At 73.0% G+C, this 108,578-nt stretch carries 120 protein-coding genes (2 of these 120 running past the window's edge); 49 read left to right on the top strand and 71 right to left on the bottom strand.

What is annotated here, in order from left to right; translation table 11 throughout:
* Nucleotides 1-538 carry the 3' portion of a peptide deformylase gene (gene def, locus ABFT23_RS10055; protein WP_347894756.1) on the top strand. The gene continues 53 nt to the left of window position 1, outside the view, so 538 of the gene's 591 nt are visible here — the last part of the coding sequence; its start codon lies off the left edge, out of view; its stop codon occupies nt 536-538.
* Nucleotides 539-684: 146 nt separating this feature from the next.
* Here the strand turns inward: def and ABFT23_RS10050 are convergent, their stop codons facing one another.
* Both ABFT23_RS10050 and cobA read right to left on the bottom strand, forming a co-directional pair.
* The gene (locus ABFT23_RS10050) at nt 685-1,500 is read right to left on the bottom strand and encodes a TrmH family RNA methyltransferase (RefSeq protein ID WP_347894755.1); all 816 of its coding nucleotides are present in this window, start codon (nt 1,498-1,500) and stop codon (nt 685-687) included.
* Nucleotides 1,493-2,716: a uroporphyrinogen-III C-methyltransferase gene (gene cobA / locus ABFT23_RS10045; protein ID WP_457623242.1), complete on the bottom strand. Its 1,224-nt coding sequence runs from the start codon at nt 2,714-2,716 to the stop codon at nt 1,493-1,495. Before cobA ends, ABFT23_RS10050 begins: the two co-directional genes overlap by 8 nt.
* A gap of 28 nt (nt 2,717-2,744) precedes the next feature.
* On the opposite strand from cobA, the gene ABFT23_RS10040 reads away from it, so the two are divergent.
* On the top strand, nt 2,745-3,269 hold the full coding sequence (locus ABFT23_RS10040; RefSeq protein WP_347894751.1) for a YbhB/YbcL family Raf kinase inhibitor-like protein: 525 nt from the start codon (nt 2,745-2,747) through the stop codon (nt 3,267-3,269).
* A 27-nt stretch (nt 3,270-3,296) separates the two neighbouring features.
* On the opposite strand, the gene ABFT23_RS10035 is transcribed toward ABFT23_RS10040, so the two are convergent.
* The gene (locus tag ABFT23_RS10035; RefSeq protein ID WP_347894749.1) at nt 3,297-4,370 is read right to left on the bottom strand and encodes a PP2C family protein-serine/threonine phosphatase; all 1,074 of its coding nucleotides are present in this window, start codon (nt 4,368-4,370) and stop codon (nt 3,297-3,299) included.
* A gap of 68 nt (nt 4,371-4,438) precedes the next feature.
* Here ABFT23_RS10035 and ABFT23_RS10030 point away from each other — a divergent pair, with 68 nt between their 5' ends.
* Complete coding sequence (locus tag ABFT23_RS10030) at nt 4,439-5,419, top strand: alpha/beta hydrolase (RefSeq protein WP_347894748.1); 981 nt, start codon at nt 4,439-4,441, stop codon at nt 5,417-5,419.
* Here the strand turns inward: ABFT23_RS10030 and ABFT23_RS10025 are convergent.
* A complete protein-coding gene (locus tag ABFT23_RS10025; RefSeq protein ID WP_347894746.1) occupies nt 5,392-6,057 on the bottom strand; it encodes a nitroreductase family protein in 666 nt (221 codons plus the stop codon). The two genes, ABFT23_RS10030 and ABFT23_RS10025, sit on opposite strands and share 28 nt — an antisense overlap.
* 49 nt (nt 6,058-6,106) lie before the next feature.
* Here ABFT23_RS10025 and ABFT23_RS10020 point away from each other — a divergent pair, with 49 nt between their 5' ends.
* Nucleotides 6,107-6,754 carry a hypothetical protein gene (locus ABFT23_RS10020; protein WP_347894744.1) on the top strand — a complete coding sequence of 216 codons (648 nt, stop codon included), beginning with the start codon at nt 6,107-6,109 and terminating at the stop codon, nt 6,752-6,754.
* A gap of 2 nt (nt 6,755-6,756) precedes the next feature.
* Here the strand turns inward: ABFT23_RS10020 and ABFT23_RS10015 are convergent, their stop codons facing one another.
* The gene (locus ABFT23_RS10015; protein WP_347894742.1) at nt 6,757-7,149 is read right to left on the bottom strand and encodes a DUF4190 domain-containing protein; all 393 of its coding nucleotides are present in this window, start codon (nt 7,147-7,149) and stop codon (nt 6,757-6,759) included.
* A 79-nt stretch (nt 7,150-7,228) separates the two neighbouring features.
* Between ABFT23_RS10015 and ABFT23_RS10010 the strand changes: the two genes are divergently transcribed.
* Nucleotides 7,229-7,606 (top strand): hypothetical protein, encoded by a 378-nt coding sequence (locus ABFT23_RS10010; protein WP_347894740.1) that lies wholly within the window; start codon nt 7,229-7,231, stop codon nt 7,604-7,606.
* A 16-nt stretch (nt 7,607-7,622) separates the two neighbouring features.
* Here ABFT23_RS10010 and ABFT23_RS10005 read toward each other — a convergent pair whose 3' ends face one another.
* The 5 genes from ABFT23_RS10005 to ABFT23_RS09985 are packed head-to-tail and all read right to left on the bottom strand — an operon-like array spanning nt 7,623 to nt 11,675.
* A complete protein-coding gene (locus ABFT23_RS10005; RefSeq protein WP_347894738.1) occupies nt 7,623-8,387 on the bottom strand; it encodes a sulfite exporter TauE/SafE family protein in 765 nt (254 codons plus the stop codon).
* Entirely contained in the window at nt 8,384-9,526 is a 1,143-nt protein-coding gene (locus ABFT23_RS10000; protein ID WP_347894736.1) for an SPFH domain-containing protein, read from the bottom strand. Before ABFT23_RS10000 ends, ABFT23_RS10005 begins: the two co-directional genes overlap by 4 nt.
* Nucleotide 9,527: 1 nt before the next feature.
* Nucleotides 9,528-9,989 carry an NfeD family protein gene (locus ABFT23_RS09995; RefSeq protein WP_347894734.1) on the bottom strand — a complete coding sequence of 154 codons (462 nt, stop codon included), beginning with the start codon at nt 9,987-9,989 and terminating at the stop codon, nt 9,528-9,530.
* A 51-nt stretch (nt 9,990-10,040) separates the two neighbouring features.
* Nucleotides 10,041-10,838: an ABC transporter ATP-binding protein gene (locus ABFT23_RS09990; protein WP_347894732.1), complete on the bottom strand. Its 798-nt coding sequence runs from the start codon at nt 10,836-10,838 to the stop codon at nt 10,041-10,043.
* Nucleotides 10,839-10,880: 42 nt separating this feature from the next.
* Complete coding sequence (locus ABFT23_RS09985; protein WP_347894730.1) at nt 10,881-11,675, bottom strand: SAM-dependent methyltransferase; 795 nt, start codon at nt 11,673-11,675, stop codon at nt 10,881-10,883.
* Nucleotides 11,676-11,847: 172 nt separating this feature from the next.
* Here ABFT23_RS09985 and ABFT23_RS09980 point away from each other — a divergent pair, with 172 nt between their 5' ends.
* On the top strand, nt 11,848-12,597 hold the full coding sequence (locus tag ABFT23_RS09980; RefSeq protein ID WP_347894728.1) for a hypothetical protein: 750 nt from the start codon (nt 11,848-11,850) through the stop codon (nt 12,595-12,597).
* Nucleotides 12,598-12,611: 14 nt separating this feature from the next.
* Here the strand turns inward: ABFT23_RS09980 and ABFT23_RS09975 are convergent, their stop codons facing one another.
* Nucleotides 12,612-12,983 (bottom strand): VOC family protein, encoded by a 372-nt coding sequence (locus tag ABFT23_RS09975; RefSeq protein WP_347894726.1) that lies wholly within the window; start codon nt 12,981-12,983, stop codon nt 12,612-12,614.
* A 100-nt stretch (nt 12,984-13,083) separates the two neighbouring features.
* Between ABFT23_RS09975 and serB the strand changes: the two genes are divergently transcribed.
* Nucleotides 13,084-14,313 carry a phosphoserine phosphatase SerB gene (gene serB / locus ABFT23_RS09970; RefSeq protein ID WP_347894724.1) on the top strand — a complete coding sequence of 410 codons (1,230 nt, stop codon included), beginning with the start codon at nt 13,084-13,086 and terminating at the stop codon, nt 14,311-14,313.
* Here serB and ABFT23_RS09965 read toward each other — a convergent pair.
* From ABFT23_RS09965 to ABFT23_RS09950, 4 genes are all read right to left on the bottom strand, one after another.
* Nucleotides 14,291-14,872, bottom strand: coding sequence for a DedA family protein (locus tag ABFT23_RS09965; RefSeq protein ID WP_347894722.1), 582 nt, complete (start codon nt 14,870-14,872; stop codon nt 14,291-14,293). The two genes, serB and ABFT23_RS09965, sit on opposite strands and share 23 nt — an antisense overlap.
* A complete protein-coding gene (locus ABFT23_RS09960) occupies nt 14,869-15,654 on the bottom strand; it encodes an MBL fold metallo-hydrolase (RefSeq protein WP_347894720.1) in 786 nt (261 codons plus the stop codon). The genes ABFT23_RS09965 and ABFT23_RS09960 overlap by 4 nt, the downstream gene beginning before the upstream one ends.
* Nucleotides 15,651-17,714, bottom strand: coding sequence for an alkaline phosphatase family protein (locus ABFT23_RS09955; protein ID WP_347894719.1), 2,064 nt, complete (start codon nt 17,712-17,714; stop codon nt 15,651-15,653). Before ABFT23_RS09955 ends, ABFT23_RS09960 begins: the two co-directional genes overlap by 4 nt.
* Before the next feature lie 191 nt (nt 17,715-17,905).
* Nucleotides 17,906-18,439, bottom strand: coding sequence for a SixA phosphatase family protein (locus tag ABFT23_RS09950; RefSeq protein WP_347894717.1), 534 nt, complete (start codon nt 18,437-18,439; stop codon nt 17,906-17,908).
* A 37-nt stretch (nt 18,440-18,476) separates the two neighbouring features.
* Here ABFT23_RS09950 and ABFT23_RS09945 point away from each other — a divergent pair, with 37 nt between their 5' ends.
* The 4 genes from ABFT23_RS09945 to ABFT23_RS09930 all read left to right on the top strand — a co-directional run bounded on the left by ABFT23_RS09945 (nt 18,477) and on the right by ABFT23_RS09930 (nt 23,416).
* On the top strand, nt 18,477-19,454 hold the full coding sequence (locus ABFT23_RS09945) for a cyanophycinase (RefSeq protein WP_347894715.1): 978 nt from the start codon (nt 18,477-18,479) through the stop codon (nt 19,452-19,454).
* A complete protein-coding gene (gene cphA / locus ABFT23_RS09940) occupies nt 19,447-22,221 on the top strand; it encodes a cyanophycin synthetase (RefSeq protein WP_347894713.1) in 2,775 nt (924 codons plus the stop codon). Before ABFT23_RS09945 ends, cphA begins: the two co-directional genes overlap by 8 nt.
* Before the next feature lie 7 nt (nt 22,222-22,228).
* The gene (locus tag ABFT23_RS09935; protein ID WP_347894711.1) at nt 22,229-22,594 is read left to right on the top strand and encodes a cupin domain-containing protein; all 366 of its coding nucleotides are present in this window, start codon (nt 22,229-22,231) and stop codon (nt 22,592-22,594) included.
* A 126-nt stretch (nt 22,595-22,720) separates the two neighbouring features.
* Nucleotides 22,721-23,416 carry a YwaF family protein gene (locus tag ABFT23_RS09930; protein WP_347894709.1) on the top strand — a complete coding sequence of 232 codons (696 nt, stop codon included), beginning with the start codon at nt 22,721-22,723 and terminating at the stop codon, nt 23,414-23,416.
* 187 nt (nt 23,417-23,603) lie between these two features.
* On the opposite strand, the gene ABFT23_RS09925 is transcribed toward ABFT23_RS09930, so the two are convergent.
* From ABFT23_RS09925 to ABFT23_RS09910, 4 genes are read right to left on the bottom strand one after another with little or no spacing between them, the layout of a single operon-like run.
* Nucleotides 23,604-25,331, bottom strand: coding sequence for a Mur ligase family protein (locus ABFT23_RS09925; RefSeq protein WP_347894707.1), 1,728 nt, complete (start codon nt 25,329-25,331; stop codon nt 23,604-23,606).
* A gap of 51 nt (nt 25,332-25,382) precedes the next feature.
* Nucleotides 25,383-26,165: an enoyl-ACP reductase FabI gene (fabI, locus tag ABFT23_RS09920; RefSeq protein ID WP_347894705.1), complete on the bottom strand. Its 783-nt coding sequence runs from the start codon at nt 26,163-26,165 to the stop codon at nt 25,383-25,385.
* Between the two features lie 2 nt (nt 26,166-26,167).
* Nucleotides 26,168-26,899 carry a beta-ketoacyl-ACP reductase gene (locus tag ABFT23_RS09915; RefSeq protein WP_347894704.1) on the bottom strand — a complete coding sequence of 244 codons (732 nt, stop codon included), beginning with the start codon at nt 26,897-26,899 and terminating at the stop codon, nt 26,168-26,170.
* Nucleotides 26,900-26,949: 50 nt separating this feature from the next.
* The gene (locus tag ABFT23_RS09910) at nt 26,950-27,165 is read right to left on the bottom strand and encodes a dodecin (protein ID WP_347894703.1); all 216 of its coding nucleotides are present in this window, start codon (nt 27,163-27,165) and stop codon (nt 26,950-26,952) included.
* 55 nt (nt 27,166-27,220) lie between these two features.
* Between ABFT23_RS09910 and ABFT23_RS09905 the strand changes: the two genes are divergently transcribed.
* Entirely contained in the window at nt 27,221-27,538 is a 318-nt protein-coding gene (locus ABFT23_RS09905; RefSeq protein ID WP_347894702.1) for a DUF3099 domain-containing protein, read from the top strand.
* A 4-nt stretch (nt 27,539-27,542) separates the two neighbouring features.
* Nucleotides 27,543-27,746 (top strand): acetone carboxylase, encoded by a 204-nt coding sequence (locus ABFT23_RS09900; RefSeq protein ID WP_347894700.1) that lies wholly within the window; start codon nt 27,543-27,545, stop codon nt 27,744-27,746.
* A gap of 32 nt (nt 27,747-27,778) precedes the next feature.
* Here the strand turns inward: ABFT23_RS09900 and moaA are convergent, their stop codons facing one another.
* Nucleotides 27,779-28,765, bottom strand: a complete 987-nt coding sequence (gene moaA, locus ABFT23_RS09895) for a GTP 3',8-cyclase MoaA (protein ID WP_347894698.1) — start codon at nt 28,763-28,765, stop codon at nt 27,779-27,781.
* Nucleotides 28,766-28,851: 86 nt separating this feature from the next.
* Nucleotides 28,852-30,759: an alkaline phosphatase family protein gene (locus ABFT23_RS09890; RefSeq protein ID WP_347894697.1), complete on the bottom strand. Its 1,908-nt coding sequence runs from the start codon at nt 30,757-30,759 to the stop codon at nt 28,852-28,854.
* 202 nt (nt 30,760-30,961) lie between these two features.
* Here ABFT23_RS09890 and ABFT23_RS09885 point away from each other — a divergent pair, with 202 nt between their 5' ends.
* A complete protein-coding gene (locus ABFT23_RS09885) occupies nt 30,962-31,816 on the top strand; it encodes an SURF1 family cytochrome oxidase biogenesis protein (RefSeq protein ID WP_347894695.1) in 855 nt (284 codons plus the stop codon).
* 4 nt (nt 31,817-31,820) lie between these two features.
* Here ABFT23_RS09885 and ABFT23_RS09880 read toward each other — a convergent pair whose 3' ends face one another.
* On the bottom strand, nt 31,821-33,704 hold the full coding sequence (locus ABFT23_RS09880) for an ABC transporter ATP-binding protein (protein ID WP_347894693.1): 1,884 nt from the start codon (nt 33,702-33,704) through the stop codon (nt 31,821-31,823).
* A gap of 51 nt (nt 33,705-33,755) precedes the next feature.
* On the bottom strand, nt 33,756-34,550 hold the full coding sequence (locus tag ABFT23_RS09875) for an enoyl-CoA hydratase/isomerase family protein (RefSeq protein ID WP_347894691.1): 795 nt from the start codon (nt 34,548-34,550) through the stop codon (nt 33,756-33,758).
* Between the two features lie 82 nt (nt 34,551-34,632).
* On the opposite strand from ABFT23_RS09875, the gene ABFT23_RS09870 reads away from it, so the two are divergent.
* Both ABFT23_RS09870 and ABFT23_RS09865 read left to right on the top strand, forming a co-directional pair.
* Nucleotides 34,633-35,343 carry an SDR family NAD(P)-dependent oxidoreductase gene (locus ABFT23_RS09870; protein ID WP_347894689.1) on the top strand — a complete coding sequence of 237 codons (711 nt, stop codon included), beginning with the start codon at nt 34,633-34,635 and terminating at the stop codon, nt 35,341-35,343.
* On the top strand, nt 35,340-36,392 hold the full coding sequence (locus ABFT23_RS09865) for an S-adenosylmethionine:tRNA ribosyltransferase-isomerase (protein WP_347894687.1): 1,053 nt from the start codon (nt 35,340-35,342) through the stop codon (nt 36,390-36,392). Before ABFT23_RS09870 ends, ABFT23_RS09865 begins: the two co-directional genes overlap by 4 nt.
* 13 nt (nt 36,393-36,405) lie before the next feature.
* Here the strand turns inward: ABFT23_RS09865 and ABFT23_RS09860 are convergent, their stop codons facing one another.
* Nucleotides 36,406-38,004, bottom strand: coding sequence for an ABC-F family ATP-binding cassette domain-containing protein (locus tag ABFT23_RS09860; RefSeq protein ID WP_347894685.1), 1,599 nt, complete (start codon nt 38,002-38,004; stop codon nt 36,406-36,408).
* A 98-nt stretch (nt 38,005-38,102) separates the two neighbouring features.
* Here ABFT23_RS09860 and ypfJ point away from each other — a divergent pair, with 98 nt between their 5' ends.
* On the top strand, nt 38,103-39,041 hold the full coding sequence (ypfJ, locus tag ABFT23_RS09855; protein ID WP_347894683.1) for a KPN_02809 family neutral zinc metallopeptidase: 939 nt from the start codon (nt 38,103-38,105) through the stop codon (nt 39,039-39,041).
* A gap of 16 nt (nt 39,042-39,057) precedes the next feature.
* On the opposite strand, the gene ABFT23_RS09850 is transcribed toward ypfJ, so the two are convergent.
* From ABFT23_RS09850 to ABFT23_RS09840, 3 genes are read right to left on the bottom strand one after another with little or no spacing between them, the layout of a single operon-like run.
* The gene (locus ABFT23_RS09850) at nt 39,058-39,966 is read right to left on the bottom strand and encodes a phosphotransferase (RefSeq protein ID WP_347894681.1); all 909 of its coding nucleotides are present in this window, start codon (nt 39,964-39,966) and stop codon (nt 39,058-39,060) included.
* Nucleotides 39,967-39,977: 11 nt separating this feature from the next.
* Entirely contained in the window at nt 39,978-40,487 is a 510-nt protein-coding gene (locus tag ABFT23_RS09845; RefSeq protein WP_347894679.1) for a metallophosphoesterase family protein, read from the bottom strand.
* Nucleotides 40,484-41,092 (bottom strand): acVLRF1 family peptidyl-tRNA hydrolase, encoded by a 609-nt coding sequence (locus ABFT23_RS09840; RefSeq protein WP_347894677.1) that lies wholly within the window; start codon nt 41,090-41,092, stop codon nt 40,484-40,486. Before ABFT23_RS09840 ends, ABFT23_RS09845 begins: the two co-directional genes overlap by 4 nt.
* Nucleotides 41,093-41,305: 213 nt before the next feature.
* Between ABFT23_RS09840 and ABFT23_RS09835 the strand changes: the two genes are divergently transcribed.
* Complete coding sequence (locus ABFT23_RS09835) at nt 41,306-42,145, top strand: formylglycine-generating enzyme family protein (RefSeq protein ID WP_457623303.1); 840 nt, start codon at nt 41,306-41,308, stop codon at nt 42,143-42,145.
* 72 nt (nt 42,146-42,217) lie between these two features.
* Here ABFT23_RS09835 and ABFT23_RS09830 read toward each other — a convergent pair whose 3' ends face one another.
* The 12 genes from ABFT23_RS09830 to ABFT23_RS09775 form a co-directional block, all read right to left on the bottom strand.
* The gene (locus ABFT23_RS09830) at nt 42,218-43,198 is read right to left on the bottom strand and encodes a GNAT family N-acetyltransferase (protein WP_347894673.1); all 981 of its coding nucleotides are present in this window, start codon (nt 43,196-43,198) and stop codon (nt 42,218-42,220) included.
* A 157-nt stretch (nt 43,199-43,355) separates the two neighbouring features.
* Nucleotides 43,356-43,721 (bottom strand): metal-sulfur cluster assembly factor, encoded by a 366-nt coding sequence (locus tag ABFT23_RS09825; protein WP_347894671.1) that lies wholly within the window; start codon nt 43,719-43,721, stop codon nt 43,356-43,358.
* Nucleotides 43,714-44,166 (bottom strand): Fe-S cluster assembly sulfur transfer protein SufU, encoded by a 453-nt coding sequence (gene sufU / locus ABFT23_RS09820; protein ID WP_347894669.1) that lies wholly within the window; start codon nt 44,164-44,166, stop codon nt 43,714-43,716. The genes ABFT23_RS09825 and sufU overlap by 8 nt, the downstream gene beginning before the upstream one ends.
* A 5-nt stretch (nt 44,167-44,171) precedes the next feature.
* Entirely contained in the window at nt 44,172-45,422 is a 1,251-nt protein-coding gene (locus ABFT23_RS09815; RefSeq protein ID WP_347894667.1) for a cysteine desulfurase, read from the bottom strand.
* 1 nt (nt 45,423) lies between these two features.
* The gene (gene sufC, locus ABFT23_RS09810) at nt 45,424-46,182 is read right to left on the bottom strand and encodes a Fe-S cluster assembly ATPase SufC (protein WP_347894665.1); all 759 of its coding nucleotides are present in this window, start codon (nt 46,180-46,182) and stop codon (nt 45,424-45,426) included.
* Nucleotides 46,179-46,538 (bottom strand): non-heme iron oxygenase ferredoxin subunit, encoded by a 360-nt coding sequence (locus ABFT23_RS09805; RefSeq protein WP_347894663.1) that lies wholly within the window; start codon nt 46,536-46,538, stop codon nt 46,179-46,181. Before ABFT23_RS09805 ends, sufC begins: the two co-directional genes overlap by 4 nt.
* A gap of 1 nt (nt 46,539) precedes the next feature.
* On the bottom strand, nt 46,540-47,739 hold the full coding sequence (gene sufD / locus ABFT23_RS09800) for a Fe-S cluster assembly protein SufD (RefSeq protein WP_347894661.1): 1,200 nt from the start codon (nt 47,737-47,739) through the stop codon (nt 46,540-46,542).
* A 46-nt stretch (nt 47,740-47,785) separates the two neighbouring features.
* Nucleotides 47,786-49,204 (bottom strand): Fe-S cluster assembly protein SufB, encoded by a 1,419-nt coding sequence (gene sufB / locus ABFT23_RS09795; protein WP_347894659.1) that lies wholly within the window; start codon nt 49,202-49,204, stop codon nt 47,786-47,788.
* The gene (locus ABFT23_RS09790; protein WP_347894657.1) at nt 49,201-49,869 is read right to left on the bottom strand and encodes a helix-turn-helix transcriptional regulator; all 669 of its coding nucleotides are present in this window, start codon (nt 49,867-49,869) and stop codon (nt 49,201-49,203) included. The genes sufB and ABFT23_RS09790 overlap by 4 nt, the downstream gene beginning before the upstream one ends.
* 136 nt (nt 49,870-50,005) lie before the next feature.
* Nucleotides 50,006-50,428, bottom strand: coding sequence for a hypothetical protein (locus ABFT23_RS09785; protein WP_347894655.1), 423 nt, complete (start codon nt 50,426-50,428; stop codon nt 50,006-50,008).
* Nucleotides 50,425-50,787 carry a hypothetical protein gene (locus tag ABFT23_RS09780; protein WP_347894653.1) on the bottom strand — a complete coding sequence of 121 codons (363 nt, stop codon included), beginning with the start codon at nt 50,785-50,787 and terminating at the stop codon, nt 50,425-50,427. The genes ABFT23_RS09785 and ABFT23_RS09780 overlap by 4 nt, the downstream gene beginning before the upstream one ends.
* Nucleotides 50,788-50,805: 18 nt before the next feature.
* Nucleotides 50,806-51,663, bottom strand: a complete 858-nt coding sequence (locus ABFT23_RS09775; protein ID WP_347894651.1) for a peptidoglycan DD-metalloendopeptidase family protein — start codon at nt 51,661-51,663, stop codon at nt 50,806-50,808.
* Between the two features lie 87 nt (nt 51,664-51,750).
* Here ABFT23_RS09775 and ABFT23_RS09770 point away from each other — a divergent pair, with 87 nt between their 5' ends.
* Both ABFT23_RS09770 and ABFT23_RS09765 read left to right on the top strand, forming a co-directional pair.
* Nucleotides 51,751-52,683 carry an ABC transporter ATP-binding protein gene (locus tag ABFT23_RS09770; RefSeq protein ID WP_347894649.1) on the top strand — a complete coding sequence of 311 codons (933 nt, stop codon included), beginning with the start codon at nt 51,751-51,753 and terminating at the stop codon, nt 52,681-52,683.
* Nucleotides 52,680-53,441, top strand: a complete 762-nt coding sequence (locus ABFT23_RS09765; RefSeq protein ID WP_347894647.1) for an ABC transporter permease — start codon at nt 52,680-52,682, stop codon at nt 53,439-53,441. Before ABFT23_RS09770 ends, ABFT23_RS09765 begins: the two co-directional genes overlap by 4 nt.
* 6 nt (nt 53,442-53,447) lie before the next feature.
* Here the strand turns inward: ABFT23_RS09765 and ABFT23_RS09760 are convergent, their stop codons facing one another.
* Nucleotides 53,448-55,409 carry a hypothetical protein gene (locus ABFT23_RS09760; protein WP_347894645.1) on the bottom strand — a complete coding sequence of 654 codons (1,962 nt, stop codon included), beginning with the start codon at nt 55,407-55,409 and terminating at the stop codon, nt 53,448-53,450.
* A gap of 113 nt (nt 55,410-55,522) precedes the next feature.
* Between ABFT23_RS09760 and ABFT23_RS09755 the strand changes: the two genes are divergently transcribed.
* A complete protein-coding gene (locus ABFT23_RS09755; RefSeq protein WP_347894643.1) occupies nt 55,523-56,419 on the top strand; it encodes a COX15/CtaA family protein in 897 nt (298 codons plus the stop codon).
* A gap of 42 nt (nt 56,420-56,461) precedes the next feature.
* On the opposite strand, the gene ABFT23_RS09750 is transcribed toward ABFT23_RS09755, so the two are convergent.
* Entirely contained in the window at nt 56,462-57,418 is a 957-nt protein-coding gene (locus ABFT23_RS09750) for a heme o synthase (protein ID WP_457623226.1), read from the bottom strand.
* A 149-nt stretch (nt 57,419-57,567) separates the two neighbouring features.
* On the opposite strand from ABFT23_RS09750, the gene tkt reads away from it, so the two are divergent.
* Genes tkt through pgl form a run of 6 tightly spaced genes read left to right on the top strand, consistent with a single transcriptional unit; the run spans nt 57,568 to nt 65,670 of the window.
* Complete coding sequence (gene tkt / locus ABFT23_RS09745; protein ID WP_347894641.1) at nt 57,568-59,679, top strand: transketolase; 2,112 nt, start codon at nt 57,568-57,570, stop codon at nt 59,677-59,679.
* Nucleotides 59,680-59,728: 49 nt separating this feature from the next.
* Nucleotides 59,729-60,835 carry a transaldolase gene (gene tal, locus ABFT23_RS09740; RefSeq protein ID WP_347894639.1) on the top strand — a complete coding sequence of 369 codons (1,107 nt, stop codon included), beginning with the start codon at nt 59,729-59,731 and terminating at the stop codon, nt 60,833-60,835.
* Complete coding sequence (gene pgi, locus ABFT23_RS09735) at nt 60,832-62,505, top strand: glucose-6-phosphate isomerase (protein ID WP_347894637.1); 1,674 nt, start codon at nt 60,832-60,834, stop codon at nt 62,503-62,505. Before tal ends, pgi begins: the two co-directional genes overlap by 4 nt.
* On the top strand, nt 62,502-64,034 hold the full coding sequence (zwf, locus tag ABFT23_RS09730; RefSeq protein WP_347894635.1) for a glucose-6-phosphate dehydrogenase: 1,533 nt from the start codon (nt 62,502-62,504) through the stop codon (nt 64,032-64,034). Before pgi ends, zwf begins: the two co-directional genes overlap by 4 nt.
* A gap of 2 nt (nt 64,035-64,036) precedes the next feature.
* Entirely contained in the window at nt 64,037-64,939 is a 903-nt protein-coding gene (locus ABFT23_RS09725) for a glucose-6-phosphate dehydrogenase assembly protein OpcA (RefSeq protein WP_347894633.1), read from the top strand.
* Nucleotides 64,936-65,670: a 6-phosphogluconolactonase gene (pgl, locus tag ABFT23_RS09720; protein WP_347894631.1), complete on the top strand. Its 735-nt coding sequence runs from the start codon at nt 64,936-64,938 to the stop codon at nt 65,668-65,670. The genes ABFT23_RS09725 and pgl overlap by 4 nt, the downstream gene beginning before the upstream one ends.
* 19 nt (nt 65,671-65,689) lie before the next feature.
* Here the strand turns inward: pgl and ABFT23_RS09715 are convergent, their stop codons facing one another.
* The 10 genes from ABFT23_RS09715 to uvrC form a co-directional block, all read right to left on the bottom strand.
* A complete protein-coding gene (locus tag ABFT23_RS09715) occupies nt 65,690-65,845 on the bottom strand; it encodes a hypothetical protein (RefSeq protein ID WP_347894629.1) in 156 nt (51 codons plus the stop codon).
* Between the two features lie 112 nt (nt 65,846-65,957).
* Entirely contained in the window at nt 65,958-66,317 is a 360-nt protein-coding gene (locus ABFT23_RS09710) for an RNA polymerase-binding protein RbpA (RefSeq protein ID WP_347894627.1), read from the bottom strand.
* A gap of 56 nt (nt 66,318-66,373) precedes the next feature.
* Nucleotides 66,374-66,604, bottom strand: a complete 231-nt coding sequence (gene secG / locus ABFT23_RS09705; protein WP_347894625.1) for a preprotein translocase subunit SecG — start codon at nt 66,602-66,604, stop codon at nt 66,374-66,376.
* 99 nt (nt 66,605-66,703) lie between these two features.
* Nucleotides 66,704-67,504, bottom strand: a complete 801-nt coding sequence (tpiA, locus tag ABFT23_RS09700) for a triose-phosphate isomerase (protein ID WP_347894623.1) — start codon at nt 67,502-67,504, stop codon at nt 66,704-66,706.
* Between the two features lies 1 nt (nt 67,505).
* Entirely contained in the window at nt 67,506-68,714 is a 1,209-nt protein-coding gene (locus ABFT23_RS09695; protein WP_347894621.1) for a phosphoglycerate kinase, read from the bottom strand.
* Between the two features lies 1 nt (nt 68,715).
* Nucleotides 68,716-69,714, bottom strand: a complete 999-nt coding sequence (gap, locus tag ABFT23_RS09690; protein ID WP_347894619.1) for a type I glyceraldehyde-3-phosphate dehydrogenase — start codon at nt 69,712-69,714, stop codon at nt 68,716-68,718.
* A gap of 201 nt (nt 69,715-69,915) precedes the next feature.
* The gene (gene whiA, locus ABFT23_RS09685) at nt 69,916-70,899 is read right to left on the bottom strand and encodes a DNA-binding protein WhiA (RefSeq protein ID WP_347894617.1); all 984 of its coding nucleotides are present in this window, start codon (nt 70,897-70,899) and stop codon (nt 69,916-69,918) included.
* Nucleotides 70,900-70,998: 99 nt separating this feature from the next.
* Nucleotides 70,999-71,979 carry a gluconeogenesis factor YvcK family protein gene (locus ABFT23_RS09680; RefSeq protein ID WP_347894615.1) on the bottom strand — a complete coding sequence of 327 codons (981 nt, stop codon included), beginning with the start codon at nt 71,977-71,979 and terminating at the stop codon, nt 70,999-71,001.
* A 6-nt stretch (nt 71,980-71,985) separates the two neighbouring features.
* Nucleotides 71,986-72,879, bottom strand: coding sequence for an RNase adapter RapZ (gene rapZ / locus ABFT23_RS09675; protein WP_347894613.1), 894 nt, complete (start codon nt 72,877-72,879; stop codon nt 71,986-71,988).
* Nucleotides 72,876-74,876: an excinuclease ABC subunit UvrC gene (uvrC, locus tag ABFT23_RS09670; RefSeq protein ID WP_347894611.1), complete on the bottom strand. Its 2,001-nt coding sequence runs from the start codon at nt 74,874-74,876 to the stop codon at nt 72,876-72,878. Before uvrC ends, rapZ begins: the two co-directional genes overlap by 4 nt.
* An 80-nt stretch (nt 74,877-74,956) precedes the next feature.
* Between uvrC and ABFT23_RS09665 the strand changes: the two genes are divergently transcribed.
* Nucleotides 74,957-76,255 carry a pyridine nucleotide-disulfide oxidoreductase gene (locus ABFT23_RS09665; protein ID WP_347894609.1) on the top strand — a complete coding sequence of 433 codons (1,299 nt, stop codon included), beginning with the start codon at nt 74,957-74,959 and terminating at the stop codon, nt 76,253-76,255.
* Here the strand turns inward: ABFT23_RS09665 and ABFT23_RS09660 are convergent, their stop codons facing one another.
* The 3 genes from ABFT23_RS09660 to uvrA form a co-directional block, all read right to left on the bottom strand.
* Nucleotides 76,256-76,675: a Rieske (2Fe-2S) protein gene (locus ABFT23_RS09660; RefSeq protein WP_347894607.1), complete on the bottom strand. Its 420-nt coding sequence runs from the start codon at nt 76,673-76,675 to the stop codon at nt 76,256-76,258.
* Entirely contained in the window at nt 76,672-77,190 is a 519-nt protein-coding gene (locus ABFT23_RS09655; RefSeq protein ID WP_347894605.1) for a Rieske (2Fe-2S) protein, read from the bottom strand. Before ABFT23_RS09655 ends, ABFT23_RS09660 begins: the two co-directional genes overlap by 4 nt.
* A gap of 97 nt (nt 77,191-77,287) precedes the next feature.
* Nucleotides 77,288-80,323 (bottom strand): excinuclease ABC subunit UvrA, encoded by a 3,036-nt coding sequence (gene uvrA, locus ABFT23_RS09650; RefSeq protein ID WP_347894603.1) that lies wholly within the window; start codon nt 80,321-80,323, stop codon nt 77,288-77,290.
* 191 nt (nt 80,324-80,514) lie between these two features.
* Here uvrA and ABFT23_RS09645 point away from each other — a divergent pair, with 191 nt between their 5' ends.
* Entirely contained in the window at nt 80,515-81,285 is a 771-nt protein-coding gene (locus tag ABFT23_RS09645; protein ID WP_347894601.1) for a maleylpyruvate isomerase family mycothiol-dependent enzyme, read from the top strand.
* Between the two features lie 5 nt (nt 81,286-81,290).
* Nucleotides 81,291-81,980, top strand: a complete 690-nt coding sequence (locus tag ABFT23_RS09640) for an MBL fold metallo-hydrolase (protein WP_347895073.1) — start codon at nt 81,291-81,293, stop codon at nt 81,978-81,980.
* A gap of 69 nt (nt 81,981-82,049) precedes the next feature.
* Here ABFT23_RS09640 and ABFT23_RS09635 read toward each other — a convergent pair whose 3' ends face one another.
* Complete coding sequence (locus ABFT23_RS09635) at nt 82,050-82,310, bottom strand: hypothetical protein (protein WP_347894599.1); 261 nt, start codon at nt 82,308-82,310, stop codon at nt 82,050-82,052.
* Between the two features lie 301 nt (nt 82,311-82,611).
* On the opposite strand from ABFT23_RS09635, the gene ABFT23_RS09630 reads away from it, so the two are divergent.
* From ABFT23_RS09630 to ABFT23_RS09620, 3 genes are all read left to right on the top strand, one after another.
* Nucleotides 82,612-83,091 carry a hypothetical protein gene (locus ABFT23_RS09630; protein WP_347894597.1) on the top strand — a complete coding sequence of 160 codons (480 nt, stop codon included), beginning with the start codon at nt 82,612-82,614 and terminating at the stop codon, nt 83,089-83,091.
* A gap of 100 nt (nt 83,092-83,191) precedes the next feature.
* Nucleotides 83,192-83,794, top strand: coding sequence for a hypothetical protein (locus ABFT23_RS09625; protein ID WP_347894595.1), 603 nt, complete (start codon nt 83,192-83,194; stop codon nt 83,792-83,794).
* A gap of 2 nt (nt 83,795-83,796) precedes the next feature.
* The gene (locus ABFT23_RS09620; RefSeq protein ID WP_347894593.1) at nt 83,797-84,435 is read left to right on the top strand and encodes a hypothetical protein; all 639 of its coding nucleotides are present in this window, start codon (nt 83,797-83,799) and stop codon (nt 84,433-84,435) included.
* A 25-nt stretch (nt 84,436-84,460) separates the two neighbouring features.
* On the opposite strand, the gene ABFT23_RS09615 is transcribed toward ABFT23_RS09620, so the two are convergent.
* A complete protein-coding gene (locus ABFT23_RS09615) occupies nt 84,461-84,835 on the bottom strand; it encodes a hypothetical protein (RefSeq protein WP_347894591.1) in 375 nt (124 codons plus the stop codon).
* Between the two features lie 136 nt (nt 84,836-84,971).
* Between ABFT23_RS09615 and ABFT23_RS09610 the strand changes: the two genes are divergently transcribed.
* The 4 genes from ABFT23_RS09610 (at nt 84,972) to ABFT23_RS09595 (ending at nt 87,804) form a co-directional block, all read left to right on the top strand.
* Nucleotides 84,972-85,796 (top strand): cytochrome c biogenesis CcdA family protein, encoded by an 825-nt coding sequence (locus tag ABFT23_RS09610; protein WP_347894589.1) that lies wholly within the window; start codon nt 84,972-84,974, stop codon nt 85,794-85,796.
* Between the two features lie 58 nt (nt 85,797-85,854).
* Nucleotides 85,855-86,154 (top strand): hypothetical protein, encoded by a 300-nt coding sequence (locus ABFT23_RS09605; protein WP_347894587.1) that lies wholly within the window; start codon nt 85,855-85,857, stop codon nt 86,152-86,154.
* Nucleotides 86,155-86,227: 73 nt separating this feature from the next.
* Nucleotides 86,228-87,064, top strand: coding sequence for a membrane protein insertase YidC (gene yidC / locus ABFT23_RS09600; protein WP_347894585.1), 837 nt, complete (start codon nt 86,228-86,230; stop codon nt 87,062-87,064).
* 41 nt (nt 87,065-87,105) lie between these two features.
* Nucleotides 87,106-87,804 carry a DUF899 family protein gene (locus tag ABFT23_RS09595; protein WP_347894583.1) on the top strand — a complete coding sequence of 233 codons (699 nt, stop codon included), beginning with the start codon at nt 87,106-87,108 and terminating at the stop codon, nt 87,802-87,804.
* A gap of 6 nt (nt 87,805-87,810) precedes the next feature.
* Here ABFT23_RS09595 and ABFT23_RS09590 read toward each other — a convergent pair whose 3' ends face one another.
* Nucleotides 87,811-88,854 (bottom strand): LLM class F420-dependent oxidoreductase, encoded by a 1,044-nt coding sequence (locus ABFT23_RS09590; RefSeq protein ID WP_347894581.1) that lies wholly within the window; start codon nt 88,852-88,854, stop codon nt 87,811-87,813.
* 183 nt (nt 88,855-89,037) lie between these two features.
* Here ABFT23_RS09590 and ABFT23_RS09585 point away from each other — a divergent pair, with 183 nt between their 5' ends.
* Nucleotides 89,038-89,772, top strand: coding sequence for a DUF4190 domain-containing protein (locus ABFT23_RS09585; protein ID WP_347894579.1), 735 nt, complete (start codon nt 89,038-89,040; stop codon nt 89,770-89,772).
* On the opposite strand, the gene ABFT23_RS09580 is transcribed toward ABFT23_RS09585, so the two are convergent.
* The gene (locus ABFT23_RS09580; RefSeq protein ID WP_347894577.1) at nt 89,756-90,649 is read right to left on the bottom strand and encodes a LysR family transcriptional regulator; all 894 of its coding nucleotides are present in this window, start codon (nt 90,647-90,649) and stop codon (nt 89,756-89,758) included. The genes ABFT23_RS09585 and ABFT23_RS09580 overlap by 17 nt on opposite strands.
* A gap of 103 nt (nt 90,650-90,752) precedes the next feature.
* On the opposite strand from ABFT23_RS09580, the gene ABFT23_RS09575 reads away from it, so the two are divergent.
* Together ABFT23_RS09575 and ABFT23_RS09570 are read left to right on the top strand one after the other, a co-directional pair.
* The gene (locus ABFT23_RS09575) at nt 90,753-91,655 is read left to right on the top strand and encodes an SDR family oxidoreductase (RefSeq protein WP_347894575.1); all 903 of its coding nucleotides are present in this window, start codon (nt 90,753-90,755) and stop codon (nt 91,653-91,655) included.
* 75 nt (nt 91,656-91,730) lie between these two features.
* A complete protein-coding gene (locus ABFT23_RS09570) occupies nt 91,731-92,036 on the top strand; it encodes a helix-turn-helix domain-containing protein (RefSeq protein WP_347894573.1) in 306 nt (101 codons plus the stop codon).
* 18 nt (nt 92,037-92,054) lie between these two features.
* On the opposite strand, the gene ABFT23_RS09565 is transcribed toward ABFT23_RS09570, so the two are convergent.
* From ABFT23_RS09565 to ABFT23_RS09555, 3 genes are read right to left on the bottom strand one after another with little or no spacing between them, the layout of a single operon-like run.
* Nucleotides 92,055-92,837, bottom strand: a complete 783-nt coding sequence (locus tag ABFT23_RS09565) for a maleylpyruvate isomerase family mycothiol-dependent enzyme (protein WP_347894571.1) — start codon at nt 92,835-92,837, stop codon at nt 92,055-92,057.
* Nucleotides 92,834-93,451 (bottom strand): ClpP family protease, encoded by a 618-nt coding sequence (locus ABFT23_RS09560; RefSeq protein WP_347894569.1) that lies wholly within the window; start codon nt 93,449-93,451, stop codon nt 92,834-92,836. Before ABFT23_RS09560 ends, ABFT23_RS09565 begins: the two co-directional genes overlap by 4 nt.
* Nucleotides 93,448-94,059 (bottom strand): ClpP family protease, encoded by a 612-nt coding sequence (locus tag ABFT23_RS09555; protein WP_347894567.1) that lies wholly within the window; start codon nt 94,057-94,059, stop codon nt 93,448-93,450. Before ABFT23_RS09555 ends, ABFT23_RS09560 begins: the two co-directional genes overlap by 4 nt.
* 98 nt (nt 94,060-94,157) lie before the next feature.
* Here ABFT23_RS09555 and map point away from each other — a divergent pair, with 98 nt between their 5' ends.
* Nucleotides 94,158-94,925 carry a type I methionyl aminopeptidase gene (gene map, locus ABFT23_RS09550; protein ID WP_347894565.1) on the top strand — a complete coding sequence of 256 codons (768 nt, stop codon included), beginning with the start codon at nt 94,158-94,160 and terminating at the stop codon, nt 94,923-94,925.
* 17 nt (nt 94,926-94,942) lie between these two features.
* On the opposite strand, the gene ABFT23_RS09545 is transcribed toward map, so the two are convergent.
* Nucleotides 94,943-96,181 (bottom strand): hypothetical protein, encoded by a 1,239-nt coding sequence (locus ABFT23_RS09545; protein ID WP_347894563.1) that lies wholly within the window; start codon nt 96,179-96,181, stop codon nt 94,943-94,945.
* A gap of 122 nt (nt 96,182-96,303) precedes the next feature.
* Here ABFT23_RS09545 and ABFT23_RS09540 point away from each other — a divergent pair, with 122 nt between their 5' ends.
* Nucleotides 96,304-96,654 carry a hypothetical protein gene (locus tag ABFT23_RS09540; RefSeq protein ID WP_347894561.1) on the top strand — a complete coding sequence of 117 codons (351 nt, stop codon included), beginning with the start codon at nt 96,304-96,306 and terminating at the stop codon, nt 96,652-96,654.
* An 8-nt stretch (nt 96,655-96,662) separates the two neighbouring features.
* Here the strand turns inward: ABFT23_RS09540 and ABFT23_RS09535 are convergent, their stop codons facing one another.
* Nucleotides 96,663-96,929 (bottom strand): hypothetical protein, encoded by a 267-nt coding sequence (locus tag ABFT23_RS09535; protein WP_347894559.1) that lies wholly within the window; start codon nt 96,927-96,929, stop codon nt 96,663-96,665.
* A 112-nt stretch (nt 96,930-97,041) separates the two neighbouring features.
* Here ABFT23_RS09535 and ABFT23_RS09530 point away from each other — a divergent pair, with 112 nt between their 5' ends.
* On the top strand, nt 97,042-97,170 hold the full coding sequence (locus ABFT23_RS09530; RefSeq protein ID WP_347894557.1) for a hypothetical protein: 129 nt from the start codon (nt 97,042-97,044) through the stop codon (nt 97,168-97,170).
* A gap of 18 nt (nt 97,171-97,188) precedes the next feature.
* Here the strand turns inward: ABFT23_RS09530 and ABFT23_RS09525 are convergent, their stop codons facing one another.
* Nucleotides 97,189-97,806, bottom strand: coding sequence for a GrpB family protein (locus ABFT23_RS09525; protein ID WP_347894555.1), 618 nt, complete (start codon nt 97,804-97,806; stop codon nt 97,189-97,191).
* Nucleotides 97,807-97,851: 45 nt separating this feature from the next.
* Nucleotides 97,852-98,466 carry a flavin reductase family protein gene (locus tag ABFT23_RS09520; protein WP_347894553.1) on the bottom strand — a complete coding sequence of 205 codons (615 nt, stop codon included), beginning with the start codon at nt 98,464-98,466 and terminating at the stop codon, nt 97,852-97,854.
* Nucleotides 98,467-98,558: 92 nt separating this feature from the next.
* Here ABFT23_RS09520 and ABFT23_RS09515 point away from each other — a divergent pair, with 92 nt between their 5' ends.
* Nucleotides 98,559-100,661 carry an acyltransferase family protein gene (locus ABFT23_RS09515; RefSeq protein ID WP_347894551.1) on the top strand — a complete coding sequence of 701 codons (2,103 nt, stop codon included), beginning with the start codon at nt 98,559-98,561 and terminating at the stop codon, nt 100,659-100,661.
* Here ABFT23_RS09515 and ABFT23_RS09510 read toward each other — a convergent pair.
* Nucleotides 100,651-101,520 carry an alpha/beta fold hydrolase gene (locus ABFT23_RS09510; protein WP_347894549.1) on the bottom strand — a complete coding sequence of 290 codons (870 nt, stop codon included), beginning with the start codon at nt 101,518-101,520 and terminating at the stop codon, nt 100,651-100,653. The genes ABFT23_RS09515 and ABFT23_RS09510 overlap by 11 nt on opposite strands.
* A 91-nt stretch (nt 101,521-101,611) precedes the next feature.
* Here ABFT23_RS09510 and ABFT23_RS09505 point away from each other — a divergent pair, with 91 nt between their 5' ends.
* A complete protein-coding gene (locus tag ABFT23_RS09505) occupies nt 101,612-102,505 on the top strand; it encodes an SDR family oxidoreductase (protein WP_347894547.1) in 894 nt (297 codons plus the stop codon).
* A 10-nt stretch (nt 102,506-102,515) separates the two neighbouring features.
* Here ABFT23_RS09505 and ABFT23_RS09500 read toward each other — a convergent pair whose 3' ends face one another.
* Nucleotides 102,516-103,214, bottom strand: a complete 699-nt coding sequence (locus ABFT23_RS09500; RefSeq protein ID WP_347894546.1) for a YoaK family protein — start codon at nt 103,212-103,214, stop codon at nt 102,516-102,518.
* A gap of 38 nt (nt 103,215-103,252) precedes the next feature.
* Here ABFT23_RS09500 and ABFT23_RS09495 point away from each other — a divergent pair, with 38 nt between their 5' ends.
* A complete protein-coding gene (locus ABFT23_RS09495) occupies nt 103,253-104,050 on the top strand; it encodes a nucleotidyltransferase domain-containing protein (protein WP_347894544.1) in 798 nt (265 codons plus the stop codon).
* Nucleotides 104,051-104,070: 20 nt separating this feature from the next.
* Here ABFT23_RS09495 and ABFT23_RS09490 read toward each other — a convergent pair whose 3' ends face one another.
* On the bottom strand, nt 104,071-104,541 hold the full coding sequence (locus ABFT23_RS09490) for a MarR family winged helix-turn-helix transcriptional regulator (RefSeq protein ID WP_347894542.1): 471 nt from the start codon (nt 104,539-104,541) through the stop codon (nt 104,071-104,073).
* Nucleotides 104,542-104,621: 80 nt separating this feature from the next.
* On the opposite strand from ABFT23_RS09490, the gene ABFT23_RS09485 reads away from it, so the two are divergent.
* Complete coding sequence (locus ABFT23_RS09485; RefSeq protein WP_347894540.1) at nt 104,622-105,062, top strand: OsmC family protein; 441 nt, start codon at nt 104,622-104,624, stop codon at nt 105,060-105,062.
* Nucleotides 105,063-105,172: 110 nt separating this feature from the next.
* Nucleotides 105,173-106,144, top strand: a complete 972-nt coding sequence (locus ABFT23_RS09480) for a lipid kinase (RefSeq protein ID WP_347894538.1) — start codon at nt 105,173-105,175, stop codon at nt 106,142-106,144.
* Nucleotide 106,145: 1 nt separating this feature from the next.
* Here the strand turns inward: ABFT23_RS09480 and ABFT23_RS09475 are convergent, their stop codons facing one another.
* Nucleotides 106,146-107,357, bottom strand: coding sequence for a DUF480 domain-containing protein (locus ABFT23_RS09475; RefSeq protein ID WP_347894537.1), 1,212 nt, complete (start codon nt 107,355-107,357; stop codon nt 106,146-106,148).
* A 155-nt stretch (nt 107,358-107,512) separates the two neighbouring features.
* On the opposite strand from ABFT23_RS09475, the gene ABFT23_RS09470 reads away from it, so the two are divergent.
* Entirely contained in the window at nt 107,513-107,962 is a 450-nt protein-coding gene (locus ABFT23_RS09470; RefSeq protein WP_347894535.1) for a VOC family protein, read from the top strand.
* Here ABFT23_RS09470 and ABFT23_RS09465 read toward each other — a convergent pair.
* Complete coding sequence (locus tag ABFT23_RS09465; RefSeq protein WP_347894533.1) at nt 107,931-108,446, bottom strand: hypothetical protein; 516 nt, start codon at nt 108,444-108,446, stop codon at nt 107,931-107,933. The two genes, ABFT23_RS09470 and ABFT23_RS09465, sit on opposite strands and share 32 nt — an antisense overlap.
* A gap of 3 nt (nt 108,447-108,449) precedes the next feature.
* Nucleotides 108,450-108,578, bottom strand: partial view of a cryptochrome/photolyase family protein gene (locus tag ABFT23_RS09460; RefSeq protein ID WP_347894532.1) — the end only. 1,380 nt of this gene lie beyond the right edge of the window; the window shows 129 of its 1,509 coding nt (coding positions 1,381-1,509); its start codon lies beyond the right edge, outside the window; it ends in the stop codon at nt 108,450-108,452.

Below are 108,578 nucleotides of genomic sequence, written 5' to 3'. Positions count from 1 at the left end.
GGTCCGCCCGATCACCCGCTGGGGCACCCCGGTCATGCATCGCGCCCAGGCCGACGTCACCTCCTACGACGACGAGCTGCGCACCCTGGTCGCCGACATGGTGGCCACGATGTACGCCGCCGACGGCGTGGGCCTGGCGGCCTGCCAGATCGGCGTCGACCAGCGGGTCTTCGTCTTCGACTGTCCCGACGACGACGGCCGGCGCGTCGTCGGCGTCGTCTGCAACCCCGTGCTCACCCTGCCCGAGGGCAAGGACCGGCACCTCGACGAGGACGACGAGGGCTGCCTGTCGTTCCCCGGCGCCTACGTCGAGTGCGCCCGCCCCGACGCCGCCTCCGTCACGGGGACCGGCCTCGACGGCGAGCCCGTGTCGTTCGACGGCACGGGCCTGCTCGCCCGCGCGCTGCAGCACGAGACCGACCACACCAACGGCACGGTCTTCGGCGACCGCGTCTCGGCGAAGGCCCGCAAGAAGCTGCAGAAGAAGCACGACGAGGCCGTCGACGACTTTCCCGAGGGCTGGCCAGCGGGCGACTGACGCCGGCCACGCAGGTCGAGGTGCGACGAGCCCTGCGAGGAGCCTCGAGACCTCCCGACCGCTGAGACCGCTGACGCTGGTCGAGGTGCGACGAGCCCTGCGAGGAGCCTCGAGACCTCCCGACCCCGCACCTCGACCAGCGTGGGTCAGCGACGCGCGGTCACGTAGCAGGCCACCGCGGAGGCCGCCGCGACGTTGAGCGAGTCGACCCCGGCCGCCATCGGGATGATCGCGCGGCGGTCGGCGGCGTCCTGCCAGGCCCGGGAGAGCCCGTGCCCCTCTGAGCCGAGCACGAGGGCCACGCGGTCGAGACCGCGCACGGCGTCCTCGAGCGGGACGGCGTCGTCGGCCAGCGTGAGCGCGACGGTGGTGAAGCCCGCCGCCGACAGCGCCGGGAGGGCGTCGCGCCACTCGGGCAGGCGGGTCCAGGGCACGGAGAACACCGCCCCCATGCCCACCTTCACCGCGCGCCGGTAGAGGGGGTCAGCCGTTCGCGGCGCGAGCAGGACGGCGTCGAAGCCGAGAGCGGCACCCGAACGGAAGATCGCTCCGACGTTGGTGTGGTCGACGACGTCCTCGAGCACGAGCACCGAGCTGGCCCCGTCGAGCACCTCGGCCACCGACGGCAGCGGCCGCCGGTGCATCGAGGCGAGGGCGCCACGGTGCACGTGGAAGCCGGTGACCTGCTCGACGAGCGTCTCCGCCAGCACGTAGCAGGGAGCCGTCGTCGTGGCGAGCACGTCGGCCAGCCCGTCGACCCACCGTGGCGCCATGAGGAACGACCGCGGCGCGTACCCGGCCTCGACGGCCCGGCGCACCACCTTCTCGCCCTCGGCGAGGAACAACCCGTGCTCGACCTCGAGCAGCCGCCGCAGCTGGACGTCGCGCAAGTCGCGGTAGTCGGCGAGCCGCGGGTCGGCGGGGTCGTCGATCTCGACGACCGACGGGCCGGGCTCAGGCATAGCGTTCCGGGTGGGCGACGGCGACGACCTCACCGACGACGATGATCGCCGGTGGCTTGACCGCCTCGGCGACGAGGTCGTGCTCGAGCTCGCCGAGCGTCGAGAGCACGGTGCGCTCGGCCGGCATGGTGCCGTCGCAGACCACGGCGACCGGCGTCGAGGCCGGGCGGCCACCGGCCACGAGCGCGGCGGCGATGTGGGGCGCGTTCTGCACGGCCATCATGAGCAGCAGCGTGCCGTTGGTCGCCGCGAGCGCCGGCCAGTTCGTGAGCGACTCGGGATGCCCGGGCGGTAGGTGCCCGGAGACGATGGTCATCTCGTGCACGATCCCGCGGTGCGTGACCGGGATGCCGGCGATGGCCGGCACCGCGATCGGGCTGGTCAGGCCGGGCACGACGGTGACCGGGACGCCGGCCTCGCGGCAGGCGATGACCTCCTCGTAGCCGCGGCCGAAGACGAAGTTGTCGCCGCCCTTGAACCGCACGACGCTCTGTCCGGCCAACGCCCGCTCCACGATGATCCGGTTGATCTCCTCCTGCTGCGCCGAGCGCCCGCGCGGCAGCTTGGCGACGTCGACCAGCTCGACGTCGCTCGGCAGCTCGCCGAGCAGCTCGCGGGGCGCCAGGCGGTCGGCGACGACGACGTCGGCCTCCATGAGCGCGCGGCGCCCGGCGAGCGAGATGAGCTGGGGGTCACCGGGCCCGCCGCCGACGAGCGTGACGCCGGCGGCGTGCGGGCGGTGCCGCTCGCTGGTGATGGTGCCCGCGCGCAGACCGTCGAGCACCTGGTCGCGGACGGCGGCCGAGCGACGTGGGTCGCGACCGCCGTGCACGGCCACGGTGACGCCGGCGGCGGTGCCGACGGCCGGCGTCCAGGCGGTGGCGAGGCTGGCGTCGTCGGAGCGGACGCAGAACACCCGCCGCTCCTCGGCCGCTCGGGAGACGGCGGCGTTGACCTCGGCGTCGTCGGTGGCCGCGACCGCGTACCAGGTGTCGTCGAGGTCGGCGGGCTCGAAGCCGCGTCGCACCCACTGCACCTCGCCGGCGCCCACGAGGCCTTCGATCGCCGGCGTCACCTCGGGCGCGACGACGACGACGCGGGCGCCGGCGCCGATCAGGACCGGCACCCGTCGCTGGGCCACGTGTCCCCCGCCGACCACGACGACCCGACGGCCCTCGAGCAGCAGACCGGTCGCGTACACAGGGGTGTCCTCCACGTCGCGCATCATCCCGTACGTTCGGTGCATGGCACTCGACCGCCCCGTCACCCCGGACCCGTACCCCCTGCTACCCGCCGCCCCGGCGTTCGGCGTCACCAGCGCCGACGTCGCCGACGGCCAGCCGCTCAAGGCCGACCAGGTCGCCGACGGGGGCGACACCTCGCCGCAGCTGTCGTGGGACGCCGTCGAGGGCGCCCAGAGCTACACGGTGACCTGCTTCGACCCCGACGCCCCCACCCCCAGCGGCTTCTGGCACTGGGTGCTCGTCGACCTCCCGGCCGACGTCACCTCGCTCGAGGCCGGCGCCGGCGCCGAGGGCGCCGAGCTGCCCGGCTCGGCCTTCCACTGCCGCAACGACGGCGGCGGCCTGGGCTTCACGGGCGCTGCCCCGCCGCAGGGAGACCAGGTGCACCGCTACTTCTTCGTCGTGCACGCCGTCACCGAGCCCCAGCTGGGCGTCGACGCAGACGCCTCGCCGGCCGTCGTGTCGTTTAACCTGGCCTTCAAGACCGCCGGTCGCGCGATCCTGCACGGGACCTACCAGCACTGAGCGCGCGGCCCGCCGTCCGCCCGCGGGCTAGGACGTCGCGGCCCGGCTGAGCACCAGCACGGCCCGGTCGTCGTCGCCGCGCGCGACCTGGCGGACGACGCGGCGGGCCACGCCCGCGTGGCCGCGGCCGATCGCCTCGGCCGCGGTGTCCTGCAGCCAGCGGATGCCGTCCTCAATGTCACCACTGCGTGACTCGACGACGCCGTCGGTGTAGAACATCAGCGCCTGTCCGGGCTCAAGCACACCGCAGCTGGCCTCGAGATCGGGGTGCGGGAGCACGCCGAGCGCGAGGCCGCGGGCGTTGTCGACGACCCATTCACCGTCGTCGGGCTGCCAGCGCAGCGCGGGCGGGTGACCGGCGCTGTGGATGGTGTAGTCGCCGTCGTCCAGGTCGATGCTGACGTGCACGGCGGTCGCGAACGTCTCCTCGGTGTAGCGCTCGTCCTGGCGCAGCAGGAAGTCGTTGGCGGCATCGAACAGCGCCGGGCCGCGCAGCGCACCGACCATGCCGCCGAGCGCCCCTGCGAGCAGCAGCGCCGACGGCGCGGCCTTCACGCCCTTGCCGACGACGTCGACGAGCACGAGGTCGAGCCGTCGGGCCTCGGCGTCGAGATCGGCGACCATGAAGTCGCCGGCGTAGCCGACGTCGTTGGCCGAGAGCATGGCGGTCTCGCACGACCATCCGTCGGGCAGCGGCGGCACGCGGCCCTGGGCGTTGAGGCGCTCGCGCAGGTCGGCCAGCAGCGCCTCGCTGAGCGGCCCCGGCAGACCGCTGCGTTGCCGGCTGGAGGCGTAGAGCACGAGCACAGTGGCCAGCACGAGCATCACGACGCCGGAGACGCGGCCGCCGACGACGTCGCCCTCGTCGAGCCGGGTGATCGTGCCGGACGCGACGACGAGCAGGGCCAGGGCGGTGAGCTCGCGGAAGCGCAGGAGCAGCAGGCCGAGCACCAGCCACACGAAGTAGCCGGGCAGCGGGAACAGGTCGTAGTCGACGAGCGACAGCGCGGTGGTGGCGACGACGCCGAGCGTCATGAGGGCGAGCAGCAGCTGCTGGCTGCGTCGGGTGCCCGAGCGCCAGCTGTCGACGATGCTGCTCACCGAGCGTCGTAGCCAGTCCATCCCGGGGAGAACCGTAAGGGACGATGCGCACCTGCGAGGATCTTTCCGTGAGACCCGAGCAACACGTCGACATCCTCGGCGAGCCGTGGGTGGCCGAGACCATCGGTCTGCCGCCCGACGAGGAGGGACCGGTCGTCGCGACCCTGGTGCACCGGCCGACCGAGCGGCCCACCGGGCGCGCCGTGCTCCACGTGCACGGCTTCACCGACTACTTCTTCCACACCGAGTACGCCGCGTGGTGGCTCGAGCGCGGCTACGACTTCTACGCCCTCGACCTGCGCAAGTACGGCCGCTCGATCCGCCCGCACCAGACGCCGACCTACATCGCCGACCTGCACGACTACTTCGCCGAGCTCGACCTGGCGTGGTGGCGCATCACCGAGCGTGACGGTCACGGCGACCCGGCCTCGGTGGTGCTGTCGGGGCACTCGACCGGAGGCTTGGTCACCTCGTTGTGGGCACACCACCGGCAACCCGGGCAGCTCGGGGCACTCGTGCTCAACTCGCCCTGGTTCGACCTACAGGGCGCTCCGTGGCTGCGGACGGCGGCCGCCGGGCGCGTGCTCGACACCGTCGGCCAGCGTCAGCCGCTGCGCGCGCTGAAGCGCGAGGTCGACGGCGTCTACGGCAGGAGCCTGCATCGCGACCACGGCGGCGAGTGGGACTTCGACCTGACCTGGAAGCCGGTCGAGTCGTTCCCGGTCCGGTTCGGCTGGCTGCGCGCCATCCGGGCCGGGCACGCCGAGCTGCACGCCGGGCTGTCGGTGCTCGCACCCGTGCTGGTGCTGTCGTCGGCGTCGACGGTGCACTCGGCCGAGGTCGACGACGACGCGCACACGCACGACGTCGTGCTCGACGTCCCGCAGATCCGCCAGTGGTCGGCCTCGGTCGGCCCGCACGTGACCTACGTGGCGATCGACGGCGCCAAGCACGACGTCGTGCTGTCGCTGCCCCACGTGCGGGCCATGGTCTACGACGAGCTCGACCGCTGGGTGGGCGCCTACGTCGACAGGGGCGGGCCGGCGTAGGTCTCGAGCGTCACGAACTCCTCCACGGGCTGGCGCCGCAGCTTGGTGAGCACCTTGACCGGCCGGCCGATGGGCACGACGGCGGCGAGGGCGAAGGAGTCCGGCACCCCGAACAGCTCCTTGACGGCCGGCTCCTCGGCCGCGGCCATCGTCGTGATCGTGCCGCCGAGGCCCTCGTTGCGGGCGGCGAGGAGCGTGTTCCAGACCATCGGGTAGATCGAGGCGCCGCTGATCACGCCGATGCGGTCGAGATCGGCGTCCATGGAGGCGACAACGGCGAGGTCGACGAAGAACACCAGCACCACCGGCGCCTTCAACAGGGCGTCGGTCTGCCCGGGCGGCAGCTCGGTCGCGGCGATCTCCTCGGGCGTGGGTCCGGGCGGGTGCACCGTGTTCCACGGGCTCTCCCCCGCCGCGACCTGCGCGGCGTATCGGCGCCCGGCGGTGCCGTAGAGCGCGGCCAGACGCTCGCGCGTGCCCTGGTCGCGCAGGACGACGACGTGCGCGCCCTGCCGGTTGCCGCCGCTCGGGGCGAACCGGGCGTGCTCGAGCATCCGGTGGATCGTGGCGTCGTCGACCGGGTCGTCGGTGTAGGTCCGGGTGGCCGGCGTGGTGCGCATGACCTCGTAGAGCTCCATGTCGGCGAACCTACTGCGCGCTCGTTGCGCGGTGCCGCACACTGTGCCGGTGCTCCGCCGACTCGCATCCGCCACGGCCCTCGTGGTCGTCCCCGTCCTCGCGCTCTCCGTCGTCCCGGCGCACGCCGGGTCGTGGTCGGCCCCCGACCCGGTCGGCGACGCCGCGACGATCAGCTACGACCCGGAGCCGCAGCCGTGCGGCACCCTCGTCGAAGTCCCGTCGCGCGAGGGAGACCTGCGCCGCGTCTCGGTGCGGCACACCGCGGATCGGGTGCTGGTGCGCCTCGACGTGACCGGGCTCGTGGCCGCGCGGCGCACCACGGCCGAGATCACGGTGGCCACGCCGTCGAAGGCCTACTCGGTGACGATCACCAAGCCCCGCCGTCGCGTCGTCGTCGACCTGACGCCGTTCCCGGCCATCGACGAGGACGACGTCAACGAGTGCGGCAGCTACTTCTACGGCTCCGCCGTGCGGTCCTGCCGCGGTTCGAGTGGCTCGATCCAGACGGCCCGTGACCGCATCACGCTCTCGCTGCCGCGTCGGTGCCTGGGTGGCATCCCGCGGTGGGTGCAGGTCGGGGCCTACACCTACGCCGGAGCCGGCGAGGACATGACCTTCGACCAGTGGGTCCCGCGCGGCTGGGACGGCGACTACCTCGCACCGATCGTCGGCCGCAAGGTGTTCGCGCCGCGCTGACCTCAGTCGTCGAGCCACCCCGGGTCGGTGACCAGCACGACCACGATGAACAGGACGTACCCGACCACCACGGCGAGACCGAGGTAGCCGAGGACGAGCCCGGCCAGGGCCATGCCGCCGCCCTGCTCGCCGGTGCGCTTGATCTGCCCGCGCGCGAGGTGGCCGGTGATCACCGCGGCGAGGCTGGCGGCGCCGCAGCCCCACACGAGCGAGCACACGAGCGAGGCGATCGCGAGAGCGTTGGTGCCGCGTGGCGGCCCGTAGGACGGCGGCGGTGCGCCGTACGTCACCGGCGGGGTCGGCGCGGGCGGCTGGTACGGCCGGTAGGTGCCGGGCGCGATCGTGGGCTCGCTCGCCCACGGGCTCGACTCGGGCTCGTCGGGCTTGCTCGTCATGGGTCTCCTCTCCACCTGCGCTCCGACGCGCCGTCGAGGCACCGGGATCCGTGACCCTAGCCGCCCTACGCTCCGACCCATGATCAATTCCGTCACCGGACTCGCCCTCGGCCGCATCGGCGTGGGCGTCGCCTCGCTCGTCAAGCCCGACCTGGTCGCCTCGACGATGGGTGTCTCGGGCACCCACCCGCTGATGACGCGGTGGTTCGGCTCGCGCGAGATCGCCCTCGGCACGGCCACGCTGCTCGCCACGGGTCCGGGCCGGAGCACCCTGGTGCTCATCGGAGCCGCCGTCGACGGCGCAGATGCGGCCACGGCCTACGCCGCCGTCCAGGAGGAGGAGCTGCCGCGCCAGGTCGGCCTCGGGCTCGTCGCGGTGGCCACCGGTGCGGTCGTCGCCGGCCTTCTCGGTCTGCGCGTCAAGAAGAAGGTCCGGCTGGCCGTCGAGCCCGCCTGAGCCCTTCGGGGCGGCGCTAGCCGACCAGGATCATCGTGAACGCGGTCAGCCCGACGACGACGATCGTGGCTCGCAGGGCGATCGGCGGGAGGGCCTTGCCGACGCGCGCGCCGAGCAGCCCGCCGACCACGGCGCCAGCACCGATGAGGGCCACGACCGTCCAGTCGACGTCGGCCACCACGACGAAGATCACCCCGGCGACGCCGTTGACGGCGGCCGCCAGGACGTTCTTGACCGCGTTGCTGCGCTGCAGCGACTGCGCGACGCCGATACCGAGCACGGCCATCAGCAGCACGCCCTGGGCGGCACCGAAGTAGCCGCCGTAGACGCCGGTGAGCAGCACGGCGGGCCAGGTCCACCACGCATCGGTCGACCGGTCGACGCCACGGTCGTCGGCACGGCGACGCACCCATGCCGCCAGTCGCGGCTGCAGGACGACGAGCACGACGCCGAGCATGATCAGCACCGGCACGACGGTCTCGAACGCGCCGTCCGGCAGCACGAGCAGGAGCACGGCGCCGACGACCCCGCCGATGAGGGAGGCGCTGAGCAGGCGCACCACCCGGCTGCGCTGGCCCTCCAGCTCGTCGCGGTAGCCGATCGCCCCGGCCACCGAGCCCGGCACGAGCCCGATGTTGTTCGACACGTTGGCCGTGACCGGCGGGACGCCGAAGGCGAGCAGGGTCGGGAACGTGATGAGCGTGCCCGAGCCGACGACGGTGTTGATGGTGCCGGCGGCCAGTCCGGCCAGGGCGATGAGGACCGCCTCGAGCGGACTCACTCGGGGGCGGTCGGGGCGGGCGGCTCGCTGGCGGGAGCGGTGTCGGGGGCGGTGTCGGGGGCGGTGTCGGGGGCGTCGGTGCCCGACGGGTCAGCCGCGTGGGCCGCCTCGGCGATGGCCGCCCTCACGGCGTCGTCGGCGGCGCCGACGGAGGACCCGGCGGGGCTCGGCACCTGCGGCTCGGTCGGCCCCATGTCGACGCGGGTCAACGGTCCCTCGGTCTCGGTGGGGATGCCGCTCAGCTGGTTCATGGTCGAGCCGAGACCCTCGAGGGCCTTGCCGATCTCGCTCGGCACGATCCACACCTTGTTGGCGTCGCCCTCGGCGATCTTCGGCATCATCTGCAGGTACTGGTAGGCCAGCAGCGACTGGTCGGGACGGCCGTCGTGAATCGCCTGGAAGACGGTCTGGATGGCCTGGCCCTCACCCTGCGCACGCAGGATCTGCGCCTCACGGTCGGCCTGCGCGCGCAGGATCTGCGACTCACGGTCGCCCTCGGCGTTGAGGATGGCCGACTGCTTGTTGCCCTCCGCGGTGAGGATGGCCGACTGCCGCTGGCCCTCGGCGGTGAGGATGGCGGCGCGCTTGTTGCGGTCGGCGCGCATCTGCTGCTCCATCGAGTCCTTGATCGACGGTGGCGGGTCGATGCCCTTGAGCTCGACGCGGTTGACCCGGATGCCCCACTTGCCGGTGGCCTCGTCGAGGACGCCGCGCAGCCCGGAGTTGATGGAGTCGCGGCTGGTCAGCGTCTCCTCGAGGTCCATGCCGCCGACGATGTTGCGCAGCGTGGTGGTGGTCAGCTGCTCGACGGCCTGGATGTAGTCGGCGATCTCGTAGGTGGCCGCGACGGGGTCGGTGACCTGGAAGTAGATGACGGTGTCGATCGAGACGACCAGGTTGTCCTCGGTGATCACCGGCTGCGGCGGGAAGCTGACGACCTGCTCGCGCAGGTCGATGGTGTAGCGCACCTTGTCGACGAACGGCACGACGGTGTTGAGGCCGGCGTCGAGGGTGGTCTTGTACTTGCCGAAGCGCTCGACGATGCCCGCGCGCGCCTGCGGCACGATGCGGATGGTCTTGGCCAGCAGCACCACCAGGAACAGCAGCAGGACTCCGGCGACGATCAGGGCGACTTCCATGTCAGGCCTCCAGGCTCGGTACTTCGTGGACCAGCGCCGTCGCACCGCGGATCTCCAGGACCTCGACGGTGGCACCGACGGCGATGGTGGACAGCCCGTCGTAGGGCGCGGCCGACCACTCCTCGCCGCCGAGGCGTACGCGCCCGGTCTCGTGCGGCGTGACGGCGGCGGTGACCCGGGCCTCCTGGCCGACCAGCTTGCCGTGGCCCAGCCGCAGGTCGGGGCCCGTGTGCAGGCGCTTGACGACCGGCGGACGGACGAGGGCGAGCATGGCCGCGGCCGCACCGCCGGCGACCAGCAGCTGCAGCAGCACCGGCGCGCCGACCAGCGCGGCGACCATGCCGGCCACGGCGCCGACGGCGAGCATGACCAGGACGAGGTCGAGGCTCATCAGCTCGGCCACGCCGAGGATCGCGGCCGCGGCGAGCCACACACTCCACGCGTGCTCGCTCAACCAGTCCATGCCTCAACCCTAGTCGGGCCGTGCGCGACGGGGTGCCGTCGTCGGGGTGGGTCAGCGGTGCCGGACGTCGCGGCGCGCGGCCCAGCGCCCGTCGGCCCGCGTCAGCACGAGCGGCATGCCGAACGTGGCCGACAGGGCCCGCTCGGTGAGGACGTCGTCGACCGGCCCCTGCGCGACGACGGCTCCCTGGCGCAGCAGCAGGGCGTGGGTGAACCCCGGCGGGATCTCCTCCACGTGGTGCGAGACCAGCACGGTGGCCGGGGCGTCGGGGTCGTAGGCGAGCGTCGACAGGGTCGAGACGAGGTCTTCACGACCACCGAGGTCGAGACCGGCTGCCGGCTCGTCGAGCAGGAGCAGCTCGGGGTCGGTCATCAGCGCGCGCGCCACCTGCACGCGCTTGCGCTCGCCCTCGCTGAGGGTGCCGAACGTGCGGTCGGCGAGGTGGCGCACGCCGACCTCGCGCAGCAGCGCATCGGCGCGGGCGTGGTCGAGGTCGTCGTACTGCTCGCGCCAGCGGCCCAGCACCCCGTGCGCGGCCGAGAGCACGACGTCGCGCACGACCTCCGAGCGCGGCAGCTTCTCGGCCTGGGCCGCGCTGGTCAGCCCGATGCGGGGCCGCAGCTCGAACACGTCGACGGTGCCCATCAGCTCACCCAGCAGCCCGACGACGCCGGAGCTGGGGAACATCTGCGCCGAGGCGATCTGCAGCAGGGTCGTCTTGCCGGCACCGTTGGGCCCGAGCAGCACCCACCGCTCCCCCTCGCGGACCACCCACGTGACGCGGTCGAGCAGGGTCGCGGACCCTCGTCGGACCGAGACGTCGGCGAGCTCCAGGACGGCGGCGGGCATGACCCCGACCCTAGTGGGCCGGCTTCGTGACCGCCGCCCCGGTCAGGTCCGGACGGCGTGCAGCAGCCACGTCTGGGCGCCGATCGCCGCCCGGTGCCCGGCACCGGCGAGGTCGGCGCGGCCGAGCTCGAGGGCCACCCGAGCGGGGTCGTGCAGGCGGACGTCCCAGCCGCGCTGCCCGTCGTGCGGCCGGGCCGGACCGGCCGTGCTCGTCGTGGCGCCGACCACGCTGCCCGGCGCGGACAGGCCGCCGAGGCGCCGCAGGAGGACGGCGACCTGCTCGGGGCGGACCGGGGTGCCGTCGACGAGCCAGGTGGTCGGCAGCCCGGGCGTGAACCCCGCCCGGCGCAGCGCCGGGGCCCACGGGCTGTCGGGCTCGACCGGCACCGGCACCCGGGTGCAGCCCGTGGCGAGCCCGGCCAGCACGCGGTCGCGGAGGTCGACGAGGTCGGGCTGGTCGATCTCGTAGACGACGGTCCCGTCGGGCCACGGCAGGCGGAACGCACGGGTGTCGGAGCCGGCCCCGAGGACGACGACCTGGCGGTGACCGGCGTCCAGTGTCAGGTCGTCGAGGAACCGAGCCCCCACGATGCCCGGCGAGCCGGACGGCGACGCGGCCTCGGCCCCGTGGTCGCCGACGCCGTCGCCGTGGTCGTCGTCAGCGACGCTCCACCCGGCGGCGGCGACGAACCGTTCGACCACGTGGTCGTCGAGCACCCGGTCGGGCCGGCGGGACTCGACGGCCCGGGCGTGGGCCAGCACGACCGCCGAGAGCCCGAACGCGGGCGGCACGACGATGCCGGAGCCGAGCCGGATGGAGGCGGGTGCGACGCTCATCGCAGACACCCTGGTGTCCGGTCGCGCCCGCGGGAAGGGCCCGGGTCCGTGGTTTTTGTTCCGACCCGGTCCGAATCCGCGCCGCCCCGCTCACGGCGCGGAACGACCTCGCCAGGCGGTCCAGACCACCCACCCGCGACGGCCCGCGGCACGGCGTCGCTACGGTCGAGCCATGAGCGGGTCGACGACGTCGCTGCCGGTCGCGGGACGGCTGGCCTGGTGGGGCACCGCCTGGCTGCACGGGCACCTCGGCCCCGACGAGCTGCTCGACGGCGTGCTCGACGGCGACGTGACCCACGTGGTGCTCGGCCCCGACCCGGGGCTCGTCACGGTGCTGGCCGGCCTGCGCGCCGCAGGCACCACCGCGCTCGGCGCGGCGTTCCCGGTGGAGGGCGACCTCGTCGGCCTCGGCGGCCCGCGCGAGCTCAACGACGCCGCCCTCGACGCCGGCGAGGTCGTGGTCACCGTGGGTGGCGGCACCGGCGGTGACCACGGTGCCGTCGGCCTGGTGCCCACGCAGGTGGGTCCGACGGTGGAGTGGCGCGTGCTGCCGGCGCGGCGGCGCCAGCTGCCGGACGTCGGCGAGGCCGACCGGCAGCTGCGGGCCGTGCTGCTCGACTCGGCCGAGCGCCTCGCCGCGCTCGACGTCGCCCGGTGGCGGCCCGAGATCGCCGACCGGCTGCTCAACCTGCGCCACCGCCCCGACGTCGTCGCGCCGCCCGGGGTGCCGGAGCGCTGCGTCGACCTCGCCGGCCGCGGCCTGCAGGCGCTCGGCATCGCCGAGCTGGCCCTGGAGGACGACGGCGGCGCCGTGAGCGCCTCGGAGGCTCAGCAGCGGCTCGACGCCCTCAGGCCCCTGGCCCGCGCCGGTCGGCACGCCCTGGTGGCCGCCTGCTCACCCGAGGTGTGGCCGCCCTCCTGACCCGCCTCGGCCGGTCAGGCCCCCGCGGTGGACCAGACCCCCAGCCGGTTGCCGTCGGGGTCGAGGAAGTGGAAGCGGCGTCCGCCGGGAAAGGCGAAGACCGGGTCGGCGACGGTGCCGCCGGCGGCCTCGACGGCGCTCACGGTGGCCTCGAGGTCGTCGGAGTACAGCTGCACGAGCACGCCGCCGGCCCCGGTCGGGGCACCGACGGCCAGTCCGCCGACCTCGCCGTCGCCGGTGACCCAGCGGATGCCGGCGTAGCCGGGCCCGTAGTCGTTGAACTGCCAGCCGAACGCGGCGGCGTAGAAGGCCTTGGCCCGGTCGAGGTCGGTGACGCCGATCTCGACGTAGTCGATCGCGTGGTGCACGTGGGTCTGCTCGGTCATCGGGCCGGCTCCTGTCGGATGGTGGTGGTCACGTGACCCACACCCTGCCCGCCACCACCGACAGTCCCGCCCGGACGCCGGGGCGATAGCCTCCACGGCGATGAGCACGACCTCCCCGACACCCGACACGCCCGAGACGCTGCTGGTCACCCTGACCGGCAAGGACCGCCCCGGCGTCACCGCCGCGGTCTTCACCGCGCTGACCGGGGCCGGGGTCGAGGTGGTCGACATCGAGCAGATCATCCTGCGGCGCCGGCTCATCCTCGGCGTCCTGGTCACGGCCCCGCGCGACGTCAAGAAGCTGCAGGCCGCCGTCGAGCAGGCGGCCGCCGACCTGGGCATGCAGGTCGAGGTCGACCGCGGCAGCGGCGACAACAGCCACCGCGCCGCCGGTCGGGCGCACGTGACCGTGATCGGCCGCCCGCTCAAGCCGGCGCACGTGGCCGCGATCGCCGGGCGCATCGCCGACACCGGCGGCAACATCGACCGCATCGAACGCATGGCGCGCTACCCGGTCACCGCGATCGACCTGCGCGTCTCGGGCGCCGACGCCGCGCTGCTGCAGGCCCTGCTCGCCACCGAGGCCGCCGCGCTGGGCGTCGACATCGCCGTCCAGCCGGCCAACCTGCTGCGCCACGGCGCGCGCCTGGTCGTGATGGACGTCGACAGCACGCTCATCCAGGGCGAGGTGATCGAGATGCTCGCCGCCCACGCCGGTCACGAGGAGGAGGTCGCGCGGGTCACCGAGGCGGCGATGCGCGGCGAGCTCGACTTCGAGGAGTCGCTGCGGGCGCGCGTGAAGCTGCTCGCGGGCCTCGAGGCCACCGCGCTCGACGAGGTCTACGCCGACATCGTGGTCACCCCCGGCGCCCGCACGATGGTGCGCACGCTGCGCCGCCTCGGCTACCGGTTCGCGATCGTCAGCGGCGGGTTCAGCCAGATCACCGACCGCCTCGCGGCCGACCTCGGCATCCACTTCTCCCGCGCCAACGAGCTCGAGGTCGTCGACGGGCGCATCACCGGCGAGATCGTCGGCCGGGTCGTCGACCGCGCCGGCAAGGCCCAGGCACTGCGCGAATTCGCCGAGGAGGTCGGCGTCCCCATGGCGGCCACGGTCGCGATCGGCGACGGCGCCAACGACCTCGACATGCTCAACGCCGCCGGCCTCGGCATCGCCTACAACGCCCGCCCGGTCGTGCAGCGGGCGGCCGACACCGCGGTCAACGTGCCGTTCCTCGACCCGATCCTCTACCTGCTGGGCATCTCGCGCGAGGAGATCGAGGCGGCCGACGCCGAGGCCGGCATCGTCACCCCGGCTCCCCCGGTCTGACCCGCCGCAGCCGCGGCAGCACGAGGCCGAGCAGCAGCGCCACCACGACGACCGCCACCAGCGCCACCGTCGGGTCCGGGATCAGGGCGTCGCCCACGATGCCCACGGCGGCGTAGACGGCAGCCCACAGCCCCGCCGCGGCCACGTTCGCCGAGGCGAACCGGGCGAGCGGGTAGCCGCCAAGCGCCGCGGCCAGCAGCACCGGCACCCGGCCGCCCGGCACGAGGCGCGAGAGCAGCAGCGCGCGGACCTCGTCGGCCTCGAGCCGGGCCCGCAGGTGCTGGATGGCGCCGTCGGGGTCGTCGGCGCGCAGCCACCCGACCCGCTGGGCCAGCGGCGCGCCCGCCCGACGCAGGACGGCGTACGTGACGACGTCGCCGAGGTAGGCACCGGCCCCGCCCGCGGCGACGACCAGGACCAGCTCCCACGGGTGCTCGGCGCGGGCCAGCACCGCCGCGGCGCTCACGGCCGCACCGGTGGGCACGACCGGGACGACGGCGCCGAAGGCGACGACGGCGAGCAGCGTGAGCAGCCCGAGCGCGCCGAGCCCGTCGCTCACCGGGGCCCGGTCGCCGGGTCCAGCGCGACCGGCTCGCCGAAGCCCGGCGTGAGCGGGGCGACGTCGGGGCAGCGCTCGGCGAGGGCCCGCACGAACCGCTGCGGCGGCGTGACGAAGAGCCGGTGGTGGTTGGCCGGGTGGAGCCGTCGCAGCGCGAGCGGCCAGTAGGTGCCGTAGTGCACGGCGAGCGCCCAGCGGGCGCCCACGGCCTCGACGGCGGCCGCGGCCTCCTCGGGGTCGAGGTGCTCGTCGCCGAGGGTCGGGCCCCAGCCGCCGATCGGCACGGCCGCGAGGTCGACCGGCTCGACCTCGGCGAAGTCGGCCCGCACCCCGGTGTCGCCGGGGTACCAGACCGCGGTGACGCCGTCGTCGATGCGGAACCCGATGGCCGGCACGGCGCCGCCGCGGTGCAGCTTGTCGCGCCCACCCTCGTGCGTGGCGGCGAGCACCTGCACCCGCACCCCGGCGACCTCGACCTCGTCGCCCGGCTCGACCTCCACGAGGTCGCGCTCGGCGAGGCCCTTGACCTGGCGGGACGCGCCGCGGGGCACGACGACGGGCACGGCGGCGTCGAAGCGTCGCAGCGACGGCAGGTGCAGGTGGTCGTGGTGCAGGTGCGAGACGAGGACGACGTCGGCCTCGGTCGCCCGCTCGGACGGCTCGGGCACCGCACGCCGCAGGTGGTAGAGCCGCCGGGTCAGCAGCGGGTCGGTGGCGACGCGGGTCGCCGCGAGGTCGATCGTCATGGACGAGTGCCCCCACCAGGTCACGGTGGCGGTCATCGGCTCACCTCCTGCAGCTCGACGGACAGGGTGTCGGACCGGCGCAGGCCCTGGTCGACCAGCCGGTCGACGAGCAGGCGGTGCACGTCGAGGCCGGTCAGGTCGCCGTCGGGCACCGCCCAGCCGGCCGGGTGGACGAACAGGGCCCGCGTCTGGTCGCCGCCGAGGCCGCCGTGCGAGCCGACGAGCTCCTCGAAGGCCGCGACCTCGCCCAGGCTCGGGTCGTAGCGGCCGAGCACGACGACGTCGCCGACGTGGTGCCGCCGGTCGAGCTCGACCAGGTCCCCCACGGCCGTCGGGCCGTAGACGGCCAACGGGTCGCGTCCGGTCGTCGACACCACGCGCCCGGCGTCGATCACGACCGAACCGTCGGCGTCCTCGACGACGAGCCGGCCGTCGTCGTCACGGGTGATCACGGCGCCGACGTGCGGGAGTGCGCGCAGGCCTGGCAACAGCCCGGGCACGGCCGCCTCGACGTCGTCGCGGGTACGGCGTCCGGGGTGCTCGGGCAGGTAGAGGTGGGCGATGCTGCCGGAGGCGACGACCTGCACCTCGCAGGCCGGCGCCGGCACGGTCGTGGGCTCGTCGTGGGGCACCAGCCGGCGGACGCCGTGGGTGCGCTGGCCGTTGGCGACCAGCAGGTTGGCCGGGCCGAGCACCTCGGCCGCGCCGGCGGGGGCGGCGACGGCGCCCTCGACGATGGCGTCGACCTCCTCGGCGAGGGTGCGACCGGCCAGCTGGAGGTAGGTCGTGCCCTGCGTCTGGCCGTGGTCGGAGACGACGACGAGCTCGTAGTCGCGCCCGACCTCGGCGGAGACCTCGGCGAAGAATCGCAGCACGCGGTCGAGGCTCTCGAGGGTGCGCAACGACTCGGGCCGCGTCGGGCCGGCGTGGTGGGCGACCTCGTCGTAGTCGAGGAAGTCGACGTAGACCACCGGCGTGCCGCGCGCCATGCGGTCGGCGACGATCGCGACGCTAAGGTCCTTGAGGACGACGGTGGTCAGGCCGCGCAGCAGCACGAACGAGCCGCCGCGGTGCACGCGAGGCAGCACGCCGCGGTAGCGCTGGCGCCGTCCCTGGTACCACTCGGCGACGACCTGCCCGGCGAAGAGCACCATCGAGCGCACGAACCCGCTGCGCGACGCCGCGTAGGACGCCGCCCCCGCGTCGGTCACCCGCTCGCGGGCGTGGCTCATCGTCAGGGCCCGGAACGGCGCGTCGCCGGAGAACAGGTTGGCGACGCTCGCGCCGCCGTCGGCGAGCAGGCCGCGGCCGGTGGTGAAGTCGGACTCGGCCTCGGCGACGTCGTTCGGCCGGCTGCACTGCAGCACCCGCCCGCGCTGCTTGTCGAACCACCGGAACGCCGGGATGGCCCGCGCCTCGCCGTGCAGCAGCACGGCCTGGCCGGCCGGCGTCGTCGACGGCACACCGGTGTGCCAGCCGCGCAGGCGGTGCGAGCCCGAGCGCAGCAGCCCGGTCAGGTAGGGCATCGACCCGGCCGCGGCGGCCTGGCGCAGCAGCGGCTCGGCGACGCCGTCGAGCTGGACGACGAGCAGCCCGGGCCCGCTGACCGGTGTGCGGCGGGCGGTGCGGACGGCGCGACCGAGCACCTGGGCGAGGTGGACCTCCTCCCCCGAGGCGTCGACGACCCAGTTGAGCACCGCCGCGACGACCGCCACCAGCCAGGCGGCCAGCACGATCTCGGGGAAGTCGATCGCCTCGATCGAGGGCACCAGCGCGAGCGCGACGCCCAGCACGAGACTCTGCGCGAGGAAGCCGACGAGCAGCAGCCCGAGCACGCCGGTGATGACGACGAGGCGGGTCAGCAACGGCCGCAGCAGCGCGCCGACCGCCAGCACGACGAGGGCGAGGTTGACGACCGGGAGCACGTCGTCGCTGGGCACCTGGGTGCCCGGCACCAGCCAGAACGTGACGGCGAGGGCGAGGAACGAGACGGCGAACGACCGCGCGACGCCGCGCAGCCACCGCCACGACGGGCGGAACCGCCGGACCTCGCGGCCGGCGAGCGAGAGCCGCCTGCTGGTCGCGCCGTCCGTCACGTGCCGATCCTAGGAGCGGCCGGCTGGTCGGGTCGCCGCCGGGCCTGCGGCCCCGACGATGGTCGAGGTGCGAGGCCGCCTGCGGCCGAGCCTCGAGACCCCCTGACCGACGACGGTCGACCCGGCACGCCGTCCCGGTGGCCTCGAGGCTCGTCGCACCTCGACCAGCGTCGTCGCGACCAGCGCGCGGCTCAGCCGCGCGCCACGTGGAAGGCCCGCACGCTCGCCCGGCCGTAGCCGAGGTCGGCCCACGGGCCCGCGACGTCGAGGACGACGACCGCGCTGGTCGGGAAGGTGGTGACGGTCAGCTCGTTGGTGGCCTCGACGTCGCCCTCGCCGTCGTCGAGCATGGCCGCGAGCGAGTGCATGGTCGGGTTGTGGCCGAGCACGACGGCCGTGGTGACGGCGTCGTCGAGCAGGCGGACGAGGTCGAGCGCGGTGTCGGCGTCGGCGGCGTAGAGGCCCTCGTCGAGCTCGGGCTCGAGCCTCCACCCGGCGCCGTCGGCGAGGTGCTGCCAGGTCTGCCGCGTGCGGAGCGCCGCGGAGACGAGGGCGTGGTCGGGCCGGATGCCACGGTCGCGCAACCAGGCCCCGGCGGCGGCCGCGTCGGACCGGCCGCTCTCGGCGAGCGGACGCTCGGCGTCGGTGGGCCCGCCCTGCTCGGCCTTCGCGTGCCGGACCACCACGAGCGTGCGCGTCGGTTCGGGCCGTGTCGGTTCGGGCATGGGCTGCACGATAGTCGGGGTTCACTAGGGTGCCGGTATGGCTCCAGGTCCCCTCATGATCATCGGCGGCGCCGAGGACAAGCTACGCAGACGGACGATCCTCAAGCAGTTCGTCGCCGAGTGCGGCGGACCCGACGCCCGGATCGCCGTCGTCCCCACGGCCTCGTCGCTCGGCCCCGAGGTCGTCGACGTCTACGACGCCCTCTTCCGGCGCGAGGGCGCGGCCGACGTCGTCGCCATCCGCCCCGAGAGCCGCGACGAAGCCCACGACCCCGACCTGGTCAAGCAGCTGGCCGACGTCAGCGGCGTCTTCATGACCGGCGGCAACCAGCTCAAGCTGTCCGCCATCGTGTCCGGCACTCCCCTGGGCGACGAGATCCTCGCGGCCCGCGAGCGCGGCGTCGTGATCGCCGGCACCTCGGCCGGGGCGAGCATCCAGTCGAGCCACATGGTCGCGTTCGGCGGCCCGGGGTCGACGCCGAAGCAGCGGATGACCCAGGTGGCCGCCGGGCTCGGCCTGCTCGAGTCGTCGGTGATCGACCAGCACTTCGACCAGCGCAACCGCTACGGTCGCCTGCTGATGATCGTCGCCCAGTCCCCCCAGCTGCTCGGCATCGGCGTCGACGAGGACACCGCGGCCGTCGTCCGGCGCACCGACGTCGACGGCGAGCCGCACGAGCTGCTCAGCGTGCTCGGTCGCGGCGCCGTCACGGTGATGGACCCCGCGCGCATCACCACCAACGCCTACGAGGCGCAGCGGTCCTCGGCCATCCTGGCCAGCGGCGTCGTGCTGCACGTGCTGCCCGAGGGCTCGGTCTTCGACCTGACCACGCGCACCCTCATGCCGCGCCCGACGCTCGTCGACCCCGCCGAGGCGGCCGAGATGGCCGAGGCCGGCCAGGACCTCCGCCGGCTCGCTCGCGACATCGCCGCCGCCGACGCCGACCCGAAGACCCTCAAGCGCCGGCTGGCTCGGAGCCGCGGCACCAAGAAGGACGGAGCACGAGATGAGTGAGCGACCCACCCCCGACCTGACGATCGCCGAGACCCGCGTCTACCGCGGCGCCAACGTCTGGTCGTACGACAAGGCGATCCACCTCGTGGTCGACCTCGGCGTGCTCGAGGAGTTCCCGACCAACACGCTGCCCGGCTTCACCGACAACCTCCTCGAGATGCTGCCGGGCCTGCGCGAGCACTCCTGCTCGCGCGGCAAGCGCGGCGGGTTCGTCGAGCGGCTCAACGAGGGCACCTGGCTCGGCCACGTGGCCGAGCACTGCGCCCTGGCGCTCCAGCAGGTCGTCGGCCACGACATCCGCCGCGGCAAGACGCGCGGGGTCAAGGGCCGCAAGGGCCTCTACAACGTCATCTACGGCTACGCCGACGAGAAGGTCGGCCTCGCCGCCGGCCGGCTCGCCGTCCAGCTGGTCAACCACCTCGTCGAGGCCGACCCCGGGTTCGACTGGGACACCGAGCTCGAGGAGTTCATCCGCCGTGCGCAGCGCTCGGCGTTCGGCCCGTCCACGCAGGCGATCCTCGACGAGGCGGTCTCGCGCGACATCCCCTGGATCCGGCTCAACCAGTACTCCCTCGTGCAGCTGGGCCAGGGCGTGCACGCCAAGCGCATCCGCGCCACGATGACCTCCAACACCAGCGCCATCGCCGTCGACATCGCCTCCGACAAGGACCTCACGACGTCGCTGCTGAGCGCCGCGGGCCTGCCGGTGCCGAAGCAGGAGACCATGCGCACCGTCGACCAGGCCGTGCGGGCGGCCGAGCGCATCGGCTACCCCGTCGTGCTCAAGCCGCTCGACGGCAACCACGGTCGCGGCGTCATCCTCGACAACGAGCACGAGGACGACGTGCGCGCGGCCTTCGAGCTCGCCCAGGCCGAGTCGCGCCGCGGCGTGGTGCTGGTCGAGTCGCAGATCGTCGGCAAGGACTACCGCTGCCTCATCATCGACGGCCGCGTCGCGGCGATCGCCGAGCGCGTGCCGGCCTCGGTCACCGCCGACGGCAACTCCACCGTCGAGCAGCTGGTCGACACCGCCAACGCCGACCCCCGCCGCGGCGTCGGGCACGAGAAGGTGCTGACCCGGATCAAGGTCGACGACGCCGCCGTCCAGCTGGTGCGGGAGCAGGGCTTCGAGATGACCGACGTGCCGCCCGAGGGCACGCACGTCAAGCTCGCCCTCACCGGCAACATGTCGACCGGCGGCATCTCGATCGACCGGACCTTCGAGGCCCACCCCGAGAACGTCGAGATCGCCGAGGAGGCCGCCCGCATGGTCGGCCTCGACATCGCCGGCATCGACTTCATCTGCCCCGACATCACCGAGCCCGTGCGCGAGACCGGCGGCGCGATCTGCGAGGTCAACGCCGCCCCCGGCTTCCGCATGCACACGCACCCGACGATCGGCGACCCGCAGTTCATCGCCAAGCCCGTCGTCGACATGCTGTTCCCGCCCGGCGCCACCTCGCGCATCCCGATCGTCGCGGTCACCGGCACCAACGGCAAGACCACCACCTCGCGGATGATCAGCCACGTCTTCAAGGGCATGGGCCGCAAGGTCGGCATGACCTCGACCGACGGCGTCGTCATCGACGAGCGGCTGGTCATCCGCGCCGACGCCTCCGGGCCGCGCTCGGCACGCATGGTGCTGCAGAACCCTCGCGTCGACTTCGCCGTCTTCGAGGTCGCCCGCGGCGGCATCCTGCGCGAGGGGCTCGGCTACGAGCGCAACGACGTCGCCGTCGTCCTCAACGTGCAGCCCGACCACCTGGGCCTGCGCGGCATCGACACCGTCGAGCAGCTCGCCGACGTCAAGGCCGTGCTCGTGGAGGCCGTGCCGCGCGACGGCCACGCCGTCCTCAACGCCGACGACCCGTTGGTGCGCGAGATGCGCCGCCGCTGCTCCGGCCAGGTGGTCTGGTTCTCGATGGAGGAGCCGGGCTCGGAGGTGCGCGACATGATCGACGCCCACTGCCGCCGCGGCGGCAAGGCGCTCGTGCTGAACCCGAGCGAGCGCGGCGAGATGATCGTGGTCAAGCACGGCACCCGCGAGATGCAGCTCGCCTGGACCCACCTGCTGCCCGCCACCTTCCAGGGCCGGGCCCGGATGAACGTGCAGAACACCCTGGCCGCGGCCGCCGCGGCGTTCGCCGCCGGCGCGCCGCTGCACGACATCCGCCAGGGCCTGCGCACGTTCTCGACCAACTACTACCTCGCGCCGGGCCGCCTCAACGAGGTCGACGTCAACGGCGTGAACGTGATCGTCGACTACTGCCACAACGCGCCCGGCATGAAGATGCTCGGCGACTTCGTCGACCGGGTCGGCGACTCGCTGGTCTCCTCGCACGAGCTGGCCCGGCCCTCGCGCATCGGCGTCATCGCCACCGCCGGCGACCGTCGCGACCAGGACATGCGCGAGCTCGGCGAGATCGCCGCCCAGCACTTCGACGTCGTCGTCGTCCGCGAGGACGCCAACCCGCGGGGCCGCGAGCCCGGCGAGGTCGCGGCGCTCGTCACCGAGGGCGTGCGCGCGGCGATGGCCGACGGCGCCCGGTGCAAGCAGGTCGAGGAGGTGCACGACGAGATCGAGGCCGTGCACCACGCGATGTCCCGCGCCAACCGCGGCGACCTCGTGGTCATCTGCGTCGACAAGCACGCCGCGGTGATGACCGAGCTCGAGAACTGGTCGCCGATGGCCCAGGCCGGCTCGGGGGTCAGCGACGACGCGCCGAGCGCCGACCCCGACTTCGTGGCTGCGCCCACCGCGGAGTGAGGCTCTCGTGAGGGTGCTCGACGTCGGCGCGGCCCCGCGTCGTCCGGTGGAGTCGAACGGCAGCCGCGGGTTCACGATCGGCGCCATCGCCGTGACGGCCGAGGCCCACCTCGTGACGGTGCGCCTGACGCCGGGCGGCGTCGTCGGGCGGCACCCGGCCGCCGGTCGACAGCTGCTGCTCGTCGTCGAGGGAGACGCGACCGTGAGCGGCGCCGACGGCGTCGAGTGCGAGCTCGGCCCCGGCCAGGCGGCCGTGTGGGAGCCGGGCGAGGCCCACACGACCCGCTCCGCCGGCGGATTGCTGGCGCTCGTCGTCGAGGGTGACCTCGACGTCGGCGAGCCCGGCCACGTGGTCGACCCGGGCGACGTCTAGCCCGGTCTCGGGCCCGGCCGGTCGGGCGGTGCGTGAGCCACCGTCCCGCCCCGACCCGGACGCCCGTTCGGTGGCTCACCTACCGCTCGGACGGGCCGGCACCGCCCCGTACGGCATGCTGGCCGCGTGGACCAGTTCGGCACCGCCCACCTGCTGATGCTGGCCCTGTTCGTGGTCGGCCTGCCGCTCGCCTACCTCGTGGGCCATCAGGAGCGGCTGCGCGGCGACCGGCGCCTGAGCAAGGGCCTGGCGATCGCCGTCCCCGTGGTGCACGTGCCGACCCAGGTCTACGACGCGGCCACGGGCTTCGAGCTCGGTGTCACGTTGCCGTTCCACCTGAGCGACCTCGCCTGGATCGCGACGGCGGTCGCGCTGTGGACCCACCACCGGGCTGCCGTCGCCCTCACCTACTTCTGGGGCCTGGTGCTGACCACCCAGGCCGTCGTGACGCCGTCCCTGGGCGAGGACTTCCCCGACCTCCGGTTCTTCGCCTACTGGTTCATCCACCTGCTCGTGGTGTGGGCGGCGGTCTTCCTCGTCTGGGGCCACCGGCTCGCGCCCGGTTGGCGGGAGTACCGGTTCACGCTCGGCGTCACCCTCGCCTGGGCCGTGCTCGCCTACGCGTTCAACGAGGTCGCCGACACCAACTACGGCTACCTGCAGCGCAAGCCGAGCGGCGGCTCGGTCCTCGACCTGCTCGGCCCGTGGCCGGTGTACGTGCTGGCCGAGATCGCCATCGTCGCGACGATCTGGGCGCTGATGACCTGGCCGTGGAAGCGCAAGCCCGCAGGAGCGCCGCGAGGAACGAGCGGCGCTTCGTAGCGGGCGCAGGTCGGGCACGCGACACGGGTGAGGACGAACCCGGGTGAGCGCGTCGAGACCACCGCAGCCGGTCTCGGAGACGTACCCGCACCTGAACCGCCAGCAGCCGTCGTCGGCCCGCTCGATCTGCCTCTGCGGTGGTTTCGACGCGCCCGTTGCGACCTCGTCCCTCGGTCGCAGGGCTTGCTCAACCTCCTCGCGACTCGCCTCGACCTCCTTCGTCGGTCGCGGCGGCCGCTCGGACCTTCTGTGCGAGGGTCTCGTTGGTGTCGGGCGTGCCGCCGTTGTCGGCGATCCAGTCGTAGCACTCCTGCCGCTCCGCGTGGCACATCAGCCCGACGACGTCGCCCGGCAACGCCTGGCCGACGAGGGCCGACAGCGCCGCGACCTCGGTGGGGTAGGCCGGCACGCCGGTGACGCCGACCCGCTCTGCGCCGGCGCGCATCAGGGCCTCGAGCTCCTCGATTGTGCGACCGCGCAGGTAGCGCTCCTTGTGCCCGATGGCGACGACGTCGCTGTCGCGGGCGGCGATCTCCCCGAGCTTCTCGATGAGCTCGTCGGTGCGGTCGCCGACGACCCCCAGGCCCAGCAGGATCCGGTGGCCGGGCGGCCGGACGCCGTTCATGATCTCCACCATGGCCTCGAGGCCGGCCTCGTTGTGGGCGAGGTCCATGACGACGGAGACGCCGTTGGGCATGGTGAAGAAGTTCATCCGGCCCGGGTTGTGCTCGGCGTCGGGCCGGAAGGTGCGCAGGCCCTCGACGACGACGTCGCGCGGGATGCCGATCGCCAGCGCGGCCGAGGTCGCGGCGAGGGTGTTCTCGACGTTGAACCGCGACAGCCCGGCGAGGGTCATCGGCACGTCGACGAGCTCGATCATCGGGTCGGGGTCGGCGCCGGGACGCAGCACCGAGACCCAGCCGTCGATGACGACGGTGGCGCGGCCGCCGTCCGACAGCGTCTCGCGGACGCCGGGCGAGTCGACGTCGCGCGAGAACACCCACGGGCGGGCCCGGATCACCTGGCGCATCGCGTAGACGCGAGGGTCGTCGGCGTTGAGCACCGACCAGCCCGAGCGCCGGGTGATCTGGGCGACCACCGACTTCACCTCGGCCAGCTGGTCGACGGTGTCGATGCCGTGCAGCCCGAGGTGGTCGGCGGTGACGTTGGTGACCACCGAGACGTCGTTGCGCACGAGGCCGATGCCCTTGAGCAGGATGCCGCCCCGGGCCGTCTCGGTGACGGCCAGCTGCACCTGTGGGTGGGCGAGCACGCGGCCGGCGCCGCTCGGGCCGGAGTAGTCGCCGGCCTCGACCAGCTCACCGTCGATGTAGATGCCGTCGGTGTTCGACCAGCCCACGAGCCGGCCCTGGGTGCGCGCGATGTGGGCGATCATCCTCGACGTCGTCGTCTTGCCGTTGGTGCCGGTGACGGCGACGACCGGGATCGACGGCTTGATCGTCGTCGGCCCGGGTCCGGCCTCGGCCTCGGCCACCCGTTGCGCGGCCGCGCTGACCGCGGCGTCGAGATCGGCGCCCGGGACGGCGTCCAGCACGTCGGCGATCGCCTGCCCCATCTCCTGTGCCTTGGTGCGGTGGCGCCACGGGAACGCCACGACGATGGTGTGCGGGTCGGCCGTCGAGCGCACGCGCACGGCCAGGCGCAGCGTGCCGGACTCATGGGCGATCGCGCGCACCAGTCGTCCGACAGCGCGTAGCGCGAAACGTTGCCGGAACCCCGAGTCGGAGGCGCCCGGCCGCGCGTTGCGCAGGCCGATGCGCGAGGCGAACCGCGACGCCGTCTCCTCCGAGGCCGCGCTCAGCCCGCTGATGTCGAGCGTCAGCTTGATCGCGGCGCGCGGGAAGTACAGGTTCGGCCCTTCGAGGACCCGGAGCTCGATGAGGGAGGACGACACACGCGCACGTTACCGAGGTGCGCCACCGACGTGCGCCGGTGGAGGTGCGGCTCAGGCACCCATCGCGTGGAAGCCGCCGTCGACGTGCACGATCTCGCCGGTGGTGGCCGGGAAGAAGTCGGAGAGCAGCGCCACGACGGCCTTGGCGGTGGGCTCGTGGTCGGCGTTGTCCCACCCGAGCGGCGACTTGGTCTCCCACAGCGACTCGAGGTCCTCGAAGCCCGGGATGGCCTTGGCGGCCAGGGTCTTCAGCGGTCCTGCCGAGACCAGGTTGACCCGGATGCCCTCGGGGCCGAGGTCGCGAGCGAGGTAGCGCGACGTCGACTCGAGCGCAGCCTTCGCGACGCCCATCCAGTCGTAGACCGGCCAGGCGGTCGTGGCGTCGAAGGTGAGCCCGACGACCGAGCCGCCCTCGGCCATGAGCGGCTTGGCCGCCATGGTCAGCGACTTCAGCGAGTAGGCCGAGACCTGCACGGCCTGGGCGACGTCGTCCCAGGGGCCGGTGAGGAACTTGCCGCCGAGCAGCGTCTCGGGGTTGCCGTAGGCGATCGAGTGGACGACGCCGTCGAGCCGAGCGTCGGGGCCGAGGTGCTCGCGCACCTGGTCGGCGAGCCCCGCGAGGTGGTCGTCGTCGGTCACGTCGAGCTCGAGCACCGGGGCCGGCTGCGGCAGCCGGCCGGCGATGCGCCGGGTGATGCCGAGTGCGCGCCCGAAGTTGGAGATGAGCACGGTCGCGCCCTGCTCCTGGGCGACCTTCGCGGTCGCGAAGCCGATGGACTTGTCCATGGTCACGCCCGCGACCAGGATCGTCTTGCCCTCGAGGATGCCTGCCATGATCAGTGCCCCATTCCTAGTCCGCCGTCCACCGGGATGACCGCTCCGGTCACGTAGGCCGCGCCGTCGCCGGCCAGCCAGGTCACCGCCGAGGCCACCTCGCCCGGGTCGGCGTAGCGTCCGAGCGGCACCTGCGAGCGGATCGAGGCCTTCTGGTCGTCGGTGAGCACCGAGGTCATGTCGGTGTCGACGAACCCCGGCGCCACGACGTTCGCGGTGATCGAGCGCGACCCGAGCTCGCGGGCGAGCGAGCGGGCCATGCCCACCAGGCCGGCCTTGGACGCCGCGTAGTTGACCTGGCCGGGCGAGCCGAGCAGGCCCACGACGGAGGAGATGAAGATCAGTCGGCCACGACGCTGGCGCAGCATGCTCTTCGAGGCGCGCTTGGCCAGCCGGAACGAGCCGGTCAGGTTGGTCTCGATGACGCTCGACCAGTCGTCGTCGGACATCCGCAGCACCAGGGTGTCGGCGGTGATGCCGGCGTTGGCCACCAGCACCTCGACCGGGCCGAGCTCGGCCTCGATGGTGGCGAAGGCGGCGTCGACCGCGGCGCCGTCGGTGACGTCGCAACGGACGTCGAGCGCGCCCTCGGGCGCGCCGCCGCTGCGGGTCGTGACCGCGACGCGGTCGCCCTGGGCGAGGAACGCCTCGGCGATCGCGCGGCCGATGCCGCGGTTGCCGCCGGTGACGAGGACGACGCGGCCGGCGGGGGTGTCGGGACTGGCTTCGCTCACGTCACGCGACGCTAGCGATTACTCGCCCGTAGTCCGAACGGGCGTGGCCCCTACTCGTCGTCCTCGAGGCGGAAGCCGAGCTTGAGCCCGACCTGGTAGTGCTCGACCTGGCCGTCCTTGATCTGGCCGCGCACCTGGGTGACCTCGAACCAGTCGAGGTGCCGCAGGGTCTTGGACGCGCGCTCGATGCCGTTGGAGATGGCCTCCTCGATGCCGTCGGGAGAGGTGCCGACGATCTCGGTCAGGCGGTAGGTGCGGTTGCTCATGTCCCTCACCCTAGGGGTGTCCGGCCCGTGCCACATCGCCGCGTACGATCGAATCATGGCGCGACGGCAGCAGACCGACGACGTCGTCCGGATCACCACCGCGGCGGCCAACCGGGCCGACGACATCCGCGCCCGGCAGAGGCGCTACCTGTTCTCGATGAGCCTGCGCACGCTGTGCTTCGTGGGTGCGATCGCGGCCTCGATGGCCGGCATCGACTGGCTGTGGCCCATCCTCATCGCGGGCGCGCTCGTCCTGCCCTACATCGCGGTCGTCATGGCCAACGCCGCCGCCAACCTCTCCGACGGCTTCCGGCTCCGCGAGGGCGACTTCACCCGCCGCGAGCTCGAGTCCGGCTCGCACCGAGAGCTCTGACGACGTGGGCGGACCCGACCCCGACACCTGTTCGGCCAAGGGCTGCAAGGTCGACGCGACCTGGCAGCTGCAGTGGAACAACCCCAAGATCCACACCGCCGATCGCCGCAAGACGTGGCTCGCCTGCGACGAGCACCGCGAGTCGCTGTCGCAGTTCCTCGGCGCGCGTCAGTTCCTGAAGGACGTCGTCCCGCACGTGCCGGCCTGACCGCCCTCGACGCCGGTCGTCCGTCGGAGCCGTCAGCCGCCGATGGCCGACATCGGCCGATCGGGCTGCAGGAACGTGGGGTCGTCGATGCCGTGGCCGGCGGCCTTGCCGCGCATGGCGACCATCCATCGCTCGGCCAGCTCGGCGTCGCTCGCACCGGCCCGCAGGGCCGCGCGAAGGTCGGACTCCTCGCGGGCGAAGAGGCAGGTGCGCACCTGGCCGTCGGCGGTGAGCCGGACGCGGTCGCAGTCGCCGCAGAACGGGCGGGTGACCGAGGCGATGACGCCGACGGTGGCCGGGCCACCGTCGACCAGGAACAACTCGGCGGGGGCGCTGCCGCGCGGCTCGACGGCGGGGGTGAGCACGAACGCCGTCTCGAGCTGGGCGAGGATCTCGTCGGCGGTGATCATGCCGTCGCGCGACCAGCCGTGCTGGGCGTCGAGCGGCATCTGCTCGATGAAGCGCAGCTCGTAGCCGCGCTCGAGGCACCAGGCGAGCAGCTCGACGGCCTGGTCGTCGTTGACGCCGCGCATCAGGACGGCGTTGACCTTGACCGGTCCGAGACCGGCGTCGGAGGCGGCCGCGAGCCCGGCGACGACGTCGTCGAGCCGGTCGCGGCGGGTCAGCTGGTGGAAGGTGTCGGCCCGGACGCTGTCGAGGCTGACGTTGACCCGGTCGAGCCCGGCGGCCGCCAGGGCGGGTGCCGTGCGGGCGAGCCCGAGCCCGTTGGTCGTCAGCGACGTCTCGACCCCGAGGGCGTGGCTGCGCGCCACGATGTCGACCAGCCCACGACGCACCAGCGGCTCACCGCCGGTGAACCGCACCTCACGGACGCCGAGGTGCTCGACGGCCACGCCGACCAGCCGGACGACCTCGTCGTCGGTGAGCTGCTGCTCCAGGGGCATCCAGTCGAGGCCCTCGGCCGGCATGCAGTAGGTGCAGCGCAGGTTGCACTTGTCGGTCAGCGAGACCCGCAGGTCGGTGGCCACCCGGCCGTAGCGGTCCTCGAGCTTCCCCATCCCCCGAGTCTACGGACACCATGGCTGGTCGGAGGTAGGCCCGCCGTCGAGCACGCGTGCCGCGAGCGCGACGACGGGCCGGGGCGCTACTTCCAGACAGTCAGGTTCTGCTTGTCGTTGATGCGGCTGCCGGGGAGGGCCGGGAGCCGCAGCGCCTGCAGCAGGAGGTTGGCCGCAGAGCCGACCATGATGGGTCCTTGCGCGCCGTAGGCCCCTCGTGCGGTGCCGGGTCGCCGGTAGACCGGGTTCATCGCGTAGAGGTCGCCGCCGATGCGGACCCCGGCGCCCCACGCCAGGAACGGCACCCGGTAGGAGTGGAAGCCGGTCGCGCCGACGGTGCTGCCCTGGCCACCGGAGGTGCCGACGAGGACGACGAGCGTGCGCCCCTTGGTCTGCTGGCCGGCGTTGGAGTAGTGCATGATCCGGCCGGCGACGCTCGCGACGCCGCGGACGGCGTTGAGGTACTCCGGGCTGTCGAAGCCGTGCTCGCGCCCGGCCCGCTCGGGCCCGCTGAGGGCCACGACGGAGACGTCGGCCGGCGTGCTGGAGGTCAGGTCGCTCACCACGCTGCGAGCCACCGCCTCGTCGCCGGGGAACGACTGCACGGAGGTGAACTTGTCGGTGCCGTTGTCGACCCAGTACGGGTCGCGGCCGCCCGCGTCGCGCCAGCTGCGCACGAGCATCTGGTCACGGTCCTGGGTGGTGTAGAGGCGGGTGCTCAGCTGGTTGTTGTGCGCCATGTCGAAGATGCTCGACACGTACTTGCCGGCGGCGTCGTGCACCGTTGCGCCGGTGTCGGCGTCGGAGACGACCCGGTGGCCGTCGACGCCGGTGGTCACCGCCCGCCCGGTCAGCACCGAGGTGAGGTTGGGCAGCGGCAGTGTCGACTCGGGCGCCGTGCGGGCGTCGAGGGTCGACGTGCCGCGCCGGCGCATCAGCGTCAGCCAGCGGAGCCGTTCGGCATCGCGTGCGATCACGTCGGACCGGAGCCCGTTGACGGCGATCAGGACGACCTTGCGCACCGGCAGTGCGCGGGCCTTCGGCGTCGGCACGTGCACGTTGGCGATGATGAAGGGGTGGTCGCTGGCCTGGTTGACCTGGTCGTCGTCGAGCGCGACGTAGCCGGTGAAGGAGGCGTTGGGGGTGCCGACGATCCAGTCGACGCTCATCGCCGGCGGCACCTGGCAGGTGCTCGCGTCGGCGTAGCCGCCGTTGGCGGCGCGGACCGGCGCGATCTTCAGCATCGTGCAGACGAACCGCTCGCGCTCGTTCATGTCGCCGGTGAGGAAGACCGGCACCTTCGGGTACTGGCGGTGGAGACCGGCGACGAGCGTCGCCTGACGCCGCATCCCCTCGTCGCGCCACTTCTGGGCCGGCCCCGACGTGTTGGCCGGCAGGTGCACGTTCGAGACCCAGAACCGCGTGCCGGTCGCCCGGTGGCGCAGCATGACGTACGGCATCTTGTAGATCTCGCCCTTGAAGTAGGGCATGGCCAGCCACTTGGCCTGCACGAGCTCGTACTCGCTCTTGCGCCACGTGATCGAGTTGTGGCCGGCGGCCTCGCCGAGGCTCGCGCCGGGGTAGAGGCCCCACCCGGACGAGTAGCGCTGGTTCCACAGGGCGACCTGCTCCTTGTGCATCTCCTGGAAGCCGATCACCCCGAGCTTGCGCTGCTCGATGACGTTCTTGGTGATCGTCAGCCGCTGGCTCGACGGCAGGTAGTTGTCCCGGGGACCGCCGTCGGTGTGCCCGGCGCCGAGCAGGTTGAACGACCCGAGCTGGAACACCGTGGTGCCGGCGGGCTGCCGCGCGGCCTTCTTCTTCGGCGCCTTCTCCGCCGGGGCCTGGGCGACGGTCGCCGGTCCGGCGACGCCGGGGGCCGGTCCGGCGACGCCGGGGGCCGGCGCGGCGAGGCCGAGCGCCGTCGCCAGGGCGGTCAGGGCGGCGAGGCCGGCCAGGGGGCGCAGCACACGTCGGGGGGATCGGGCGAGCACGTCGTACCTCCAGGTGGCCCACGCTCCAGGGAGGAACTGGGGCGAATGTGACCAGAGTGTCGGATGTTCCTTCGGCATCCTAGGGGCACGAACGGTGGTCTGTACCGGCTCGACGCAAACTCCGACCGTCCGGTCAGCCGCGCGTGGTCACCCCGGACGACGCGCCCGCACCGCCTGCCGGACCCGAGGTTAACCTTGCCGGGTGGGCTCCTACCGCTTCCTGCTGAGCCGCCGCTGGCTCCTGTTCGGGGTGGTGGTGATCCTGCTGTCGACGTTCGCGTGGTGGCTCGGCGAGTGGCAGTTCGGCCGGCTCGACGAGAAGAAGAGCAGCAACAGCGTCGTCCGCACCAACGAGAACCTGCCGCCGGCACCGGTGGCCGAGGTGCTCTCCCCCGACCAGGACGTCGACCCGGCCGACGAGTGGCGCCGGGTCGAGGCCACCGGGACCTACGACGTCGACCACACCGTGGTCGTGCGCTACCGCAGCAACGACGACGGCGCGCCCGGCGTGCAGGTCGTCGTCCCGCTGGTGACCGACGAGGGCCTCTCCCTGGCCGTCGACCGCGGTTTCCTGGCCACCGACGCGCGCTCGCTGGCCGGCATCGAGGTACCCCCCGCACCCACCGGCGAGGTCACGGTGGTCGGGTGGGTGCGCGTCGACGGCACCGGCGCGAGCACCGCGGTCGACCTCGAGCCAGACGGACTCTCCACCCGGGCCATCTCCTCCGACCGCATCGCCCAGGCCGTCGGTCGGCCGTTCTACGACGGGTTCGTCGACGTCGAGACCGAGAACGGCGAGCCGGCGTCGGGCCTCGCCGCCCACGACCTGCCCGACCTCGGCAACGGCCCGCACTTCTTCTACGGCCTGCAGTGGTGGTTCTTCGGCGTGCTCGCCCTGTTCGGCTTCGGCTACCTCGCCTACGACGAGCGCCGGCGCGGGCCCCGCGGCGAGCGGCAGCGCCCGACCCGGAACCCGCGCCCCGACCGGCCCGACCGGCCGGTGAAGGAGAAGAAGGTCCGCCAGACCAACGTGCGCCGGGAGTTCCAGCGCCGCTGAGGCCTCAGGCCGGCGCCACCTCGGGTGCGGTGTCGAACTGCGTGCGGTAGAGCTCGGCGTAGAGCCCGCCGCGGGCCAGCAGCTCGGGGTGGGTGCCGCTCTCGACGATGCGACCGTCGTCGACGACCAGGATCTGGTCGGCGTTGCGCACCGTGGAGAGCCGGTGGGCGATGACGAGCGAGGTGCGACCCACCAGTGCTGCGTCGAGCGCCCGCTGGACGGCGGCCTCGGACTCGGAGTCGAGGTGCGCCGTGGCCTCGTCGAGGACGACGATCGCGGGTGCCTTGAGCAGCAGCCGCGCGATCGCGAGCCGCTGGCGCTCGCCGCCCGAGAGCCGGTAGCCGCGGTCGCCGACGACGGTGTCGAGGCCGTCGGGCAGGGCACGGACCAGGTCGGCGACCTGGGCGGCGTCGAGCGCCTGCCAGATGTCGTCGTCGGTGGCCTCGGGCCGGGCGTAGCGCAGGTTGGCGCCGATGGTGTCGTGGAACATGTGGGCGTCCTGGGTGACGTAGCCGACGACGTCCTCGAGCGACTGCAGGGTGACGTCGCGCACGTCGTGACCACCCACGCGCACCGCGCCGGCGTCGACGTCGTAGAGCCGGGCCACGAGATGGGTGATGGTCGACTTGCCGGCGCCGGAGGGCCCGACGAGGGCGATCATCTCCCCCGGCTCGGCGACGAAGCCGACGTCGTGGAGCACCGGGGCGTTGTCGCGCGAGGTGGGCCGGGCGACCTTCTCCAGCGAGCCGAGCGAGACCTGGTCGGCGCGCGGGTAGGTGAACGAGACGTGGTCGAGCTCGAGGCGGCCGGCGTCGCGGGGCAGCGCGTGCGCGCCGTGCTTCTGGCGGATCAGCGACGGCAGGTCGAGCACCTCGAAGACCCGCTCGAAGCTGACGAGCGCCGTCATGACGTCGACGCGGACGTTGGACAGGCCCTGCAGCGGCCCGAGGAGGCGCAGCAGCAGCGTGGCGAGCGCGAGCAGGGTGCCGACGGTGAGGGTGCCGTCGACGGCGAGGTGACCACCGACGCCGTAGACGAGCGCGGTGGCGAGAGCCGGCACGAGCATCATGGAGGCGCCGAAGATCCGGGTGATGAGCGAGATGCGGACGCCGAGGTCGCGGACGACGGAGGCCTTCTGGGCGAACAGCTCGTCCTCCTCGCTGCGTCGTCCGAACAGCTTGAGCAGCATCGCGCCACCCACGTTGAACCGCTCGGTCATCGCGTTGCCGAGGTCGGCGTTGCCGTCCATCTGCTGCCGGGTGAGGCCGGCGAGCCGCGCCCCGACCCAGCGTGAGACGAGGAACAGGATCGGGAACATCACCAGGCACAGCAACGTCACCTGCCAGCTCAGGGCGATCATCGCGATGCCGACCACGACGACCGCGATGGAGTTCGACACCACGCTCGACAGCGTGGAGGTGAAGGCGCGCTGGGCGCCGACGACGTCGTTGTTGAGGCGGGAGACGAGGGCACCGGTCTGGGTGCGCGTGAAGAACGCGAGCGACTGGCGCTGCACGTGGGCGAAGACCCGCGTGCGCAGGTCGTAGATGAGGCCCTCGCCGATGCGTGAGGAGAACCAGCCGCCGAGCACGGCGAGCACGGCGCTGAGGACGGCGGCGCCGGCCATCGCGAGGGCGAGCAGCGTGACGAGGCGGGTGTCGCCGGCGATGATGCCGTCGTCGACGATGCGCTGCACGAGCAGCGGGGTGACGATCACCATCGAGGAGTCGATGACGGTGACGGTCAGGAAGATCGCGATGAGGCGGCGGTGCGGGCGGGCGAAGCCGAAGACGCGGCGCACGGTGTCGCGCGAGACGCGCCGGTCGACGACGCTGCGGTCGGAGCGGAGCGAGCGCCAGGCGGCGGCGTTGGGGGACATGGAGGACATGGGTCCACCTCCTGTGAGGTCGAGGTGCTCGCCCGCCCGGTGTGGGCCCGGTCAGGGAGTCAGCAGGGTGGCGAGCTCGCGGAACCGGCGGGCCTGGGCCTCCCGCTCGAGCCGACGTTGGGTGTCGAGGTCGTGGTGGGTGGCGCTCAGGACGAGTGCCGTGGTCTCGCGGACCGCACCGGCCATCGGTGCGGTGAGGGCGGCGACGAGGTCGGCCAGGCGGTCGTCGAGCCGGTCGGCGGGGACGGCGTCGAGCGCGATGCCGATGCGCACCGCCTCCTCGGCGCCCACGTTGCGTGCCGTGGCGCAGATCTCCAGCGCCCTCGGGTACCCAACCGCGTCGACCAGCGGTTTTGTTCCCGTGAGGTCGGGGACCAGCCCGAGCGCGGCCTCCTTCATGCACAGGTAGGCGTCGTCGGCCATGAGCGTGAGGTCGCACGACAGGGCCAGCTGGAACCCGGCGCCGATGGCGTAGCCGTGGACGACGGCGATCGAGACGAACCGCGGGTCGCGCAGCCAGGTGAAGCCCTGCTGGTAGGCCTCGATCGTCGTCGAGACCTCGTCGTCGGACTGCGAGAGCAGCTCGGCCACGCTCTCCTGCCCGTCTCCCCCGCCCGGGGTCAGCAGCGTGCGGTCGAGACCGGCCGAGAAGGTCGACCCGGCACCCCGGACGACGACGACCCGGACGTCGTCGGGCAGCTCGGCGCCGATCTCGGCCAGCGTGCGCCACATCGTGGGGGTCTGCGCGTTGCGGGCGTCGGGCTTGTCGAGCGTGACGGTGGCGACCGCGCCGTCGACCTCCAGACGGAGGCGGGCAGCGGCGAGCCGGTCGGCGGAGAGGGTCATGGGCCTGAGCATAGGCACCGCCACCGACAGGTCCGGCCGAGCCCTTGAACTCAACCTCACTTGAGGTCCAAGGATGGTGGACATGCCAGTCGCACTCGTCACCGGAGGGTCCGCCGGCCTCGGCCGCGCCCTCGTCCACGCGCTCTCGGCCCGGGGCTGGGTCGTCGTCACCGACGGCCGCGACGTCGACCGCCTCGCCGCCGCCGCAGCCGACCTCGTGGGCGTCGTCCCGATCGCCGGCGACGTCGCCGACCCCGACCACCGGGCCGCGCTGGCCCGCGAGGTCGGCTGGCACGGGCGGCTCGACCTGCTGGTGCACAACGCCAGCACGCTCGGCCCCCTGCCGATGCGGCCGTTGCGCGAGACCGCCGTCGACGACCTGCTCGGCGCGTGGCACGTGAACGCCGCCGCGCCGCTCGCCCTGACCACCCTCCTGCTCCCCCACCTGCGTGCCGCCGACGGCGTCGTGCTCTCGGTCTCGAGCGACGCCGCGGTCGAGCACTACGAGACCTGGGGCGCCTACGCCGCGGGCAAGGCCGCCCTGGAGCACCTCACGCTGACCCTCGGCGTCGAGGAGGGCCTGACGACGTACGCCGTCGACCCGGGTGACATGCGCACCGCGATGCACCAGGACGCCTTCCCGGGCGAGGACATCTCCGACCGCCCGACCCCCGAGTCGGTCGTGCCGTCGTTGCTCGCCCTGGTCCGCAAGAGGCCGCCGTCGGGCCGCTACCGCGCCGCCGACCTCGCCCCGGCGACCGCCCGCCCCGACGCCGAGGAGGTCGTCGCATGAGGACCGTCCACGAGACCCCGACCACCACGTTCACCGCGCCCGACGTCGCCCCCGCGCCGGCCGAGGCTCGCGGGGTCGACCGCGACGCCACCCGGCTCCTCGTCGCGCGCCCGGACGGCGTCACGCACGCCGCGTTCCGCGACCTCGCCGACCACCTCGCGGCTGGCGACCTCGTCGTCGTCAACGACTCGGCCACGGTCGCCGGTCAGCTCGACGGCCGCTCGAGCCGCCACGGCGCCGTCGTCGTGCACGTCGCCACCCCGCTGGACGACGGCACCTGGGTGGTCGAGGTGCGCACGGCCCCGGCCGCGGCGCGCGCCGTGCTCGACGCCGCTCCCGGCGACCGGATCACCCTGGCCGGCGCCGCGCTCGACCTGCTCGAGCCCTACCCGCGCGACGGCTCGTCGCCGACGTCGTCCGGCAACCGGCTGTGGCGGGCACGCGCGACCGGCGACGTGGTGCGGGCCATGAGCCGGCACGGCCGGCCGATCTCCTACGGCTACCTCGACCGCGCCTACCCGCTCTCGTCGTACCAGACCGTCTTCGCCACGAGGCCCGGCAGCGCCGAGATGCCGTCGGCCGCCCGGCCGTTCACCGACGACCTCGTGACGCGGCTGGTCTCCCGAGGCATCGGCGTCGTGCCGATCACCCTGCACACCGGGGTCTCGTCGCAGGAGGCCGGCGAGGCGCCCCAGCCGGAGCGGTTCGAGGTCACCGACGCGACAGCCCGTCTCGTCAATGCGGTGCGTGCCGGTGGTGGCCGCATCGTCGCCGTCGGGACGACGGTGACCCGGGCCCTCGAGTCGGCGGTCGCCGACGACGGGCGCGTCGTCCCGCGCAGCGGCTGGACCGAGCGCGTCGTCACCCCGGCCGACCCGCCACGCGTCGTCGACGGGCTGGTGACCGGGTGGCACGACCCGGCGGCCTCGCACCTGCTGCTGGTCGAGGCCGTGGCCGGCGCCCGGCTCACGCAGACGGCGTACGACGCCGCGGTGGCCGAGGGCTACCTGTGGCACGAGTTCGGCGACGCGGCCCTGCTGCTGCCCTGACGGTGGAGCGAGGTCAGGCGAGCGAGACCAGGTCGGCGTAGCCCTCGTTCCAGAGGTCCTCGTCGCCGTCGGGCAGCAGGAGCACCCGGTCGGGCTCGAGGGCCCGGACGGCGCCCTCGTCGTGGGTGACCAGGATGATCGCCCCCTCGTAGCCGCGGATGGCCGTGAGGACCTCCTCGCGGGAGGCCGGGTCGAGGTTGTTGGTCGGCTCGTCGAGCAGCAGCACGTTGGCGCTCGAGACGACCAGCGACGCCAGGGCGAGACGGGTCTTCTCGCCGCCGGAGAGCACGCCGGCCGGCTTGGCGGCGTCGTCGCCGGAGAACAGGAACGAGCCGAGCACCGAGCGCGCCTCGGTGTCGGTGAGCTGGGGCGCGGCCGACTGCATGTTCTCGAGCACGGTGCGCTTCGTGTCGAGCGTCTCGTGCTCCTGGGCGTAGTAGCCGAGCTTGAGACCGTGACCCGGCACGACCTCGCCGGTGTCGGAGGCGTCGACGCCGCCCAGGATGCGCAGCAGCGTCGTCTTGCCGGCGCCGTTGAGGCCGAGGATGACGACGCGCGAGCCGCGGTCGATGGCGAGGTCGACGTCGGTGAAGACCTCGAGCGAGCCGTAGGACTTCGACAGCTCGCGTGCGGTGAGCGGCGTCTTGCCGCAGGGTGCGGGCGCGGGGAACTTGATGCGGGCGACCTTGTCGGCGGCCCGCTCGCCCTCGACGCCGGACATGATCTTGTCGGCGCGCTTGAGCATCGACTGCGCGGCCTGGGCCTTCGAGGCCTTGGCGCGCATGCGGTTGGCCTGGTCGGTGAGGGTCTTGGCCTTGTTCTCGGCGTTCATCCGCTCGCGCTTGCGACGCTTCTCGTCGGTCTCGCGCTGCGTCAGGTAGTGGCGCCAGCCCATGTTGTAGAGGTCGATGACGCCCCGGTTGGCGTCGAGGTGGAAGACCTTGTTGACCGTCTGCTCGAGCAGCGCGTTGTCGTGGGAGATGACGATGAAGCCGCCACTGTGCTGCTTGAGGTAGTCGCGCAGCCACACGATCGAGTCGGCGTCGAGGTGGTTGGTCGGCTCGTCGAGGATGAGCACCTCGGCGTCGGAGAACAGGATGCGCGCGAGCTCGACCCGGCGCCGCTGGCCGCCCGAGAGGGTCTTCAGCGGCTGGTGCAGGATGCGCTCCTCGATGCCGAGGGACGCCGCGATGGTGGCGGCCTCGGACTCGGCCGCGTAGCCCCCACCGGCGTGCATCTCGTCGTCGGCGCGGGCGTAGCGCTTCATGCCCTTCTCGCGCTGCCGCGGGTCGTCGGAGGCCATCATCGCCTCGGCCTCGCGCATGCGGCGCACCACCTCGTCGAGCCCGCGGGCCGACAGGATGCGCTCGCGGGCGAGCACCTCGGGGTCGCCGGTGCGCGGGTCCTGCGGCAGGTAGCCGACCTCGCCGGTGCGGGTGACGTAGCCGCCGGCGGCCTGGGCCTCGCCGGCCAGGATCTTGGTGAGCGTCGTCTTGCCGGCCCCGTTGCGCCCGACGAGCCCGACCTTGTCGCCCGCGGCGACGCGGAAGCTGACGTCGGACATGAGGAGCCGGGCACCGGCCCGGACCTCGAGCTGGTGAGCGCTGATCATGGTGGTTCGATTCTAGGGAGCCCACGGCGTCCGGGCCCCATCGGCGGCGTGTGCGGCTGACCACTCACGGGTGGTCCCCGGCGCACTACTGTGCCGCTATGCGCTTCAACCCCAAGGCCCGCATCGACACCTCGCGCGTGGGCGACGCGGGCCGAGGCTCCGGCGGCGGCGGTGGTCTCGGCGGCGGCGGCCGCCTGCCGATCCCCGGCGGTCTCGCCGGCGGCGGCGGGGTCATCGGCGTCATCGTCGTCGTGGTGTTCATCGCCGTCCAGCTGTTCTCCGGTGGCGGGTCCACCGGGCCCGGCGGGGTGGGGGGTGGCGGTCTCGACGCGAGCCGGCTCAGCGACACCGGTCGCTACGACTCGTGCCGCACCGGGGCCGACGCCAACAAGAGCGCCGACTGCGCTCGGGTCGCGGTCGAGAACTCGCTCTACGACTTCTGGTCCGACACGCTCGGCGACGACTTCCGACCGGTCGACAAGGTGGTCACCTTCACGGGCTCGGTCGGCACCGGGTGCGGCGGGGCCGACTCGGCCGTCGGCCCGTTCTACTGCCCGGCCGACCAGCGCATCTACCTCGACTCAACGTTCTTCGACCAGGTGCTCGAGCGTCAACTCGGCGGACCCGACGGCGGCTTCGTCGAGCCCTACGTGCTGGCCCACGAGTACGGCCACCACATCTCCAACCTGATCGGCACGATGAGCCAGGTGAAGGGTGGCACCGGACCGCAGAGCGACGGTGTCCGCCTCGAGCTGCAGGCCGACTGCTTCGCCGGCATGTGGGCCCGGTCGGCCACCCAGACCGAGGACGCCGACGGCAACGTGCTCTTCGCCGAGCTGAACCAGCAGGACGTCGACCTCGCCCTCGAGGCCGCCTCGGCCGTCGGCGACGACTCGATCCAGGAGAAGACGACCGGCCAGGTCACCCAGGAGTCGTGGACGCACGGCTCGTCGGCCCAGCGCCAGAAGTGGTTCGGCATCGGCTTCGACGAGGGCACGCTCGAGGCCTGCGACACGTTCGGCGCCGACCGGGTCTGAGCCGCTACCAGCCGAGCTACCAGCCGAGCAGGGCCTCGACCGCCGGCGCCATGCGCTGCAGCGCGCGCAGGTAGGGCGCGACCGCGGGGTGGCGGTACTTGCCGGCGAGTGCGCCCTCGCCGGTCGCCACCCGCGCCAGCGCCCACTCAGCACGGCCGAACGCGGTGTAGACGGCGGTGATGCGAGCGCCGAGGACGACCTCGTCGGGCGAGGCGACGTCGTCGGGCAGACCCATGAGGTAGGCGTCGACGAGCGGGTCGAGCTCTTCACGCGCGGTCAGCGCGAAGTAGCCGAGGTCGCCGCCGACCGGGCCGGTGCCGAGCGTGGCCCAGTCGATGGCGACGGCCTCGTCACCGTCGCGACCGGGCACGTTGACGTGCGACGGGTCGCCGTGCTGGGGCACCTGCGGCAGGGCGTCGAGCGCCGAGAGGAACTCCGCGCGCCGGCTCCACAGGTGCTCGGCAACGTCGGCCGCGGTCGTGCGGGCCAGGGTTGGCCACCCGCCGGCCCGCTGGTGGGTGCGCAGGAGCCGCGAGCGCAGCAGGTCGTGGGCCAGGAACCGCGGCCGTGGCAGGTCGCTGCCGGCGAACCGGCCGAGGGCGACGGCGACGAACAGGCCGCTGAGGGCGGCGTCCTCGACCCACTCACGGGTGATGGTGATGCCGGTGTCGTCCTCGTCGACGCCGGCCGGGACGGCGCGCAGCCCGGCGGTCGCGGTGGCGATGCCGGTGGCGAGCACGTCGGCCTCACGACGCCAGTAGGCGACGTGGCGCGGGTCGGAGAGCTCGGCCGGGTCGCCGGGCCCCGGAGCCGAGAGCCGCTTGACCACGACCGGCTGGTCGCCGTACGCCGTGCGCCACAGCCCGGCCGTGGACGCGCCGGAGCCGTGCGGCATCGCGTGCCAGGCGGGATCGGGCTCCCACATGGCTGTGGAGGCTACCGGTCGCGACGCGGCAACCGGTGGAGGACGACGTCGTGCAGCGCGCCGTCGCGTGCGGTGAGGGTGAGGTAGGTGCACCACGGCTGCTGCCGGCGGTCGGTCGGCGAGCCGGGGTTGAGCATCCGGAGACCGCGCAGGGTGGTGGTGTCCCAGGGGATGTGGCTGTGCCCGAAGACGAGCACGTCGTCGTCGGGGTAGGCGAGGTCGCAGCGCGCCTCGCGCCCCTGCTTGCCGCCGGTCTCGTGCACCACCGCGAAGCGGACGCCGCCGATCGTGGCCCGGGCGACCTCGGGCAGCCGGGCGCGCAGGTCGGGCCCGTCGTTGTTGCCGACCACGGCGACGAGACGCCGGCTCCGGGCCTCGAGCCGGTCGAGCGTGTCGAGGTCGACCCAGTCGCCGGCGTGCACGACGACGTCGGCGGCGTCGACGCGGTCCCACACCTCGGCGGGCAGGTCCTTCGCCCGCTTCGGCAGGTGCGTGTCGGCCAGCAGCAGCACGGAGCTCACGCGTTGACGACCTCCACCTGCACGGCCCGGGCGTCGGCGACCGCCTGCTCGAGCACGGCACGGCGCGGGTCGGGCACGGCCAGCCACGGACCGGCGACGTCGAGCCCGCTCAGGCGGGGGTCGGCCAGCACCTCCTCGATCGCGGCGTGGTCGCCGCCGGTCACGACGATGCCCCGGAGGTCGCCGAGGATCCGGGCCGCGTGGTCGGCCGCGGCCTCGTAGGCCTGACGTGCCTGGTTGTCGCGCCGTCGGGCGAACCGCTGCTGCGACTGACCGCCGGCCTTGGTGCGGCCCTGCACGTGCCGTTGACCGACCTTCGACTGCGCCATCGCGCCGTCGTGCAGACGGCCGACGGCGAAGCCGCCCTTGCGCACCAGCAGCACGCCCCACTCGTCGGGCTCGCCGACCTGCCGGGCGAACGTCTCGACGTCGGCGGTGCCCGTGTACGCCGACCCGAACGGCAGCCGAGCCGTGAAGGTCGAGCCGTCCTCGGCTGTGCCGGTCAGCGCGCCGTCGGCGACGTCGAGCGTGGTCGCGCCGTGGCCTCGCTCGAAGTTCTCGACCCAGCGCGGCCACCGGACGACGGGCACGAGGACGGCGGGCACCTGCCGAACCTACTCGCGGCGGGCGACGGGCCGGGCCGCACCCGCGCGGGCGACAGCGCTCGGTAGCCTCGCGACGTGGACGAGACACCCTCCTGCTGCGCCCCGGCCACGACCGCGGAATCGACCGGGACCGCCTCCGACCGGGTCGTCTCGACGGTCGTCGGCACCCGCAGCACCAAGGGCCAGGTGCGCATCGAGGCGCAGACGTTCCGCATGGGTGACGACTCCGGCGAGGGCTACGCCGCCGACGGCGAGGGTCCCGCCCACGACGTGACCGTCTCGGCGTTCCACATCGACACCGCGGCGGTCACCAACGCCCAGTTCGCCCGGTTCGTGAAGGAGACCGGTCACGTCACCGACGCCGAGGACCTCGGCCTGTCGGGCGTCTTCCACCTCCTCGTCGACGCCGACCGCAGCGACGTGCTCGGCCAGGCCGCCGGCACGCCGTGGTGGGTCACCGTGCGCGGCGCCGACTGGCGCCACCCCTTCGGTCCCCGGTCGGGGATCGGCGACCTGCGCCAGCACCCCGTCGTCCACGTCAGCTGGCGCGACGCCCGCGCCTACGCCGCCTGGGCCGGCAAGCGGCTGCCCACCGAGGCCGAGTGGGAAGTGGCGGCGCGCGGCGGGCTCGCCGACTCGCGCTTCCCGTGGGGCGACGAGCTGACGCCGTCCGGGCGGTGGCGCTGCAACATCTGGCAGGGCACCTTCCCGACGGCGAACACCCTCGACGACGGGTTCCTGGGCACCGCGCCGGTGGCGACGTTCCCGCCCAACGGCTACGGCCTGCACCAGACCGTCGGCAACGTGTGGGAGTGGTGCGAGGACGCCTTCTCCCCCACCACCTACGCCGGGCGCGTCGGCACCGAGGTCGTCGACCCGCTCGTCACCGCACCTGCCGACGGCGACCACGACGACGTGCTCCGGGTCATGCGCGGCGGCTCCTACCTGTGCCACGACTCCTACTGCTACCGCTACCGCGTGGCTGCCCGGTCGTCGAACACCGAGGTCTCGGCCAGCGGCAACATCGGGTTCCGCTGCGCCAACGACGCGTGACCGTCCCACCGGAGACGGCACTGACGACCGATCGCGCCTGGGGCGAGAGCCGGCTCGTCCGGCAGGTCCGCCCTACGTAGCCGCGCTCGGCAGCGACAACGTCCAGTAGGCCGCGCGCTCGCCGTCGACGACGGGCCGGAGGCCAGGCCGCACGGTCCACCCGAGCCGTCGGCACAGCGTGACGACGGGGTCGTCGTGGTCGACCACCAGCCCGACGGACGACGCCCCGTCGGCCCGGGCGACGCCGGCCGCGGCACCGAGCAGGGCGGTGCCGACCCCACGGCCACGGGCGTGCTCGACGACGGCGAGGGACTCGACCTCGGGCGTCGCGCCGAGCGCACCCACGACGTCGTCGTGACGGCTGCGCGCGAGCAGGTGCACGTGCCCGACGACGGCGTCGCCGTCCCAGGCCAGCAGGTAGGTCGCGGTGCCGGCCTGCTGCTCGGCCCAGCGGCGCGGGTGGGCCCGGCTCGCCGAGGGCAGCACGTGCTGCAGCGCCTCGACGTCGGCGTCGCCGGCACACGGGCGCACCTCGACCGCCAGGTGATCGCGCTCGAGCGAGCGGTGGAACCACACGGTCTGCCAGTGCCACTCGGGTCCGGACTCGCGCCAGGTCTCCGACCAGCCGAGCGCCCGGTAGAACGCCAGCGCCTCGGGCTGGTGGTCGCCGACGTCGAGCAGGAGGTCGGTGAGTCCGCGGCGGCGGGCGTCGTCCTGCAAGGCGTCCATGAGGCCGCGCGCGATGCCGCGCCGGCGGGTCGCGGGGTGCACCCGGAGCCGGATCACCCGCCCCAGCCGGGGGCGGTCGTGCACGGTACGCAGTCCGCCGACGCCCACCAGCGCGTCGCCGTCGACCGCGACGAGCAACGTCCCGCCGGCGGCGAGCACCGTGCCGGACGGGTCGACCAGGTCGGGCGGGCCCGTCGGCGCGACTCGCCGCGCCGGCAGCGGGACGGGGACGGACCCGTCCTCGGTGACGCCGGCGTCGGGCAGGTGGGCCAGCGCCCAGAGCGCCGGGAGGTCGTCGGGTTCGAACGGCCGCACCACGGTCATGGGATGACCCTAGTCAGCGGTCGAGCGTCACCCACCCAGTTTCCGGGATCGGCTGCGGTGGTCTCGAGCCGCCCGTCACGGTGCGAGCGAGCTCGCCCCGTGGGGCTCCCTCGACCTCTTCGGGTCGCGAGTCGCGAGCAAGCTCGCGCCTCGCGCCTCAGACGTTGAACCCGAGCGCCCGCAGCTGCTCGCGACCGTCCTCGGTGATCTTGTCCGGACCCCACGGCGGCATCCAGACCCAGTTGATCGCGACGTCGTTGACCAGGCCCTCGAGAGCGGCGTTGGTCTGGTCCTGGATGACGTCGGTCAGCGGGCACGCCGCGGAGGTGAGCGTCATGTCGAGCACGCAGTTGGAGCCCTCGTCGAGGTGGACGTCGTAGACGAGGCCGAGGTCGACGACGTTGATCCCGAGCTCGGGGTCGACGACGTCCTTCATCGCCTCGGTGACGTCGTCGACCGAGACCGTGGCGGTGCCGCCGCCGGTCGCCTCGGGGACGTCGGGAAGATCGGAGTGGTCAGTCATCAGTTGCCTCCAGGGACTGGGTCGTGGCGTCCTTCCAGGCCATCCACGACAGAAGTGCGCACTTGACGCGGGCGGGGAACTTGGCGACGCCGGCGAAGGCGATGCCGTCCTCGAGCACGTCCTCGTCGGGCTCGACCTGCCCCTTGCCCTGCATGAGGGTGAGGAAGGTCTGGTGGATCTCCAGGGCCTCGTCGACCGGCTTGCCGATGACGAGGTCGGTCAGCACCGACGCTGAGGCCTGCGAGATCGAGCAGCCGACGGCGTCGTAGGAGACGTCGGCGACCTGGCCGTCGGCCACGTGCACGCGGAGCGTCACCTCGTCGCCGCAGGTCGGGTTGACGTGGTGGACCTCCGCCTCGAACGGGTCACGGAGGCCCGCGTGGTGGGGGTTCTTGTAGTGGTCCAGGATGATCTCCTGGTACAGCGCATCGAGCTCGGACGACATGGTGCTCACCCCAACTTGAAGTAGGAGCGGGTGTATTCCAGGCCCTCGACGAGCGCGTTGATCTCGCCCGGCGTCGTGTAGAGGTACGACGACATGCGGGTCGAGCTCTGCACGCCGAAGCGCGCGTGGGCCGGCTTGGCGCAGTGGTGGCCGGCCCGGACGGCGACGCCGCGCGAGTCGAGCACCTGGGCGATGTCGTGCGGGTGCACGCCGTCGACCTCGAACGAGATCGCACCGCCGCGCGAGGCGGCGTCGAGCGGGCCGAGCACGCGCAGGCCCGGCACGGTGGCAAGGCCCTCGAGCGCGTAGGCGGTGATGGCCTGCTCGTGGGCGTGGACGGCGTCGAGGCCGACGTGTGCGAGGTAGTCGACCGCGGCGCCGAGCCCGATGGCCTCGACGATCGGCGGCGTGCCGGCCTCGAAACGGTGCGGCGCCTTGGCGTAGGTCGAGCGCGCCATCGTGACGGTCTCGATCATCTCGCCGCCGCCGTGGAACGGCGGGAGCTCGTTGAGCAGCCCCTCGCGGCCCCACAGGACGCCGATGCCGGTCGGGCCGACGGTCTTGTGGCCGGTGAAGACCAGGAAGTCGCACCCGGTGGCGGCGACGTCGACCGGCAGCTGGGGCGCGGCCTGCGAGGCGTCGACGACGGAGTAGGCCCCGACGGCCTTCGCCCGGGCGACCAGGTCGGCGACCGGGTTGATGGTGCCGAGCATGTTCGAGACCCAGGTGAAGGCCACGACCTTGGTGTGCTCGTCGACGAGCCGGTCGGCGTCGGACAGGTCGAGGCGGCCGTCGTCGGTGAGCCCGAACCAGCGCAGCTCGGCGCCGGAGCGCTCGCAGGCCAGCTGCCACGACACGATGTTGGAGTGGTGCTCCATCTCGGTGATGACGACGTTGTCGCCGGGGCCGAGCTCGATCGTGCGGGCCAGCAGGTTGAGCGCCTCGGTGGCGTTCTTGGTGAAGACGACCTCGTTGCGCGACGGCGCGTTGATGAAGGCCGCCACCTTGTCACGAGCCCCCTCGTAGGCCTCGGTCGACTCCGCGCCCAGGGTGTGCATGGCGCGGGCGATGTTGGCGTTGTGCCGCTCGAGGTGGTCGACCATCGTGTCGATGACGACCTGCGGCTTCTGCGAGGTGTTGGCGCTGTCGAGGTAGACCAGCGGGCCACCACCCGCGACGGTCCGGGTGAGGATCGGGAAGTCGGCGCGGATCACCTCCAGCTCGGGGAGGAGGCCGGCCAGCGTGGTCTGGGTCATCTCAGACCGTCGCCGTCAGGAAGCGCTCGTAGCCGTTGGCCTCGAGCTCGTCGGCGAGCTCGGGGCCGCCCGACTCGGCCACCCGGCCGGCGACGAACACGTGCACGCGGTCGGGCGTGATGTAGCGCAGGATGCGGGTGTAGTGCGTGATCAGCAGGACGCCCTTGCCCTCGCGGGCCCGGAAGCGGTTGACGCCCTCGGAGACGACCTTGAGCGCGTCGATGTCGAGGCCCGAGTCGGTCTCGTCGAGGATCGCGATCTTCGGGTCGAGCAGCTCGAGCTGGGCGATCTCGTGACGCTTCTTCTCACCGCCGGAGAAGCCCTCGTTGACCGAGCGCTGGGCGAAGGTCGGGTCGAGGTCGAGGTCGCCGAGGGACTTGTTGACGTCCTTGACCCAGGTGCGCAGCTTGGGCGCCTCGCCGTCGATGGCGGTCTTCGCGGTGCGCAGGAAGTTCGACACCGAGACGCCGGGCACCTCGACGGGGTACTGCATCGCCAGGAACATCCCGGCGCGCGCACGCTCGTCGACGGTCATCGCGAGGACGTCGTCACCGTCGAGGGTCACCGAGCCACCGGTGACCTCGTACTTCGGGTGGCCGGCGACCGAGTAGGCCAACGTCGACTTGCCCGAGCCGTTGGGTCCCATGATCGCGTGGGTCTCGCCGTCGTCGATCGTCAGCGTGACGCCCTTGAGGATCTCCTTGGGGCCGTCCTCGGTCTGGACCGAGACGTGCAGGTCCTTGATCTCCAACGTGCTCATTGCGGGTTGACTCCGTTCAGGGTGGTGGTGGTGTCGACGTAGACACCGTCGTCGCGGACCTCGACAGGGAAGGTCGCGACCGGTTCGGTGGCGGGCAGGCCGGTCGGCTTGCCCGTGCGGAGGTCGAAGCTCGACCCGTGCAGCCAGCACTCGATGGTGCAGGTGCCGGCGCTCGAGGCGACCTCGCCCTCGCTCAGAGCGACGTGGGCGTGGCTGCAGAGGTCCTGGATCGCGAAGAACTCCTCGCCCTGCTCGGTCGTCTGGCGGGCGATGGCGACGTCGACGTCACCGATCGTGACGCCCAGGCCCTCGTCGGCGGGGACGTCGCTGGGTGCGCACGCGAGCTCGAAGGCCATGTCAGGCGATGCCCTTCAGGACGTTCTTGGCCAGCTCGGCCTCGACGGTCTCGGTCAGCTTCTCCTCGAGCGAGGGGATGCCGACCTTGCGGATGAGGTCCTGGAAGAAGCCGTGCAGCACGAGCCGGCGCGCCTCCTCGTCGCTGATGCCGCGCGAGCGGAGGTAGAACAGCTGCTCGTCGTCGAAGCGAGCGGTCGCCGAGGCGTGACCGGCACCCTCGATCTCGCCGGTCTCGATCTCGAGGTTCGGCACCGAGTCGGCCTGACAGCCGTCGGTGAGCACCAGGTTGCGGTTCTCCTCGTAGGTCTCGATGCCCTCGGCGACCTTGCGGATGAGCACGTTGCCGATCCACACCGTGTGGGCGCCGTCGCCCTGCAGCGCACCCTTGTAGACCACGTTGCTCTTGGTGCGGGGCTGGTTGTGGTCGGCGAAGAGCCGGTGCTCGAGGTGCTGCCCGGCGTCGGCGAAGTAGAGGCCGAGCAGCTCGGCCTCGCCACCCGGGGCGTCGTACTCGACGTTGGCGTGCATGCGCACGACGTCGCCGCCGAAGCTGATCGAGGTGTGCTTGACCGAGGCGTCGCGCCCGACCCGGATGGCGTCGCGGCCGAGGTGGACGGCGTCGTCGTCCCAGTCCTGCAGCGAGACGACGTTGACCTGCGCGCCGTCGCCGACGACGACCGAGGTCGTGGCGACGTAGCGGGCCGAGCCGGTGTGCACCAGCACGATGGTGGCCTTCGCGAACGCGCCGACCTTGATCACGAGGTGGCCGTAGACGAGGTCGTCGGCCGACTCACCGTGCAGGCGCAGGACGACGGGCTCGCTCGTCTCGAGCTCGGTCGGGACGTCGAGCAGCACCGCACCGCCGGCCCGGGCGACCGCCAGCGCCGCCGGGCGGTCGTTGGGGGCGAGCTCGCCGAGCTCACGGGCCCGGTCGGCGGTGATGTCGGTGAGCGTGACGCCCTCGGGCAGCTCGGTCGTCCGGCCCAGTCGGGCCTCGGAGGCCTCGCCGTCGAGCGCGCCGCGCAGGCGCTTCAGCGGGGTGAAGCGCCAGATCTCCTCGCGGCCGGTCGGCAGCGGGTGGTCGGCCAGGTCGTAGGTCGGCGGCGGGTTGAGGTGGGAGAAGGACAGGTGTCCGTCCTTGGTCGAGCCCTGCTCCAGGCTCGCCTCCACGCTCTCGCGGGCAGCGTCGGTCACAGTCACGTGCAAGTCTTCCTAGCTTCGGTGGTGCGGTCTGGGCGGAGCGGCGTCAGCCGACCGCGCCCTCCATCTGCAGCTCGATGAGCCGGTTGAGCTCGAGGGCGTACTCCATCGGCAGCTCCTTGGCGATCGGCTCGACGAAACCGCGCACGATCATCGCCATCGCCTCGTCCTGCTCCATGCCGCGCGACATGAGGTAGAAGAGCTGGTCGTCGGAGACCTTCGAGACCGAGGCCTCGTGGCCCATCGACACGTCGTCCTCGCGGATGTCGACGTAGGGGTAGGTGTCGGAGCGGCTGATCTGGTCGACCAGGAGCGCGTCGCACAGCACGTTGGACTTCGAGCCGTGCGCGCCCTCGTTGACCTGGATCAGGCCGCGGTAGGACGTGCGCCCGCCGCCGCGGGCGACCGACTTCGACAGGATCGAGGACGACGTGTGCGGCGCGGCGTGCACCATCTTGGCGCCGGCGTCCTGGTGCTGGCCCTCGCCGGCGAACGCGATCGAGAGCGTCTCGCCCTTGGCGTGCTCGCCCATGAGGTAGACGGCGGGGTACTTCATCGTCACCTTCGAGCCGATGTTGCCGTCGACCCACTCCATCGTGGCGCCGGCCTCGCAGACCGCGCGCTTGGTGACGAGGTTGTAGACGTTGTTCGACCAGTTCTGGATGGTCGTGTAGCGGCAGCGGCCGCCCTTCTTGACGATGATCTCGACGACCGCGGAGTGCAGCGAGTCGGAGGAGTAGATCGGCGCGGTGCAGCCCTCGACGTAGTGCACGTAGGCGTCTTCGTCGACGATGATCAGCGTGCGCTCGAACTGACCCATGTTCTCGGTGTTGATCCGGAAGTAGGCCTGCAGCGGGATGTCGACGTGCACGCCCTTCGGCACGTAGATGAACGACCCGCCCGACCACACCGAGGTGTTCAGCGCCGCGAACTTGTTGTCGCCGACCGGGATCACGGTGCCGAAGTACTCCTGGAACAGCTCCGGCTGCTCCTTGAGGGCGGTGTCGGTGTCGAGGAAGAGCACGCCCTGGGCCTCGAGGTCCTCACGGATCGAGTGGTAGACGACCTCGGACTCGTACTGGGCGGCGACGCCGGCGACGAGGCGCTGCTTCTCGGCCTCGGGGATGCCGAGCTTGTCGTAGGTGTTCTTGATGTCCTCGGGCAGGTCCTCCCAGCTCTGGGCCTGCTTCTCGGAGGAGCGCACGAAGTACTTGATGTTGTCGAAGTCGATGCCGCCGAGGTCGGAGCCCCAGGTGGGCATGGGCTTGCGGCCGAAGAGCTTGAGGCCCTTGAGACGCAGGTCGAGCATCCACTGCGGCTCGGACTTCTTCGCCGAGATGTCGCGCACGACGTCCTCGTTGAGACCGCGGGTGGCCGCGGCGCCGGCGACGTCGCTGTCGGCCCAGCCGAAGTCGTAGCGGCCGATGTCCTTGAGCTCGGGGTTGAGGTCCTCGATCGAGGTCATGTGGTGACCTGCTCCTTCTTCGTCGGTGTGTCGGGGATGCACGTGGTACAGACCCCGTCGCCGTGAGCGATGGTGGCCAGGCGCTGGACGTGGCGGTCGAGCACGCGGCTGATGGCCGCGGTCTCCTCCTCGCACAGCTGGGGGAACTCGTGCGCCACGTGGGAGACCGGGCAGTGCTGCTGGCACAGCTGCTCCCCCACGGGCGACTCGCGGACCGACGCGGCGTAGCCCTCGTCGGAGAAGACCTTGGCCAGCACGTGTGCCGGACCGAGGTCGGGGTGGTCGGCCATGACCGTGTCGAACCGCTCCTCGACGAACGTCGCACGACGCCGTGCGAATTCCCGGACGGCGTCGTCGCCGCCGGTCTCGGCGAGGAACCGCAGCGCGTCGGCCGCGAGGTCGTCGTACTGCTGGTCGAAGCCGTCGCGGCCGGTCTCGGTGAGCGCGAACTCCTTGGCGGGGCGCCCACGACCGCGCGAGCCGCCGGGCCGGGGGTCGCGCGCGACGACGCGGCCCTCGTCGAGCAGCTGGTCGAGGTGTCGACGCACGGCGGCCGGGGTGAGGTCGAGACGCTCGGCGAGTGCCGCGGCGGTGGAGGGGCCGTTGGTCAGGATCGAGCGGGCGACGCGCTGGCGCGTCGTCTCGTCGGTCCCGGTGAATTCCACAACACCAGTGTGCCGATATTGCTCGGCGCACTTCAAGCAAGGCCGACCTAACCTGCGCCCACCTCGCGCGGCGCAGCCCGTCGGGCGGAGCCCGACTGTGTCCCACAGCACACCCCGAGGCCCCTGGACGGCGGCCTCAGCCGTGGTCGTCGCGGGGTCTGGTGGCGCGCAACCAGGCGAGCCCGAGGAACGGCAGCACCAACGGCAGGAGCGCGTAGCCCTGGCCGAAGTGCGACCACACGGTCTTGTCGGGGAACAGCGCCGTGTCGACGTAGGACAGCACGCCGATCGACAGGACGCCCAGCAGCTCGACGGCGCAGGAGGCGACGGCCACGCGCCAGGCGCGTCGTCCGCCGAGGAGCAGGCAGGTCGTCGCGACCAGGTAGATGACGGCGGCGACCAGCGAGAGCGTGTAGGCGAACGGCGCCTTGTCGGCCTCCGTGCCCAGCTGGACGAGCGAGCGACCGGTGGCGGCGACGGCGAAGACGCCGTAGACGAAGACCAGGACCCGGCCGGGGCCGGACGACAGCTCGCCCTGCTTCGGCACGGGGGTGCTCACGCGTGGCCCGCCCAGATCGTCTCGAGGCGCAGCTGCAGGCCGACGACGGTGAGGGCCGCGACCCCGAGGACGGCGGTGCCCCAGCGGGTGCGCTCGGCGAGCGACCAGAACACCCCGATCGGCAGGGCGAGCGCGTTGCCGACGAGGTAGCTGACGAAGAGCACGCCCTCAACGTCGCGGTCGGTCTGCGCGAGCAGCACGCAGCCGAGCACGAGCTGCCCGATGACGACGAGCTCGTAGACGGCGAGCAGCGCGAACGTGCGGTCCTGGGGCTCCTCGTCGCGCACCAGGGCGACGGCCACGACCACGAGCGACACGACGCCCAGGCCCACGATGAGCCAGGTCAGCCAGTCGGTCACCCGTTCATCGTAGGGACCTCAGTCGTAGGCGTCGGCGTTGACCCACCCGGCCACGCCGCGCCACGAGTTGGCGCCCATGACGCCGTCGACCGGGCCCGTGTAGCCGTGCCGGGCGGCGAGTCGCTGCAGGGCCGCCCAGGTGTTCGTGCCCGGCTTGCCGTCGATCGGTCCGGCGTAGCCGAAGTGGTCGCGCAGGTGCCGCTGCAGGGCGGCGTAGGTGTTGACGCCGGGGACGCCGTCGATCGGCCCGGTGTAGCCGGCCTCGATGCGCATCGCGTTCTGCACCCGCTTCCAGAAGACGGTGCCGGGCACGCCGTCCTGCGCCGTCGACGTCTTCGGCAGGCCGGCGCCACCGCCGATCACCTCGAGCGGGTTGCGTCGCACGCCCGAGGGGTCGATGAGGTGGACGTGGCAGTGCGGCCCGGTCGACGAGCCCGACCCCGGTGCGCCGGCGGCGCCTCCCGAGAGGCCGACGGTCTGGCCGCGCGCGACCGACTGGCCGTTGCTGCAGGAGAACGACGACAGGTGCAGGTACTGGGTACGCCAGCCGTCGCCGTGGCTGATGGTCACCGTGTGACCCCCGGTGCCGTTGTCCGGCGTGTTGGTGATCGTGCCCGCGCCCGACGCCGGCAACGCCGTCCCGACGCCCATGCCGTAGTCGATGCCGCCCAGCGAGCCGCGGTCCAGGTGCTCCTGCCACGTCCCGGTGATCGCGTAGCCGGTGAACGGGTTGTAGAGGTCGGCAGCGTGCGCCGGCGTCGCGGTGAGCGCGCGGGAGGCGAGCCACAGCCCGCCCAGTCCCGCCCCGAGCCGGAAGACGCCCCGGCGGTCGATCGCCGACGTGGTGGTGCCCGATTGCCCGCATCCGTCGCACATGGGACCACCCGAGCAGCAACGGGCGCCGGGGCACAACGGGATGCCCCTGGATCGAGGGATATCCCTGCCGCTCCCTACACTCGGGACGTGTCCGACCAGCCCGCCGTCGTCGTCGACGGCTTGGTGATGGTCTACGGCGACAAGGTCGCGGTCGACGGCCTCAGCCTCGAGGTCGCTGCGCACACCATCACCGCGGTGCTCGGTCCCAACGGCGCCGGCAAGACGACGACGCTCGAGACCTGCGAGGGCTACCGGCGTCCGCAGCGCGGATCGGTGCGCGTGCTCGGGCTCGACCCGGTGCGCGACCGCCGCGCCCTGCTGCCCCGGATCGGCGTGATGCTGCAGAGCGGCGGTGCGTGGAGCGGCGTGCGAGCCGTCGAGATGCTGCGCCACGTCGCCCGGCTGCACGCCCACCCGCTCGACGTCGACCTGCTGGTCGACCGGCTCGGCCTCGACGAGTGCGGCCGGACGCCGTACCGGCGCCTCTCCGGCGGCCAGCAGCAGCGTCTGGGCCTGGCGATGGCGATCGTCGGCCGGCCCGAGCTGGTCTTCGTCGACGAGCCGACCGCCGGCCTCGACCCGGCCGTCCGCCGAGACGTGTGGGACCTGCTCGAGGAGCTGCGCGCCGACGGCGTCACCGTCGTGCTCACCACCCACTACATGGACGAGGCCGAGCGACTCGCCGACCGGGTGCACATCGTCGACCGGGGTACGCTCGTCGCCTCCGGCACGCCCCTCGAGCTGACCCGCGGCGGCTCGGTCGCCACGATCCGGCTCGTGGTCACCGAGCCGTTCCCGCCCGGCTCCCCCGCCTCGCTCGCCACCGACCTCGGGCCGGGCACGGAGGTCACGCAGCTCGACGCCGTCAGCCTGCTGGTCACCGGGCCGGCCGACGCCTCCACCCTCGGCAAGGTCTCGCGCTGGTGCGAGACCCACGGCGTGCTGCCCGAGTCGCTGACGCTCGGCCAGCGCAACCTCGAGGACGTCTTCCTCGAGCTCACCCGGGGCTCGGTCGCATGAGCACCTTCTCCCCCGCGCCCGGCGCCGCGCCCGTCGTCCGGCAGGTGCTGGTGCAGGCCTCGATGGAAGCCCGGCTCATGCTGCGCAACGGCGAGCAGCTGCTGCTCGCCGTCGTCATCCCGGTGATCGTGCTGGTCGGCGGGGTGCGCGGGGCGGAGCGCATCGACCTGTCCTACGGCGTCGAGACGTTCGCGCCCGGTGTGCTCGCCCTCGCGGTGATGTCGACGTCGTTCACCGCGCTGGCGATCGCCACCGGGTTCGAGCGGCGTTACGGGGTGATCAAACGGCTCGGCACCTCGCCGTTGTCGCGCACCGCGTTGCTGGGCGGCAAGGTGCTCGCGCTGCTGGCCGTCGAGGCGCTCCAGGTCGCCGTCATCGCCGGCGTCGCCGTGGCGCTCGGCTGGGAGCCGTCGGTCTCGGTGGTCGGGGTGCTGCTGACGGTGGTGCTCGGCACGGCCGCGTTCGCCTCGCTGGGCCTGCTGCTGGCCGGCTCGCTGCGGGCCGAGGCGACCCTCGCCGCGGCCAACCTCGTCTACCTGCTGCTGATGGCCGGCGGCGCCGTCGTGCTGCCGGCGTCGGCCTACGGCTCGTTCGGCGACGTCGTCCACTGGCTGCCGTCGGGGGCGCTCGGCGAGGCGATGCGCACGGCGCTCGGCGAGAGCGGTGACGCCGGCGTCCCATGGCGCGACCTGCTCGTGCTGGCCGGGTGGAGCGTCGTCGGCGCCGGGGCGACCGCGCGCACGTTCAAGTGGGAGTGAGCGACCTCAGCGTCGCTTGACGCGGAAGCGTTGCCACGGGCTGACCGCTGCGTCGCTGGTGCGATCGGCGGCCCACACTCCTCGCACGCGAAGCTTCTGGCCCGGATGCACCGCGAACCGGACCACGCCGCGCCCCCACCTGTTCATCGGCCGGCACGCCGGTCCTCGACGCGCGACCCACCGGTCACCAAGGAGCCGCTGCACCTGCACGGTGATGCAGGCCCCTCTCGTGGCCGGGAGCGTCCGGAGGTCGACGGCGACCCGACGCCGGGACGACGGGAAGGCCCTCGGTCCCAGCGGCGCGATGCCGCGCACCGCCGACGTGAGGCTCTTGAGCCTGGTGAACGAGGCCGCACCCATGGCGAGCCGCGCGGCTCCGGAGTAGGACTGCGCCACGAAGGTGGTCCGTTCCGAGACCGGGACGGTGACGCGCACGGCGCCCCTCGCGTCCGGCTGCCCGGCGGCCACGAGCCGGCGACGGCCGTCGCGGGTCACGGCGTGCACGGTGACCCGGTTTACCTCGTGCCCCAGGGCGGCGTAGGCCGTCACTGCGACGTCCCAGGTGCGCCCTTCTCCCACCCGCCGAGGTCGCAGGATCACGCGCGCCGAGGGCGGGAACGGCGGCGTGGCCGACGGCGACTGGTAGGAGGCCACCACCGTGACCAGCTCGCCACCGTCGCAGTCGATGCGACCGACGAGGTGGAAGCCGGCTACCGAGCCGTCGGCGCGGTAGTCCAGGTAGGGGAACGTGACGGTCGCGGTGACCCTCGGGGGGGTTACTCGACCGCGGCACCACGCCGCGTCGAGCCGCAGCGGGATCGCCTGCGGCTCGACCGGCAGCCCTGCCGAGCTGACCGACCCCATCGCCCCCGAGTAGACCTGCCCTTCCTGGAGCCGACGTCCGCGTGGGGCGATGACGACCAGCGACGCGACCGGCTGGTGGTCGTCGACGTGAGGGCCTTCGAAGGCCAGGGAGAGGAACCGCCGGTCGCCGACGACCTGGAAGGACTCGTGCGTCTCGAGGCTCGCGTACTCGTCCCGGGTCTCGCCAGAGGCCTGGAGGTGCTGGACCGCGACCTGGGTGTGCCCGGCGTCGCCGACTCCCAGCAGGGAGAGGTCGACCGCCGAGCCTGCGGACGTCGGCACCACGAGCCGGCCGGTCTGAACGTCGTTGGTCGTCGCCCGGTAGGCCACGGCCAGCGCGCATTCACCGCCCGGGGGCACCACCGCGCACGCGGACGTGTCGACGTCGAACGGCCCCGAGACCGCGGGACGCCCGAGAGCCAGAGGGACCAGCCCGGCGTTGACGACGTGGACGAGCTGCGGCGTGTGGTCGCGTCCGGGGTAGGTGGCACTCCACCTCACCTGCTCGGCGGTCACCAGGAGCGGTGGAGACGGCAGGTCGACCCGGACCTGGCCACGGACCACCGGAGCGCCGACGAAGCTGCCGCAGCGGAGCTCGTAGCCGATCCAGAAGTGGGAGAGGTCCGGCGCGAGGTCGTGCACGGTGAAGCTGCTGCCGCCTTCGCCGTGGCAGACGCTGCCGCCGACGGTGATGGACAGGTCGGCGCTGCCAGGCGGCGGCGAGCCGGACGGGAGGCGAGCCGGGACCGCGTAGGTGCCCGGCTGAAGCGACCGGCCCGCCGGGGCCGAGAACGTGAGGTCGAGCAGCGAGGCCCGGCCGTCGCGGTCGCCGATCCGGACCAGGACGTCGTGCTCGTCGCCCCCGACCCAGATCTCGTCGTCGGCCCGGTAGATCAGCTGGGCGCCCAGGCTCACGGGCTCGTCGGCGTCGCCGATCATCGTGACGTAGGACGACGGGTCGACAGCCGTGCGGTGGGGGTCGATGAACAAGAACCGCTCGGGGCCGGCCGCCGATGGCGGCACGACACCCGCGAGCGCAGCCACGACCGAGGCCAGCACGACCATGACGACCCACGAGCTCGACAGCCTCGGACGAGACGCCATGACTTCTCCCGTCGACGATGTGAGCGGACTTTCGCACCGCCAGGGTGTGCTGGGACTCACCCCTAGGGACCTCTCTTGTCGGTTCCTGCGACCCCGCCTGGGATGATCGTCGGGTGATCGACCTGACCCGCTGGATGCGCACCCTCGGCTGGGCCAGCCTGGTCGCCAACATCGGCATCGTGGTGACCGGCGGCGCCGTCCGGCTGACCGGGTCGGGGCTGGGCTGCCCGACATGGCCGCGGTGCACCGACGAGTCGTTCCGGCCGCACGGCGAGCTCGAGCTGCACTCGGCGATCGAGTTCGGCAACCGGCTGCTGACCTTCGTGCTCGCCGCCGTCGCCGTCGCCACGTTCGTGGCGGCGTGGCAGACCGGACGCCGCGAGCTGCGCTCGCTGGCCACCGTGCTCGCGCTCGGCGTCCCGGCCCAGGCGCTCATCGGCGGCGTCACCGTGCTGACCGACCTCAACCCGTGGATCGTCTCGCTGCACCTGCTGCTGTCGATGGCGATGATCGGCGTCGCCGTGTCGCTGCTGCGGCGGGTCGACCACGGGGTCGAGCAGCGAACGTCGGGGCGGGTGCCGGGGCTCGCCTGGCTCACGTTCGCGACCGGCTGGGTGGTGCTCTACCTCGGCACCGTCGTCACCGGCGCCGGCCCGCACGCCGGCGACGCCGACACCGCGCGCAACGGCCTCGACCCGCTCCAGCTGAGCCAGCTGCACGCCGACTCGGTGTTCTTGTTCGTCGGCCTCACGGTCGGTCTGCTCGCCGCCGCGCCGCGACCGGCCCGGCGCGCGGTCGCCGTCCTGCTGGGCGTCGAGCTCGGCCAGGGCACCATCGGCTTCGTCCAGTACTTCACCGACCTGCCCGAGGTGCTGGTGGGCTTCCACCTGCTGGGTGCGGCACTCACCTCGGCGGCGATGACTCGGGCCCTGCTGGCCGTCGTGCTCACGCAGCGCGCCGACGTCGTCCCGAGGCAGGCCCGCACCACCGAGGCGATGCTGGTCGACTGACCTGCGCAGACGTCCGTCCCCAGCGAGGACGAGCGAAAGCGCCTAGAACAGCAGCGGGTCGAGGGCGACCGCGACGAACAGCAGCGACAGGTAGAGGTTGCTGTGGTGGAACAGCCGCATCGGCTGGATGACCGAGAGGTCCTCGGTACCGCGGGCGCGACGCCACATGCGGTGGGCCTCGACGATGAAGATCGCACCGAGCACCGTCGCGACGGCCGGGTAGACGAACCCGGTGCCGGCGACCGGCCACAGCAGCAGCGAGGTGGCCACCATCACGTAGCTGTAGAGCACGATCTGCTTGCCGACCTCGGCCGCGGGGCGGACGACGGGCAGCATCGGGACGTCGACGTTGGCGTAGTCCTCGCGGTAGCGCAGCGCCAGGGCCCAGGTGTGCGGCGGGGTCCAGAAGAAGACGACGGCGAACAGCACGACCGGCACCCACGACAGCTCGCCGGTGACCGCCGTCCAGCCGATGAGGGCCGGGAAGCAGCCGGCGATGCCGCCCCAGACGATGTTCTGGGTGGTGCGCCGCTTGAGCAGCATCGTGTAGCCGAAGACGTAGAACGCGTTGGCGCCGACCGACAGGGCCGCCGAGAGCGGGTTGACCCAGTACCAGAGCACCACGGTCGAGACGACCATCAACGCGGTCGCGAACGCGAGGGCGGCGCCCGGCGTGACGACGTGCCGCGGCAGCGCCCGACGGCGGGTGCGGCGCATCTGCTCGTCGATGTCGCGGTCGTAGACGCAGTTGTAGGCCGACGCCGAGCCGGCCGACAGCGCGCCGCCGACGACGGTGGCGAGCACGAGGCCGAGCGCCGGCACGCCACGCTCGGCGAAGAACATCACCGGGACGGTGGTCAGGAGCAGCAGCTCGATGACGCGCGGCTTGGTGAGGCCGACGTAGGCGGCGACGACGTCCTTGAACGACTTCTCGGAGGTCGGCCCTCGTTCGGGGTCCGGTTCCTGCACCGCAGGTCGCGTCTCGTCGACGTAGGTCACGTGCGTCCGTTCGGGGCCGGGAAGTCTGGGCAGTCACTGCCGCGTGGGGCGGACTAGCACACCCACCGAGGCGGTGTGAGTCTAGCGCCAGCCGTGAGTAGGCTCGGCATTGCCCGTGACCCACCCTCGCAGCGCGCTCTAGGAGTTCCGTGAGCAACACCCCCGCCCTCGACTGGACCGACCTCGACGCGAAGGCCGTCGACACCGCTCGGGTCCTCGCGATGGACGCCGTCCAGAAGGTCGGCAACGGCCACCCCGGTACCGCCATGAGCCTCGCGCCGGCGGCCTACCTCCTCTTCCAGAAGGTCATGCGCCACGACCCGGCCGACCCCGAGTGGGTCGCCCGCGACCGGTTCGTGCTCTCGTGCGGCCACTCGAGCATCACGCTCTACACGCAGCTCTACCTCGGCGGCTTCGGTCTCGAGATCGAGGACATCAAGGCGCTGCGCACGTGGGGCTCGAAGACCCCCGGCCACCCCGAGCTCGGCCACACGGCCGGCGTCGAGGTGACCACCGGCCCGCTGGGCCAGGGCGTGGCCAACGCCGTCGGCATGGCCATGTCCGGACGCCGGGTCCACGGCCTGCTCGAGCCCCAGGCGCCGATCGGCGAGGGCGTGTTCGACCACCACGTCTACGCGCTCTGCTCCGACGGTGACCTGCAGGAGGGCGTGAGCGGCGAGGCCAGCTCGATCGCCGGCACCCAGCAGCTCGGCAACCTCACGGTCATCTACGACCGCAACCGCATCTCGATCGAGGGCGACACCGACATCGCCTTCACCGAGGACGTCGCGAAGCGCTACGAGGCCTACGGCTGGCACACGCAGGTCGTCGACTGGACCAACGGCGGCACCGAGTACGTCGAGGACGTCGAGGCACTGCACGCCGCGATCGTCGCGGCCCGCGAGGTCACCGACCAGCCCTCGCTCATCGTGCTCGACACGATCATCGCCTGGCCCGCGCCCAACGCCCAGGGCACCGAGAAGGCCCACGGCAGCGCGCTCGGCGACGACGAGGTCGCGGCGACCAAGAAGGTGCTCGGCTTCGACCCCGACCAGAAGTTCCAGGTCTCGCCGGAGGTGCTCGAGCACACCCGCAGCCTGCGCGAGCGCGGGTCGGCGTGGGGCGAGGAGTGGGATGCCACCTACCAGGAGTGGGCGGCCGCCAACCCCGACGGCGCCGAGCTGCTCCACCGGCTCAAGCGGCGCGAGCTGCCAGCCGGTCTCGCCGAGGCCCTGCCGACCTTCGAGGCCGACGCCAAGGGCGTCGCCACCCGGTCGGCGTCCGGCAAGGTGATCAACGCCCTCGCGCCGGTCATGCCCGAGCTGTGGGGCGGCTCGGCCGACCTCGCGGGCTCCAACAACACCACCATCTCGAGCGCGCCGTCGGTCGGCCCGACGGTCGCCGAGGTCGGCGACTGGTCCACCGACCCGCTCCAGGGCCGGGTGCTGCACTTCGGCATCCGCGAGCACGGCATGGGCGCGATCATGAACGGCATCGCGGCCGACCGGCTCACGCGCGTCTTCGGCGGCACGTTCCTCACGTTCTCCGACTACATGCGCGGCGCCGTCCGCGTGGCCGCCCTCAGCCGGCTGCCGGTCACCTACGTGTGGACCCACGACTCCATCGGCCTCGGTGAGGACGGACCCACCCACCAGCCCATCGAGCACCTGGCCGCGCTCCGCGCCATGCCGGGCCTCGACGTCGTCCGCCCGGCCGACGCCAACGAGACCGCGGCGGCCTGGCAGCACATCCTCGGCCGCACCGACAGCCCGGCCGCCCTGGCGCTGACCCGTCAGAACGTGCCGGTCTTCCCGCGCGGCGACGTCGACGGCGAGACCTGGGGCAGCACCGAGGGCGTCGCCCGCGGCGGCTACGTCCTCCTCGACGCCGCGAGCGGCACGCCCGACGTCGTCCTCATGGGCACCGGCTCCGAGGTCCAGCTCGCGGTCGAGGCCCGCTCCCTGCTCGCCGCCGACGGCATCTCGGCCCGCGTGGTCTCGCTGCCGTGCCTCGAGTGGTTCGACGAGCAGGACCTCGCCTACCGCGAGACGGTCATCCCGCCCACGGTCAAGGCGCGCGTCTCGGTGGAGGCCGGCGTCAAGCAGGGCTGGCGCGAGCTGGTCGGCGACCACGGTCGTGTCGTGTCCATCGACCAGTACGGCGCCTCGGCCGACTACGCCCGCATCTACACCGAGTACGGCATCACCGCGCAGGCCGTCGCCGACGCCGCGCGCGACAGCATCCGGGTGGTCACCGGCTGAGAACCAGCCGCCCGCCGAACGACTCCACCCCATCCCAGGAGGAACCCCCATGAGCGACCGCCTCAAGGCACTCGCAGACGCCGGCGTGAGCATCTGGCTCGACGACCTGTCGCGCGAACGGATCGAGACCGGCAACCTGGCCGAGCTCGTGAAGGACAAGTCGGTGGTCGGTGTGACCACCAACCCGACCATCTTCGCCTCGGCCATCGCCAACGGCGAGCGCTACGACGACCAGGTCCGCCAGCTCGTGGCCGACGGTCAGCCCGTCGACCGCGTCATCTTCGAGCTCACCACCGAGGACGTCCGCAACGCCTGCGACGTGCTCGCCCCGGTGGCCGAGTCCACCGCCGACGACGGCCGCGTCTCCATCGAGGTCGAGCCCGACCTCGCCAACGACACCGAGGGCACCATCGCCTCGGCCCAGGCCCTCTGGACGGCGGTCGACCGGCCCAACGCGCTGATCAAGATCCCGGCGACCAAGGAGGGCCTGCCCGCCATCACCGCGGTCGTCGCCCAGGGCATCAGCGTCAACGTGACGCTGATCTTCGGCACCGCCCGGTACCGGGAGGTCATGGACGCCTACCTGACCGGCCTCGAGCAGGCGCGCGACGCCGGCCTCGACCTGTCGCGCATCCGCTCGGTCGCCTCGTTCTTCGTCTCGCGGGTCGACTCCGAGGTCGACGCCCGGCTCGAGAAGATCGGCACCGACGAGGCCCTGGCGCTGCGCGGCGAGGCCGCGGTCGCCAACGCCCGCCTGGCCTACTCGGCCTTCGAGGAGGTCGTCGCCTCCGACCGCTGGAAGAACCTGGCCGACGCCGGCGCCAACGCCCAGCGGCCCCTGTGGGCCTCGACCGGCGTCAAGAACCCCGACTACTCCGACACGCTCTACGTCGCCGACCTCGTCGTCGCCGACACGGTGAACACGATGCCGGACAAGACCCTCGAGGCGTTCGCCGACCACGGCGAGGTCGAGGGCGACCAGGTCACCGGCCGGGGCGACGACGCCCAGGCGGTCTTCGACCAGCTCGCGGAGGTCGGCATCGACTTCGAGGACGTCCTCGTCGCACTCGAGCACGAGGGCGTCGACAAGTTCAAGAAGTCGTGGACCGAGCTCGTCGAGACCGTCGAGGGCCAGATGGAGAAGGCTCGCTCGTGAGCACCGGTGAGCCGCCGGTCGACGCCACCGACACCGACGCCTGGCGGCGGCTCACCGCCCTCGCCGACGACTTCGAGCCCGACCTGCGCGGCTGGTTCGCCACCGAGGCTGGTCGGGTCCCGCGGCTCACCTTCGACGCCGCCGACCTGCACGTCGACCTGTCGAAGAGCCTGGTCGACGACGACGTCCTCGCCGCCCTGCTCGAGCTGGGCGCCGCCGTCGGCGTCGAGGCCCGCCGCGACGCCATGCTGCGCGGCGACCACGTCAACCCCACGGAGGACCGCGCGGTGCTGCACACCGCGCTGCGGCTGCCGTCGTCGGCCTCGCTGACCGTCGAGTCCGGTGGTGAGCGCCAGGACGTCGTCGCCGACGTCCACGAGGTGCTCGGTCGGGTCTACGCCTTCGCCGAGCAGGTGCGCAGCGGCGAGTGGACCGGCGTCACCGGCGAGCGCATCCGCACGGTCGTCAACATCGGCATCGGCGGCTCCGACCTCGGACCGGTGATGGCATACGAGGCGCTCGCGCCCTACCGCCACCCCGAGATCGAGTGCCGGTTCATCAGCAACATCGACCCCACCGACGCCGCCACGACCCTGGCCGGCCTCGACCCGGCGTCCACGCTCTTCATCGTGTCGAGCAAGACGTTCGGCACCCTCGAGACCCTCACCAACGCGCGGCTGTGCAAGCAGTGGCTGCTCGACGGCCTCGCCGGTGACGACGCCGACGAGGCCGTGCGCCGTCACTTCGTCGCGGTCTCCACCGCGCTCGACAAGGTCGCCGACTTCGGCATCGACCCCGACAACGCCTTCGGGTTCTGGGACTGGGTCGGCGGTCGCTACTCGCTCGACTCCGCGATCGGCACCTCACTGGTCGTCGCGATCGGGCCCGAGGCCTTCGCCGACCTGTTGGGCGGCATGCACGCCGTCGACGAGCACTTCCGCACGACGCCGCTCGAGAGCAACGTGCCGGCGCTGATGGGGCTCCTCAACGTCTGGTACGCCGACTTCCTCGGTGCGCAGACCCACGCCGTCCTGCCCTACGCCCAGCTGCTGCACCGGTTCCCGGCCTACCTGCAGCAGCTGACGATGGAGTCGAACGGCAAGGGCGTGCGCTGGGACGGCACCCCGGTCACGGCCGGCACCGGCGAGGTCTTCTGGGGCGAGCCCGGCACCAACGGGCAGCACGCGTTCTACCAGCTCATCCACCAGGGCACGCGCCTGGTCCCGGCCGACTTCATCGCGTTCGCGAATCCGTCGTACCCCCTGTCCGACGGCCAGCAGGACGTGCACGAGCTGTTCCTCGCCAACTTCCTCGCACAGACCCGGGCGCTGGCCTTCGGCAAGACCGCCGACGAGGTCCGGGCCGAGGGCACCGACGACGAGGTGGTCGTCGCGGCCCGCACCTTCACCGGCAACCGGCCGACCGCCTCGATCATCGCGCCCGCCCTCACGCCGTCGGTGCTGGGGCAGCTCGTGGCGCTCTACGAGCACATCACGTTCACCCAGGGCGTGGTCTGGGGCATCGACTCGTTCGACCAATGGGGCGTCGAGCTCGGCAAGAAGCTCGCCCAGGAGGTCGGCCCGGCCCTCGACGGCGACGCCGACGCGATCGCCGCCCAGGACGCCTCCACCCAGGCCCTGCTGGCCTACTACCGCGAGCACCGGGCATGAGCCCGCGCGCCAACCCGCTCCTCGACCCGCAGGACCGTCGCCTGCCCCGCATCGCGGGCCCGTGCGGCATGGTGCTGTTCGGCGTCACCGGCGACCTGTCGCGCAAGAAGGTCATGCCGGCGATCTACGACCTCGCCAACCGCGGCCTGCTCCCGCCCGGCTTCAGCCTCGTCGGCTTCGCGCGGCGCGACTGGGCCGACCAGGACTTCGCGCAGATCGTGCACGACTCGGTGAAGGCACATGCCCGCACCGAGTTCCGCGAGGAGGTCTGGAACCAGCTCGCCGAGGGGTTCCGGTTCGTGCCTGGCGCCTTCGACGACGACCACGCGTTCGACCAGCTGCGTCGCACGATCGAGGAACTCGACGAGGTCCGCGGCACCGGCGGCAACCACGCCTTCTACCTCGCCATCCCGCCGGGTGCGTTCGGCACGGTGGCCCAGCAGCTGCGCGAGCACGGGCTGGCCGAGTCGGCGCCCGACTCCGACGCCTGGCGCCGGGTCGTCATCGAGAAGCCGTTCGGCCACGACCTCGCCTCGGCGCGGGTGCTCAACGACCAGCTCGACGCCGTCTTCCCGCCGTCCTCGATCTTCCGCATCGACCACTACCTCGGCAAGGAGACGGTGCAGAACATCCTGGCGACGCGGTTCGCCAACACGATGTTCGAGCCGCTGTGGAACAACAACTACGTCGACCACGTGCAGATCACCATGGCCGAGGACGTCGGCATCGGCGGCCGGGCGGGCTACTACGACGGCATCGGCGCCGCGCGCGACGTCATCCAGAACCACCTGCTGCAGCTCATGGCCCTCGTCGCCATGGAGGAGCCGACCTCGTTCGACGCCGAGGCGCTCCGCCTCGAGAAGCAGAAGCTCCTCGCCTCGATCAGCCTCCCGCCGCGGCTCGACCTCACGACGGCCCGCGGTCAGTACGCCGCCGGGTGGGCCGGCGGGGAGAAGGTGCTCGGCTTCCACGACGAGGACGGCATCGCGGCGTCGTCGCGCACCGAGACCTATGCGGCCATCACCCTCAACGTCGACAACCGGCGCTGGGCCGGCGTCCCGTTCTACCTGCGCACGGGCAAGCGGCTCGGACGCCGCGTGACCGAGGTCGCCGTCGTGTTCAAGAAGTCGCCGCACCAGCCGTTCAACCACACCTCGGTCGAGGACCTCACGCAGAACGCGCTGGTGATCCGCGTGCAGCCCGACGAGGGCATGACCGTGCGGTTCGGCGCCAAGGTGCCCGGCACCCAGATGGAGATCCGCGACGTCAACATGGACTTCGCCTACGGCGGCACCTTCACCGAGTCGTCGCCCGAGGCCTACGAGCGGCTGATCCTCGACGTCCTGCTCGGCGACCCGCCGCTCTTCCCCCGCCACGAGGAGGTCGAGCTGTCGTGGAAGATCCTCGACCCGATCCTCGAACGCTGGGAGGCCAAGGGCGCGCCCGAGGCCTACGCCTCGGGGGGCTGGGGGCCGGCGTCCGCCGACGCGATGCTCGCCCGTGACGGTCGCGTCTGGAGGAGACCGTAGACATGATGGAGCTGACCGACACCAACTCCTCGGCGATCGCCGCCGAGTTCACCCGGGCCCGCACCCGATCCGGCTCGCCGGCCATGGGCATGGTGATGACCCTGATCGTCGTCGTCGACGAGGACTCCGCCGAGGCGGCGATGACCAACGCCCGCAAGGCCACGCACGAGCACCCCGCACGCGTGCTCGGCGTCGTGCTCGGCAACGCGCGCGGGCGGGCCGTCGTCAACGCCCAGGTCGGCACCGGCGCCGGCTGGGGTGGCGAGGCCGCGATCATCCGGCTCTCCGGCGAGGTCGTGAAGCACGCCGACTCCGTCGTCCTGCCGCTGCTGCTGCCCGACTCCCCCGTCGCGATCTGGTGGCCGCACACCCCTCCGGCCGATCCCGCGGCCGACCCGCTCGGCGCCCTCGCCAAGCGGCGCATCACCGACGCCGCCGAGGTGCACCGCGGCAAGACCAAGGCGCTGCAGGTGCAATGCGAGTCCTACGTCGCCGGCAACACCGACCTCGCCTGGACCCGCCTGACCGCGTGGCGCGCGCTGCTCGCGGCCTCCCTCGACCAGCACCCGCTCAAGGTGACGTCGGCGACCGTGACCTCCGAGCGCACGAGCCCCAGCGCCGACCTGCTCGCGGCCTGGCTCCGCGACCGGCTCAAGGTCGAGGTGACCCGCCACGGCTCGGCCGGACCGGGCATTACCGAGGTCGTCATGCACACCAAGCAGGGCCCGATCACCATCTCGCGCTCCGACGGCCGCCTGGCCACGTTCAGCTCGCCCGGACGTCCCGACCGGCCCATCGCCCTCAAGCGCCGCAAGCTCCCCGAGCTGCTCGCCGAGGAGCTGCGTCGTCTCGACGAGGACGACGTCTACGCCGCCACCATCCGCTCCCTGGGAAGGCCGACATGACCACTCCCCTGATCGAGGTCCAGCCCGACCCCGAGACCCTCGCGACCGCGATCGCAGGTGAGCTGCTCTCGCGTCTCGCCGACCTGCAGGACGCCGGCACCGAGCCCACCGTCGGCCTCACGGGCGGCACCATCGCCGACGCCGTCCACCGTGAGCTGGCGCGTCTCACGCCTGGCTCCGAGGTCGACTGGACGAAGGTCTCGATCTGGTTCGGCGACGAGCGCTTCGTCGCCGCCGACTCCCCCGACCGCAACGCCGGTCAGGCCCGCGCCGCCTTCCTAGACGCCGTCGGCGCCACCCAGGTGCACGAGATGCCGTCGACGTCCGACGCCGCCGACGTGCACGCCGGAGCCGTGGCCTACGGCGAGGAGGTCCGCGCGCACGGATCGGGCGGGTTCGACGTGCTGATGCTCGGCATCGGCCCCGACGGCCACGTGGCCTCGCTCTTCCCGGGTCACCCGGCCCTCGAGGCCACCGACGCGATCGCCGTCGGCGTGACCGATTCTCCCAAGCCCCCGCCCGAGCGGATCTCGCTCACCTTCGAGGCCCTCGCCCGCGCCGACGTCGTCTGGTTCCTCGCCTCGGGTGAGTCGAAGGCAGACGCCGTCCGCCGTGCCCTCGCTCCCGAGGGCACCCCGGGCGCCACGGTCGTCGACACCCCGGCCCGCGGCGTCTCCGGCATCACCGAGACCACCTGGTTCCTCGACCGCCCCGCCGCGTCCCTGATCTAGACCCGACCGGTCACCCGGATCAGGGATGCGCGGCGGCCGGCTCGACCACCGACGGGGGCGCGGACGCGTCGTCCGGCAGGGCCGCGAGGGCGCCCAGGGTCAGGAACGTGGCCGCGAGCGCGCCGCTGACGACGCCGGTCGCGACGTCGAGGGGCTGGAGCCGACGACTGCGCATGAGGGACACCTCCGAGAAAGTAATTAAACTGACTCGGTCAGGTTAGCGCACAAAGAACGACGCCGGCACCCCAGGGGTGCCGACGTCGTCGGTGGAGCGTGGACGGATCAGGTCAGAAGATGACCTCGCCCGACTTGCGTCGGCTGCGCAGCAGCTGGATCGCCTCGTCGAGGATGACCTCGGCCTCCTGGTCGGAGCGACGCTCCTTCACGTAGGCCAGGTGGGTCTTGTAGGGCTCGATCTTCGGCGCCGGCGGCGGGTTGTCGGAGTCGAGCGATGCGGGCAGGCCGCACTTGGGGCAGTCCCACGAGTCGGGGACGGCGGCCTCGACCGAGAACGTGATGACCGAGCGGTGCTCGTGCGAGCAGAAGTAGGTGACGGCCTGTCGCGGCGCGGCCTCGCCACGCTCGGCCTCACCCATCGGTCCGGCGCCGACGCGGCTACCGCGGATGGCGTTTCCTCCACCAGCCATAAGGGGGTGACTCCTCGGGTTGTCTTGTCAGAGTTGAGACGCGGGCTGCGACGGGCTCAGTAGGCCTTGAGCAGCCCGAGGGCGATCACGCAGGCGAACCAGATGACACCGGTGCCGATGGTGAAGCGGTCGAGGTTGCGCTCGGCGACGGACGAACCGCCGAGCGAGCTCGAGACACCGCCTCCGAACATGTCGGAGAGGCCACCACCGCGACCCTTGTGGAGGAGCACCAGCAGGATCATCAGCCCGCTGGTCAGCAGCAGGAAGACGGTGAGAATCAGTTCCACGTTCACAGGAGGGAATCCTACGTCAGGTAGGTGACAGATCAGCGATCGGCAGGCGAGTCACAGCAACTCACCAGGTCTGGTGCCGGAGGACGCCTCAGGTCACAGGGCGGGCATGTCGTAGAAGCGGCAGATGCCGCCGAACTCGTCGGCCTGGAGGCTCGCTCCACCGACGAGCGCGCCGTCGACGTCGGCCTTGGCCATGATGCCGGCGACGTTGGCGGCCTTGACCGACCCGCCGTAGAGGATGCGGACGCCGTCGGCCGCCTCGTCGCCGTGCGCCTCGCGGACCTGCCCCCGGATCGCCTGGCAGACCTCCTGCGCGTCGTCGGGGGTGGCGACCTCGCCGGTGCCGATGGCCCACACGGGCTCGTAGGCGATGACGAGACCGGCGACCTGCTCGGCCGAGAACCCGGCGAGCGAGCCCTCGACCTGGCCCATGGTGAACGGCACGTGCTCACCGGCCTGGCGGACCTCGAGGCCCTCGCCGACACAGACGATCGGCGTCATGCCGGCCGCGAGTGCCGCGTGCGCCTTGGCGTTGACGACGTCGTCGCCCTCGCCGTGGTGCTCACGCCGCTCGGAGTGGCCGACGACGACGTAGGAGCAGCCGAGCTTGGCCAGCATCGCGGCCGAGATCTCACCGGTGTAGGCACCCGAGGCGTGCACCGAGACGTCCTGGGCGCCGTACGTGATGGAGAGCCGGTCGCCGTCGACGAGGGTCTGCACCGAGCGGAGGTCGGTGAACGGCGGGACGACGACGACCTCGACCTTGCCGTAGTCGTGCCGCTTGTCGCTCAACGTCCAGGCGAGCTTCTGGACCAGCACCACCGCTTCTTGGTGGTTGAGGTTCATCTTCCAGTTGCCCGCCATCAGCGGTGTGCGAGCTGGTGCTTTCGCCATGTCAGTCCTCCAGGACCGTGATGCCGGGGAGCTCCTTGCCCTCGAGGTACTCGAGGGAGGCGCCACCACCGGTGGAGATGTGGCCGAACGCGGCCTCGTCGAAGCCGAGGGCCCGGACGGCGGCCGCGGAGTCGCCGCCGCCGACGACGGACAGCCCGCCGGCCTCGGTGACCTTGGTCAGGGCGTCGGCGACGGCGCGGGTGCCGTCGGCGAACTGTGCCACCTCGAAGACACCCATCGGGCCGTTCCAGAAGACCGTGCGGGCATCGGCGAGGGCCGCCGCGAAGTCGGCGCCGGACGCCGGGCCGATGTCGAGCCCGAGCGCGTCGGCCGGGATGGCGTCGGCGGCCACGACGGTGGGCTCGGGCGTGCGCTCGCCCGACGGGAACGCGGTGTCGACGACGACGTCGCCCGGCAGCAGGATCTGCACGCCGGACTCCTCCGCCCGCTGCAGGTAGGCGCGGCAGGTGTCGAGCTGGTCGTCCTCGAGCAGGCTCTTGCCGACCTCGTGACCCTGGGCCTTGAGGAAGGTGAAGACCATGCCGCCGCCGATGAGCAGCTTGTCGGCCTTGGCGAGCAGGTTGTCGATGACTCCGAGCTTGTCGGAGACCTTCGAGCCGCCGAGGACGACGACGTAGGGCCGCTCGGGCTCGACCGTGAGCCGACGCAGGACGTCGATCTCGGCCGCCACGAGTCCGCCCATCGCGTGCGGCAACCGCTGGGCGACGTCGTAGACCGAGGCCTGCTTGCGGTGCACGACCCCGAAGCCGTCGGAGACGAAGGCGTCGGCGAGGGCGGCCAGCTGGTCGGCGAACGCACCCCGCTCGGCGTCGTCCTTGCTCGTCTCGCCCGGGTTGAAGCGGACGTTCTCGAGCAGGGCGACCTCGCCGTCGGCCAGGCCGTCGACGACGGCCCGGGCCGCGTCACCGACCGTGTCGGTCGCGAACGCCACGTCGGCGCCGAGCAGCTCGCCGAGGCGGGCGGCGACGGGCGCCAGGGAGTAGCGGTCCTCGGGTGCGCCCTTCGGGCGGCCGAGGTGGGCGGTGACGACCACCCGGGCGCCGGCCGCAGCCAGCGCCTGGATGGTCGGCACGGAGGCGCGGATGCGCCCGTCGTCGGTGATGGTGGTGCCGTCGAGCGGGACGTTCAGGTCGCTGCGGACCAGCACCCGCTTGCCGGCGACGTCACCCAGGGAGGAGTACTCCCCCACGTCAGAGCGACTTGCCGACGAGGTCGATCAGGTCGGCGAGGCGGTTGGAGTAGCCCCACTCGTTGTCGTACCAGCCGACGACCTTGACCTGGTTGCCGATGACCTTGGTCAGCGGCGCGTCGAAGATGCACGACGCCGGGTCGGTGACGATGTCGCTGGAGACGATCGGGTCGGTGGAGTACTTGAGGAAGCGGCCGTCGGCCACCTTCTGCACCGCGGCGTTGACCTCCTCGACCGAGGTCTCCCGGCCGGCCTCGAAGGTGAGGTCGGTGGCCGAGCCGGTCGGCGTGGGCACGCGCAGCGCGTAGCCGTCGAGCTTGCCCTTGAGCTCGGGCAGCACCAGGCCGATGGCCTTCGCGGCACCGGTCGAGGTCGGCACGATGTTGATCGCGGCGGCGCGGGCGCGACGGAGGTCCTTGTGGATGTTGTCCTGCAGGTTCTGGTCGGCGGTGTAGGCGTGGATGGTCGTCATCAGGCCCTTGACGATGCCGAACTCGTCGTTGAGCGCCTTCGCCATCGGCGCGAGGCAGTTGGTCGTGCACGAGGCGTTGGAGATCACGGTGTGCGCGGCGGGGTCGTAGTCGCCGTGGTTGACGCCCATGACGACCGTGAAGTCCTCGTTGGACGCCGGCGCGGAGATGATGACCTTCTTGGCGCCACCGGCGTCGACGTGCGCGCGCGCCTTGGTCGCGTCGGTGAAGAAGCCGGTGGACTCGACGACGACGTCGACCCCGAGGTCGCCCCACTTCAGGGCGGCCGGGTCGCGCTCGGCGAAGGCCTTGATCTCGGCGTCGCCGACGACGATCGCGTCGTCGGTGGACGAGACGTCGGCGTCGAGGCGGCCGAGGATCGAGTCGTACTTGAGCAGGTGCGCGAGCGAGGCGTTGTCGGTGAGGTCGTTGACGCCGACGATCTCCATGTCGAGACCGGAGGCGCGCACGGCGCGGAAGAAGTTGCGGCCGATGCGACCGAAGCCGTTGATGCCGACGCGAACAGTCATCAGGAATCTCTCCTTCGAAGGGGCCTTCAGTGACCCGTGGCGGACGGGCCTTTGGTGACCCTCGAACGACCCTACCGGCCGTGGTTCCGGTCACACGATGCCCGTCCCGGGGTACGTGCGGGTAACCGGAGTCCGAACAAAAGCCCAGAGCTGGAACCGCCGATCCGTCACCTCACGGTCTCGGCACGCCGGATCGATCAGTCAGTCGTCGGCGAGCATGTCGGGGGTCAGCGAGGCCTCGGTGTCGGGGACGCCGAGCTCCTCGGCGCGCTTGTCGGCCATCGCGAGCAATCGGCGGATGCGGCCGGCGATGGCGTCCTTGGTCAGCTGCGGCTCGTGCAGCTGGCCGAGCTCCTCCAGCGAGGCCTGCTTGTGCTCGAGCCGGAGGGTGCCGGCGAGCTTGAGGTGGTCGGGGACCTCCTCGCCGAGGATCTCCATGGCCCGCTCGACGCGCGCCCCCGCGGCGACGGCGGCCCGCGCCGAGCGGCGCAGGTTGGCGTCGTCGAAGTTCGCGAGGCGGTTGGCGGTGGCGCGCACCTCGCGGCGCATGCGCCGTTCTTCCCAGGCCATGAGCGTCTCGTGGGCACCGAGCCGGGTGAGCAGCTGGCCGATGGCGTCGCCGTCGCGGATGACCACGCGGTCGACGCCGCGTACCTCGCGTGACTTGGCCTGGATGCCGAGCCGGCGGGCCAGGCCGACCAGCGCGAGCGCCGAGTCGGGGCCGGGGCAGGTGATCTCGAGGGACGACGACCGGCCCGGCTCGGTGAGCGAGCCGTGGGCGAGGAAGGCCCCGCGCCACGCCGCGACCGCGTCGCAGCCGCTGCCGGAGACGACGGCGGGCGGCAGGCCCCGCACGGGCCGGCCGCGCTGGTCGAGCAGCCCGGTCTGGCGGGCGAGCGACTCGCCCTCCTTGACCACGCGCACGATGTAGCGCGAGCCCTTGCGGATGCCGTTGCCCTGCACCATCACGACGTCGGACTTGTGCCCGTAGACCTCGTCGATGTCGCGGCGCAGGCGCCGTGCTGCGGCGCCGGTGTCGAGCTCGGCCTCGACGACGATCTTGCCGCTCACGATGTGGAGGCCGCCGGCGAAGCGGAGCATCGTGGCGACCTCGGCCTTGCGGCAGCAGGTCTTGGTGACCTGGGTATTGGCGAGCTCTGCCTTCACCTGCGCCGTCATCGCCATGAGGGCGATCCTCCCACGCGCGTCAACAACCCTCCCCGGAGGGTCAATCCCCTGTGCTGGTTGGGGAAAACCCTCGTCACACCGCGCGCACCACCAGCCTCAGGAGCCGTGCTCCATGATGCGGGAGAAGGCGGCCGCGAGCTTGTCGTGGTCGTGCCGGGCGGTGCCGTCGTCGCGGGCGACGTCGTCGACGACGAGGCGCGCGCCGGAGGCCTCGACGAGCGTGCGCAGGGCCTCGGCCTGGCCGTCGGGCAGGTCGGCCGCGTCGGCGAGCACGGTGTGGACCGTGAGGTCGGGCGCGTGCTCGAACAGGACGGCGAGGTGGTCGGCGGGGTCGAAGCCGCCGGTCTCACCAGCCTGCTCCTCGAGGTTGAGGACGACGACGAGCCGGGCGTCGGTGGAGACCAGCGCCTGGCGCAGCGCGGGCACGCGCAGGTGCGGGATGACCGAGGAGAACCACGAGCCGGGTCCGAGGAAGGCCCAGTCGGCCTCGGCGATCTTGGCCAGCGCGACGGGGCTGACCTCGGGGTCGGGGGGCTCGAGGTCGATGGCGGTGATGACGCCGTCGGTGGTGGCGACCTCGACCTGTCCGCGGACCGTCGTGAGCGCGTCGGGGTCGCCGGGCACGAGGCCGCGGACCTCGGCCCGGATGTCCATCGGCGTGAGCGCCATCGGCAGCACCCGGCCCTTGGCGCCCAGCAGGCGACCGACCCAGTCGAGGGCGTCGACGTGGTCGCCGAGCAGCTCCCAGAGGCTGACGATGAGCAGGTTGCCGACGACGTGGCCGCGCATGTCGCCGTTGCCCTCGAAGCGGTGCTGGAGCACCCGGGCCCAGGTGTCGCCCCACGTGTCGTTGCCGCAGAGCGCGGCGAGAGCCATGCGCAGGTCGCCGGGCGGCAGGACGCCGAACTCGCCGCGGAGGCGACCCGAGCTGCCGCCGTTGTCGGCGACGGTGACGATGGCGGTGAGGTCGTCGACGGTGAGGTCGTCGACCAGGGTGCGGAGCGCGGAGAGCGAGGCGTGCAGGCCGTGGCCGCCGCCGAGGGCCACCACCGCCTGGGCGCGGGTCGAGCTGGTCACGGTGGGCTACTCGCGCCCGAGGTCGCGGTGGACCGGGTTGGCGTCGAAGCCGGCCCGGCGCAGCCGGCCGGCGATCTCCTCGGTCATCGCGACGCTGCGGTGCTTGCCGCCGGTGCACCCGATGGCCACGCGCATGAACCGCTTGCCCTCGCGCAGGTAGCCGGGCGTGACCCCGGCCAGCACGGGCACGTAGGCGTCGAGGAACTGCGAGGCGCCGGGCTGGGACTTCACGTAGTCGGCGACCTCGGTGTCGCGGCCCGTGCCGTGCCGCAGCTCGGGCACCCAGTGCGGGTTGGGCAGGAAGCGCATGTCGGCCACGAAGTCGGCGTCGACCGGGATGCCGTACTTGAAGCCGAAGCTGATCACGGTGACCTTGAGCCCGGTGGTCTCGGGCGTGCCGAACGCCTCGGCCACCCGGTCGGTGAGCTGGTGGACGTTGAGCGCGGAGGTGTCGATGACGAGGTCGGCGTCGCCCCGCAGGTCGGCGAGCACCCGTCGCTCGCGCTGGAGACCGTCGAGCAGGCGGCCCGAGGCCTGCAGCGGGTGCGGACGGCGCACGGCCTCCTGCCGGCGCACCAGGACGTCGTCGGCGGCGTCGAGGAACAGCAGCGTGGTGCGGCGACTGCCCGGCTCCTCGTCGCGACGTTGTGCCAGGTGGGTGCGCAGGCCCGCGAAGAACGAGCCCGACCGCACGTCGACCACCACCGCGATGCGCTGGCGCGGACCGTGGCTCTCGTCGACGAGCCGCACGATGTCGGGCAGCAGGCTCGGCGGCAGGTTGTCGACGACGAAGTAGCCGAGGTCCTCCAGCTCCTTGGCCGCGGTGCTGCGACCGGCCCCGGTCATGCCGGTGACGACCACGATCTCGCCGCGCTCGGTGGTGGGCGGGACGTCGCTCACGACTCGATCACCTCTCCCGTGGCCGTGTTCACGGCGACAGTCTTGCGGGTGGTCGCCGCCTGCTCCACCGCGGCCTTGATGGCTTCGGCCGTGCGGGGGCCGATGCCCGGCACCTGGGCGATCTCGGCCACCTCGGCCTCGCGGAGCTTCTTGAGGGAGCCGAAGTGCTTGAGCAGCGTCTTGCGGCGCACCTCGCCGAGCCCGGGGACGTCGTCGAGCATCGACTCGACCATGGTCTTCGACCGGCGTCCGGCGTGGTGGGTGTTGGCGAAGCGGTGCGCCTCGTCGCGGATGCGTTGCAGGAGGTAGAGACCCTCGGACGACCGCGCGAGGATGACGGGGTCGTCCTCCCCCGGCAGCCAGACCTCCTCGAGCCGCTTGGCGAGCCCGCACACGGCGATGTCGTTGATGCCGAGCTCGGTGAGCGCCTGCTGGGCGGCCGCGACCTGCGGCGCGCCGCCGTCGACGACGACGAGGCCCGGCGCGTAGGCGAACTTGCGCGGGCGACCCGTCTCGGGATCGACCAGCATCGGCCCCTGCTCGGTCTGGCGGGTCTCGGAGCGGCCCTGCTCGTCGAGCAGCCGCCGGAAGCGTCGGGTGATCACCTCGTGCATCGAGGCGACGTCGTTCTGCTTGTCGACGCCCTTGATCACGAACCGGCGGTACTCGCCCTTGCGGGACAGCCCGTCCTCGAAGACGACCATCGAGGCGACGACCTCGGTGCCCTGCAGGTGGGCGACGTCGTAGCACTCGATGCGCAGCGGCGCCTCGTCGAGGTCGAGGGCCTCCTTGATCTCGTCGAGGGCGCGGTTGCGCGTGGTGAGGTCGCTGGCCCGCTTGGTCTTGTGGAGGGCGAGCGCCTGCTTGGCATTGGCCTCGACGGTCTCCTGCAAGGTCTTCTTGTCGCCGCGCTGCGGGACCCGGATCTGCACCCGGGAGCCCCGCAGGTCGGAGAGCAGCTGCTCGAACGTGTCGGGGTCGGGCGGCAGCTCGGGGACGAGGATCTCCTTCGGCACCGAGTCCGGATCTCCGGCGTAGAGCTGCAGGAGGAAGTCGTCGACCAGCTCGGGGGTGCCACCCTCGGCCACCCGGTCGGCGACCCAGCCGCGCTGGCCGCGGATGCGCCCGCCGCGCACGTAGAAGATCTGGACGGCGACCTCGAGCGGGTCTTCGGCGAGCGCGATGACGTCGGCGTCGGCGCCGTCGCCGAGCACGACGGCCTGCTTCTCGAGGGCACGCTGCATGGCCCCGAGGTCGTCGCGCAGCCGCGCGGCCCGCTCGAACTCCATGGCCTCGGAGGCGGCGTACATCTCGCGCTCGATGCGCTTGACGAACGGTCGGGTCTGGCCGGCCATGAAGGCACAGAAGTCGTCGACGATGGCGCGGTGCTCGTCGGCGCTGACCTCGCCGGTGCACGGGGCCGAGCACTTGCCGATGTAGCCGAGCAGGCACGGACGGCCGACCTGCTGCGAGCGCTTGAACACCCCGTTGCTGCACGAGCGCATCGGGAAGACGCGCAACAGGATGTCGACGGTCTCGCGGATGGCCCAGGCGTGGCTGTAGGGCCCGAAGTAGCGGGTGCCCTTGCGCTTGGCGCCGCGACCGACCATCACCCGGGGGAACTCGTCGCCGACCGTGACCGCGAGCCACGGGTAGGACTTGTCGTCGCGGTACTTGACGTTGAAGCGGGGGTCGTACTCCTTGATCCAGGAGTACTCGAGCTGGAGCGCCTCGACCTCGGTGTTGACGACGGTCCACTCGACGCGGGCCGCCGTGGTGACCATCGTGGCGGTGCGCTGGTGCAGGTTGGCGACGTCTTGGAAGTAGGACGACAGCCGCGCCCGCAGGTTCTTGGCCTTGCCGACGTAGATCACCCGGTCGCGCGCGTCGCGGAAGCGGTAGACGCCCGGCTCGGTGGGGATGGAGCCCGGCTCGGGACGGTAGGACAACGGCCCCCGGCTGCTGCGGGAGGAGCGTTCGGAGCGGGCGGGTGGCACGTCGTCCACCCTACGAGTCACCACCGACACTCCCGAGTGTCGACTTGGCCTGCTTAGTCGAGTGGCTTACTGTGTTTTGCATGCTCCCCCGCGACCGGTACGGACTGGCCCTGTCCACGAGCACCGAGGCCGCGGCGGCCTACTGCCGCGGGCTCGACGACCTCCTCCGTCTGCGGTCGGGCTCGGCGGGGGCGTTCGCCACCTCGATCGTGCTCGACCCCACCTTCGCCCTGGGCCACGCCGCGCTGGCCCTCGTCGGGCACGACCTGTGCGTCGAGGTCGACGTCGTCGGCCGCATGCGCGACGCCGAGCGCCACGCCTACCGCGGCACCGAGCGCGAGCAGAGCCACGTGGCCGCCGTCCTCGCGCACCTGCGGGGCGACCCCCGACCGATCGTCGACCACCTGGAGCGGTTCCCGGTCGACGCGCTGCTGCTCTCGGCCGCCGTGCCGACCATCGCCTTCGCCGGCGTCACCGAGGTGCCCGAGCAGGCCTGGGCCATCGTCGAGCAGGCGGCGCCGGCCTACGGCGACGACTGGTGGTACGCCGGGCTGCTCGCCTTCGTCCGGCAGGAGCAGGAGCGCTGGGACGAGGCCTACGACCTCGCCTGCACCTCGCTCGCCGAGCAGCCGGACGCCGGCCACTCCGCCCACGCCCGCGCCCACGTGCACTACGAGACCGGCGACCACGCCTGCGGTCTGCGCTGGATGGACGGCTGGGTCACCGGCGACGGCGCCGACATCGAGAGCCTGACCCACTTCTCCTGGCACGCGGCACTGCACGAGATGTCGCTCGGCGACCTCGCCGCCGTCCGCCGCCGCTACGACACGCAGCTGCGGCCCGAGCTGGCCACGGGGTGCCGCGCCCTGGTCGACACCGGCTCGCTGCTGATCCGGTGGGCGATGACGCCCGACGCCGAGCAGGTGCCCGGCCTCGACCGGGTGGCCACCGCGGTCGGGCGCGACGTGCTCGTGCGCCCGTCGACGCCGTTCTTGGCGATGCACTCGGCCGCCACCCTGCTCGCCCTCGGCGACGGTGCCGGGCTCACCTCGCTCGCGACCTGGGCGAGCGCCCACGGCCACCCGACCCAGCGCGAGGTCATCGCGCCCCTGGCGCGGGCGCTGCACGAGCTGCACGCCGGCCAGGCCTCGGCGGCCGCGAGCGCGCTCGCCGCGATCGCTGGCTCGGTGCGTCGCGTCGGCGGCTCCGACGCGCAGCGCGAGCTGGTCGAGGAGATCCGCATCGCCGCGCTCCTGCGCGCCGACCGGTCCGACGAGGCCCGCGACCTGCTCGATGCGCGGCTCGACCGCCGTCCGTCGGGTCGCGACACCGCGTGGCGACGCCGGTGCGGGGCGGTCCCCGCCGACCTCTCGGCGTAGCTAGGCGGCGACCACCTGGTCGCCCTCGACCGCGACGGCGATCTCCTCGAGCGGGCTCGAGGCGGGCGGGTTGACGACCGAGCCGTCGTCGATCGAGAACGCGCTGCCGTGGGCGGGGCACCTGATCTCGCCGCCCTCGACGGCGTCGACCGCGACCCCCTGGTGGGTGCACCGGCTCGAGAAGCCCTTGAACACGCCCTCGGTGGGCTGCGTGACGACCATGTTGGCGTCGGGCAGCACGACGCCACCGCCGACCGGCACGTCGGCCGCGGCCACGAGTCCGGCGCCGGCCTCGGGCGCGGCTCCCCCGCCGCCGGAGTCGCCGTCGCCCCCGCCGCAGGCGGCGAGCACGCACGCCACGCCGAGTGCGCCCATGCCCTGGAAGACGATGCGCCGGCTCGGCCGGAACCCGGCGGTCACGTGAGCACCACCTGGTCGCCCTCGACGGTGAACCCGGCGGCCGCCAGTGGCGTCGTGGCCGGGCCCTGGATCGCGTCGCCGGTCGTGAGGTCGAACGTGCTGCCGTGGCACGGGCAGGTGATCACGTCGGTGACCTGTCCGACCGGGCAACCGGCGTGGGTGCAGATCGAGGAGAAGACCTTGATGTCGCCCTCGGTCGGCTGGGTGACGACGACCTGCTCGTCGGCGAGGATCACGCCGCTGCCGATGGGCACGTCGGCCGTGCTCACCACGCCGTCGACGGCCGGCGCGCTCGTCTCGGGTGCGGCCGACGACGTGGCGCCGCCGGACGGCGCGGCGCTGCTGGGGGCCGAGGAGCTGCTGGGCGCCGAGGAGCTGCTGGAGCCGGTCGTGTCGGTGGCGGTGCCGCCGTCGTCGCCGCACGCGGAGAGGACCGGCAGCGCGAGACCCACGCTCGTGGCCCCGGCGAGGGCACGGCGCCTCGTGAGCGGGGTACCGACTGGTCTGGTGGTCACGACAGGCTCCTCGGGATCGGGCAGCGGGTTCGCCAGGTAGTTGAAGCGAACACTATCCAGGTGAGAGGACCATGAGAACGACCTGCTCGCGGGCCCGTCAGCGAGCCTTCCGGGCCGTGCGCGCCGTCTTCTTCGCCGCCGTCTTCTTCGCTGCCGTCTTCTTCGCTGCCGTCTTCTTCGCTGCCGTCTTCTTCGCCGGGGCCTTGGTCGCGGCGGACGTGGTCGCCGGCGCCCGGCGCCCGGCCGGGGCCGTGGACGCGGCCAGCTTGCGCGTGGGCTGACGGGCCTCGCGGCCGTCGAGCAGCGGCCTGAGGAACTGGCCGGTGTAGCTCGTCGGGTCGGCCGCGACGTCCTCGGGCGTGCCCTCGGCGACGACGGTGCCGCCGCGCGAGCCACCCTCGGGCCCCATGTCGACCAGCCAGTCGGCGGTCTTGATGACGTCGAGGTTGTGCTCGATGACCAGCACGGTGTTGCCGTTGTCGACGAGGCGGCCGAGCACCAGCAGCAGCTTGCGGATGTCCTCGAAGTGCAGGCCGGTGGTGGGCTCGTCGAGCACGTAGACCGTGCGGCCGGTGGACCGCTTCTGCAGCTCGGCGGAGAGCTTGACCCGCTGGGCCTCGCCGCCCGAGAGCGTGGTGGCCGGCTGGCCGAGGCGGACGTAGCCGAGGCCGACCTCGACGAGGGTCTTCATGTGGCGCGCGATCGCGGGGACGGCGGCGAAGAAGTCGACGGCCTCCTCGATGGGCATGTCGAGGACCTCGGCGATGGTCTTGCCCTTGTAGTGCACCTCGAGCGTCTCGCGGTTGTAGCGCGCCCCGTGGCACACCTCGCAGGGCACGTAGACGTCGGGCAGGAAGTTCATCTCGATCTTGATGGTGCCGTCGCCGGCGCACGCCTCGCACCGGCCACCCTTGACGTTGAACGAGAACCGCCCCTGCAGGTAGCCACGCATCTTGGCCTCGGGCGTGGCCGCGAACAGCTTGCGGATGTGGTCGAAGACGCCGGTGTAGGTGGCCGGGTTGGAGCGCGGGGTGCGTCCGATGGGCGACTGGTCGACGTGGATGACCTTGTCGACGTGGTCGAGGCCGGTGATCTTCTGGTGCCGGCCGGGGACGGTGCGCGCGTGGTAGATCTGCTTGGCCAGCGAGGTGTAGAGGATGTCGTTGACCAGCGTGGACTTGCCCGAGCCCGAGACGCCGGTGACGGCGACGAAGAGCCCGAGCGGGAACGAGACGTCGACGTTCTGCAGGTTGTTCTCGCGGGCGCCGTGCACGCGCAGCTCGCGCCCCACGGTGCGCGGACGACGGACCTCCGGCACCGGGATCTCCCGGCGTCCGGAGAGGTACTGGCCGGTCATGGAGTCGGGGTGCGCGAGCAGACCCTCGACGGTGCCGGAGTGGACGACCTGGCCGCCGTGCTCGCCGGCGCCGGGGCCGATGTCGACGACCCAGTCGGCGGTGCGGATGGTGTCCTCGTCGTGCTCGACGACGATGAGCGTGTTGCCGAGGTCCTTGAGCCGCACGAGGGTCTCGATGAGGCGCTGGTTGTCGCGCTGGTGCAGCCCGATCGACGGCTCGTCGAGCACGTAGAGCACGCCGACGAGACCGGCGCCGATCTGCGTGGCGAGCCGGATGCGCTGGGCCTCGCCGCCCGACAGCGACCCGGACGGGCGGTCGAGCGAGAGGTAGTCGAGGCCGACGTCGAGCAGGAAGCGCAGCCGCTCCTGGATCTCCTTCAGCACCCGCTCGCCGATCTGGCGCTCACGGGCGGTGAGCTCGAGGTCGCCGAGGAACTCGGCGGTCTCGTTGATCGGCAGCGCACAGATCTCGGCGATGTTCTTGCCGCCGAGGTGGACCGCCATCGAGACGGGCCTGAGCCGGCTGCCGCGACAGGCCGGGCACGGCACCTCGCGCATGTAACCCTCGAAGCGGTCGCGGCTGGTGTCGGACTCGGCCTCGCGGTGGCGGCGCTCGATGTAGGGCCGCACGCCCTCGAAGGTGGCGTTGTAGGAGCGCTCGCGGCCGTAGCGGTTGCGCGTGACCACGTGCACCTTGGCGTGGTGACCGTCGAGGATGGAGCGTCGCGCGGCGCTGGTGAGGTCTTCCCAGGGGGTGTCGAGGTCGAAGCCGACGGTGTCGCCGAGCGCGCCGAGCAGCTTCTGGAAGTACTCCCCCACGCTGGCGTTGTCCCAGGGCTGGATGGCGCCCTCGCCGAGGGTCGCGGTGGTGTCGGGGACGACGAGCTCGGGGTCGACCTCCATCTTGGTGCCGAGACCCGTGCAGACGGGGCACGCGCCGAACGGGGAGTTGAACGAGAACGAGCGCGGCTCGAGGTCGTCGGTGTCGATGGCGTGGTCGTTGGGGCACGACATCTTCTCGCTGAACTTCACCTCGCGCTCGGGGTGCTTGGCCTCGCGGTCGACGAAGTCGAAGACCACCAGGCCACCGGCGAGGTTGAGCGCGGTCTCGACCGAGTCGGTGAGGCGCTGCTTGGACGACGCCTTGACCGCCAGCCGGTCGACGACGACCTCGATGGTGTGCTTCTTCTGCTTGTCGAGCTTCGGCGGCTCGTCGAGCGTGTGGGTCTCGCCGTTGACCCGCACCCGGCCGAAGCCCTGGGTCTGCAGCTGCTTGAACAGCTCGACGTACTCGCCCTTGCGGCCGCGGACGACCGGGCTGAGCACCTGGAAGCGGACGCCGTCCTCCATGGCCAGCACGCGGTCGACGATCTGCTGCGGCGTCTGACGCTCGATGGGCGCACCGCACGTGGGGCAGTGGGGCCGGCCGGCGCGGGCGAACAGCAGCCGGAGGTAGTCGTAGACCTCGGTGATGGTGCCGACCGTCGAGCGCGGGTTCTTCGACGTCGACTTCTGGTCGATCGAGACCGCGGGCGAGAGTCCCTCGATGAAGTCGACGTCGGGCTTGTCCATCTGGCCGAGGAACTGGCGCGCGTAGGCCGACAGCGACTCGACGTAGCGGCGCTGACCCTCGGCGAAGATCGTGTCGAACGCCAGCGACGACTTGCCCGAGCCCGACAGGCCGGTGAAGACGACGAGCGAGTCGCGCGGGAGGTCGATCGAGACGTCCTTGAGGTTGTGCTCGCGCGCGCCTCGGACGATGAGCTGGTCAATCACTGGAGTCCCTCGGGATCGACGTGGGTGGACTGCTGGCAGGCCAGGAGTTCGAACAAGTGTTCGCCGCGAGGCCGCCGCTGGCAACTCGCCGCGCCGCCGTCGGGCGGCCCGCCCAGCCTAGGTGCCGCCACCGACAGCGCGCCCCCACGGAGGGGTTACCCGGACCGCCCTCACCCGCCAGGATGGTCCGGGTGACCCACCCGGACGGCCCCGCGCACCCTTTCAGCCCCACTGGCCCCGCCGACCCCACGACCCCCACCGAGCGGGCTACCGCCGACGGCACGCAGGCACTGCTGCGTGACGCGACTCACCGTCTCGTGCGCGCGGTCGACGGCATGGACGACGCCGCCTACGGCGAGCCGTCGGGCCTGCCCGGCTGGACCCGCGGGCACGTCGTCGCTCACCTGGCCCTCAACGCCGAGGCCCTGGCCGGCGTCCTGCGGGCGGTCACCGAGGGCGCCGAGCCCGGCGAGATCGCCATGTACGCCGACGACGTGCAGCGCGACGCCGACATCGACGCCCTCGCCGCGGCCGGCGCCACGGCGCTGCGCACACGGCTCTACGGCGCCGTCTCCGACCTGGCGCAGGCGCTCGACGACCTGCCGGCCGACCGGGCCGACGTCGTCGTCGAGCGGACGCCGGGCAGCGAGCGCACCTTCCGCGCCGGCGACGTGGTCACCATGCGGCTCGGCGAGCTCGAGATCCACGGCGTCGACCTCGACCTCGGCTACACCCCCGCCGACTGGCCGGCGGCGTTCGCGGTCTCGCTGGTCGACCGCCTCGCCGCACGCGCCCCGGCCACCCTCGTCGCCAGCGACACGGGTCACACCTGGCAGGCTGGGGACGCCGACGCACCCACGATCACCGGCACCGTCGCCGACCTCGGCTGGTGGCTCACCGGGCGGGGCGACGGCACGACCCTGACGAGCGACGGCGACCTGCCGCGGATCGAGAGCTGGTGACCCCCATGACCGACGACGAGTACTCCGGTGACGTGACGGTCGGCGGTGAGCCCGACGTGCGTGAGCTGGCGCACCTGCGGATCACGAAGGTCGCCGTCGACGAGCAGATGAGCAACAACTGCTACCTGCTGACCTGCAAGCAGACCGGCGACCAGGTGCTGGTCGACGCCGCCGCCGAGCCGCAGACGCTGCTGCCCATGCTCACCGACGGCCTGGCCGCCGTCGTCACCACCCACCAGCACTGGGACCACCACCGCGCCCTGGCCGACGTCGTCGGCGTCACCGGCGCGGCGGTGCTGGCCGGCGAGCCCGACGCCGACGCGATCACCGAGCAGACCGGCGTCGAGGTCACCCGCCGGCTCGTGCAGGGCGACACGGTGGCGGTCGGCGCGTGCACGCTCGACGTCATCGCGATCGCCGGGCACACCCCGGGCTCGGTGGCCCTTGTCTACGACGACTCCGCCGACGGCGGCCTGCACCACCTCTTCACCGGCGACACCCTGTTCCCGGGCGGCGTCGGCGGCACCTTCGGCGACGACAAGGAGGCGCTGTTCGTGCAGCTGCTCGACGACGTCGAGACCAAGGTGTTCGGCACCCTGCCCGACTCGACGTGGTTCTACCCCGGCCACGGCGGCGACTCGACCCTCGGCGCCCAGCGCCCGCACCTGGCGGAGTGGCGCGAGCGCGGCTGGTGAACCAGACGGGGCCCGCCCCGGTCGTGACGACCGGTGCGGGCCCCGATCCAGTTGGGGGGAATCGGTGACTCAGGCGGTGAGGCCCTCGTCGCCGAGCTGACCGGCCGCCGCCGACGTCCGCCGGGCCGGGTGGGGGGACCGGCCGGAGCTGTCGACGGGGACCGTGTGCACGGGGGAACCGGAGAGCACGCCGCTGACGTCGGCCTGCTGCGACCACGTGAGCCAGTCGGCGCGGACCTGACGCTGCCGCTCGCGGCGCACGAACGAGGCCGCGAGCATGGCCAGACCGAAGAGCGCGATCGCAGCGTTGAGGGCGCTCAGAGCGGTCATGGTGGTTCTACCTCCTCGGATCCGGGGGGAGGAGCCCGGTCGGGCCGCCCGGGGCGGCCCGCCCGGAGGTGTCGTGGGGGGACACATGATGTGGACGAACGACCTCCGCGAAGAGGCCTTGTCAGACAGTGAACCCGATCTGGGCGCCCACGTCACGTGTTACTCGAATTTTGATGTTTCGGTCTAGACCGCAGCCTGATCTGTTACCAACTTGTGGATCTAGCTCGACGCTTCCTCGTGTGGTAGCCACCTCACCCGGCCCCGGGGTGTCGAAGAGCCTCAGCGCGGGTACATCCGGATCGTGCCCACGTCCGTGAAGCTGCTCGCCGCCATCGCGGCCCTCTGCCTGCTCGGAGCCGCCGTGTCGCTGCTGTGGCGCCCGTCGATCAGGTTCACCTCCGGGTTCACCGTCAAGTGCCAGAGCACCACCGACGCTCTCGGGGGCGAGCCGGCCGCGATCGAGGACGATCGCGCCGACGTCACCGACGGCCGGTCCGCCTACGACGATCTCGTGAACAGCGAGGTCGAGCTCGACGAGCCGTCCAACGACCTCCTCGGGCTCGGGGCCGACGCCGGTTACGCCCGCGACGTCGCGGTCGCCGGCGGGATCGCGTCGGCCTGCAGCGCACGGCACACCGAGCTCACGGCGCAGGGGCTCGGCGTGAGCGTCGTGGGCGTGCTCGCCGCGAGCGGCGCGATGTCGATCTACCGGACGTCGCCGCGCAGGCCCCGGCCTCCTCGGCCCGGCACCTACGTGCCGCCGGACGTGCCCAGCGGCTAGGAGCCGATCTCGTCGGTACGTCGCGCGCCGGCCGGCCACCACCTCGGACTCGCGCACCAGCGGCGTGGTTGGTCGCCGCCGGGCCGGGCAGGATGACCGCATGGCCTCTCGCAACGCCGTCATCGGGTCCGTCTCGTCCGTCGTGGTCGTCGCCGCGGCGGTGGGGTTGCTGTTCGCCGTCCGGGCCGTCGGCGCCGACGAGCTCGACCTGCCGGCGGAGGTCGACGGCTTCACCGCGATCGACACGGTCCGGGCGAGCGGCACCGGCACCGACGACGACGTCGCGCGGCGGGCCGCGGCCGACGACGAGGACGCCGAGGGCTGGTCGGAGGCCTTCGACGGCGCCGCGGCCGCCGTCCGGTCGTACGTCGACCTCGACAGCGGCGACACCGCCACCCTGTCCGCGGTCGCCGTCGCGGCCGACATGGGGGTGCTGGTGCCGACGAGCGGGTTCCCCGACCCGGCCGAGCTCGGCCTCGCCCTGCCGCGCGAGGAGCGGGTGGTCGACGGCGACGTCGAGTGCGTGCTCACCCGGGTCAGCCCGCCGGTCGCCGGGCGCGACTACCAGCCCGACGAGGCCACCCCCGACGCCGTCACCTGCCAGCGCCGCTCGGCGACGCTGACGGTGCGGGTCGCCGGGCCGGTCGCCGACCCCGACCGGGTGGTCGGCGTCGTCGACGACCTGTGGGACGAGCTGCGGTAGTCGTGGACCTCGGCTCGACGCTCGGCGTCCTGTGCCTCGTGGTCCCGGTCGCCGGGTTCGCGCTGGTCGCAGCATCGATGGTCCACCACGCCCGTGTCGTGCGTCGACGCCGTGAGCTGATGTCGGGCTACGCCGGGCACCGCGAGTGGCGGTTCTCGCCGTCCGGCGCCGGGCTCGAGCGCCGGTTGACCGGCGACCCGTTCGGCAAGGGCAGCCGCCGCACGGCGTCCAACGTCGTCGAGGGCCGCTACGAGGGACGCACCTTCCTCGCCTTCGACTACCGCTACACGACCAGCTCGGACGACAGCACGAGCACGCACCCGTTCTCGGTCGTCGCGATGCACCTCGGCGCGCTCGCCCAGCCGGTCCCGATGCTCCAGGTGGCGCCGCAGGGCACGCTGGGCCGGTTCTTCCGCAGCCTGTTCGGTGGCGACCTCGCGCTCGGCGACGCCGCTTTCGACGCCCGGTTCCACGTGCGCACGACCAGCCCCGAGCTGGCCCGTGACGTGCTCCACCCCGACCTGCGCGCGATGCTCACGGCCTACCGGGACCGCGCCTGGCGTCTCGAGGGCGACTCGCTGCTGATGGTCCGCGGCGGCCAGCACTCACCGCCGAGATCGACGCCGTGCTGGCCTCGATGACGGCGATCCTCGACCGGGTGCCGCCCTACGTGTGGGACCGGCTGCGCGGTGGCGAGAAGCCGCGCTGAGCGTCGCGCCGACGTCGCAGCGCTCCCCCGGCCGCCATCCCGACGCCGAACCAGGTGATCGCCACGGTGAACGCCGCGAGCAGCAGGAAGAGCAGGAACTCGAGGAACCCGGCCCAGTCGTCGTCGCCCTGCGCGGCCTGGGAGACGACGACGTAGCCGACCACCGCCACCAGCACCGTCGCCGCGACGCCTCCCCCGACGACGACCAGACCCGGCCGCGCGCGCTGGAACCCGAACCAGCCGACGAGGTAGCCCGCACCGAGGACGGCGACGACGCCAGCGATCCAGGCGCCCAGGCCGACGACGTCCTCGACGGTGACGAGCGGGAGCATCCGCGCACCGTACGCGACACCGGCGCCGGCGTGCGACGGTCGAGCTCGCTCCGCCGATCGTCGGTGTGGACCACACCCTCGCTACGATCGGCACCGGACGACGACGCAGGACCGAGAGGACATCGAGGCGCAGCACATGGAAGAGCTCCGCCTCGTCATCTCCTCCGGCTCGCTGGTCTGGGCCGTGCCCGTCGCGCTGCTCGGCGGGTTCCTGTCGTTCTTCAGCCCGTGCATCATCCCCCTGCTGCCGGCCTACCTGTCCTACATGTCGGGCGTCTCGGTCGAGACGATCGTCGGCCAGGACGCCGCCAAGACCTCCAGCGGCGGTGGCGCCAGCGGTGGCACGAGCGGTGCGACCGCCGTTGCCGTCGAGACCGCGCCGCGCTCGCGGATGGCCCTGGCCGCGCTGCTGTTCGTCGCGGGGTTCGCCGCGACCTTCACCGCGCTCGGCGTCGCGGTGGGCTCGGTGGGCCGGTGGCTGTTCAGCAACCGCGACACGATCTCCCTCGTCGCCGGTCTCGTGCTGGTCGTGCTCGGCGTCATGCTCGTGCTCGACCGGCGCCTCGGGCTGCTCGGGCGCACGCTGCCGGTCAAGGTGCCCAGCGGCGGCATCGTCGCCGCGCCGTTCATCGGGGCCGCGCTGGCGGTCACCTGGCTGCCGTGCATCGGCCCGATCCTGGGCGCCATCTACACCCTCGGCTACCTCGGCTCGGCCGAGCGCAACCTGGTCCTGCTCGGCGCCTACTCGATCGGCCTCGGCCTGCCGTTCCTCATCGCCGCCGTCGCGTTCACGCGCTTCTCGGGCACCATCGCCTGGATGAGGCGCCACCACCGGGCGGTGGCGGTCACCTCCGGCTCGCTGCTCATCGCCGTCGGCGCGCTGCTGGCGCTCGGCCTGTGGCTGACCATCGCGCAGCAGGTGCAGGTGCTCGCGCTCGACTGGGGCTTCACCGGCGTCTGACCGACGTCCGACCGGCATCCGACCCCGTCGACGACGCCCACCCCGTACCCTGGTGCGCGTGGGTGACGACCGGGCCGTGGCGCGAGTTCGCGCCGTGGTGCTCGCGCTCGCCGCCGGACTCGTCGCTCTGCTGGCGCCCACCCTCGCCGGCGTCGACGGCACCACCACGCTCACCGGCACGCTCCTCGCCGTCGCCGTGGCCGCACTCTTCGCCGCGGCCCGCGAGACCGCCGCCTGGCTGGTGCGGACGTCGTCCGGGCGGCACGAGAGCGGCCGGCCGGTGCCCCTGGTGCTCACCACCCGGGCCACCGACCCGGTGCACCACCCGCTGCGCCCGCGCGCTCCCGGTCGCGACTAGCCGTCCGCCCCGGACCCCGGTCCCCGGGCGGGCAGACGCCTCAGTCGCCCTCCCAGTCCAGGAGCCACCCCGCATGTCCCTGCTCGACCCGCTCACCCACGCCCTGTCCGTCGTCGTCGCCGGCGTGCACGACGGCCTCACCGCCCTCGGCGCCGACCCCGCCTCGGGCGTCACCTGGTGCCTGTCGATCGCCGCCGTCGTGGTCGTCGTCCGCTCGGCGCTGCTGCCGATCACCGTCCACGGCGTCCGGGGCGCCCACGCCGCCGCCCGTGCCCGGCCGCACCTCAAGGAGCTCTCCGCCAAGTACAAGGGCCGCACCGACCAGGAGGCGATCAAGGCGCAGGTCGAGGCGCGCCGCGAGATCGCCGCCGAGCACGGCATGTCGCGGCTCGGGTGCCTGCCGCTGCTCGTGCAGATCCCGATCTGGATCGCGCTGTACCACCTGCTCCGCGACGTCGCGAACGGCAAGAGCGTCGGACTCCTCGACGCCGGCCAGGTCGACGACCTCGCGCGCGCCCGGCTCTTCGGGGTGCCCCTGACCGACCACGGCTACCTCGGCTCCGGGGCGGGGCACTTCCTGGTGGTCGTCGGTCTCGCCGCCGTGGCCGCCGGGCTAGGGTTCGTCACCCAGAAGGTGTTCGCCCAGCAGAACATGAACACCGCCGACCTGCCCGAGTCGATGGCGAGCGCCCAGCGGATCGTGCCGTTCGTCTCCTCGATCGGCATCCTCGTCGCCGGCCACGTCGTGCCGGTGGCCCTCGTCTTCTACTGGGCGTGCGGCGCCGTGTGGACCTGCGCGCAGACCGCCGTGGTCTGGCGCTGGTTCCCCACCCCGGGCACCCCGGCCGCCCGGCGGCACGGCGAGGGCTACTCGGGCCTGCCGGCCAAGGCGCCGCGGACGGCGTCCTGAGGCACCGATGAGTTCGGCGGCCGCGGCGGGTCGCCACTGCCATGAGCACCGACACGCCCGCGCCCGCCCTGCCGCCCGTCGTCGACCTCGAGACCTGGCAGCGCGAGCTCGCCGACCTCCGGGTGCGCGAGAAGGCCGCCACCCGCAAGCTCGACGCCATCGCGGCCCAGCGGCGCCGCCTGCCCGCCGTCCGGATGCCCGACTACACGCTCGAGGGCGAGCACGGGCCGCTCCGGCTGGTCGACGTCTTCGGCGACGCGCAGCAGCTCATCGTCTACCACCACATGTGGTTCCCGGAGGCGGAGTGGCAGTGCGGCGGGTGCACCGGCTTCACCTCCCAGTTCACCCGGCTCGAGGGTCTGGCCGCCTTCGACGCCCGGTTCGTGGTGGTCACCCAGGGGCCGATCGCCGAGGCGCTCGCCTACCGCGACAAGGTCGGCAACCGGATGACCTGGTACTCGACGGCGGACAGCCCGTTCGGCGCCGACGTGGGCGCGCCGGCCGGCGGCGGGTTCGCCGTCAACGTGTTCCTGCGCGACGGCGACACCGTCTACCGCACCTGGCACACCGACGGGCGCGGCACCGAGCAGCTCAGCTACCTGTTCCCGCTCGTCGACGTGCTGCCCTACGGCCGCCAGGAGGAGTGGCAGGACTCCCCCGACGGCTGGCCGCAGGGACCGGCCTACGAGCGCTGGCTCGACTCCCCCGACATCGCGGCGGCGTACGGCCCCCGCACCTGAGCCCGCTCACGCGAGCAGGTCGGCGACCTTGCGCAGCTCGGCGGCGTCGCGGAACGACAGCATCAGGGTGGTCACGCCGGTCTCCTCCCACGCCGCGACCTTGTCCACGACCTCGGCGGGCGAGCCGATGATGTGGAGGTCGTCGACGAGCTCGTCGGGGATGAGCGCGGTGGCCTCGTCCTTGCGGCCCTCGAGGTAGAGCTCCTGCACCCGGGCGGCGAGCTCCTCGTAGCCCATGCGCACGAACACGGCGTTGTGGAAGTTGGCCTCGGCCGCCCCCATGCCGCCCATGTAGAGCGACACCGTGGGCTTGAGGGCGTCGACGACGGCCTGCTTGGCCTCGGGGGTCTCGCAGATCTGCAGGTGACAGGTCGCGGCGATCTCGAAGTCGGCGCGGCTGCGGCGGGCCCCGGGGCGCGCGAAGCCCTCGTCGAGCCAGGGCTGGTACATCGCGGCCGACCGCGGTGTGTAGAAGATCGGGATCCAGCCGTCGGCGATCTCGGCGGTCTGGGCTACGTTCTTCGGCCCCTCGGCGCCCAGCCAGATCGGGATGTCGGAGCGCAACGGGTGCACGATCGGCTTGAGCGGCTTGCCGAGCCCGACCGAGCCGGGGCCCGTGTAGGGCAGCGGGTGGTGCGGGCCGTCGTTGGTGACCGGCGCCTCGCGGGCCAGGACCTTGCGGACGATGTCGACGACCTCGCGGGTGCGCGCCAGCGGCTTGGCGAACGGCTGGCCGTACCAGCCCTCGACGACCTGCGGCCCGCTCACGCCCATGCCCAGCACCACCCGGCCGCCGGTGAGGTGGTCGAGGGTGAGGGCGTGCATGGCGATGGACGCCGGCGACCGGCCCGACATCTGCACGATCGAGGTGCCGAGCCGCACGCGCTGCGTGTCACGGCCCCACCAGGCCAGCGGGGTGAAGGCGTCGGAGCCCCACGCCTCGGCGGTGAAGATCGCGTCGAACCCCGACTCCTCGGCCGCGGCGACCAGCTCGCCGGCGTTCGCCGGGGGCTGCGCGCCCCAGTAGCCCAGCTGCAGTCCCAGCTTCACCGCGCCACCTCCGAGACAGCGAGGAGATGGGTCTCGCGGGGAGACCGAGGAGTCGCACGAGCCAGGGACGGGCTCGTGACCGGCGTCTCACGATGCATGCGGCCACTGTGTCAGAACGCCTCCCGCAGGAGCAGAACGCGGTCGAGCCGTTTCGGCCCGGTCCGCGAAGGGCACTGTCGCTCCGTGACCCAGCCGCCCTACGCCTCCCACCCCTACCCGGCGTACGGCACGCAGCCACCGCCACCTGCCCCGCCCACGAACGGGCTGGCGATCGCCGCCCTCGTGCTCGGCGTCCTCACCCTGTTGTTCTCGGTGGTGCCGTTCGTCAACCTCGTCGGCCTGCTCACCGGGCTCACGGCCATCGGGCTCGGTCTCGGCGGGTTCGCCCACGCGCGGCGGCACGGCCGCGGGGCGGTCATGGCCGGGTTCGGGATCGGCACGGCCGTCGTCGGCATGGTGGTCTCGGTGCTCGTCACGTTCGTGGTCGGCAAGGCGTTCCTCGGCTTCTTCGAGGAGGTCACGCAGACCGCCGACGTGCCCGAGCCCGCGGGCTCGATCGGAGAGTGGGTGCCACTCGACGAGGACGACGTCGAGGTCCGGCTGGACGACGTGACCTGCGACCAGGAACCGGCCGACGACGGCGACCACACCTGCACCGTCACGTTCTCGGTGCGCAACGAGAGCCCCTCCACGGTGTCCCTCGGCGGCGACGAGGTCGCCGCCGTCGTCGACGACGACTACGACAGCCTGCGCATCGTCGACGACCAGGGCTTTCCCGACAGCTACGCCGTCGCGTCCGGTGAGACCGTGTCGGGCAGCGGCACCGTCGACGTGCCGAACGTGGGCAGCATCGACGCCGTCGCGTTCAACCTCCTGCGGATGCGGAGCAGCACCACGACCGTCATCTCCGTCGGCTGACCGCGGGCACCGGCCCGAAGGCGTCACGGGCCAGCACGACGAACGCCTCGACGACGCCCGAACGCTCCCCGGCGCGGGTCGCGACGACCAGCGGCACGGGTGCGAGGCCTTCGACCGGCACCGTGGTCAGGTCGCGGCGCAGCAGGCCGTCGGGTCCGGGGGCGGGCATCAGGGTGAGCGCCTCGCCCGAGGCCACGTGCTCGAACTTGTCCTCGCGCTCGGAGGCCAGGGGCCCGTCGGGCGCCCTGCTGCCGTCGGGGCGGGGGTCGACCCGCCAGAACGCGTCGCGGACCGGGTCGACCGAGCGCACCAGTGGCTCGTGCGCGAAGTCGTCGAGCGCCACCTGCTCTTTTCCGGCCAGCGGGTGGTCACGACGGACGACGAGCACGCGCGGCTCCTCGCGCAGCACCTCCACGTCGAGACCGTCGTCGGCGAAGGGCCCGCGTCCGACGACGACGTCGACGCGGCGCTCGAGCAGCGCCTCGCGCAGGTCGTCCCACGCGACGTGCGCGGTGACGACCTCGGCGTCGGGGTGGGCACGGCGCAGCGAGCGGACGACGTCGGTGACCACGACGTCGCCGGCCCACCCGACGACCGCACGGCGGGGCGCGGCGGCGGCGCGGGCCTCGGCGACGGCGGCGTCGGCCGCGCGCAGCAGCTCACGGGCGCGCGGCAGGAAGGCACGTCCGGCGTCGGTCAGCGTGCTGCCCTGTGCGGAGCGGTCGAGGAGCCGGGCCCCGACCAGGTGCTCGAGGCGGGCCACCTGCCGGCTCAGCGACGGCTGCGCGACGTGCAGGGCCTCGGCGGCGCGACCGAAGTGCTGGTGCTCGGCGACCGCGGCGAAGTAGCGGACGAGCCGCAGGTCGAGGTCGGGCACCCTCCCACCGTAGCCCGCTGACCGGCGCTCATGCCCGGCCCGCATGAGCCGGTGCGGAACAGGTCTTGGAAAACGGAGGACGTCTCCGCCTAGCGTCGGAGCCATGAAGATCTACGTCACCGGTGCCTCCGGGTTCATCGGCTCCGCCCTCGTCCGCGAGCTGGTCGCGGCCGGCCACTCCGTCACGGGCCTCGCCCGCTCCGACCGCGGCGCTGCCGCCGTCGAGGCGGCCGGCGCCGCCGTCCACCGCGGCGACATCCACGACCCAGCGGGCGTCGCCGCCGGGGTCGGCGACGCCGACGGCGTCGTCCACCTCGCCTTCGACCACGACGACATGAGCCAGATCCACGCCAACGGCCAGCTCGACCTCGAGGTCGTGCGAGCGCTCGGCGACGAGCTGGCCGGCAGCGACCGGGCACTCGTCGTCACCTCCGGCAGCGCGATCGTCTCCTCCGCGGCCGGCGTCGCCACCGAGCACACCCCCGTCGACCCGACCAGCATCGACGGCGCCGCCCGCGGCCCGTCGGAGGAGCTCACCCTCGCCCTGGCCGAGCGCGGCGTGCGCTCGAGCCTGGTGCGTCTCTCGCCGTCGGTGCACGGCACGGGCGACACCCACGGCTTCGTGCCGACCCTGGTGCGGGTGGCCCGGGAGAAGGGTGTCGCGGCCTACGTCGGCGACGGCGAGAACGTGTGGCCGGCCGTGCACCGCCTCGACGCCGCGCACCTGTTCGCGCTCGCGGTCGAGGCGGCGCCCGCCGGCACGCGGCTGCACGGGGTGGCCGAGCAGGGAGTCCGCACCCGTGACATCGCCGCCGCGATCGGCGAGCGGCTCGGGATCCCGACGACCTCCCTCGACCCGGCCGACGCGGCGGCGCACTTCGGCTGGCTCGCCGGCTTCGCCTCGGTCGACAACCCGACGTCGTCGGTCCTGACCCGCGAGTGGCTCGGCTGGACGCCGTCGGGGCCGGCGCTGCTGCAGGACGTCGCCGGCGGCGTCTACGGGTGACGCCGGCCCGCTCCCCTGTTCGCCGGTCGCGAACACGGCGGACGACCGGGGCCTCGGCGGCCTACCGTCGGGGCCATGGGTGACGTCGTCCCGTTCCCGGACCAGTCCGGGCCGGAGCCGCTGTGGCGGGAGCTGGTCGGTCGCGAGCTGCGCGACGAGCGCACGCGTCAGGAGCGCACGCTGGCCGACGTCGCCGGCACGGCAGGCATCTCCGTGCAGTACCTCTCCGAGGTCGAGCGCGGGCTGAAGGAGCCGAGCTCGGAGGTGCTGGGCGCCGTCCACGGTGCGCTCGGGCTGCGCCTCGTCGACCTCACGACGCGCGTCTCGCGCAGCCTCGGGTCGTCGAGCCGACCGTCGGGCCCGCTCGCCCTCGCGGCCTGACCCCGGCCCGGAGGCGGCTCAGTAGCCGGGGAAGACCAGGCGCAGGTCGTCGAGGCTGACCTCGCCCGTCACCGCGACGCCGTCGGGCGTGTGCTCGGGCGACAGCCGGCCGGCGAGCAGCCGCACCAGGGCCTCGTGCGGACCGGTGAACGTCGCCGTGGGCGCGACCGGCGTGGCCTCCAGCACCTCGACGGCGTCGGGCGCGACGTGCAGGCCGAACCGGCCGGCGTCGACCGCAGCCGTGGCGCCGAGGGCCCCGGGCTTCGCCGAGAAGCCGAGGAGGAACGACAGCGGACCGGCCAGCAGGTCGAGCAGCAGCCCGGCCGCCTCGGGGTCGAGACCGGCGTCGGGGTCGAAGGCCACCTCGACGTCCCACGCGTGCAGGACGACCTCGTTGAGCCGCATGCCCGCCGCGACGACCAGCGGCACCGGCGCCGGCAGGAACCCGAGGTCGACCTGCAGCGACTCGCGGGCGTCGCCGTCGAGGGCCTCGAGCGTCTCGACGAGCCGCTGGTCGTGCTCGACGAAGCCGGCCGCCTGGTCGAGCGGACCGAGGGCGTTCCAGCGGTCCCAGATCTCCTCGTTGGCCGCCGCCGGCGGCGGCGTGCCCGCCGCCGCCGCGGCGACCGGGCGGAGCGAGATCTCGGCCCCGCTGCCGAGGTGGGAGTACACGTCGCACACGCGCCACTCCGTCGCCCCGCTGGGCGAGGTCAGCGCCGCCTCGTCGAGGGTGGGCACGAGACCGGCGAGGCGGTCGTGGTGCGTGCGGAGCGAGCTGATCACGCGGTCGACGAGGGTCATGGAGCGACCCTAGCCAGTGGGGCGGCCTTGCGGCTCTCGAGCACGGCGTCGGCCATGCCGTAGGCGACGGCGGCCGGCGCGGTGAGCACGAGGTCGCGGTCGGTGTCGTGCCGCAGCTGCTCGACCGGGACGCCGGTGTGGAGGCCCAGCAGCTGCTCGAGCTCGGCCCGCTGGCGCACGATCTCCTTGGCCTGGACGGCGAGGTCGGGCAGCGTGCCCCGCCCTCCACCTCCGGGCTGGTCCAGCACCACGCGGGCGTGGGGCAGCACGGTGCGTCGTCCGGGAGCACCGGCGGCCAGCAACAGCGCGGACGACGACCCGACCTGGCCGACACACGTCGTGGCGACCTCGGGGCGGATGAACTGCAGCGTGTCGTAGACGGCGAGCACCGAGGTGACGTTGCCGCCGGGCGAGTTGAGGTAGAGGCCGATCGGGCGGTCGGGGTCGTCGGACTCGAGATGGAGCAGCTGGGCGATGACGACGTTGGCGACGCCGTCGTCGATCTCGGTGCCCAGGTAGATGATGCGGTCGCTCAGCAGGCGGCTGTAGATGTCGACGGCGCGCTCGCCGCGGACGGTCCTCTCGACGACGCTGGGGATCGAGTAGGTGCTCATGCCGTGCGCCCCGTCCGCTCCATGCCGAACGCGATGCCGGCGCGCGACGGCACGACCGAGGCGACCTCGGTGAGGACGTGGTCGACGAAGCCGTACTCGCGCGCCTCCTCGGCGGTGAACCACCGGTCGCGCAGGGCGTCGCGCTCGACCCTCTCGACCGGCTGGCCGGTGTGCTCCGCGGTGATGCGCATCATCACGTTCTTCATGTGCTCGAGGTTCTCGGCCTGGATCTCGATGTCGACCGCGGTGCCACCGATGCCGGCCGAGCCCTGGTGCAGCAGGATCCGGCTGTTCGGCAGGGCGTAGCGCTTGCCCGGCGTCCCGGCGGTGAGCAGGAACTGGCCCATGCTGGCCGCCAGGCCCATCGCGAGCGTGGCGACGTCGTTGGGGATGAGGCGCATCGTGTCGTAGATCGCGAGACCGGCCGAGACCGAGCCGCCGGGGCTGTTGACGTAGAGGCTGATGTCGCGGTGCGGGTCCTCGGCCGAGAGCAGGAGCAGCTCGGCGCAGATCCGGTTGGCGATCTCGTCGTCGACCTCCTGGCCGAGCACGATGATGCGTTGGTGCAGCAGCCGGTCGGCCGCGCTGAGGTTTCCGGTGGTCGTCATGGCTCCAGGCTGCGGACGCCGGCCGCGGGGTTCCAGCGATTCCGCCCCTGGCAGATCCGCTGCCGGCGGAACGCCGTCGAGCGGCTACCGTTGACCGGGTGATCGAGCTCAGGACCCCCGCCCAGCTGGAGGCCATGCGGCCGGCCGGCCAGTTCGTCGCCTCGGTGCTCACGGCGCTGCAGGACAAGGCCGCGGTCGGCGTCAACCTGCTCGACCTCGACGCTCTGGCCCACGACATGATCCGCGAGCGCGGGGCCGAGTCGTGCTACATCGACTACCACCCCTCGTTCGGCGCCTCACCGTTCGGCAAGGTGCTCTGCACCTCGGTCAACGACGCCGTGCTGCACGGTCTGCCGTTCGACTACGTGCTCCAGGACGGCGACCTGCTCTCGGTCGACTTCGCGGCCTCGGTCGACGGCTGGGTGGCCGACTCGGCACTCTCGGTCGTCGTCGGCACCCCGCGCGAGGAGGACCTCGCGCTGATCGAGACGACGACGCGGGCGCTCGACGCCGCCATCGCCGTCGCCACCCCCGGCAACCGCATCGGCGACATCTCCCACGCGATCGGCGAGGTCGCCCGCGCCGCCGGGCTCGGGGTCAACATGCAGTTCGGCGGACACGGTGTCGGCCGGACCATGCACGGCGACCCGCACGTCGCCAACGACGGTCGCCCGGGCCGTGGCCTCAAGCTCAAGCCCGGCCTGGTGATCGCCATCGAGCCGTGGTTCATGCACACCACCGACGCCATCTTCACCGACCCCGACGGCTGGACGCTCCGCAGCCAGGACGGCTCACGCGGTGCGCACATGGAGCACACCATCGCCATCACCGACGGCGCTCCGCTGGTGCTGACCGCGCGCGGCTGAACAGCCGACGTCGGGCGTCATCGGGAGCGTCGGAGGCTGCGTCGCAGCCGGCGGCGGATGCGCTCGCGCCGGGCGCGGGCCCGGTCGCGGACCTCGGCGATGCGGGAGGTGATCCGTGAGGAGAGGCGCGAGGTCAGGGCGCGCACGCGCGTCCGGGCGGAGCGGACGGGGGCTGCGACCGCCCGTAGCGCGCGACGCACGGGGCGCCAGACCGCGGCAAACCAGCGGCGGACGAGGTCGTCGGCGAAGCGGAGGATCCGGCCGACCCAGCCCCCGAGAGCGCGCAGGGCGGACGCCGTCCAGCGCCAGGGCATGGAGAGGAGGCGCAGCGTCGTCCGGCCGAACCAGCGGGCGGGCACGGTGACGACGGCGACGATGAACCTCGCCACGTGCCCGGCCGCGGCGGCCAGCGCGCCGACCAGCCACCGGCCCCCGGCCGCCACCCAGCGCCACGGCGCCGTGACCACGACGATCAGGGCGGACAGCAGAGCGGCGAGGCCGCGGCCGAGCAGGCGGAACGGGACCGCCAGCGCGCCGACCAGCCACCGGCCCCCGGCCGCCACCCAGCGCCACGGCGCCGTGACCACGACGATCAGGGCGGACAGCAGAGCGGCGAGGCCGCGGCCGAGCAGGCGGAACGGGACCGCCAGCGCGCCGACCAGCCACCGGCCGCCGGCCACCAGCCAACGCCACGGCGCCGTGACCACGACGATCAGGGCAGTCAGCAGAGCGGCGAGGCCGCGGCCGAGCAGGCGGAACGGGACCGCCAGCGCGCCGACTAGCCAGGCGACGGCGCGCCCGAGCCGTCGTGCGAGCGTCGTGAGGCCCGTGAGGAGGTGCCGGAACGGCGCGGACAGCAGGCGCCAGGCACGGAGGCCCAGCCACCGGGCGGCGTGCCGGACGGCGTCCAGGACCGCGACGACGAGACGCACCGGCAGGGAGACGACGCGACCGAGCGCGCGCACGGAGGCGGCCAGGGCACGCCCGACGACGTCTGCGACGACCTGGAGCAGGCGGCTGAGCCAGCGCGCCGGAGCGGTGACCACCCGCACGACGAGGGTGACGGCGCCGCGGACCGCGCCCCGGACGAGCTCGACGAGCCCGACCCACACGGCGACGGTCCAGACGATCGGCAGCTCCCACAGCGCCGGTGCCGGCTCGTCGTCCGGCTCCGGACCGACCTCGTCGGCCACCTCGGGCTCGGGCGCCGCCTCGACGGCGTGCTCGGACGACGGCCAGGGCTGGGGCTGGGACACGACGGCCTCCGTGCCCGGTCCGGGCCCGCGACAAACCCCCCGGTGCCGGTGACCCGTCGTCCGATCGTCGCGGTGGGTGACCGGCGCTGCGGAGCAGACGTGCCGGACCCTAGGCTGGAGCGGTGACCCAGCAGCCCGGACCGAGGCGCGCCAAGCACCTCATCGACCCGACCCGTCCGCGCGCGCAGGCGTCGAGGGCCGACATCGAGCGCCTCGAGCGGGTGCAGCGCACGGTGCTCTCGGTGCTCGTCGGGACGACGATCTTCCACCTCTCGATCGGCCTGGTGCTGGCCGCGCTGTTCATCGACGACTCCGAGGTCGTCGCGCGCGTCGGGCTCTGCGTCATCGGCGGGGCCTTCGGCGTGGCGGCGATCGCCGCCGCCTTCGCCATCCACCGGCGTGCGGTGGTGAGCCCGTGGCTGCTGGTCGGTCTCGTGCCGACGCTCGTGGGTCTCGTGGTCGTCCTGACCTGAGCCGGCGGTCAGCGCTCGCAGGCGCCGTCGGCACACCGGCTGCGGGTCGCGACGAGACCCATCACCCAGCACGTCGGGCAGCCGCGCCACAGCACCACCGTCATGGGCAGGAGCAGCAGCCACCACCCGGACGACGACGACAGCGCGATGCCGGCCACGAGCAGCGCCAGGCCGAGCAGGCCCCGCACCACGTGGACGGCGACCGACCGGCTCGCGAACATCGCGAAGGTCGGGTCGACCTCGGGCTCGGGGCGGAGTCGCTGCGCCGTCGTCATGGAGCCAGCGTAGGCGGGGCCCGGTCGGGTGTGACCAAGGTGACACGGCCTGTCGACGAGACGTGGGCGTGCGGAGTCGCTCCCGGTCACCTCGACTTCCTACGGTGTCACCATGAACCTCGACGACGCCACGCAGGTCACCGACACCGCCGCCCCGATCGACCCGACCGACGTCGCGGCGATCGACCACGGCGACTCCCCGACCGGGCGACTCGCGAGCCCCACGCGCATCCAGCTCTGACCCGCGCCGCCCCGGGGGTCAGCCCCGCGGGCGCGGGTCGTGCTCGTGGGCGGGGTCGGCGGCGAAGATCCGCTCGTAGATGTCATAGACGACCCACGCCTTCTCGTTGTTGTAGAGCATGGCGTCGTCGAAGCCCCGGGCGGCCACGGAGCGCTTGACGTCGGCGTAGCGTGCCCGGTCGTCGTCGTGGGCGCGCAGCCAGTCGCGGAACGCCCGGTGCCGCCGCGGCTCGCGGGCACCGCGCGACCACACGTGCAGGTTGACCTCGGGCGCCATCGACTTCAGGAACCGGTGCTCCTCCCACTCCGGCTCGCGCACCCGCAGCTCGAAGCCGAGCGCCTCGACGTCGGGCAGCCAGGAGGGCTCGTCGGCCGAGTCGGCGACGGTCAGGTCGACGTCGATCACCGGCTTCGCCCACAGGCCGGGCACCGCGGTCGAGCCGACGTGCTCTATCGACAGCGCGCGGTCGCCGAGGGCTCGCGCCAGCCGGTCGCGGACGCCGTCGAACACCGCCGGCCACGACGGGTCGGGCGCGACGACCTCGACGACCTCGGGGGCCTGGGGGGCGAGTCGGACCGCGGCGATCTGGTCGAGGTCGGGCACCTCGTACGGGTTCCAGAGCGGGTGGGTGGGCACCCGGAGGACCTTACCGCCGGGGCCCGCTCCGGCCCGTCGGTGAGGTCAGCGGGTGGTGCGGTAGCGGCCCCGGAAGAACAGCAGCGGACCTGCATCACCGTCGGAGGCCTCGAGGTCGACGACGCGTCCGACGACGACGTCGTGGTCGCCGGACTCGTGCACGGCGTGGATCGTGCAGTCGACGTGGCCGAGCGTGCCCGGCAGCACGGGCGAGCCGGTGACGGCGGACGGCGTCCAGTCGACGCCGGCGAACTTGTCGGTGCCGCGCCCGGCCATGGTGTCGGAGACCCCGGCCTGGCCGTCGGCGAGGACGTTGACGCAGAACGATCCGGCCCGCCGGATCAGCGGCCAGGCGCGGGACGTGCGGGACGGCACGAAGAGCACGAGGGGCGGGTCGAGGGACACGCTCGAGAACGACTGGCACGTCATGCCGACGGGTCCGTCGGCGCCGATCGCGGTCACGACGGTGACCCCGGAGGCGAAGCGGCCGAGCACGTCGCGGAACCGGCGGGCGGCGACGGCCGCAGCGTCGTCGCCGGGTCGACCATCCGTCTCACCGGGGCGCCACTCGACGTCGAGATCGATCTCACCGAGCCAGCGGCCGACCTGCCCGGCGCTCGTCGCGTCGGGGCTCTGGGAGGGGACCTCGGGCTGCGACACGCCCCTCACGGTAGTGACCACCGCCTGCCGCCGAGGTCGCTGGCCCCAGGAGGACGCCGCCCCTCGCGAGCGGGGTCATAGGATCGCGCCCGATGTCCACCCGACCGCCGACCCCGAGCGCGACGCTGAGCTACCGCCCGGACCTCGACGGTCTCCGCGCCGTCGCGGTCTACCTGGTGCTGGCCTTCCACGCCCAGGTGGCGCTGCTCGACGGCGGCTTCGTCGGGGTCGACCTGTTCTTCGTGCTCTCGGGCTTCCTCGTCACCGGCGTGCTGCTGCGCGACCGTCAGGCCGACGGGCGGGTCCGGCTCGGCCGCTTCTACGCCCGACGCGTGCGGCGGTTGCTGCCGGCCGCGCTGGTCGTCGTCGTGGTCACGGCGTTGCTGCAGCTGCTGCTGCTCTCGCTGCCGGCCCGCCTCGACCTCGTCGACGACGCCCGAGCCTCGGTCCTCTACGTCGCCAACTGGCACTTCGTGCTCGAGTCTCGCGACTACTTCGCCCAGGACGACGCCGCCGCCAGCCCGTTCCTGCACTTCTGGTCGCTGTCGATCGAGGAGCAGTTCTACATCGTCTTCCCCGTGGTCGTGCTGCTCGTCGTGCGCCTGAGCCGTCGACCCGTCCGGGCGCTGGCAGCCGTGCTGGCGCTCGTGGTCGTGGCCTCGGCGCTGGCCCAGGTCGTCACGGCGGCCTCCGACCCGAACCTGGCCTACTACGGCACCCACACCCGGGTCTACCAGCTCGCGGCCGGCGGGCTGCTGATGACGATCGTGCTCCGCCGCGCCGCCCACCACCAGCACGACGACCGCCGGCCCGCGGGCACCACCGGCGCCCTCGCGTGGCCGCTCGCCGCCGGCGTCGGGCTGGTGGTGCTGCTCGTGACGGCGAGCGACGCCGTCGGCCTGACGGCGTCGGAGCGCGGCCTGGTGGCCACCGCCGCCTCGGCGCTGACGATCGCCGGCCTGTGGTGCGCCCCGGCCGGGCCGGTCGCCCGACTCCTCGCCCTCCCCGTGCCGCGCTACCTCGGCCAGGTCTCCTACGGGACCTACGTGTGGCACTGGCCGGTCACGCTCGTCGTCCAGCGCGTCTTCGAGGTCACCGCCGTCGTCGACCTGGTGATCACCGCCGTCGTGGCGACGGCGCTCGCGGCCTTGTCGTACCGCCTGGTCGAGGTGCCCGTGCGCACCGCGCGCCCGCTGCACCGGGTGCCGTGGGTCGTCGTCGGGGCCGGCCTGGCGACCAGTGTCGTGGTGGCGACGGCCGTGACGCCCGTCGTCCTCGACCGCGACGCGCGCCCGGCCGTCGCGGGCGACCGGGGTCCGGTGGTCGACATCGGCGATCCCGCCCTCCGCGGTCCGGTGCCGCCCGACCTCGACCTCGTCGCCGCCAGCGACGACTTCGGCTCCGACACCGCGACGCCGTGCACTGTCGCCGACCCAGCCGCGTGCCGCCTTGTCGAGGGCCCGGACGACGCCCCTCACGTGCTGCTGCTCGGCGACAGCCAGGCCAACACCCTCGTGCCCGCCCTCGAGCAGCTGGCCGTCGAGCAGGGCTTCCGCCTCTCCACCAACGTGCGCTCGGGGTGCCCGTGGCAGGCCGACCAGGTCAACACCATGCGCGGCAACCCCGACGGCCAGCAGGCCTGCGCCGAGGTGCGACGCACGTTCTTCTCCGCGGTGCTCCCGCTCATGGACGTCGACGTCGTGCTCGCCGTCGGCCTGTCGCGCTCCGACCCGGCGTGGGAGCCCTACCTGTCCAGCCCCAGCAGCCCGACGGGTGGGGAGTCGCTCGCCGAGCTGCAGGCCCGGACGACGCGCGAGACCGCGGCACTCGTCACCGCGGCCGGCCCGCGGCTGGCGATCGTGCACAGCATGTTCGGCCCCGCCGGCTACGAGGCGCGCGGCACGAACCCGATCGAGTGCCTCGCCGCGGCCCGCACGCTCGGCGAGTGCGCGGTCGTCGTCCCGCCGCGACAGCCGTCCGTCGACGACGTCTACGGCCTGCTCGACACCGAGTCGCCCGACGTCGCGACGCTCGACCTGACGCGCACGATCTGTCCCGACTACCCCGTCTGCCACCCCGTCGTCGACGGTCAGGTGGTCTGGATGGACGCCGACCACGTGACCTCGACCTACCTGCGCGAGCACCGCGACGAGGTGTGGGCCGCGCTTGAGGCGACCGGGTTCGTCACGCGGTAGCCGCGTGCTGCTCGCGGTGGGCCCGCAGGTGCTCGAGGATCGTGGCGGCGACGCGGTCGGGGTCCTCGAACATCGGGATGTGACCGATGTCGTCGAGCGTGACGACGTCGGCGTGCGGCATGGCTTCGGCGTAGGGCCGGCCGTAGCGCTCGGGCGGCAGCAGCAGGTCGTTCTCGCACAGCACGAGGCGCACCGGGACGTCGTCGTCGAGGCCGACGACGTCGCCCGGGCCGGTGCCGCGCAGCTCGGAGAGGATGAACGGGAAGAACGACGGGCAGTGCGACGCGGCCCGGATGAAGTTGTCGGCGCGCTCCCGTGCGACCCGGCCCGGGTGGTGGCTGACGATCTTGAGCACGAGCGGCCGGGCGGGCAGGCGGGTGGCCCGCTCGCCCAGGACCTTGCCCAGCAGGGCGGAGAGGTAGAGCCCGAGGAACTTGCCGCCGACCACGATCTCGGCGCGCGACCACTTGGTCCAGCTGCCGGCCGGGGCGATCGCGGTGACCGTGCGAGCACGGCCACGGCGGGCCATCTCGAAGGCGAGCCAGCCGCCGATCGAGTTGCCGGCGACGTGGCAGGTGTCCCACCCGAGCTCGTCGAGGAGCACCTCGACCCCGTCGGCGTAGGCCTCGAGCGACACCTCGCGGCGCCGCAGGGCCGGGCCGCCCCAGTGGCCGGGGAGCGTCGCGGCCACGACCTCGTGCTCGGCGGCGAGGGTCGGGACGACGTCGGCCCACACGTCGTGCGAGGTCGTGAACGGGTGCAGCAGCAGGAGCGGCTCGCCCTCGCCGACGTGCACGGTGGGGGCGGGCACGGGCAGCTGGAGCCGGCGGAGCCGGCGTTCCCGGGTTGTCTGCGACACGCCGTCACGCTAGCGACGCGGCCTGCCCAGGGGAAGCCCCTTCACCCGTGAGGCTGGGTTGGGCCTCCGGGTCCTGGGCACCGGCGGTGCCATGACGACCGACCCCCGTACCGTCCACGACCAGCCCGACACCGAGGGCGAGCAGCTGCCCGACGTCGGTCAGCCCGGCTCGACCACCCCCGGCATGGGCGACGAGCCCGACCACGGTGAGAGCAGCTACGTCGGCCACGACCGCCTGACCGGCAAGGTCGCCCTGATCACCGGCGGCGACTCGGGCATCGGCCGCGCGGTGGCGATCGCGTTCGCCCGCGAGGGCGCCGACGTCGCCCTGGTCTACCTGCCCGAGGAGGCCGAGGACGCCGAGCAGACCGCCGCCTGGGTCGCCGACGCCGGACGACGCGTGCTCCGGCTGCCGGGCGACATCCGCGACCGCGCGTTCTGTGCCGAGGCGGTCGGACGGACCGTCGACGAGCTCGGCGGCCTCGACGTGCTGGTCAACAACGCCGCCTACCAGCAGGCGCAGCCCGGGGGTCTCGCCGACATCACCCCCGAGCAGCTCGACCGCGTGTTCAAGACCAACCTCTACGCGCTGTTCTGGCTCTCGCAGCAGGCGCTCCCCCACCTCTCGGCCGGGGCGAGCATCATCAACACCTCCTCGGTGCAGGCCTCGTCGCCGGCCCCGCCGCTGCTCGACTACGCGGTGACCAAGGCGGGCATCGTCGCCTTCACCCGCGGCCTGGCCGAGGCCCTCGGCGAGCAGGGCGTCCGGGTCAACAGCGTCGCTCCCGGTCCGATCTGGACGCCGTTGATCCCCGCGACCATGCCGGAGGACCAGGTCGCCGGCTTCGGCGAGACGACGCCGCTGGGCCGCGCCGGCCAGCCGGCCGAGGTGGCACCGGTCTTCGTCTTCCTCGCCGGCGACGACAGCACCTACGTCACGGGCGAGGTCGTGGCCGTCACCGGCGGCAAGCCGGTGAACGTCTGACCCGCCCTGGCTAGCCTGCGGCCACCCGGTCGTGCCAGGCACCGATGCCGGTACACACCAGCACGACCACGCCGGCGACCACCAGGCCGGCCGCCAGGTGCCACCTCAGCAGCAGCGCGCCGGCGGCGGCGCCGGCGATGATGAGGACGACGGCGAGCGCACGGCGTCCGCTGCCGCCGCCCTTGCCGCTGCCCAGCACCGAGTCGGCGGCGAGGCCCGTGAGGGTCGAGGTGACCACGACGGTGGTGACGTCCTTGACCGCCACGAAGCGCGCCACGGCCGCCTGCACGCCCATCGCCGCGCCGAGCAGGGTGGTCGTGGCGATCTCGACGGCGCGCGGCGGGTCGTCGTGGGCGGCGAGGACCACGCCGGCGAGCGCCAGCTCGACGAGGCCGACCGAGGCGAACAGCCAGGTGGTGCGCGCGGTCCACTTCTGCTGCTGGTGCCGCAGCACCCGCCCGCCCAGCGCCGCGCCGGCGAGGAAGCCGATCAGCGCGAGGAGCGGCCCGAGGACCGGCAGGTCGTCGGCACCCACGACGGCCATGCCGAGGATCACCACGTTGCCGGTCATGTTGCCGGTGAAGACGCGGTCGAGCCCGAGGTAGCCGACGGCGTCGACGATGCCGGTGCCGAAGGTGAGGCCGAGCATCAGGGACAGGTGCATGCGCTCGCGCGAGACGCGGGCGAGCACCGACGAGCCAGGGTTCACGGCGTGCATCCTCTCGTCGGCTGTGCCACCGTCGCGACATGGCCCCGTCCGACGAGACCGCACCGGCGCTCGACGCGCTGGTCGGCGGCGTCCGTGCCGTGCTGGACGACGGCGTCCTCGGCGCCTACCTCGTCGGCTCGTTCGCGCTCGGGGGCGCCGACGAGTGGAGCGACGTCGACGTCGTCGCTGCGGTCGAGGCCCCGCCGGACGGCCAGTCGCTCGAGGCGCTCGCCTCGATCCACGCCCACCTGCCCGACGCCGGCGGGTGGGCGGCCCGCCTCGAGGTCTCCTACGCCGTCGCCGCCGACCTCCGGAGCCCGATGTCGCTCGGACGCCGGTGGTGGCACGTCGCCGACGGCTCACGCGAGCTCGCGCTGTCGGCCGACGCCAACACCGCCCACACCCGGTGGGTGCTCCGCGAGCGGGGCGTGACCCTCGCGGGGCCGGACCCGGCCGTGCTCGTGGCCGAGGTCGCGCCCGACGTCCTGCGGGCCGAGGCGCTCGGCATCGCACGAGCGCAGGCCGAGGAGCTCGAGGACCACCTCGACCGGCTCGCGAGCGCGTGGTGGCAGCCGCACGTCGTCATGACCGCGTGCCGCGTGCTGCACACGGCAGTGCACGCCGACGTGGTCGGCGGGGCCGCGGCGGCCCGCTCGGCCCTCGCCGTCCTCGACCCGCGCCACCGGGCCGTGGTCGAGCGGGCGGTCGCCGCGCGGCCGCACCCGCACCGACGACGGCACGAGCCTGCCGACCCCGGCCTCGCCGTGCCGACCAGGGCGCTCGTGTGGGACGTCGTCCGGCTGGCCGGAGAGGCCGCGCTCACGGCCCGGACCTGACCCACGACTCGCTCGGGGGCTCAGTCGTCGTCGGTCAGGGAGGCGTGGGCGGCGACGGTCACCCGGCGCAGCAGCCGCTGCAGCGTGGCCACGTCGCGCTCGCGCAGCCCGAGCACCTCCGCGATCCGGCACTGGACGTCGTCGCGGTGCTCGCGCAGGGCGTCGCCCGTCGGCGTGAGGGCCAGCAGCACCGTGCGCTCGTCGGAGGTGCCTCGGCGGCGGGTGATGAGGCCGGCGGTCTCCATGCGCCGCAGGAGCGGGGTGAGGGTGCCGTGGTCGAGCCGGAGCCCCTCCGCGACCTCGCGCACCGTGCACTCACCGCGGGCCCAGAGCAGGACGAGCACGAGGTACTGCGGATAGGTCAGGCCCAGCTCGCCGAGGATCGGGCGGTAAGCGGCGGTGACGGCGCGCTGCGCGGCGTACAGGTCGAAGCAGAGCAGCTCGTCGAGCTCACCGGCCGCGGGGGCGAGCGTCGGGGAGGAACTGGCCATGGACGGAATACTACTCGCCCCCTAGTATCTTGTGCACAAGGTAAGTCATCGTCGCCTCACCGATCCGAAAGGTCACCACCATGCCCACTCGTACCGCTCGCACCGCCTGGAACGGCTCGCTGCAGGAGGGCTCCGGCCAGGTCGAGCTGTCCAGCTCGAAGGTCGGCACCTACGACGTCTCGTTCCCCAAGCGTGCCGCCGACGACGCCGGGGGCACCACCTCCCCGGAGGAGCTCATCGCCGCCGCCCACTCCTCGTGCTACGCCATGCAGCTCTCGGCCCTGATCGCCGAGGCCGGCGGCACCCCGCAGTCGCTCGACGTGACCGCCGACGTCTCGCTCGGCCCCGACCCCGACGGCGGCTTCCGCCTCACCGGCATCAAGCTCACCGTCGTCGGTGAGGTCGACGGCCTCGACGAGGCCGGCTTCAAGCAGGCCGCCGACGCCGCCAAGGCCGGCTGCCCGGTCAGCAAGGCCCTCACCGGCGTCGAGATCACCCTCGACGCCTCGCTCGAGGGCTGAGACCTCCGCCACCCCCACCGGGGTCGGCACGCCGCAGCCTGGCCGGACCACACGGTCCGGCCAGGCTGTTCTCATCTGACGCTCATCGAGGCGACCTACGGTCGAGCGACATGAGCGACAGCCCGCCCACCCCGGTCCAGCCCACGCCCGCCGTCCGCGCGGCACGCGTCGACGACGTGTCCCTCGTCGTCAACACCGGCGCCCGCCGAGGCCGGACGGCGGCCGACGTCGCCCGTCGGCTCCTGCACGAGGCCGGCGCCGGCACCGTGCGGCTGCACCCGGTCGCCGACGGCGGGCTCGACACCGCGCTCGCCGCGGCGCTCGCGACCGACCCCGACCTCCTGGTGGTCGCCGGCGGGGACGGCACCGTGGGGGCCGCAGCGGGTGCCGTAGCGGGCACCGGCACCGTGCTCGGCGTCCTGCCGATCGGCACGGCCAACGACTTCGCGCGCACCGTCGAGATCCCGCTGACGCTCGAGGGCGCGGTGCACACCCTGGTCTCCGGCCGCGTCGTCGACGTCGACCTCGGTCGCGCCGGACGCCGTCCCTACCTCAACGTCGCCTCGATGGGCCTGTCGGTCGGGGTGACCGCACGCCTGGCCCCCGGCATGAAGCGCCGGCTCGGCCCCGCCGCCTATCCCGCCGCCACGATGCTCGCCTACCGGCGCCACGAGCCGTTCTCGGCCCGCATCGAGTTCCCGGACGGCGACCACCCGACCCTCGAGGTCGCCGACCTGCTGCAGCTCGCCGTCGGCAACGGCCGCCACTACGGGGGCGGCTACACGGTCGCCCCGGGGGCCGGCATCGACGACGGCACCCTCGACGTCTACGCCATCGAGAAGGGACGCGTGCGCGACCACGTCTCGATCGCCCGCCTGTTCAAGCACGGCGGGTTCGTCGAGCACGAGCGCGTGCACCACGCCGTCACGACCGCCGTCCGCGTGGTGACGTCGCCCTCGCAGCCGGTCAACCTCGACGGCGAGGTCGTCGAGCGCACCCCGCTCACCTTCCGGGTCGAGCGCAACGCGGTGAACGTCGTCGTGCCGGTCGACAGCCGCGCCGCCCGCTGGGACGGCGCGTGAGTCAGGGCTTGCGGGCCACCACGTAGAGCCGGTCGGTCGACTCGCCGCGGCCGGCCATCGGCCCGCGCTGGTACCACTCCGCGTCGACGAGACCCGCGGCGGTGACCAGGCCGACCACGTCGGCGGGCTCGTGGAAGACGAAGTCGAGGTCGACCTCGTGGTCGAACCACGAGTCGTGGTGGCGGACCTCGGCGCCCGAGTGCAGCGCGAGCACGAGCCAGCCGTCGCTGCGCATCGGGCGCACCAGGGCCTCGAGCGCGGCGGGCAGCTCGGAGGCGCCGAGGTGGATGAGCGAGTACCACCCGAGGACCGCGGCCCACCCGGTGGCGTTGACCGGACGCATCAGCGAGCGGAGGTCGCCGACCTCGTAGACGCCGTCGGGGTAGCGCCGACGGGCCTCCTCGACCATCTCGGGCGTGAGGTCGATGCCGGTGGCGTCGGCGCCGGCCTCGGCGAGGTAGGCGGTCACGTGGCCGGGGCCGCAGCCGACCTCCACCACGGGGTCGGTACCGGCGTGCGCGGCGACCCGGTCGAGCAGCCAGCGCTCGAACGGCAGGCCGTCGAGCCCGGCGATCAGCGACTCGGCGTAGGACGACGCCACCGCGCCGTAGGAGGCGCGGACCTTGGCGTCGCGCGCCTCGGCGCCACCGGCGATGACGGTGTCGCGGTCGACGGCAGGGGCGGACGACGCCTCGCCGGCGGGGAGGTCGACGGGGCCGAGCAGGTGGATCCACCGGGCGTCCTGCTCGCGGGGCTGCTTGGGCAGCTGCTGCACGAGCGGCTGGTCGCGCGCAGCCATGCGCACCAGGCACGCCTCGACAGCCCCGCGGTCGGTGAAGGCGTGCAGGCGCTCGGTGCGGCTCTTGAGCGCGCCCGGCGGCTGGGCACCACGGAGCAGCAGCACGGTGAGCAGTGCCCGCTCGTCGTCGGCGAGGTCGAGCCGCACCGAGATGGTCTGCACGTACTTCATGGTCCGGCGGCCGCGGTCCTCCCACGTCACCGCCGTCAGCTCGCGCTGCTTGAGTGCCCGCAGCGTCTCGTGGACCACGCGCTCGTCGTAGTCGACGACGGGCTCACGACTGCTCGACTGGTTGCACGCCGTCCGGACGCTGTTGACGGTCATCGGGTACGACGCCGGCACCGTGACCTCCTTCTCCAGGAGGCTTCCCAGGACACGTTGCTCCTCGGCCGTCAGCACAGGCAGCTCGCTCACGGTGACGACCCTAGCCATCACCGTTCACCCGGTCGCGGTATCGGCCAGGCCCGGTCGCGCCGAACGGTCAGGAAGCGGAGGCCCCGGCGGCTCTCACGTGGCCGGGCACCCCGCGGGGTGGCCGGATCCGGCACGGCGTCGGGCAGGGTTGGGTAATGACCGAAACCACGAGCGCGATCGCTCCGTTGCAGGGGATCCACCACGTCCGGGTCACCGTGACCGACATCGCCCGCAGCAAGGACTTCTACTCCACCGTCTTCGGACGCGACCCGCAGATCGACGCGACCGACCAGGTCGACGAGCCCGGTGCCTCCGAGGACCCCCAGCGCTTCTACGGCGGCTGCGTGTTCGAGCTCGACGGCCAGCTCTTCGGCCTGCGGCCCGTGGCCCCCAGCGGCGACCGGTTCGACTCGACGCGCGTCGGGCTCGACCACGTGTCGTTCGGGGTGCCGACCAAGGCCGACCTCGAGTCGGCGGCCGAGCGGCTCGACGCCGCAGGTGTCGAGAACGGCGGAGTCATCTCGTTGACGGGCAACGGGATGTCGATCCTGTCCTTCCAGGACCCCGACGACATCAACCTCGAGCTGGTGGCGCCAGAGGAGTGACGGTCCCGGCCTCGGGGTCCCACCGGCGCAGCCGGGTGAGTCGCAGGACGACGTCGTCGGCGCCGAGCAGGTCGACGGCACGTTGCAGGTCGGCGCGAGGGAAGCGGCGGGCGAGGGTGACGTGGGCCAGCCACCCCGGGTGCGCGTGGTCCTCGAGCGTGGCCCGCAGGTCGAGCACGGCCCGCAGGACGGGGTCGTCGACGTCGAGCAGCCGCGCGATCGTCAGCCGCTCGCGCCCGAGCACGGCGAGGCCGGAGGCCCGCACCTGGATCGGCAGCAGGGGCGCGAGGAGGTCGACGGCCCGAGCCTCGTCGTCGGCGTCGAGGGCGGGCACGGCGACGACGGTGACGTGCGGGGTGTTGGTCGCGCCGGCGTGGTCGAGCTGGGAGGGCAGACCCGCGTCGCGCAAGGCCTGCCAGTCGGCGCGCACGGCGGCCTCGCCGTCGTCGTCGGGGAGCAGCTCGAGGGCGTTCAGGCGCGGCATCGCTCAGCCCCGGTCCAGCCACTGCTGGGCGTTGCGCGTGTGCTTCGCCTTCGTCGCCGGGGCGAGGCCGTCGTAGGTGCGCACCGCGAACCCCGAGCGCGCGTTGCGCTCGAAGACCGCGCGGTGGTCGCG

The organism is Nocardioides secundeburneus (assembly GCF_039939255.1).
Lineage (GTDB): Bacteria > Actinomycetota > Actinomycetes > Propionibacteriales > Nocardioidaceae > Nocardioides.
The sequence above is the reverse complement of the archived record's forward strand: the minus strand, read 5'-3'. Positions and strand labels throughout refer to the sequence as shown.

Excerpts from the sequence above, each read along its gene's own strand:
- ABFT23_RS09480 (WP_347894538.1), top strand. The coding sequence starts at position 105,173 with ATGAGCGACAGCCCGCCCACCCCGGTCCAGCCCACGCCCGCCGTCCGC.
- ABFT23_RS09555 (WP_347894567.1), bottom strand. The coding sequence starts at position 94,059 with ATGACGACCACCGGAAACCTCAGCGCGGCCGACCGGCTGCTGCACCAA.
- ypfJ (WP_347894683.1), top strand. The coding sequence starts at position 38,103 with ATGCGCTTCAACCCCAAGGCCCGCATCGACACCTCGCGCGTGGGCGAC.
- ABFT23_RS09565 (WP_347894571.1), bottom strand. The coding sequence starts at position 92,837 with ATGACCCTCGTCGACCGCGTGATCAGCTCGCTCCGCACGCACCACGAC.
- ABFT23_RS09805 (WP_347894663.1), bottom strand. The coding sequence starts at position 46,538 with ATGGCCTTCGAGCTCGCGTGCGCACCCAGCGACGTCCCCGCCGACGAG.
- ABFT23_RS09760 (WP_347894645.1), bottom strand. The coding sequence starts at position 55,409 with ATGGCGTCTCGTCCGAGGCTGTCGAGCTCGTGGGTCGTCATGGTCGTG.
- sufC (WP_347894665.1), bottom strand. The coding sequence starts at position 46,182 with ATGAGCACGTTGGAGATCAAGGACCTGCACGTCTCGGTCCAGACCGAG.
- ABFT23_RS09470 (WP_347894535.1), top strand. The coding sequence starts at position 107,513 with ATGACCGAAACCACGAGCGCGATCGCTCCGTTGCAGGGGATCCACCAC.
- ABFT23_RS09980 (WP_347894728.1), top strand. The coding sequence starts at position 11,848 with ATGAGCGGGTCGACGACGTCGCTGCCGGTCGCGGGACGGCTGGCCTGG.
- ABFT23_RS09825 (WP_347894671.1), bottom strand. The coding sequence starts at position 43,721 with ATGACTGACCACTCCGATCTTCCCGACGTCCCCGAGGCGACCGGCGGC.
- ABFT23_RS09960 (WP_347894720.1), bottom strand. The coding sequence starts at position 15,654 with ATGACCGCCACCGTGACCTGGTGGGGGCACTCGTCCATGACGATCGAC.
- ABFT23_RS09775 (WP_347894651.1), bottom strand. The coding sequence starts at position 51,663 with ATGTGCGACGGATGCGGGCAATCGGGCACCACCACGTCGGCGATCGAC.
- serB (WP_347894724.1), top strand. The coding sequence starts at position 13,084 with ATGAGCACGACCTCCCCGACACCCGACACGCCCGAGACGCTGCTGGTC.
- ABFT23_RS09625 (WP_347894595.1), top strand. The coding sequence starts at position 83,192 with ATGGCCTCTCGCAACGCCGTCATCGGGTCCGTCTCGTCCGTCGTGGTC.
- ABFT23_RS09835 (WP_457623303.1), top strand. The coding sequence starts at position 41,306 with ATGGGTGACGACTCCGGCGAGGGCTACGCCGCCGACGGCGAGGGTCCC.
- zwf (WP_347894635.1), top strand. The coding sequence starts at position 62,502 with ATGAGCCCGCGCGCCAACCCGCTCCTCGACCCGCAGGACCGTCGCCTG.
- ABFT23_RS09495 (WP_347894544.1), top strand. The coding sequence starts at position 103,253 with ATGGCCCCGTCCGACGAGACCGCACCGGCGCTCGACGCGCTGGTCGGC.
- ABFT23_RS09715 (WP_347894629.1), bottom strand. The coding sequence starts at position 65,845 with ATGCGCAGTCGTCGGCTCCAGCCCCTCGACGTCGCGACCGGCGTCGTC.
- ABFT23_RS09815 (WP_347894667.1), bottom strand. The coding sequence starts at position 45,422 with ATGACCCAGACCACGCTGGCCGGCCTCCTCCCCGAGCTGGAGGTGATC.
- ABFT23_RS09975 (WP_347894726.1), bottom strand. The coding sequence starts at position 12,983 with ATGACCGAGCAGACCCACGTGCACCACGCGATCGACTACGTCGAGATC.
- ABFT23_RS10010 (WP_347894740.1), top strand. The coding sequence starts at position 7,229 with ATGATCAATTCCGTCACCGGACTCGCCCTCGGCCGCATCGGCGTGGGC.
- tal (WP_347894639.1), top strand. The coding sequence starts at position 59,729 with ATGAGCGACCGCCTCAAGGCACTCGCAGACGCCGGCGTGAGCATCTGG.
- ABFT23_RS10000 (WP_347894736.1), bottom strand. The coding sequence starts at position 9,526 with ATGGAAGTCGCCCTGATCGTCGCCGGAGTCCTGCTGCTGTTCCTGGTG.
- ABFT23_RS09610 (WP_347894589.1), top strand. The coding sequence starts at position 84,972 with ATGGAAGAGCTCCGCCTCGTCATCTCCTCCGGCTCGCTGGTCTGGGCC.
- ABFT23_RS09575 (WP_347894575.1), top strand. The coding sequence starts at position 90,753 with ATGAAGATCTACGTCACCGGTGCCTCCGGGTTCATCGGCTCCGCCCTC.
- yidC (WP_347894585.1), top strand. The coding sequence starts at position 86,228 with ATGTCCCTGCTCGACCCGCTCACCCACGCCCTGTCCGTCGTCGTCGCC.
- ABFT23_RS09945 (WP_347894715.1), top strand. The coding sequence starts at position 18,477 with ATGGCTCCAGGTCCCCTCATGATCATCGGCGGCGCCGAGGACAAGCTA.
- ABFT23_RS09595 (WP_347894583.1), top strand. The coding sequence starts at position 87,106 with ATGAGCACCGACACGCCCGCGCCCGCCCTGCCGCCCGTCGTCGACCTC.
- pgl (WP_347894631.1), top strand. The coding sequence starts at position 64,936 with ATGACCACTCCCCTGATCGAGGTCCAGCCCGACCCCGAGACCCTCGCG.
- ABFT23_RS09725 (WP_347894633.1), top strand. The coding sequence starts at position 64,037 with ATGATGGAGCTGACCGACACCAACTCCTCGGCGATCGCCGCCGAGTTC.
- ABFT23_RS09910 (WP_347894703.1), bottom strand. The coding sequence starts at position 27,165 with ATGAGCAACCGCACCTACCGCCTGACCGAGATCGTCGGCACCTCTCCC.
- ABFT23_RS09875 (WP_347894691.1), bottom strand. The coding sequence starts at position 34,550 with ATGACCCTCTCCGCCGACCGGCTCGCCGCTGCCCGCCTCCGTCTGGAG.
- ABFT23_RS09995 (WP_347894734.1), bottom strand. The coding sequence starts at position 9,989 with ATGGACTGGTTGAGCGAGCACGCGTGGAGTGTGTGGCTCGCCGCGGCC.
- ABFT23_RS09850 (WP_347894681.1), bottom strand. The coding sequence starts at position 39,966 with ATGTGGGAGCCCGATCCCGCCTGGCACGCGATGCCGCACGGCTCCGGC.
- cphA (WP_347894713.1), top strand. The coding sequence starts at position 19,447 with ATGAGTGAGCGACCCACCCCCGACCTGACGATCGCCGAGACCCGCGTC.
- ABFT23_RS10015 (WP_347894742.1), bottom strand. The coding sequence starts at position 7,149 with ATGACGAGCAAGCCCGACGAGCCCGAGTCGAGCCCGTGGGCGAGCGAG.
- moaA (WP_347894698.1), bottom strand. The coding sequence starts at position 28,765 with ATGGGGAAGCTCGAGGACCGCTACGGCCGGGTGGCCACCGACCTGCGG.
- ABFT23_RS09990 (WP_347894732.1), bottom strand. The coding sequence starts at position 10,838 with ATGCCCGCCGCCGTCCTGGAGCTCGCCGACGTCTCGGTCCGACGAGGG.
- ABFT23_RS09615 (WP_347894591.1), bottom strand. The coding sequence starts at position 84,835 with ATGCTCCCGCTCGTCACCGTCGAGGACGTCGTCGGCCTGGGCGCCTGG.
- ABFT23_RS09830 (WP_347894673.1), bottom strand. The coding sequence starts at position 43,198 with ATGACCGTGGTGCGGCCGTTCGAACCCGACGACCTCCCGGCGCTCTGG.
- gap (WP_347894619.1), bottom strand. The coding sequence starts at position 69,714 with ATGACTGTTCGCGTCGGCATCAACGGCTTCGGTCGCATCGGCCGCAAC.
- ABFT23_RS09570 (WP_347894573.1), top strand. The coding sequence starts at position 91,731 with ATGGGTGACGTCGTCCCGTTCCCGGACCAGTCCGGGCCGGAGCCGCTG.
- ABFT23_RS09535 (WP_347894559.1), bottom strand. The coding sequence starts at position 96,929 with ATGACGACGGCGCAGCGACTCCGCCCCGAGCCCGAGGTCGACCCGACC.
- ABFT23_RS09665 (WP_347894609.1), top strand. The coding sequence starts at position 74,957 with ATGCTCCCCCGCGACCGGTACGGACTGGCCCTGTCCACGAGCACCGAG.
- ABFT23_RS10050 (WP_347894755.1), bottom strand. The coding sequence starts at position 1,500 with ATGCCTGAGCCCGGCCCGTCGGTCGTCGAGATCGACGACCCCGCCGAC.
- tpiA (WP_347894623.1), bottom strand. The coding sequence starts at position 67,504 with ATGGCGAAAGCACCAGCTCGCACACCGCTGATGGCGGGCAACTGGAAG.
- ABFT23_RS09880 (WP_347894693.1), bottom strand. The coding sequence starts at position 33,704 with ATGTCCTCCATGTCCCCCAACGCCGCCGCCTGGCGCTCGCTCCGCTCC.
- fabI (WP_347894705.1), bottom strand. The coding sequence starts at position 26,165 with ATGGCAGGCATCCTCGAGGGCAAGACGATCCTGGTCGCGGGCGTGACC.
- ABFT23_RS09560 (WP_347894569.1), bottom strand. The coding sequence starts at position 93,451 with ATGAGCACCTACTCGATCCCCAGCGTCGTCGAGAGGACCGTCCGCGGC.
- ABFT23_RS09490 (WP_347894542.1), bottom strand. The coding sequence starts at position 104,541 with ATGGCCAGTTCCTCCCCGACGCTCGCCCCCGCGGCCGGTGAGCTCGAC.
- ABFT23_RS09515 (WP_347894551.1), top strand. The coding sequence starts at position 98,559 with ATGTCCACCCGACCGCCGACCCCGAGCGCGACGCTGAGCTACCGCCCG.
- ABFT23_RS09485 (WP_347894540.1), top strand. The coding sequence starts at position 104,622 with ATGCCCACTCGTACCGCTCGCACCGCCTGGAACGGCTCGCTGCAGGAG.
- ABFT23_RS09640 (WP_347895073.1), top strand. The coding sequence starts at position 81,291 with ATGACCGACGACGAGTACTCCGGTGACGTGACGGTCGGCGGTGAGCCC.
- ABFT23_RS10025 (WP_347894746.1), bottom strand. The coding sequence starts at position 6,057 with ATGGAGCTCTACGAGGTCATGCGCACCACGCCGGCCACCCGGACCTAC.
- whiA (WP_347894617.1), bottom strand. The coding sequence starts at position 70,899 with ATGGCGATGACGGCGCAGGTGAAGGCAGAGCTCGCCAATACCCAGGTC.
- ABFT23_RS09530 (WP_347894557.1), top strand. The coding sequence starts at position 97,042 with ATGAACCTCGACGACGCCACGCAGGTCACCGACACCGCCGCCCCGATC.
- ABFT23_RS09505 (WP_347894547.1), top strand. The coding sequence starts at position 101,612 with ATGACGACCGACCCCCGTACCGTCCACGACCAGCCCGACACCGAGGGC.
- ABFT23_RS09865 (WP_347894687.1), top strand. The coding sequence starts at position 35,340 with ATGAGGACCGTCCACGAGACCCCGACCACCACGTTCACCGCGCCCGAC.
- ABFT23_RS09765 (WP_347894647.1), top strand. The coding sequence starts at position 52,680 with ATGAGCACCTTCTCCCCCGCGCCCGGCGCCGCGCCCGTCGTCCGGCAG.
- ABFT23_RS09985 (WP_347894730.1), bottom strand. The coding sequence starts at position 11,675 with ATGAGCGTCGCACCCGCCTCCATCCGGCTCGGCTCCGGCATCGTCGTG.
- ABFT23_RS09905 (WP_347894702.1), top strand. The coding sequence starts at position 27,221 with ATGGCGCGACGGCAGCAGACCGACGACGTCGTCCGGATCACCACCGCG.
- ABFT23_RS10040 (WP_347894751.1), top strand. The coding sequence starts at position 2,745 with ATGGCACTCGACCGCCCCGTCACCCCGGACCCGTACCCCCTGCTACCC.
- sufU (WP_347894669.1), bottom strand. The coding sequence starts at position 44,166 with ATGTCGTCCGAGCTCGATGCGCTGTACCAGGAGATCATCCTGGACCAC.
- ABFT23_RS09635 (WP_347894599.1), bottom strand. The coding sequence starts at position 82,310 with ATGACCGCTCTGAGCGCCCTCAACGCTGCGATCGCGCTCTTCGGTCTG.
- sufB (WP_347894659.1), bottom strand. The coding sequence starts at position 49,204 with ATGACCTCGATCGAGGACCTCAACCCCGAGCTCAAGGACATCGGCCGC.
- ABFT23_RS09950 (WP_347894717.1), bottom strand. The coding sequence starts at position 18,439 with ATGCCCGAACCGACACGGCCCGAACCGACGCGCACGCTCGTGGTGGTC.
- ABFT23_RS09710 (WP_347894627.1), bottom strand. The coding sequence starts at position 66,317 with ATGGCTGGTGGAGGAAACGCCATCCGCGGTAGCCGCGTCGGCGCCGGA.
- ABFT23_RS09465 (WP_347894533.1), bottom strand. The coding sequence starts at position 108,446 with ATGCCGCGCCTGAACGCCCTCGAGCTGCTCCCCGACGACGACGGCGAG.
- ABFT23_RS09860 (WP_347894685.1), bottom strand. The coding sequence starts at position 38,004 with ATGATCAGCGCTCACCAGCTCGAGGTCCGGGCCGGTGCCCGGCTCCTC.
- ABFT23_RS09870 (WP_347894689.1), top strand. The coding sequence starts at position 34,633 with ATGCCAGTCGCACTCGTCACCGGAGGGTCCGCCGGCCTCGGCCGCGCC.